Genomic DNA, 115,343 nt, shown 5'->3' on the forward strand with positions numbered 1-115,343 from the left:
GTTTCAATCCACGCGCCCGCGAGGGGCGCGACAGGCGGGCGGTCGTCAGACGCCGACGGGTCAAGATGTTTCAATCCACGCGCCCGCGAGGGGCGCGACGCTCACCGATGGTGAACGCGTTGTTCAGTAAAAAAGTTTCAATCCACGCGCCCGCGAGGGGCGCGACGCGGGCAAGGGGTTGCCATTGATATCCAGCTTGGTGTTTCAATCCACGCGCCCGCGAGGGGCGCGACCTCGATGATTACCAAACAAGCCGCCGATGGCTTGGTGTTTCAATCCACGCGCCCGCGAGGGGCGCGACTCGACACAACAACGGGCGACGCACGGCTCTGTCAGTTTCAATCCACGCGCCCGCGAGGGGCGCGACGATTGAGACCCAGTACCAATTGCCGTTCGTGATGTTTCAATCCACGCGCCCGCGAGGGGCGCGACTGGATTGTACTGGATGAGAACGGTCATCCCATTAAGTTTCAATCCACGCGCCCGCGAGGGGCGCGACCCTGGGCGTTCTGGCTGATCACGATCGCGCCACGGTTTCAATCCACGCGCCCGCGAGGGGCGCGACGTCATCACTGTGAAAGGCCTGAATGCCGTAAGCCGGTTTCAATCCACGCGCCCGCGAGGGGCGCGACTGGTTCAGGGTTGGGGTGCCATTCAGGCCCTCGATGTTTCAATCCACGCGCCCGCGAGGGGCGCGACGCATGCCGTCTTTCTTCCCGTTCGGGGCATACATGTTTCAATCCACGCGCCCGCGAGGGGCGCGACTGCAGGCGTAGCTGTCAGCGATGAATCGACGGTAGTTTCAATCCACGCGCCCGCGAGGGGCGCGACCCCAGGCCAGCCCCTTGGTTTTGCTGCCGTAGTTGTTTCAATCCACGCGCCCGCGAGGGGCGCGACACCTGCCGTTTGTGCTGGCTGATAACAGTACACTGTTTCAATCCACGCGCCCGCGAGGGGCGCGACTGATGACATTGGATCAGCGCCTGTTCTTATATCGGTTTCAATCCACGCGCCCGCGAGGGGCGCGACATCAGCTGCAGACCATCGTCGCGGACAATCGGAAGTTTCAATCCACGCGCCCGCGAGGGGCGCGACCTGCCACCGGCAACGAAATCCCGGACGGGGTGATGTTTCAATCCACGCGCCCGCGAGGGGCGCGACTCGCAAGATCTCATAAAGCGTACCCAACCAGATGTTTCAATCCACGCGCCCGCGAGGGGCGCGACGCCCTGTATTCCCTCGCCGGCGCCAATATCAAGGAGTTTCAATCCACGCGCCCGCGAGGGGCGCGACTACGACATCATCGTTTGCGACGCCAATAGCCCCAAGTTTCAATCCACGCGCCCGCGAGGGGCGCGACTGTTCTTCCACACCTCGAATTCGTAGTCGTATGAGTTTCAATCCACGCGCCCGCGAGGGGCGCGACGAATGCAGGAGTGAGCAGTTATGAGCAAGCCGCTGGTTTCAATCCACGCGCCCGCGAGGGGCGCGACGGGCAGGCAGTGGCAAATCGAGGCCATGACCGGCGGTTTCAATCCACGCGCCCGCGAGGGGCGCGACTCTTCTCCGACGAGCCTTGTGGTGATAACGCCAAGGTTTCAATCCACGCGCCCGCGAGGGGCGCGACGCGGGCGGCGAATGCCATATTGACTGACCGAGTTGTTTCAATCCACGCGCCCGCGAGGGGCGCGACGCTGAGGGCGGCTGTGATTGACGCTCAGACTGCGTTTCAATCCACGCGCCCGCGAGGGGCGCGACCTGGGGCCGGCCCTTCAATTTGCCGGCCTCGGATGTTTCAATCCACGCGCCCGCGAGGGGCGCGACCAGGGTGTTGATCACGGTGTATATCTCCCTGATGGGTTTCAATCCACGCGCCCGCGAGGGGCGCGACCTGGCTTTCAGCTTGCGGCCATCGACGACCATCGTTTCAATCCACGCGCCCGCGAGGGGCGCGACCCAACACCAGCGCCATGACCGCCCAGCAAGCCCTGTTTCAATCCACGCGCCCGCGAGGGGCGCGACGACAGCGGCCCGGTAGTTTCAACCACGCCCTCTCGTTTCAATCCACGCGCCCGCGAGGGGCGCGACACTCATAATCCGATGCAGCACCGACCCGGCCAGGTCGTTTCAATCCACGCGCCCGCGAGGGGCGCGACGTCATTCGGCATGCAGGCCCCGTGGAAGTTCTGGTTTCAATCCACGCGCCCGCGAGGGGCGCGACGACGCCACCTACGACTTCATGCACATCCGGGACGTGTTTCAATCCACGCGCCCGCGAGGGGCGCGACGCGACATTTACGCGGACATCAAGGCACAACGGTTGTTTCAATCCACGCGCCCGCGAGGGGCGCGACGTGTTGTCGAAGTCGGACCCGTTACCCCAGATCAGGTTTCAATCCACGCGCCCGCGAGGGGCGCGACACACACCAGGTCTACTCGATCCGGATTACCGCGGTGTTTCAATCCACGCGCCCGCGAGGGGCGCGACGACCAGATCATGTGGGTGTACGGGTCTGGGTTTCCGTTTCAATCCACGCGCCCGCGAGGGGCGCGACGTTAACCTCATCCACCGCCTCGGCCTGCAATCGCAGTTTCAATCCACGCGCCCGCGAGGGGCGCGACATTTTGCGGCCACGCTATACGCATGGTTGCGACCGTTTCAATCCACGCGCCCGCGAGGGGCGCGACGCCGGGCGGTGCCAGATCGGTTGTTCAGTGCTCCGTTTCAATCCACGCGCCCGCGAGGGGCGCGACCTTCGTTCACCCCTGCCGCTCTCAGGCGTCGCCCGTTTCAATCCACGCGCCCGCGAGGGGCGCGACGACGTTCCAGCTCCTTATCCACCTCGTCCAGCAGTTTCAATCCACGCGCCCGCGAGGGGCGCGACTGGCCGATGCTGAATCCATCGAGGGATACGAACAGGTTTCAATCCACGCGCCCGCGAGGGGCGCGACAGAAAACCCGCACCTGGATCTATCACGCCGACAAGTTTCAATCCACGCGCCCGCGAGGGGCGCGACTGCTCTATCCTAACCGACTGAATCCAAAGCGGCCACTCCTCGGATTCCGCTAATATGGGCACGCATTATAATTTTCTTGCTGTTCATTAGATGCGCAAATACAAAAAGGCCAGGTGCCACACAGGCCCTGGCCTTTCGCTAACGTACCGGCTTTTTAATGAGCACTACCGGTTAGCGCTTATAAAATCATCGCATCCCGGAAAATATCCGGCGCTGGCTTCACTCCATGATGTTCAATTCGATTCTTCCAGTTTTTACCGAGTTTGTAGAATCTCAGGCTATCCTTCTCTTCATCATAAAGACCCAGTAATTCGTCCCTGAAAAAGGTCCACTGAGCCGGATCAACCTCGCATTCGAACACCGAATACTGAACACGCACCCCGTAATCAAGACACGCTTTTGCCACTCGCCTCAAACGCCCAGGACCCTCGGGATCTTCCATCGAAATGTCGTAAGTAACCAGTACCATCATGGCAGAACTCTCCTATCGGACGACACAAGGCGGGTATCTTTCCAGATCATTTCTGAGGTGGCGGGCAAGCAGCATCGCCTGAATATGCGGAATGATTCCTATCGGCACCTTTTCTTTTAGGAAGGGATGCATAACTTCCTGCTGCTTGCGTTCCTGATAACTCACCAGAAGCTTTTTCCTTGCATCGTCTGACATTCTGACCGCTCCGGAGGACTCTGTGACAAAATCCGTTGCTCTCAGCTGTTTCCGGTTTATCAAGCTCAGTACGAGCCTGTCCGCCAGCCATGGCCGAAATTCCTCAAGCAGGTCCTGTGCAAGACTGTCACGACCTGGCCGATCGGCATGCAAATAACCTACTTGCGGATCCAGGCCCACTCCGTTAAGTGCAGCACTGATATCCTGGCCAAGAATCGAGTAGACAAATGACAACAACGCATTAACCGGGTCACGTGGCGGCCTTCGATTTCTGCCTGAGAAAGCAAATTCTTCACGGGCACTCTTGTTAATCAATTCCTCAAATACAGCAAAATATTGTGCAGCAGCGTCCCCTTCAATGCCTCTCAGGGAGTCGAGATTATCGACATACTTTGCCAACCGGATTGAAGCGGCAAGATGCTTCACGGCCCTGCCCAGAGATGCTGTTTCCCCATGATTGCGCTGTTGCCTGAGCAGTACATTCCGGCAACCAACCAACTTTGCAGCGACTACGGAACGGGCAATTTCGAGACTCGTTGATTGATCAGCATTGTACTGAGCCCGCCTGAGGAGCACATTGCCTGATTTCTTTCCCTGTAGACGCCCATAAAAGCGACCATACTCCGTAAAAAAAGCCAGATTAACGCCTTTCTCCCCGCAAAACCCCATCAAGGCCGGAGAGACCAGCACGTTACCAAAACAAAACAAACCGGAGACCGAGTGAATGGGCACCTGCATGAGTTTCTTGCGCTCATGCTCTATAACAACGGTCTCACGCTCCTTGTGCACATAAGCACCTTGCCGGGTGACATAAAGACTGTTCTGAAGCTTTTTCACGATCGATCCACCTCATCGAACAGCTCGTCCACGTATCGAGTGCTTCGGTCATTACCAAGTAGTTTTGGGTTGCACAGATCGTATAGCGAGCACGAGTCACACTTCTTCTCATAAACTGCTTTAGGGGTTTGTCCGCTGCGGAGCAAATTGCGTACTTCAGTAATGACAGCCCGCGTCTCTTCCCTAAGGTCTTCTGTAAATGCCACCTCATCCCGGTGGCGAGTTTGCCAATACCATAGCGCGCCTGAAAGCACAGGTTCGCCCTTCATCTCCTCGAGGCAAAGCCCCTGGGCACACAGCTGAATCCGATCCCAGCTATCCCGCTTGGGTTTGCCTCTTTTATACTCGACCGGTTTCATTGTCCCGGTTGAATGCTCGATCTCCACCAGGTCCAGCTTGCCGGTGATCCCGAGCGACTCAGCGCTGACCAACACACCCCGCTCATAGCGAATACCCTTGCGGGTTTCCGGCTCACCCCGATCCACACGCTGGTGCAAAACCTGCCCTTGTGCCGTCAGCCAGTTCTCTGCCCACACCTGTTCGTTGTGTATCAAAGCACACTGACGGGGACAAAAGGCATAGTGCTGCAACGCGGAAAGCGGAACCAGCTTTTCATCCTGCATAACCAGGCGACCTTTTATTCATGCAGCGAACTGAATCACTTCTACCTCGTGATTTTGCTTGATCGCTTCCTCCGCCATGCCAAGAATTTTTGCGGAGATCGAATCGTCGAGGTAGTACTCACCACAGTTATCACAAATCTCAGCGGGCACATTTTTGATAACGATAGTTGCCTCCCCTCGCGTCATCGTGACGGTGGTAGTGCCGGGATGGGTTTCCCCGTTTTTACAGATTGCGCATTTCATTCAGTTTCTCCTGGTTTTGAAGTCTTCCTTCCAGATGTCCGGTGATGGCACATAAGCGGTTATCACGTAACACTCATTGTTCTCCTGATTCTGAGCCACGACAACATGAACAGGCTTATCGTCTACCCACCCCAGGCGCAATTCACTCGGGTGGGGTTTATCGTCAGGATAGTCCGTTATCGTTTCCCCGGTCTGTATAGTGAATATGACTTCTTCCGTAGACAGCGATCTCTCGAACATGCGCCTGAGCGCATGGCCGCTGAACTTGACTGACGTACATTGTTTCATCCCTGAAGTACTCTCCCTGATATCGATACTGAATGAGGCAGTCAGCTCCGGGCTAGTCCAGATACTTGATCAGTTGCACACCCTTCGGCAGTTGGTCCTCTTTGACTGTAACTTCGTAGTCGCTGAAATCCCTGGCCGGCCCTTCAGATTTCCGCTTAACGTCAACCAACTCAAACAGCTTCCTGGCCGGCGCATTACCGAGCACGGAATCGTGCTTGAATACCAACAGTGCACAAGGTGACATTTCGCCCCGGCTGGCAGAGCGGTCATGATCAAGCATGTTTACCAGCGAATCCCAGAGAAGCTCCAGATCCTCTTCGCTGAAACCAGTCTGCTTCGCCAGATTCGCCGAGATGAATCCGTGACAACGGTACAAACCATACGGGATTGTGAACTTTCGCCCCATTGTCCGGTTATCACCGCTTTGAACCTCAGCTTCTTTTTCAGTCGTTACGGCCATTCTGGTAATACTGTGTTCGGCGCTGACAACCGGCTCGATACTTCGGGCAAAATTCATTTGGACAGGGCCTCGGACCTGGCCTGTATTTACGTCCGTCGACATGACCGCGCCGAACGTCCGAATATCAAAAAAGTTCTGGCACATCCACTGCGTCACCTTTCTGGCATCATCTTCTTTTTTAGGCAGCTTTTTTGACTCGTGTTTTAATTCCAGCGCCTCGTAAGCCCGAAGATTGTTCCTGTTCAGCACTGCCTTCTCTTTGATGTAGATCTCGAAAGGAGGAGTTTCCTCCTTCACCATGCCAACGTAGTTACGTACCTTGCGTTTCAGGCACACATCGGTAACCAACCCCTGCCCGGTCTCGGCATCCACCCGCGGCAAATTACCAGCGTCGGGATCGCCATTCGGGTTACCATCTTTTACATCAAACAGGTACACAAATTCATAACGGTTGTTAAGGCTCATGCTTCGGCTCCTTCTGATTCATTATGCGCTGGTTCTTTTGAATGCTTGGTAAATAACGCCTGGCGTTGGTGGTAGTAACCAATGGCGAACAAACCCTGATCCTCCAGATTGAGGTATGCGGGGAAGTCGTTGATATCTGAAATAATCTCCGCAATGCGCTTCTCGGCGACGACTCGCTGCCCCTGATGTGGCAGTTTCTTTAGGTGATGCGCATGCAAGCGCATCAGCGTTCCGAAAACAGATTTTGGATTACAGCTGGCGCTACTGTAATAACGATCCCGGATACCCGCGTTCAGTCCCGGATTGGCATCCGATTGCAGCTTTTCCAGCACAGCAAACAGACAGCCCAGGCGGTAACCAATCCGCTTTTCTTCAGGGTTATAGGCCATGGTCACTTCCTTATTGGTGAGGTTCTGATGACGATAAGAGCGGTTCAGAAAGGCTTTGATCAATCGCGCACGATAGGGTGTCACCTCGCCCTGCTCTGCTTTGATTCGCTTGATGACACCCTGCATAAGGCTCGTCGGCAGCGGCAAACCCATGAGGATTGCGCGTACTGTTTCGCCGACCAAGTGTGGCGGCAAGTTTTCATCTTTTCCCAACAATGCCGTTGATCGAAGCAGTGGTTTCAAAGGCGGGTAGTCCGTGCTCCGGCTGACAATTTCGATATCACGGAACCACTGGGCCAGTTGTTTGCTGAATTCCGCCACGGTGCCAACCTGCCAGAACCGGACGGCTATTCGAGCTGCGTTGGGGGATAGTCCGAGAAGGTAAAAGCGATTCGTACCATCCCCTTCCAAAAATGCGCCGGAGTGAAGACTTTCGAACAGTTGCCTCACCGCTCTGACACCTCTATCAGGGTCATCCTTGGGGGTATCGTTGAAGAATGATGGCAAGCTGTCTTCGAGGAAACTCTCTCCCGATGACCACCAAACCACCGACGTCTCATTTAACTGTAACCTCTGAGGACTGCTGGTACGCAGCAGTTGATTAAGAGCGGTGGTGTACTTGAAGGCGGCTTCCTCGCCTACTGGCGCGTTATTACCTTTATCCTTGCCCCAGGAATTGAACGAGTCGATATTAAAAGAAACAATGTTCGCGCCGGCCATCTGGGCCCCCCACACACCTTTTACCGCAGGGTGCAGGCGAGCAATCTTGGTTTTATCGCCAGTAACCAGACAAATACCATCCTGATTCTCACTGTCGAGAGGTTGCTCCGCGATCCACTGGCGAACAGCCGTGGACTGGCAGACCAGATTATTGTCTGTGCTCAACTGAAAGGTGAGATTGCACCCCGAGATCTTCAGGCATTCCTGAAATTCTGGTGCCTGCCGGACTTTCGCTTTCTCGGCTTCGTCGTGAAGGAATGCATAAACGGCCTGAACGCCCTCGTCATCCGGTATCTCTGTTCGAAGACGGTCTACCAGATCAACGAACGCTTGGTGCTGCTTCCCGGCCATGTCGACTTCTTTTGGACTGGGCTCTGTACCCGGTTTGGAAACCTTGGGCTGTTCCAGTACATATCCGACATGGTCCCAGAGGCAGTAGGCTGTTTCGTAGGATTTTGCACCGCTGCGCTTTACACCTTGCGGTACCGTGAAAGCCTTGGCTACTGGCTTACCTTTCTCCTGAAACTCTCGGGTGTCCTTTAACTGAACAAACTTCCCTTCAGGACTAAGGACTATGACAAACGGAATTTCTTTCTCTTCAAATCCCACGGGCGGCAGCGGGCTTCCCGCCGTTTTCTTCCGGTCGTAATACTCACACAGTGCCTGAAGAATCATCCCCTCACCTCCGGGCTGTTGCGGTCAGGTACAGCTACTACACCGTTCTCCATTTTCGCTCTGAAGAACAGTGGCCGGGGCGAGGCCGGATCAGAGTAATCCAGGTCATACAGCATAAACCCGAGATCCGGTGAATCCTGAATCGGCTCAGGGCTATCACTGGCATTCACCAGAGCAAAATCACAACTAAACTCACGACATCCCAGATAGGGTTGGTTGAAACATTGACCCTTCTCGGCGCGGCGACGGAACATATCCGCAAACTTGGCAGCTGAATCCTGCGGGCCGGCCTTATCCGTCATTTGAAATTCGGCATGAAGTCGGTATCGCACATCTTTCAATAACAGGCTCGCACGCTGCTGGCGCTGTTCGTCAACATAAATCCCCAGATGCCCTTCCCCGCTGATCATTGCCGACTTGGCCGTGCGAGTGGATACAATAGACTCCACTTCGTTGCGTCTCAGGTTCATCCATTTGATCGGATTCAACACCTCGATCTTTGTAACCTGCCACTGAATCGCGGGTTTCCACAGAATGGCCTCGAAAATGGCTCTGGCCGACGACGGGGTAATCACGTCATAGCTCACCCGCTCTACCTTCATCTCGGGCCTGGTGAAACAGGCAAACTCTCCACTGACATCCAGGCAAAAGCCCATGAGCCCTCCTATATAACGGTTGATTCGGCGGGTATCAGGCTATCCGGTGCCTGAACACCCCAAACCGGGTGGTAATGACTGGATTCAACAACAAATTTACCGGCACGTTCGTAGATTGCCCCCATGCCATGCAACTGCTTGGCGAGCGACTCCGGCAATGTGACGCTGTACCTCTGTAATTTCCTGTGCACCCATTTCCGGGAGCCATCCTGCTCCAGCATCGCAAGCCACTGATCAACAGGTGTTTCTTTATACCCTTCCGGACAGAAAGGAACCACCACACCTATACCCTTGTCATCGATCAGTCGGAACTTGTCCGCTGCCTCCCGGAACTGGATCGCCAACGGTGCATCCGGTGAACTTTCCGCTTTCAGCAAACCGCAAATACCATGCTTGTCGCGATCACCCTGCGTGTTAAGGTCGCTAAAGAAAGCCTGTATAGCTTCCGGGCTGAGAGGTTCATTCAACTGACCACTTCTGAGCAGTTTGAGCGTTACCTGTGCGGCTTGCCTGAGGAAACCGGGAGGCGGCAATTGCTCTGGCTGAAACACCACAACACGACCGTGATTGGGCAGCCGCCCTTCGCGATTGCAGCGGCCCGCTGCCTGAGCGATGGAGTCCAGACCAGCCATTGCCCGGTAAACCACCGGAAAATCAACATCTACCCCGGCTTCAATCAGTTGGGTGCTGACAACTCGCAGAGGCCTCTCAGATCCAGAGCGCCGCTCAGCAAGCTTATGGCGAATATCCGCCAGGATCCGTGAGCGGTGCTCTGCGCACATATTTGCAGACAAGTGGTACAGGTCGCCATTGCCTGGCAGAAGTTCATAAAGCGCTCTCGCATCCTGCCGCTTGTTAACCACTACCAGAACGCAATCTTCTTTCACCAACTGCTGAGACAAGTCCTGCCAGGACATTTTTTCATCCGGATCGGACGGCATCTCGATGTTTACACGCTTCAACTCACTCGCCAGAGCGGCTGGCTCCTGGATTATTTCCCGAACTTTATCGAGACCGGTATGGAGAACGCTGCCAAAAGCATCTACCTGCTTCCCAAGATCCGGCTGCGTAGCCGTGCAGAGCACCCAGGTGACCCCGAAATACTCGCTCATCTGTTGCATTGCTCGTGTGATGGGTTCGTGAAAATCACGGGGAATTTGCTGGGCCTCATCAAGAATCACAATGCTGTTCACCAGATTGTGCAGTTTCCGACAGCGACTGGTTCTGCTGGCAAACAAAGATTCGAATAACTGGACGTTCGTGGTGACAATCAATGGCGCGTCCCAGTTCTCTGCCGCCAGCCTGGATCCCGCATTCTCAGATCCGGGATCAACATCCAGGCTGCTGTGGTGCTCCAGCACAGCTTCATCGCCAAGAAACTCACGGAACACGCCAGCATTCTGTTCAATGATGCTGGTGAACGGTATGGCATAGATAACTCTCGACTTACCATGTTTCCTGCCATGCTCCAGCGCAAATCCCAGACTGGCGAGTGTTTTTCCACCGCCGGTGGGAACCGTCAGACTGAATATTCCCGATGACTCGGCAGCGCTTCGTTGGCAAGCATTGAAAATCGCCTTTCGGGTCTGATTTAACGGGGTGTCATCTGCCGCGTTCTGCAGTCGATTCATCCGTTCAAAGAACACTGAATGAAGCTCAGACAGTTTCGGTAATCGACCTCTCTGGATAACCCTTTCAGGCACCATGTAGCTTTCGGTGTCCAGGAAATCGGCATCTACCAGGCACGAAAACAAAAGCCGCATCCATAGGCTGATTGAATCCGTGTTCCTGGCAGGTTCCGGAATATCCGGTTGTTGCGTAGTCAAAAGGTCGCCGGGGATCTTTGCCTCCATGGCTTCAGAGTACTCCGGCCCCACCTCTTTCAGGCGAAACTGCAACGAGCCACGACCACCCGACCAGTCTGGCAATCCTGCATGATGCCCGGCAATCAGATAAGCAATGATGTAACCCGGCACAGATGGCCATTGGTTAATCGCATGAACCGCACCTGCTGTGGAATGCGTCACTCTTTGCGGGTTTTCTACGTGAGCATTTTCCCGTTCATATCCAGAGGCATCGCGAATGTATTTCTGGAAAGCACTACGATACTTTCCGAGATCGTGCCAAAGTCCAGCAGCCATGCCCCAGCCCGATGACTGAAACGTTCCCGCTTTTGAGGCACTGAGCTTTGCTACTTTGCGCAAATGCTCCTCCAGGCGATGCGGTTCATGCCAATCGCCTGAGGAATCATCCTGCTTCACATGGGCAACATAACCGAGATTATTCATTCCAGTCATCGAAACCTTTACTTGTTATAAGGATCCCAGCCTAAATCAACCGCTGCCCCAACCACTGCACCAACCACTGCACCACTGCAAAAATCCTCAGTAGATTTCTGCCATTCTGCGAACCCTTTCCGCCACTTCACACCTGAGGCTTTCCGGCGCAACAACCTCAACATCCGGACCATAGCGCAATACCTCCATGACCAACTCACGCTCATCAGAGTAGGGAACATGAAGGTGGTAGCGGCCATCCAGCCACTCACTTTTTTGCTCTTCATGCCAGACTTCTTCGGCCACCCAGCGGGCCGCATGCTCGGTAAACTTCAGGTGGGCGGTTTGTGTTGCTGCACCCCCGAATATTCCGAACCCAGAGCCCGCAAAGGCGTCCAGATCATCTTTCAATGCTTTTTTGGATGGATCAGCAGAAACGGAGGGGGCAGACATTCGGTCAAGTGAAAACAGCCGAAGGGAATTTGCTTCATTACAAATAGCCAGCAAATACCAATTAGAGCGGTAATGCACTAACCGCTGGGGGTGCACGGTTCGCAGCTTGTCTGTGCTCGTGCTTCTGGAGAGGTAATGGAAGGTCAGGCATTTGCCCGCAAGCGTTGCTTCTGCAACCGGATCAAAAATCTGGTGTTCCGCTGAGCGGGTCTGGATTGGTTGGATTCGAATGCGCTCGCTGATGGTCTCTGCATCATGGCCGGATTCACCCAACAAATCCCGGATTCTTGTCCTCAGCGGAGCCAGGCGATTAGTGATAAGCCCGGGCTGAACGTTCTCCAGCAAGTACTCGCAGGCTAGCAGGGCATAAAGCTCTGCTGGATTCATCCAAAACCCCGGCAGCTCGAATACAGGTGCTTCCGGTGCATAGTGGTGGCCATTCTCTTCCCGGCAGTATTCGATTGGAGCGCCCAGGGAATCTCGCAGGTACTCGAAGTCTCGGGTTATGGTATTCCGGCTGGCCTCCAGTTCTTCCATAAACCTGCGCATGGGGACTGGTTTTTTAGCACTGCGAAGTAATTCGTGGATTCGGTAAATGCGGTAAAAGCGGCTCACTTGCTCTCCTTGCTGAAGACACCTCCTTCATCAAGATTAGCTACATATCCATTTGGTTGCCACTTTCACTGAAACCTACTCACCAACGCCCCTGCAAAGTCGCCACAATTTTACGACCACCGGCATGATTCCGGTGTTCGCAAAGATAAATCCCCTGCCAGGTACCGAGAGCCAAATGGCCGTGGCTGATGGGGATGGTCAGCGACGGCCCGATGATCACGCTTTTGATGTGGGAGGTGGTGTCATCCGGGCCTTCCAGGGTGTGCTCGTAATAGTCGGCGTGTTCCGGCACCATCACATTGAAGTGACGCTCCAGATCGCCACGTACGTCCGGGTCGGCGTTCTCATTGATGGCAAGAGAAGCGGAGGTATGCTGAATGAACAGATTCAGCAACCCCACTTCGCAGTTCGTCAGTTCCGGCGCCTGGGCCAGGATCTCGTTGGTCACGAGATTGAAGCCCCGCGGCAGCGGTGCCAGCTCAATGATGTTCTGGTGCCAGATCATAGGTACTCCAACGTTCGGTTATTTCTGAAGTTCGTCCCAGGGGTGTACCGGCACCACGGCTTCCTCCGACACTTCGTTCTCGAAGGAGCTGCGGAAGTAGTCCATGGCCTTTTCGGCTTCACCTAACTCGTCAAACCGCGCCACGTGGTAGATCGCTTCGCCCTCATTCACCAAGGGCAGATTGTTCACGCAGATGACGATCCCGGAGCAGGGCGAGGTGATGGCCACTTCGGTCTCGCCAAAGGGATCGGCCACCATGGCCAGCCGTTGTCCCTTGCGAACCTTCTGGCCCAGCCTGGCCACCGGGCGCATGATGCCATCGATGTCTGCCCGCACCCACTGGGAATTGGCCGCCGTCTCCGAGCGCTTTTTCGGCGCCTTGGGGCCTTTCTTGGCGGGTACCATTTCCAGCTCCCGCATTACCCGGATTACGCCTTTAACACCGCTGGCGATAACCACTTCATCAAAACGCAGGGCTTCCCCGCCTTCAAAGGTGATCACCGGAATATCCAGCGAATCGGCATAGGCCCGCAGGCTGCCTTCGCGCAGGCCAGCATTGATGATAATCGGTGCACCAAAGGCTTCAGCCATGCGTGAGGTTTCCGGGCTTTTCAGTTCCGCACGGATCTGCGGCAGGTTGAACCGATGAATGGCGCCGGTATGCAGGTCGATAATGTGGGTCACGCTTTCCATGATCTGGGTGCGCAGCAGATAGGCAATACGCCCGCCCAGAGAACCACTCTCAGAGCCCGGGAAACACCGGTTCAAATCCCGCCGGTCGGGCAGGTAACGGGTACGCTGCACAAACCCGAAAATGTTAACAATGGGGACTGCCACCAGGGTGCCCCGAAGGTGCCGCAGCACGGAGTTCTTCAATACCCGGCGGATAATTTCAACACCGTTGATCTCGTCGCCGTGGATGGCGCCACAGACCATCAATACCGGGCCATCCCGGCGGCCGTGCACCACTTCCACCGGAATATGCAGCGGGGTATGGGTGTAGAGTTTTGCCACTGGGACTTCCACGGTCTCCCGGGTACCGGCTTTCACCTCTACGCCGGCAATCTCAAATGGAGCTCTGGCCATGCCTGCTTATCCCCTGCCCCGGGTTTTGGTTTTCCAGGGCTTATAGTTCTTTTCGGTCCAGTTGATGATCATGCCCGCCACGTTCTTTCCGGTGGCATTTTCAATACCCTCCAGGCCAGGCGAGGAATTTACTTCCATCACCAACGGACCTCGGCTGGAACGCAACAGGTCCACGCCGGCGACGTTCAGGCCCATGGCTTTGGCGGCAGTAATGGCAGTTCGGCGCTCTTCCGGAGTAATTCTCACCAGAGAGGCGGTGCCACCGCGGTGCAGATTGGAGCGGAATTCGCCTTCGGCGCCCTGGCGCTTCATGGCGGCAATGACTTTGTCGCCAATCACGAAACAGCGGATGTCGGCACCGCCCGCCTCTTTGATGAACTCCTGCACCAGAATGTCGGCTTTCAGGCCCATAAAGGCTTCAATAACGCTTTCTGCCGCCTTACGGGTTTCCGCCAGCACCACGCCGATGCCCTGGGTACCCTGCAACAGCTTGATCACCACTGGCGCGCCACCCACCATCTTCAGCAACTCCGGCACGTTGTCCGGCTTGTTGGCAAAGCCGGTCACTGGCATACCTACACCCTTACGGGCCAGCAGCTGCAAAGAGCGCAGCTTGTCCCGGGAACGGGTGATGGCGACCGATTCGTTCACCGGGAACACACCCATCATTTCAAACTGCCTGAGTACCGCGGTGCCGTAAAAAGTGACCGAGGCACCAATACGGGGGATCACCACATCAAAATCCTCCAGCACCTCTTCGTGATAGTGGATTTTCGGGTCGGCAGAGGTGATGTTCATGGAACAGTGCAGGCAGTCGATGACCTTCACTTCGTGGCCACGGTTAATGCCTTCCTCCACCAGACGCCGGGTCGAATACAGGTGACGGTTTCGCGACAGTACCGCAATTTTCATAGTCAGGTCCTTGGTGCCGGCTCACCGGCAAGATAAGAAGCTTCAGGGTATACCACCGAGCGTCCCGCCATGGCGGTGCGCCCGAGTAACATCCGGAACCGCATGGAGTCCCGGTTGGTCAGTGTCATTTCAATGGGCCAGCTCTGATCGCCCAGTACCAGTGTGGTTTCAATCACCAGCCGTTGTTCCTTGTGGCCACCGGAATCCGATACCGTGCGCTCGTCCAGCACCCGGGCATCGCATTCCACCACATGGTGCAGGTCGTTCTGGACCGGGTGCACCCAGAACTTCACGCGGCGCTCGCCATTTTCGGTATAAGGCTCGGTTCGGAACGTGTGCAGACAGGATGTCCTGGCGCCAGTATCCACCTTGGCCTTGATACGCTGGATATCAAGATCCGGCAGCGCCACCCATTCACGCCACCCCAGGCTGACCTTGTTCTCTGCGGCTTTCGGGGGAGTGGTTTTGATGGCTTCAGGTTTTATTGTCGACATCCGGTGATTCCTTTTCTTGCTGTTGTTCCGACCCAACCAGCTGTATGCGGAAAGGTTCGGAATGACTGCCGGCGTAGACACTGGTGTGGGGGAACGGTATTTCGATGCCGGCCCCATCCAGTGCTTTCTTGATGGCGACCATCATGCCGCCTCTACCTTCCAGAAATTCCTCCCGGGCCACCCAGAAGGAAAACTGGAGATCCACAGACGAAGGCCCGAACCCGGTCACCAGCACGAACGGCCGGGGCTCTTCCAGGCAGTGAGGGTTGGTCTCCGCCAGCCCGAGCAACAGATCCCGCACCCGCTCCACATCTTCAGCGTAGGCGATACCGATCACCAGATCGATCCGCCGGATCGGAAACCGGGAGCGGTTCACTACCCGGGTCTTGATCAGGGTTTCATTGGGAATACGCACATACAGGTTGTCCGGTGTTCTCAGCTTTACACTGAGCAGATCAATTGCCACCACCTCACCGATGGTAGCATCCGCCTCGATGAAATCGCCTATCTCAAACGGGCGCTCCATCACCAGGAACAGGCCGCTGATGATATTGGAAGCCGATGTCTGCGAAGCAAAACCAATGGCTACCGTAAGAATACCGGCCGCCCCCAGCACCACTTCCAGCGAAAACCCGGCTTCCCGCAGCGCTGCGATGGCAAACAGCACGAAAATTACATAGAACACCAGGCGCCGGATCAGCACCTGGTGGTGCCGTGAGGTGCGACTTTCGACCAGCCGCCCGACGCTGCGGGCCAACATGGTACCCAGGAAGATACCCAGCACCAGCAAAAAACCCGCCGCCAGCCACTGCCCCCAGGCAATGCCACTGATCAATTGAATAAAGGTGGTTTCAATAGCCTCAATCAACAGAGTTGCTCCTGGTTCTGTCAGCCAAACATCCGGTCAAATGCCCGCACCAGGCGGCGCCCTTTGGCCAGTTTTTCCCGGGCCGGCGCCACCAGTTGGCATTGACCGGCATAGGCTGGTACCGACTGCTCAATATGCAGGCTGGCAGAATTCATATCGGTTTCACACTCTACCGTGACACCCGGCGTCCACAGCTGTCCACGCTCGTTTCGATAAAGGGCCAGCAATGGCGTGGGCAGGCTGAACCGTTCCAGTAGCAGTGCCTGCTCACGGCGATTGATAATGGTCACCGGAGTAACGGCTCGCCAGGGCCGTTTCGGCACCGCCTCAAGTGCCAACCGGCCAAAGGTGGAGGAAGCGTAGCAAAGCTCTCCCTCCATGGTGTTACGGCCAAGCCAGGTCATGGAGGGCACGGCCAGCGGGATCTCGGTCAGCTCCGTTTGCCCATCACCTACACACACTTTCATCCACAAGGATGTTCCCACGTAAAGCAAACAGCGCCCACCGGCAGGAATGGTTAAAGGCTGGAACGGCCGTATAACCGTGGGACGACAGCCCATAGCGGGGTTGAAGCGGACAATACCGTTATCATCCATACGCACAAAACGCTGCACTGGGATATCAGCGGATGGCACGGTATGGCCCAGGGTTTCCTGCCAGTGGAGCGGGTCGGAATGAATATCCAGCTTTTGCTCTCGAACCTGCCACTCCAGATCCAGCAGGGTAATCCACACCCGGGTATGCCCGAGCTGATGCTGTTGCGTCTGGCCGGAAGCCAGTTGATAGGGGTGTGCCCAGACACCTTCGCGCTGGCTTTCGGTTTGCTCGGTCATGCCTGCGAAACGGCTCCTTGTTGTCAGCGTGATTCGGTGGCGGCTGGTTTTAACTATAATCCAATCCGGTAGTCGCAGCGAATATACAAGCCTATGATTTTTTGGGTTGTATTTACCCTTATATGCACCCGTCAACGACCTGGATGACCCGATGACACAACTGGTGTGGTTCCGTAATGACCTTCGGCTTGCCGACAACCCTGCCCTGACGGCCGCGTGCCAGTCAGGAGAACCGGTGCGCGCGTGTTTTGTAGTCACCCCTCAGCAATGGCAGGAACACGATTGGTCTGCCGCCCGGGTACGCTTTGTTCTTGAACACGCCAACGCCCTGGCCCGGGAACTGGCTGAGCTTGGCGTTCCACTGACATTCCTGAACGCCGAGCGTTTTTCGGATGGCAGCGATGCACTGCTGCAGTTCTGCAAGAACAGTGACATTGCCGACGTCCATTTCAACGAGGAGTACGGCATTAACGAACGCCGCAGGGATAAAGCACTGCGCGATCGCCTGGTGGATTTCGGCATCCGGGTGAGCAAGTACCGGGATCAGACCGTCGCCCCGGTCGGCCAGATTCTGACCCAACAGAACGAACCCTATTCGGTGTTTACGCCCTTCTCCCGGCGCTGGCGCAGCTGGATAGAGGAAACACGGCCCACGCTGCACCCCAGACCTTCCGCGATCGCCAAGGCGGTCAAACCCGAGCAGGCCGACACCCTGCCTGCGCCGTTCAGAGAGGCACCGGAGCCGCTGGTACCGACGGGTGAGGATGCAGCTCACGAGCAGCTGGAAGCGTTTCTGGCCGAGCGCGCCAAGGACTACAAAGATAACCGGGACTTCCCGGCGCTGGATGGCACCAGCCAACTTTCCCCCTACCTGGCCAATGGCGTGCTCTCCGGGCGCCAGTGTCTGATCGCGGCGAAGCAGTCCGGCCTTTCCGGCGAAGGCGTGGAAACCTGGATTAACGAAATCGCCTGGCGGGATTTCTATATCCATATCCTTTATCACTACCCGCGGGTGAGTATGGGACGTGCGTTCAAGGAGGAAACCGAGGCTCTGGCCTGGAATACGCCGGGCGAGCATTTCGAAGCCTGGAAGGAAGGCCGCACGGGCATCCCTATTGTGGATGCAGCCATGCGCCAGTTGAAAGCCACCGGCTGGATGCACAATCGCCTGCGGATGATCACTGCCATGTTCCTCACCAAGAACCTGTTTATCGACTGGCGGCTGGGTGAAGCCTGGTTTATGCAGAATCTGGTGGATGGCTTTCTGGCGTCTAACAACGGTGGCTGGCAGTGGAGTGCCTCAACGGGTACCGATGCTGCGCCCTACTTTCGGGTGTTCAATCCGGTGACCCAGAGTGAGCGGTTTGATCCGAAGGGGGAGTTTATTCGGAACTGGGTGCCGGAGCTGGCAAAGCTCGACAACAAGCGGATTCACGACCCATCCAGGGGTGGTGTTATCCCAAAAGGCTATCCCAGACCCATTGTGGACCTGAAAGAGTCCCGCAAAGAAGCCATCGCCAGGTTTCAGGCGCTGAAGGATTGAGACTTTGGAGTCTCGTTGCCGGTCAGGGTTGGGGGAGGTCTTTCCAAAACACGCCGTAAATACATCCATGTAGGCTCCGTTCCGCCATCCATGGCTCCACAGGGTTTTGGAAAGACCTCCCCCAACCCTGACCTATCCTGGAGTTAACTTGCGCAGACTGGGCACTCGGGATCTCTTGCCAGCTTCATCTCTCGCCATTCCATCTGCCAGGCATCCAGAATCAGCAGACGGCCTACCAATGGTTTACCAACCTCTGAGATGACCTTTACAGCTTCCATCGCCTGAGCCGAGCCGATCATACCGACGAGCGGAGCGATGACGCCGGCTTCCGAGCAGGTCAGGTCTTCGTTGCCCTGTTCAGGATACAGGCAATGGTAACAAGGACTTTCTGGGTGGCGGGGATCGTAAACAGAAAGCTGGCCTTCACCTCTTATTGCAGCCCCCGAAACCAGGGGCACTTTCGAAGAAACCGAAGCCCGGTTCAGGGCGAACCGGGTATTGAAGTTGTCCGTGCAGTCCAGCACCAGTGTGGATTCGCTCACCAACTGACTCAGATCATCACCATCCACCCGGCGATTGACTGCGTTAACGATAATCTCCGGATTGATCGCCCTCACCCGCTCGGCCAGACGCTCGGCTTTTGAATTGCCCAGCCAGCTTTGCTCAAAGGCTATCTGGCGCTGTAGATTTGCCAGCTCGATCTGGTCATCGTCAACCAGAGTCAGGTGGCCAACACCTGCGGCGCCCAGGTAGAGAGCCACAGGACAACCCAGGCCGCCAGCGCCGATAACCAGTACATGGGCGTCTTTGAGTTTTTCCTGGCCGGCGATGTCGAACCGGGGCATCAGGATTTGCCGGCTGTAGCGGAGGAGTTCTTCGTCGCTGAGCATAGTTGTTCTCGCTATTGGTCACTGGCCGGTTTTCGGGCCAGGGTCATGCGATCATTGCCGCCGTAATCTTTGCGGGTTTCCATGTTGCGCCATCCGGCTTTGGCAAACAAATCCCGTACGTCGCTGCCCTGGTCGTAGCCGTGCTCCAGCAGCATCCAGCCATTGGGATTGAGCCAGTTCAGTCCTTCGGTCACCAGCAGACGAATATCGTCCAGACCGTCGTCTCCGGCCACAAGGGCAGATTCAGGCTCGAAGCGCACATCGCCTTCCCTTAAATGACGGTCGCTGGCCGGTATATACGGTGGATTGGAAATCAGAAGGTCGAAAGTACCGGCGGGAATCTGGTCGAACCAGTGGCTCTTGACCACGGTAACAGGCAATCCCAGACGCTGGCTGTTTTCCCGGGCCAGGTCGACCGCGTCTTGCACGCGGTCACTGGCCATAATCTGCCAGCCAGGCTGTTCACTGGCCAGCGCCAGCGCGATAGCACCGGTGCCGGTGCCGAGGTCCAGCACGTTTGCGCTGGCAGGTAATTCCAGCGACAACGCCGCCTCTACCACGCACTCCGTATCTGGCCGGGGGATCAGGGTGGACGGACTGACTTTGAGAGGGAGAGACCAGAACTCCTGCTCCCCCAGCAGATAGGCAACGGGTTGGCCGCTGGCACGCTCGCCCACCAACGCGAAAAACCGCTCTGCCTGGTCCACCGGCACGTCCCGCTCCGGCCACGCCCGGAAACTGGTGCGGGTCAGGCCGGTGATATGGCTTAACAGGAGTTCGGCATCCAGCCTGGGAGACTCACCGCCAATCCGGCCTGCCGCTTCCCTCAGCAAGGCCTCACAGGTAAGCGAACATTCACTGTTGCTCATTGGCCATATCTGCCAGCAGTTCGGCCTGGTGTTCCTGCTGCAAGGGAACCACCACGGCATCCAGATCTCCGGCAATGACTTCGTCGAGCTTGTACAGAGTAAGGTTGATACGATGATCCGTTACCCGGCCCTGGGGGAAGTTGTAGGTGCGGATACGTTCGGAACGATCACCGCTGCCCACCAGGCTCTTGCGGGTTTCCGCCACGCTCTTCTGCTGCTTTTCCAGCTCGGCATTCTGAAGGCGGGAGGCCAGCAGGCTCAGGGCCTTGGCACGGTTCTTGTGCTGGGAACGCTCTTCCTGGCACTCCACCACAATGCCCGTGGGCAGGTGGGTGATACGGATGGCCGAGTCAGTTTTGTTCACGTGCTGACCACCGGCACCGGAGGAGCGGAAGGTATCCACCCGCAGGTCGGCCTTGTTGATCTCAACGGCTTCGGCTTCGTCGGCCTCCGGCATCACGGCAACCGTGCAGGCCGAGGTGTGGATGCGGCCCTGGGATTCGGTTTCCGGCACTCTCTGCACCCGGTGCGCACCGGATTCAAATTTCAGGGTGCCATAAACGCCATCGCCAGAGAGGCGGGCGATGATTTCCTTGAAACCGCCGTGCTCCCCTTCATTTTCGCTGAGCACCTCGACCTGCCACCGGCGTTTCTCGGCATAGCGGGAATACATGCGAAACAGGTCGCCGGCAAAGATAGCGGCTTCATCGCCCCCGGTGCCGGCACGGATTTCCAGAAACACATTCTTGGTGTCATTGGGGTCTTTGGGCAGCATTAAACGCTGCAATTCTTCGTCCAGCTCTTCACTGCGAGCCCGGGCACTGGCCAGCTCCTCTTCGGCCATTTCCCGCATGTCTGCATCGCCGTCTTTGGCCAGCTCCGTGGCCGCATCAATGTCCTCCAGAGACTGTCGCCAAGCCTGAAAACACTTGACCACCGGTTCAATCTCGGCAAATTCGCGGGACAGGTCCCGGAATTTATCCTGATTGGCAATCACCGATGCATCACTCAGCAACGCGTTCACCTCCTCGAACCGTTCAACAAGCTGTTCGAGGCGGGACTGGATGGATGGTTTCATAGTTTTTCCGTGGTGGTGGGCTCGTCAGCTTCCAGTGCGTCCAGCTGGTAAAGCTCCCTCAGGCATTCGGTCACTTCGGTACGGCCTTCGGCCATCGCCTTGCGTACCTGAACCGAGGGTTGGTGCAGAAGTTTGTTGGTCAGGCCCCGTGCCAGTGAGCGCAGGGCCGTCTCCGGATCGGTGCCGTTGCGCAGGGCGCGCAAGGCTTTTTCGGTTTCGACATCGCGCAGCAATTCTGCACGCTGACGGAACACCTTGAGGGTGGAAACCGCATCCAGGGCACGCAGCTGATCCAGAAAATCCTGAACGCCACTGCTGATCAGGTTTTCCGCCTCCCGGGCCGCGCCCTCCCGGGAGCGAATATTCTCTTCAATCACCTGGCGCAGGTCGTCTACGGTATAGAGGTAGACGTCGGCCAGTGACGCCACTTCCGGTTCAATATCCCGGGGCACGGCAATGTCGACCATGAAATAGGGCCGGTGTTTGCGCTTCTTCAACGCCCTTTCCACCGCGCCTTTGCCCAGAATCGGCAAGGGGCTGGCGGTGGAGGAAATCACGATATCCACATCGGAAAGATGATCCGGAATTTCCGAGAGCAGAATGCCTTTACCACCGTGGGCTTCTGCCAGCGCCTGGGCCTTCTCCAGCGTACGGTTAGCCACCAAGAAACTGCGCACACCGGCTTCTGCCAGGTGTCGGGCGACCAGTTCAATGGTTTTCCCGGCACCAATCAGCAGCGCCTTGTTGCGGGACATGTCCGCAAAAATGTGGTGTGCCATGCTGACCGAGGCATAGGCAACCGACACCGGGTTTTCACCGATAGCTGTCTGGGTACGTACACGTTTGGCTACGGAAAAAGTCTGCTCGAACAACCGGGACAGAAAGGAACCGGTGGCGCTGTGTTCCCGCGCCAGCGCATAGGCATCCTTGAGCTGGCCCAGAATCTGCGGTTCGCCCAACACCATGGAGTCCAGGCCGGCGGCCACCCGCATCATATGACGAACCGCGTCGGAATCCCGATGCACATAGAGAACGTTTTCAAGATCGGCCACATCCAGCTCGTGGAACCCGGCCAGCCAGCGCAACACCGAGGGGGCACAGTCGTCATCGCCGGCCAGATAGAGTTCCGTCCGGTTGCAGGTGGACAGGATAGCCGCCTCGCTGGCACCGGAGGCAGCACGGAGTTCTGAAAAGGCCTCGGCCATTCGCTCCGGCGTGAACGCCACACGCTCGCGGATCTCCACGGGTGCGGTGCGATGGTTGATTCCCAGCGTTACTAGTGCCATTTGGAGTACAGAAAACCCTGCCCTGATTATGGATAATCACTCGCCATTCTACCGGGGCAACTGCTCAGTCGCCACCCGAAAACCCGTCGCCTTCGGCAAGTGCGGACAGGTTGGGCAAGTTCAGACGCTTATGCCATTATAGGGCCTTGGCCGTGGCCGCAACCCGATCTGCCTCAATTACCGGGCAGAAAACGGTTTTCACTGACCTATCGCCGATAGCACACAGGAAGTTGCATGCAAAAATCCGCACCGTATCTGGTTACCTGCCTGTTGGGACTCACTCTCGTCACACTTCCGGGCTGCGCCGTATTTTCCGGTACCCCGGAACCCGCCGATGAGGTAATCGGGACCGATACCCCCGCAGCTACCCCGCCTGCCACGCCCATCAACTATGCCGAATTCGAACCGGAAGTGCTTTACCAGCTTCTGTCGGCTGAAGTGGCAGGCCAGCGTGGCCGTTACGATGTCACCCTGGTCAATTACCTCCAGGCTGCGAAAACCTCACGGGACACCGGCGTGATTGAGCGGGCCATGCGGATCGCCCAGTCTCTGAATGCAGACAATGCCCAGCAACAACTGGCTACACTCTGGCTGGACGTGGACCCCGACAATCTGGAAGCACATCGGATATCGGCCATTCAGGCGGTCAAGCGCCAGAAACTGGAAAACGCCCTGTTCCATATGGAGCAGATCATGGACCAGGGAGAAGACGCGGATTTTGACAGCCTCGCTGCCATGGCCGCGGGACTGCCGCCCGCGCAGCAACAGGAGCTGTTGGCGCTTTACAGTCAACTGGCAGTCAAGCACCCGGATAACCCCGAACTGCAGTACAGCATTGCCCTGCTGCAGAAAATAACCGGCACCCCCACGGTCGCCCTCCGGCAGATTAACCAGTTGCTTGAGCAGGAGCCGAACTTCCAGCCCGCCATCATCCTAAAGGGCGATCTGCTCTACCAGACCGGGCAGAAACGTGAGGCCCTGAATTACCTGACCACCAATACCCAGCGCTTCCCGTCCAACCGCCAGATGGGCACCCTCTATGGCCGCATGCTGATCAACGAGGGAGAGCTGCAGGCTGCCCAGGACGAATTTGAACGGCTGGTAAAACGCTATCCGGACACCCCGGGGCTGAGACTCTCACACGCCCTGGTCGCCCTGGAAAACCAGCAACCCGCACTGGCCCGGGAGGAACTGACCCGCCTGATCGAGCAGGGCCACCATGAAGATGAAGCCAGCTACTACCTGGGACGCATTGAGGAAGATGCCGGCAATACCGACCAGGCGATCGAGTACTACCAGAGCGTGCAACGGGGAAACTATTTCTTCCCGTCGCTGGCCCGTGCCAGCGAACTGCAGGCCCAGGCCGGCGAACTGGACCAGGCCATTGCCCATATCCAGAACCTGCGCGAGCGAGCCCCTGATCACGCCGAGAAATTCTGGCTGCTGGAGGTGAATCTGCTGATCGATCAGGAGCGGAATGAGCAAGCCCTTGCCGCAGCCGATGCTGCACTGGAAAGCTACCCGAACAACGTTGAACTTCGCTATGCGCGGGCCATGCTACAGGACACCATGGGAGAACCGGCTGGCGCAGAGCAGGATTTGAAAACCATCCTCGAACTGCAACCGGACAATGCCGTTGCCCTGAACGCCCTGGGCTACATTCTGACGGTACGTACTGATCGCCTGGATGAAGCCCGCGGTTATATTGAGAAAGCCATCGCGCTGGACCCGGAAAACCCGGCCATTCTCGACAGCATGGGATGGATACTGTTCCGCCAGGGCGAAACGAATCAGGCCCTCGACTTTCTGGCCCGCGCCTGGGAAGCCTACCCGGACCCGGAAGTAGCGGCACACTATGGCGAAGTCCTGTGGGTAACCGGCAATGAAGAACAGGCACGTATCATCTGGGAAGAAGGGCTGGATCAGAACCCGGACCATGAAATTCTTCGGGAAACCATCGACCGGCTGACCAGTGATGGGGCTGACCAATGATCCGAAGATTACTTGGCATGGCATTGCTAACCGCTGCCATGACCGGCTGCACCACCATCCAGCTGGAACCTTTGCCCGAGGGCATGACCAACCAGCCGCCCGCCGACTGGGCCGAGCGCAGCAACCACCTGAGCCGCTTTGACCAATGGCAACTGAGAGGAAAGCTGGCGGTAAAACAACCCTCAGACAGCGGCACTGCCATTATCAATGGCTGGCGCCAGCAGGGTGAACGCTACGACCTCTCGCTGTCATCCTCATTCCTGGGCATGGGCACAACACGACTCACGGGCGTGCCGGGCTTCATAGAATTGACTCTGGCCAATGGTGAGACCTACCAGTCCTCAGACCCGGAAACCCTGGTGGCCGCCGCTACAGGGTGGAACCTGCCCATCGACAACCTCGCTTGGTGGGTTCGAGGATTGCCGGCGCCGGAGGGTGATTTCCGCCTGCTGTTCGACGAACAGCACCAACTGGCCATCTTGCGGCAGGATGGCTGGGAAATTCGCTATGACCGCTGGCAGCCATTCATTGACAGCCTGCCCGCGCTTCCTGCCCGGATCACAGCCCTGAACGGCGACAAACGGGTACGCGTGGTCATCAGCGAATGGCAACAAGAGGACTGAGTATTGTTAACCCGGATTACCCTGCCCTCACCCGCCAAACTCAACCTGTTCCTGCATATCGTTGGCCGGCGCCTGGACGGATACCACGAGCTCCAGACCCTGTTCCAGTTTCTGGACTATGGCGACGAACTCACGTTCACACTGACTCCGGAGCAGCCCGGCATACGACTGGCAGAACCCGTACCAGGTGTTCCGGACAGTGACAACCTGGTGATCAGGGCAGCCAAAGCCCTGGCCGCAACCACCGAGAACACGCTCCCCGGCGTTACCATTCACATCCACAAGCGCTTGCCCATGGGCGGCGGCCTGGGTGGCGGCAGCTCCAACGCCGCAACCACCCTGCTGGCCATGAACCACCTGTGGCAACTGAGCCTGGACGAAGACCAGCTTGCAGAAATCGGCCTGGGCCTGGGCGCCGATGTACCGGTATTTGTGCGCGGCCATGCCGCCTTTGGCGAGGGCGTCGGCGAAAAACTGATCCCCGCAAACCCGCCGGAAGACTGGTTTGTTGTACTCAAATCCGAGTGCAACATCAGCACCGGAAAGATTTTTTCAGCCGAAGGGTTGACAAGGGACACACCAAAAATCAAAATACGCCCCGCTTTTGAGGGAGACGCCTCGAGGTACCGAAACGACTGTGAGGATGTAGTTCGAAAACTGTATCCTGAGGTTAACCAGAGCCTGGAGTGGCTTTCACAATTCGGACCTGCAAGATTAACCGGAACCGGGGCTTGCATTTTTGGACGTTTCCCGACAGAATCCGCAGCCCGGATTATCTGGGAAAGCAAACCCTCCGGCATCACGGGGTTCGTAGCTAAAGGGGTGAACCAGTCACCTCTGCACAAAAAGCTGACAGAGCTGAAATGATGCCAAAAAAGCACGATGATATTGGGGTGTCGCCAAGTGGTAAGGCAACGGGTTTTGATCCCGTCATGCGCAGGTTCGAATCCTGCCACCCCAGCCACCTTTCTCCCGCTTCTTCTGAATCAAACGCCGATACTGAGAAGGATGCTGTCGTGTCCAAATTGATGATTTTCGCTGGCAATGCCAACCCCGAACTTGCGCGTGATATTGCCAGAAAACTCCATATTCCCATGGGCCAGGCCACTGTAGGCCGCTTCAGCGATGGCGAGACCACCGTTGAAATCAATGAGAATGTTCGTGGTCACGACGTTTTCATTATCCAGCCCACCTGCTACCCCACCAACGACAACCTGATGGAACTGATCGTGATGGCTGACGCCCTGCGTCGTGCATCCGCCACACGAATCACCGCCGTTATTCCTTACTACGGCTATGCCCGTCAGGATCGTCGCGTTCGCTCTACCCGGGTAGCCATCAGCGCCAAAGTGGTCGCCGACATGATCTCCAGCATTGGCGTGGATCGTGTGCTGACCGTAGACCTGCACGCCGACCAGATTCAGGGCTTCTTCGATATCCCGGTGGACAACATCTACGCCACCCCCGTACTGCTTGAAGACATTGAAAAACAGCGGTTCGAGAACTTTGTCGTCGTATCTCCGGACGTAGGCGGCGTTGTCCGCGCCCGCGCTGTTGCCAAGCGCCTGGATGATGCAGACCTGGCCATTATCGACAAGCGTCGCCCCAAGGCCAACGTTTCCCAGGTAATGCACATCATCGGTGACGTCCGCGACAAGACCTGCATCCTGGTGGATGACATCGTCGACACCGCCGGCACACTGTGCAAAGCAGCCAACGCGCTCAAAGAGCACGGCGCCTCCCGCGTGGTTGCCTACATAACTCACCCGGTACTTTCCGGCCCGGCCATCGAGAACATCAACAACTCGGAGCTGGACGAACTGGTGGTGTGCGACACCATCCCGCTGGGTGACAAAGCCAAAAATTGTGATAGAATCCGCCCCCTCAGCATGGCTGGGCTGCTCGCCGAATCCATTCGCCGCGTGAGCAACGAAGAGTCCATCAGTGCCATGTTCGAGAACGTCTGAACAGCCTTATCGCTGTAACCCTCAGACTTAAAGGCAGTTTCCGGGTCGGGAGTCCAACAGGGCTCCCGACTCTTTTAGTCGATCGGAAAACTCCGGTCTTTTTGAAATGCTCATCTGTTCAGAGCCTGGTCGCGGGCCGCTCAGATGACCAACGAGGTAATTACCATGTCTCAGGATTTTGTTATTGAAGCATTTCCTCGTGACGATCAGGGGAAAGGTGCGAGCCGCCGCCTGCGTCGCGAAGAGCGTAAGATTCCGGCCATCATCTACGGTGGCGGCAAAGACGCAACTCCGGTCGCCATCTGGCACAATGAGCTGAAAAAGGCCATCGAAAACGAAGCCTTCTTCTCTCACATCCTGACCGTCGACATTCAGGGCAAAAAAGAGAGCGTGATCCTGAAGGATCTGCAGCGTCATCCGTACAAGCCCATCCTGACTCACGCCGACTTCCTGCGCGTTGACAAGGACCACGAGATTCACGTTAACGTACCGCTGCACTTCATCAACGAAGACACAGCTCCGGCCGTGAAACTCCAGGGCGGCATTGTTTCCCACACCATGACCGAAGTTGAAGTGATCTGTCTGCCGCAGAACCTGCCCGAGTTCATCGAAGTCGACCTGAACGAAGTCGAGATGGACCAGGTAGTTCACCTGAGCGACCTGAAACTGCCGAAAGGCGTTAAAGTTGCCGCTCTGCAGCAGGGCGAAGACCACGACCTGCCAGTTGCCTCTATCCACAAGCCGAAAGGCGCCAAGGCGGACGACGCTGAAGGCGAGGAAGGCGAAGAAGGCGGCGAGGAGTAATAACTCCGGGGGCAACGGCGAATGGCACAGGATATTGTCATGGTGGTTGGACTGGGAAATCCCGGTTCCGACTACGAGAATACCCGCCACAACGCCGGCGCCCTGTTCGTCGAAGCGCTGGCCCGCGAAGCGGGTCAGACGCTCCGTCCCGAAAAGAAGTACCACGGGCTATACGCCCGCATTCAGTGGCAGGGCCTGGACCTGCACTTACTGACCCCCAGCACCTTTATGAACCGCAGCGGCACTGCCATCAAGGCCCTGGCGGACTTCTTCAAGATCTCCCCTGAACAGATTCTGGTTGCCCACGACGAGCTTGACCTGCCTCCCGGCACGGCCAAACTCAAGAAAGGCGGCGGCCACGGCGGCCACAACGGGCTGCGCGACACCATCGCCCATCTGGGCACCAACGATTTCCAGCGCCTGCGCCTTGGCATAGGCCACCCCGGCGACAGCCGCAAAGTCACCGGTTTTGTACTGGGCCGACTCGGCAAACAGGAAACCGAACAATTGACCGCCGTGTTTGACGAAGTCATGCGGGTATTACCGGATGCCGCCAACGGCAAACTGGCTGCCGCCATGAACCGTTTGCACAGCTTCAAACCAACGCCCTGAGCAAGGCACATCCCCTTACTCGCACCCTTACCGATACACCGGTATAATCCGCCCAAATTTTTCAGTTCCAGCAGAGGCATTCCATGGGATTTAACTGCGGCATCGTCGGCCTTCCCAACGTCGGCAAATCCACCCTGTTCAACGCACTGACCAAAGCCGGCATCGGCGCGGAAAACTTCCCGTTCTGCACCATCGAGCCGAACGCCGGCGTGGTGGCCATGCCCGACCCGCGCCTCACCAAACTGGCGGAGATCGTCAAGCCGGAACGGGTGGTGCCCACCACCATGGAGTTCGTCGACATCGCCGGCCTGGTCGCCGGCGCCTCCAAGGGCGAAGGCCTGGGCAACCAGTTCCTGGCCAACATCCGCCAGACCGATGCCATTGCTCACGTGGTGCGCTGCTTTGAAGACGGAAACGTCATCCACGTGGCCAACAAGGTAGATCCCGCTTCCGACATCGAAGTGATCAACACCGAGCTGGCCCTGGCCGATCTCGACACCGTAGAGAAAGCCATCAAACGCGTCCAGCGCGTCGCCAAGAGTGGCGACAAAGACGCCAAGGCCCAACTGGAAATGTTTGAAAAACTGTTGCCGGTACTGAACGAAGGCAAGCCAGTGCGCAGCATGGGCCTGGACAAAGACCAGATGGCACTGATTCGCGAGCTTTGCCTGCTTACCGTCAAACCCACCATGTACATCGCCAACGTGAACGAAGACGGCTTCGAGAACAATCCCCACCTGGACAAGGTGCGTGAGATTGCCGCTTCTGAAAACGCAGTCGTGGTACCCATCTGCAACAAGCTGGAAGCCGAGATCTCTGAACTGGAAGACGAAGAGAAATCCATGTTCCTGGACGAAATGGGCATGGAAGAACCTGGGCTGGACCGTGTGATCCGCGCAGGTTACGGCCTGCTTGGCCTGCAAACGTATTTTACCGCCGGCGTGAAGGAAGTGCGTGCCTGGACCGTCAGAATCGGCGCCACAGCCCCTCAGGCGGCTGGCGTTATCCACACCGACTTCGAACGCGGCTTCATCCGGGCTGAGGTGGTGAGCTACGACGATTTCGTACAGTACAACGGCGAAGCCGGCGCCAAAGATGCCGGCAAATGGCGCCTGGAGGGCAAGGATTACATCGTCAAAGACGGCGATGTTATTCACTTCCGGTTCAACGTGTAATTTTCGGTATTTTTTGGCCGTAAAGCCTTGACAGGATGAGCCCAAATACCGAAAATACGCGCCTCGTTTGGGGCGTGTCCCGAAGCGAAATGGCAAGGTAGCTCAGTTGGTTAGAGCACAGCACTCATAATGCTGGGGTCGGCGGTTCGACTCCGCCCCTTGCTACCAGAATTCAAAGGGTTACAGCTCACGCTGTAGCCCTTTTTTTATGGGTTGACTACAAGTTGACTACACCGTAGACAAACCGCCCTCCTCTAGCTGATAAGATCCCTTCATCAAAACAAAAAAGCTCCTGCCAAGACGATGGCCAATCAATGTGAGCGGCCCAGGGCCGGCTTTGTCTATGCGCTTAATAGGAATATCGCTTTGAAGAAGCTCATCATCCTCGTAGCCATCGCCTTTACTGGATGGAAGATCTACCAGCAGTACGCACCAACTCCCGTTGTAGAGTGGTCAAATTCTGAGACCCAAAACTTCATCCAGTACCAAACGCCGGAAGCAATGACTCGTGAGGCAACCAATGCTATGCGCTTCACCTGCAACGGTCGGGAATATTGCAGCGAAATGACATCCCGCGCGGAGGCGGAGTACTTCAATCGGTATTGCCCAAATACGAAGATGGACGGCGACAATGACGGCATCCCATGTGAAAACGACTCCCGATTCTAACAACTACAGGGCTCCGCTTTTCACAACGAGTGACGACCGCACCGCCTGACGCCAGGTAATCCGATGGCGAATACAAAAGTGCGGTTTAAAAGCAGCCCCAGGCTTCCTGAGGCTTGCCCCCATTGCCTATGCGCTTGTTTTGAAAGATGAGACTCTATCTTTCATTTCTGCCGCCAATCGCGCCAACTCGTGACTGGCTTCTGATGATTGCTTGGCACCGTCGAGGTTCTGACTGGAGAGATCGACAATATGAGTAAGATTTCCACTCACTTGCTCCGCAGCAACTGACTGTTCTTCCGCTGCACTCGCGATCTGTTCGCCCATTTGAACAATGTGATCAATGGCGTCCCCGATCGAATTCAGAGTTTCGGCCACATCGTCGATCAACATGCGGTTTTCTTCCACTTGCTCTAGCCCGGACTGCATTACCGCAACGGTTGCTTTGCTTTCCTCAGTCAGGCCTTTAATCACATCGGCAATTTCCGCCGTTGATGTCTGCGTGCGTTTAGCAAGGGAGCGGACTTCATCAGCTACAACAGAGAAACCACGTCCATGCTCTCCAGCTCTTGCTGCTTCAATTGCCGCGTTCAGTGCCAAAAGATTCGTCTGATCAGCAATGTCATTGATGACCTCCGTGACCTTCTGTATTTCCAAACTCCTGTTCTCCAGGGAGCTGATCTGTTTCGCGACTCGCCGGATATCCTCAGAAAGCCGATGCAGTGCTTCTCGCCCTTTTTCACCACGCACGCGACCTTCCACGCCTTGCTCTTTGGCTGACCGCGCAGCAGATTGGGCTTCTTCTGCGCTCCTGGCCACGTCATTGGAAGCCGCGCTCATCTGATTCATCGCTGTTGCGACCTGGTCAGTCTGATCAGACTGGGATTCAATATTTCGCTCAACACTTGAGTTTATTGAAGAAAGCTCTTCTGACGCCGTCGCCACCTCGTCAGACACGGCGGAGAGGCGACTGATGACCTGGTCGAACTCATTTAACATGTGATTCAGAGAGTGCCCCAGTTGGGCAAGTTCGTCTTTGCCGTCAACGTGGAGACGCTGGGAGAGATCTGATTGTTCTGCAACGGATCGCATCAGGTTTCTCATCGCATTGATGGGACCAGTGACCGACAAGATGATCAAAATGCTTGCACCAATTGAAAGCACAGCCGCAACGACAGCGGTCGATGGATAGAGCACCTGACTCTGAGCGTAGAGTTCCCCAACCGATTGTCGTTCCTGAGCCGCAACATCGAGTTGTAGCTCGATGAGTTCGCCAATTTTCTGAGTCACAGGGTCAATAAGCTCGTAGAGGGGACCGTCAATTCGATTCAATTGGCCTTGAGCATTGGAAGGAGCGCTACGAAGGACCGCCTTTGCTTCTTGGATCCCCCGGCTCGCTCCGTCAAAAAGCGAATCCGCCTCCCTAACCAGCTCTTTTTCACGCGGAGTAAGGGACGTCTGCGTGTATCGCTCCCAATTGGTTTCGATGCTGGACTCAGCCTCTTCAATCTGACGGAGCGCCTCACGAGGTGATATCTGTCCTGCATTTGCCTTGTTGATTGCATCAACGACGAGAACAGCATAATCATCGGAGATAAGCTTGAGATCCTTGAGCGGTACAACTCGATCATTGTAGATACTTGAAACGCCACGATTAATGTCAGCAAACACCACGAGAGCGTATATGGAAAGGCCTGCGATAGCGGCCAGCGGAATGGATACCAAGAAAACCAATCGCAACTTGAGTGACAAAGTACTAAGGAGGTTCATTATTCTATCCTATGCGCCGACCTCCCTTTCGCAATGAATTTCCAGTACTGAAATCATACACTAGTTCATTACATTCGGATTAACTGTTTGTGATTTATTTATTTGATACCCAAGCTCACCAAAGTCGAATAGGCGAAGCTCTGCACTTTTCGACATAATACTGGCGCCACACTGGAAGATTCCCAACGATACCGTGATGCGAACTGGCTAGAGCCCCAGATACCGGTGCAGCAACAGCTCCTGATATTGATCAATGTGCTTGCTGTTGATTTCAACTATCCGGCCTTTCGCACTGAGGCGATCAAAGCATTCGTCAAACTGAGTGGCAACCTCCTCACTTCGGAAAACCACTTTGTAAGGATTAGGATTGAAAACCGGATAGAATACAAAATCGTCCAGCTCTTTTGGCCAACTCTCCCCAAAACGACGGTCTGAACGGATCCGCCTGTCCAGAGTAGCCACCACAAGACCGTCGGCAAGAATGACATCAACGCGGCCCATTAACTGCATCCGGGCGTGGATCGTCTGGTCAGTCACCTCCAGCAACAGCTCAAACTCATCCACGCGATCAGAAAGCCTGAGTATGTCGATGCCATTCTGAAACGTAACCGCTCTTAACCCTGCCAGATCATCAATTGTCGTTATGGGACCAGCCACCGACGCGTTATAGAAAGCGCCGTTGTGGTACCAGATATAAGCGGACGTGGAGAACCCCGGTATGTCCAAAGATAGCGGGACCGTCATAACGGCATCGGCGGCACTCAGGTCGCGAAAAGTGCGGATGTGGCGACCGAAGGGCTGGTAGACAAATTCGGCTTCCCAGCCGCAGGCCTCCAGCACAGCATTCACCAATTCTACATCTCGGCCACTTTCTCCTGGCTCCGACATCCCGGGTATGTCGGGCGCCATGACGATGAGGGGAGCCAGTGGGAACGTGTCTGACTTCACTGCACCAGGAATCAACAGCAGGACATAGAAGAGAAAACGGTACAGAGAGTCTGGTATCAAGGGATAGGCCACCGGTAAACAGTTTATGCCGCTACCGAATACAGTACTTCTTTTTGAACGATTGCTCCACAAAAAAAGGATAAGCGGATAAAGCGGTGCCATTAAACAACCTTTGACATTCCGCCGCGACGAAAACCGTTATCATTCAGCTTTGTTTTCATCAAGGCGCTGATGCCATGCAACTCAAGTCGCAGATGGTGGTGTGGCTGGCCGTCGTTTTCGTCCCTGTGGTGCTCGCCTTTGCCGCAGCAACCGTCAAAGCTGCATTGCTGTCTATCGGAGTGTTCTGGGGCGCCCTGTCCCTCTTCTTTTACGGTGAAATCCGGAGCTATCTGACGCAGCGCAAGAAAGGCCCGTAACGGATACTCGAATCCAGGTCAGCCATTACTCGCGGTCATCATAGGATTCGCAATCACGAACAGCTTTGCGGAATTCCGGTGCCAATCGCCCCGCACCGAAGCGGTGTGACACATACAACGAAAGATCTACCCACGCCGCGGTTCGTACGTAGAATGGCTTTTCATACCCCGCCATCAAATGGTCGATAAGAACCGCCGGTAAAACCACGACATCAGCGCGGCCAAGCTTCACCATATCAACGGCCTGCTTCCATTCAGCCACGATGACCGCACTGGCGTTGTCTCCCTGAAGAAACTGGTTGCCTATGAACCGACGCACAAAGGCATAACGCAGGCCGGACACCTGGCGCAAAGGCGGATATTGCTCCAAAAACAGATACACGTACTCGGTCTGGAACAGCCTGCCACCAAAATCGGCATATTGGTCGCGGTCTGCCGTTTGCACAAGAGGCAACCCAATCGCCAATTCTCCCTTCTCCAACTGAAAAAGAATTCTCGCCAGCGGCATCTCGATAAACTGGAAGTTTCCTTCGACCCGATCAAAGACGCAGCGGTAAATGTCGGCAAAGCGGCCAACCAGCGAGCCGTTCTCAACGCCAATTTCCCGCGGGATCCCCTCAAAAACACCAACGGGATAGACGGTCTTGTCAGTTACGGCACCCGATAATGAAGGTATAGTGAGAAAGTAGATTAAAACCGGCGCAAGCCAGTGCGGTATCCTGCCCATGTCAGCTGCTCCCTGCCCGTGCAACTCGAACGGTGGTTTCAGGGTAGTACAGAAATGCCCAGTCTGCTGGCAACACGCTGATGGAACTAACCTCTTCAATACCTGTGCACAGTGACTATGCCAAAACGGAATACCGGAAAATTCGAACCAATCGCTTCTTTCTTTGACACCCATTACCTTCAGCCGGGGAAGCTTCCTGGAATGGTTACCCTGGTAGCCCGGCATGGCGAGATTCTGTGGTGTCACGCCCAGGGCCTGCGGGATGTGGAGAGAAACTTACCGATGAACCGGGACACCCTGTTCCGCGTGTACTCCATGACCAAACCCGTCACCAGTATTGCCATGATGCAGTTGTACGAGCAGGGCAAGTTCCTGCTTAACGACCCGGTCCACAAATACATTCCAGGCTGGCGCAATCTACGCGTCTACAAGGGAGGCCGTTATCCGGATTTCGAGACCGAACCCGCGGCCTCAGTCATGACCATCCGGGATCTGATGACCCACACCTCCGGGCTGACCTATGGCTTCACCGAGCGAACCGAGGTGGATGCCGCCTACCGCAAGCTGAAACTGGATGGCAGCACCATTCTGACTCTGGACAAGCTGGTCGACCGGCTGGCCGAGTTACCGCTGGAGTTCTCTCCCGGTACCGCGTGGAACTATTCTGTGTCCACCGATGTCCTGGGCTACCTGGTTGAGCTGCTCTCCGGCCAGTCTCTGGACAGCTACTTTCAGGAGCACATCTTTGGCCCCCTGGGCATGACCGATACCGGATTTCATGTGCGACCAGACCAACAGGAACGCTTTGCCGCCTGCTATCTGTATCAATCCGGTAATACCATGAAACTCCAGGATGATCCGGAGCGGTCGCGCTATCTGAAGGAACCAAAATTCCTGTCGGGTGGCGGCGGGCTGGTCTCCACCATAGATGATTATTTCCGCTTCGCCCAGGCCCTGTGCCAGGGTGGCGAATATCAGGGCCAGCGCATCATCGGCCGCAAAACCCTGGAGTTTATGCGCCTGAACCACCTGCCGGGCGGCCAGGATCTCCCTGCCCTGTCTATTGGCGGCTTCACTGAAACACCTTATGCCGGCAGCGGCTTCGGATTAGGGTTCTCGGTCAAAACCGATATCGCCAAATCCGCCACGATTGGTTCGCCGGGAGAATTCGGCTGGGGCGGCCTGGCTAGCACCAGCTTCTTTATCGACCCGGTGGAAGATCTGGTGGTGATTTTTATGACCCAGCTGATGCCGTCTTCGTCCTATCCCATCCGACAAGAGCTCAGAGCTCTGGTATACGGTGTCCTGGACTGACTCCGCGTTCCACCTTATATCGGTATAACCGCTGGAACTGTGCCGAAGCCCGAATGCCTGTGGCATACTCGGCTCCTTAAACCAATAACGAACAATCCACCAGCAAGGAATGTTGTGATGAAACCAGCTACTCTCGCGTTGCACGCCGGCTTCAAGAGCGACCCGACCACCAAGGCCGCCACCACGCCCATTTACTAGACCACGTCTTACACCTTCGACGACACCCAGCATGGTGCCGACCTGTTTGACCTGAAGGTACAGGGCAACATCTATACCCGCATCATGAACCCCACCAACGCGGTTCTGGAAGAGCGTATGGCAGCGCTGGAAGGTGGTATTGGCGCACTGGCAGTAGCGTCCGGCATGGCGGCCATTACCTATGCCCTGCAAACCATCTGCAAGGTGGGCAACAACATCGTCAGCACCAGCCAGCTGTACGGCGGCACCTACAACCTGTTTGCCCACTCGCTGCCGAACCAGGGCATCGAATGCAAGATGGTGCCCCACGATGATTTTGCGGCGGTAGAGAACGCCATCGATGACCAGACCCGGGCGCTGTTCTGTGAATCTATCGGCAACCCGGCCGGTAATGTGGTGGATATCCAGAAGTGGGCCGAGATTGCCCACAAGCACGGCATTCCGCTGATTGTCGATAACACTGTCGCCACGCCGTTTCTGTGCCGCCCGTTCGAGCATGGCGCGGATATCGTGATTCACTCCCTGACCAAGTACATCGGCGGCCACGGCACCACGGTGGCGGGGATTGTGGTGGACTCCGGCAAGTTCGACTGGAAAGCCAGCGCCGACAAGTTCCCGATGATGAACCAGCCCGACCCCTCCTACCACGGCGTGGTTTACACCGAAGCCCTGGGCGAAGCCGCTTTTATCGGCCGCTGTCGGGTGGTACCGCTTCGCAACACCGGCTCCGCCCTGTCGCCGTTCAATTCGTTCCTGATCATGCAGGGGCTGGAAACCCTGGCCCTGCGCATGGAACGCCACTGCGACAACGCCCAGAAGGTTCCCCAGTTCCTGCAGGATCATCCCGCCGTGGAATGGGTCAACTACGCCGGCCTCGCGAACAGCCCCTATAAGGCCACCTGCGACAAGATCTGTGACGGCAAGGCCTCCGGCATTCTCAGTTTCGGCATTAAAGGTGGCCGCGAAGCCGGCGCCAAATTCATCGATGCCCTGGATCTGATCCTGCGACTGGTGAACATTGGCGACGCCAAGTCCCTGGCTTGCCATCCGGCCACCACTACCCACCGCCAGCTCAATGCTGACGAGCTGAAAAGTGCGGGGGTCAGCGAAGACCTTGTACGGCTGTCGATCGGCATTGAAGATGCCGACGATATCATCGCCGATATCACTCAGGCCCTGGAAAAATCCCAGGCTTGATTTCCCTCAACCGGGTACGACCAAAGTCGTGCCCGGTAACCCCGTGATTGCCCCTACCTGCCTTGTAACTGCCCTGCCTGCCGATTACTCTTAAAGGTTCACCATACCCTTATCCGAGAGTTCCTGGCCAATGAGCGAAAGCGCAAAGCCCCGCATTACCAGTGGTTCCAAATTCCGTAACGAACACGGCTTCTCCGCCATCAAGGACGGCGTCAAGCGTTCATCATCAAACACGGAAGGCAAATCTCTGGAGCGCAAGCCGAAATGGCTGAGGGCGCGCATGCCGGGCGGCGAGCGCTACGATGCCGTGCGCCGGAACGTAACCGAGCACCGCCTGAGCACCGTCTGCCAGGAATCACATTGCCCCAACATTGGCGAATGCTGGACCAACGGCACTGCCACCATCATGGTGATGGGCTCTGTGTGCACCCGGGCCTGCAAATTCTGCGCAGTCGACACCGGCAACCCGAAAGGCTGGCTTGACCCGGAAGAGCCTGAAAACACCGCCAAGTCTGTGGAACTGATGGGCCTGCGCTACATCGTGCTGACGTCGGTAGACCGTGACGACTTGCCCGACGGCGGCGCCGCGCACTACGCGGCCTGTGTCTCGGCCATCAAACAGCGTACCCCGGAGGTGGCGGTAGAAGCCCTGACCCCGGACTTTGATGCAGTAATGAGCGACGTGGAAAAAGTGGTGGATTCCGGACTGGACGTTTTCGCCCAGAACGTGGAAACCGTCAAGCGCCTGACCAGTCGTGTGCGAGACCCCCGTGCCGGTTACGAAAAAACCCTGAGCGTACTGGCCCACGCCAAGAAACATCGGCCAGATGTGCTCACCAAAACCAGCCTGATGCTGGGTCTGGGTGAAACCGAAGAGGAAATCCTTGAAACCATGGACGATCTGCGCGCCATTGGTGTGGATATTCTCACCCTGGGCCAGTACCTGCGCCCCACGCCGAACCACCTGCCGGTGGAGCGCTACGTCACCCCGGAAGAATTCAACCGTTACCGCGACATTGGTCTGGAAAAAGGTTTCATGGAAGTGCCGTCCGGCCCCATGGTTCGCTCCAGCTACCGGGCCGACCGGGTATTCGACAAGAACAATCTGGGCCTGAGCGTGCCGGAGGTTCCCGTGCCCGACAAGGCGATGCAGATTCCGGTCAAGGCCGTTGACTGAGAGCTGCCAATGCTGACCCTGTTGCGAAATATCCGGCTGAAGTACAAATTCTGGTTGCTGAATATTCTCGTGTTTGCGGTGCTGTGTCTGCTGGTGCTCTATGCCATGCAGGTGATCGCGGGCCAGACCGAATCCAGCTTCAGCCAGGTATTTGCAGACACCGCGCCGGGCTTTGCACTGATCGTGGCGGTGCTCATGGCGCTGGAGATGGCTGGTTCCCAGCTGCTGATTTCCTTTATCGAACGCCATGTTAACCGGCTCAAGAACACCATGGTTGCGGTGCAGACCAGCGGCGACCTGAGCCGTCGGGCCGACGTCGACTCCCAGGATGAAATTGGCGAAATGGCCGCTGCCTTCAATGCGATGCAGGATCGTACATCTGATGTCGTTCGCAGTATGAAAACGGCCACCGAGCACCTGCACCAGGAGGTCGAATCTCTCACCCAGCGGGCCGCCGCACGCAGGGACAGCCTCACGCGGCAACAGGAAGGCGCCAACCGCTCAGCCGAATCCGTTGAGGCCATGCTGCAAAGCTTTGTCGGCATTGCCGAACAGGCAGGCATTGCCAAAACCCTGTCAACAGAAGCCCGGGAAACTGCGGTAAATGGCAGCCAACGGGTCAGCCAGAGCGCCGACAGCATTCGCAGGCTGGCGAGTGTGGTTCGCCAGTCTGCTGGCAGCGTACAGTCACTGGCCGAAAACAGCCATGAGATTGGCCAGACCATTACCGAAATCAAGGGCATTGCCGAGCAAACCAACCTGCTGGCCCTCAATGCCGCCATAGAAGCCGCCCGCGCGGGCGAACAGGGCCGGGGCTTTGCGGTGGTTGCCGAAGAAGTCCGTAACCTGGCGCGCCGGGTTCAGGACTCCACTGACCAGATCCAGACCACCCTGGATCGCCTGTTGGCCTCCATGAATACCGCTGTCGAACAGATGACGGGGAGCTCAGACGACGCCGAGCGATGCGTGGAAGAATCCGAAAAGGGGCGCCAGGCCCTGGAAGCCATTAACGAGGTGGTCGGTCGTATCGACCGGACCAATCAGGAAATCGCGGATATGTCTGCCGAACAGACCGCCGATACCGATCAGGTTCTGACCAATGTTCAGGACATCCGGGAGACTACCCGGAACATGGTCGTCCAGCTCTCGGAAAGCGCGGATATGACGCAACGTCTGGAGCAACTGATCCGTTCACTGGAAGAAGCCTCGGCAAAGGTCACAGTTCGCTGAGGTTTGTGGCACACTCTGCACTCGTTTTTGACTGCAGAGTTGTAACTCATGAATCGCCTTGGCGCCTTCTACGACCGTTTTATCCTGCCCCACCCCTGGATTGTTCTGGCCCTGTTTGCCCTGCTACTGGCACTGACCGCGCTGCGTTTTGATCAGTTCCGGCTGGATGCCTCGGCAGAATCCCTGGTGCTGGAAAACGATCGTTCGCTGGAGCAGTACCGACAGGTAAACCAGACCTTCACCACCTCTGACGATTTCCTGGTGGTCACCTACACCCCCAACGACCCCCTGTTCACCACCGAAGGCCTGTCGCGGTTAAGGGCTCTTCGCGACGACTTGCAGGCTCTTGAGGCCGTCGGTTCCACCAACAGCATTCTGAATGTACCGCTGCTGCACAGCCCGGACCTTACCCTGGACACCGTCGACAGCGAGATCAAAACGCTGGATGAACACGATGTGGCTCCGGAGACCGGCCGACAGGCGTTGCTGGACAACCCCATGTACCCCAACCTGCTCATCAGCGAGGACGGCAAGACCACGGCCATCCAGGTCAACCTGCCAACCCCGGACCGCTATTTTGACTTACTCAACCAGCGTAACGAACTCCGGGAAAAGGTGAATCGGGGCGAGGCCAGCGTGGCCGAGCGGACGCAACTTGAGCAGACAAGCGACGAATTTATCCGCTACACCGAGCAACTGGGTGAAGAGCGTGATGCCACCATCAATCAGGTTCGCGCCATACTGGAGCAATACCGCGACCACGCCAGCATCCACCTGGGCGGCGTGCCCATGATTGTCGCCGACATGATCCGGTTTATTGAAAACGATCTCTCCACTTTCGGCTTCGGGGTATTGGCTTTCCTGCTGCTCACCCTGGCGATTATTTTCCGGCAATGGCGTTGGGTCGTGGTACCACTGTTGTGTTGCGGTTTTACCGTCTGGCTGATGGTCGGATTTCTGGGCTGGGCCCAATGGCCGGTGACAGTGATTTCGTCCAACTTTATTTCGCTGCTACTGATCATGACCCTGTCGCTCACCATCCACCTGATTGTGCGCTACCGGGAATTCCAGCATGACGAGCCCGAGGCTGCGCCAAACAACATCCTGCGCAACACCCTGATGACCATGATCCGACCGTGCTTCTATATGGCGATCACCACCATTGTTGCCTTCGGCTCCCTCACCTTCAGCGGCATCCGGCCGGTCATCGATTTTGGCTGGATGATGACCCTGGGGCTGACCGTGGCTTTTCTCATTACTTTCTTGATCTTCCCGGCCCTGTTGAGCCTGCTGCCACCCCCGATCGACCAGCGCGTGAGCTCAGACAAGGTGCCCTTCACCGATGCCTTCGCCCGCTTCACCGAGCGGTTCAGCGGGACGGTCCTGGTCAGTTCCGGGGTCATTGCCGTGCTCTGCGTGATTGGCCTGAACCGACTGACGGTAGAGAACAGCTTTATCGATTACTTCAAGTCCTCCACCGAAATCCATCAAGGCATGGTCACCATAGACGACCGACTGGGGGGCACCACGCCGCTGGATGTGGTCATTACCGATCAACCCGCCCCGGAAAACGCCAACGCGGATCCATTCGCCAGTGACTGCGACCCGTTTGTAGAAGACTGCGGTGACGAGGAATACCGGGACACCTGGTACACCTATCAGAAAATGCGCCAACTCGGTGAGGTGCATGATTACCTGCATAGCCTGCCGGAGACCGGCAAAGTCCTGTCCATACAGACCACACTCGAACTGCTGGCCCAGGTTAACGGCGGTGAGCCCCTGGACGCCCTGGAGCTGGCCTTTGTGCCCGCCGCCGTACCGGACGATCTACAGGATATTCTGCTGACCCCTTATATTTCTGAGGAGCAGGACAAGGCGCGATTCAGTATCCGCATACTCGAAACCATGCCAGACCTGCGTCGACAGGAGCTGCTGGATGACATTCGCCACCACCTGAGCACCGAACTCGGTTACGACCGGGATCGCATACTGCTCTCAGGCATGACAGTGATGTACAACAACATGCTTCAGAGCCTGTTCGATTCCCAGATCAAAACCATCGGCGTGGTGTTTGGCGCTATCCTGGTCATGTTTCTGATCCTGTTCCGTTCCGTGAAGCTGGCGCTGGTGGGTATGGCACCCAACCTGATTGCCGCAGGCTCAGTACTGGGGCTGATGGGCTGGCTGGGCATTCCACTGGATATGATGACCATTACCGTGGCGGCCATCACCGTCGGGATTGCGGTAGATGACACCATCCACTACATCCATCGCTTCAAAACCGAGTTCGCCAAAGACGGCGACTACCTGGCCACCATGCATCGCTGTCACCGCAGTATCGGCCAGGCCATGTTCTACACCTCGCTGACCATCATTGCCGGTTTCTCCATACTGGTGCTGTCGAACTTCATTCCCACCATTTATTTTGGCCTGTTCACCGGTTTTGCCATGTTCATGGCCTTGCTGGGTGCGCTCACCTTGCTGCCCAGGCTGATCATTCTGGTTCGACCGTTTAATACCCCATAACAAAAAACCCCGCCGGGGCCAGGCTCCGGCGGGGTTTCTCTCAAATACACCGACTCAGCAAATTACTGCTGGCCCTGAGGCTGCATCATCTGACGCTGTTGTTGCATCTGCTGCTGCATCTGTTTCATGCGGCGATCCAGCTCATCACGCTGCTCCTGGGTGAACACCGCATCCACCTTCGCCTGCATCAGGGCAGAAAGCGCTGCAATTTCACCGGTCACATCACCGAGTTTGGCGGCATTGTCACGAATGGCAGACTCGTCGTAATCCGGCTTGATCTGCTCTTGCAGGTCTTCCTGCAGCGAGCGGGCATCCTGGCGCAGTTCGCCGATCTCGCCCTGCATGTCGTCGATGATGCCGCGAATCTCGGTTTGCTGTTCTTCAGACAGCCCCACCATCTGCGCGAGCTGGCCCACCTGATCCGGCTGACCACCCGGCGACTGCTGTGCGATCGCCGGCGCTGAGATAGTCAGGGCGACAAGTGCGGAACCGATGAATTTTGCGAGCTTCATACTGTTCTCCATCATTGAGGCGGCCTGTCGGGAGCCACCACGGATTGGCTTTAATCGTTTGAAGTGACACCCTAAAGCATTCTCCTGCTTCATTTCACCCCGATATCCCTTCAATTTGTACAGGTTCTCAGTTTGATTCGCTCTGAGGGCGCGGCACTGGCGGGATTTGATGAATGTGAAAATTTAGTCATTCCCCTGCATAATGGCGCCCTCAATCAATCAGCGGAGTAAACACCATGGCCATTAACTGGTTTCCCGGGCATATGCACAAGGCCCGAAAGGAGATCAAGAAAGTCATGCCCCAGATGGACCTCATCATCGAGGTGGTGGACGCCCGGATTCCCTTCAGTAGTGAGAATCCACTGGTGCCTTCGCTGCGTGGCGATACCCCGCTGATCAAGGTGCTTAACAAGCGAGACCTGGCCGACCCGGTCATCACCGAGCAGTGGCTGGCCTGGCTGGAGCGGGAACGGGGTGTACGTGCGGTCACGCTCACACACAATCAACGCCAGGAAGCCCTGGGCATCCTCAAGCTGGCGGAAGAGATGACGCCCGGGCATGATCGACAGAAAAGCGCCTTGAGGGTGATGATCCTGGGCATCCCGAACGTCGGCAAATCCACACTGATCAATACCCTGGCTGGCCGTCCCGCCGCCAAGACTGGCAACGAGCCGGCGGTTACCCGGGCACAACAGGCCATCAAACTGCCGGATAACGTTCTGCTCTACGATACCCCTGGCTTCCTCTGGCCCAAGCTGTCGCCGGTGCAATGCGGCTATCGCCTGGCAGTAACCGGCGCAATCCGCAGTGCTGTGCTGGATTTCGAGGATGTTGCGCTGTTCGAGGCGGATTATCTGATTGCCCACTACCCGGAGCTCGTCGTCAACCGCTACGGGCTGGACGAAACACCCGTGGATGGGCTGGCACTGATGGATGCCATCGCCGTAAAACGCCGTTTCCTGGGCCGCGGCGGGGTACCGGATCTGCACAAGGTTTCCGAAGTGCTGCTGAACGAACTCCGAGCCGGGACGCTCGGCCGGATCTCGCTGGAAACGCCGGACATGGTGGAGCAGGAACTGGTGGAAGCCCGGGCCCGGGAACAGGCCGAGGCGGAAGAGAGAGCCAGAAAGGATGAGCAGCGCAAGAAGAAGCAACGCTAGCCGGTCTCGGCGTAAAGGCCAAACCCGTAAAGACTAAAGTTTGGGCATAAGACTAGCCTTTTTTGCTATACTTGATTTAAATCAAGGTGACTGAAACCAGATGTTTCAGCATTGGCACCCATGGGAATCCGCCGCATGCTCAGGTATCCGGATCGCCCAGGGTGTCCGCCCCGAACGCAGGCAAAAGCCTTACCTGTTGGGGCTGAGGACGCACCGCACACGCTTCGGTGCGGTTTTGAATGGATCAACCCGGATGGTTCGTCAACTATGGCCCAGGCAATTCGACTTCACCAAGTATCCCCTCTCAAGGCCTCCTGTCACCAGTGCAGCCTGAGCAACCTGTGTCTACCTCTGGCCATTGAAGAGAACGATCTTGATCGCCTTGAGGACATTGTCCAGCAGGGGAAAATCTATAACCGCGGCGAGCATATTTTCGATCAGAGTACCCCGGTTCGCTCCTGCTTTGCGGTCAAGAGCGGCTCCATCAAAACATCCATTATTACCGAAGGCGGTGAAGAACAGGTAACCGGTTTCTTCATGCCTGGTGAACTGGTGGGGCTGGACAGCATGAGCAGCGAGAACTATGCCTGCACTGCCAAAGCACTGGAACGTACCAGCGTATGTGAATTCCCGGTCGACAGGCTTGAGGAACTCACCGGCAAGCTGCCGGAACTGCAGCACCACATGTATCACCTGATGAGCCAGGAAATCCAGAACAGCCATCAACTGGCCATGCTGCTCAGCAAGAATACCGCCGAAGAGCGCATTGCGGCGCTTTTGCTGTCGCTGTCCAGCCGCTTCCGGCGTCGTCGTATGTCGGCTACCAATTTCAGCCTGCCCATGGCCAGGAACGACATTGCCAACTTCCTGGGCCTGGCAGTTGAAACCGTGAGCCGGGTTTTCACCCGCTTCCAGAATCAGGGCATCATCCGCGCTCGCGGGCGGGAAGTGGAACTGCTGGATGTGGAAGCGCTGCAAATGGTAACGCGGGATTTCGCCCGTCAGGGCCAGTAAGCACTAACCAGTCACACACCCTGAGCGGGTTCAGGAATTTGCCGGAACCCGCTCAGCGCTGTTCGATTCCTTCAACATCGCCACCTCTTCAGACAACCAGGTGCGCCACGGCATCTGTTTTATGCCGAAGGTATTGCGGATCTTGGTACAGACCATAGTGGTGTTTACCGGTTCGATGTGGCCCCAATCGGGCACCTCGTCCACCACCTTGATTCCTTCAGGAATGCCAGGCATGCCGGCGATCGCCAACCCCAGTTCATACAGATTGATCTCTTCTGCCCCGGCATACTGGTAGGTACCCCAGACTTCAGCACCACAATCGATCTGGAGCGCCACCGCCACGATCACCCTCGCCAGATCCTTCACCGCCACCGGCTGCCCCTGACAGCGGCCGGGCAAAGACAGGCCACCTTGCGCCGTACTTTGCTGAACCTTGCCGATAAATCGGGCCAGGCTCCAGCCGGTACGCAGAATAATATGCCGCGGGAGCTGCGTTCTCAGGGCCTGCTCACATTCCCATTGCCAGCGACCCAGCTCGTTAACAGGCTGCCCTGGATTCGACGCTATGTAGGCACCCTGTTTACGGCCATCAAACACATAACATGAAGAAAGCTGCAGTAAAGCCATTTTGCGCTCACGGGCATGCTCGGCCAGCGCCAACGGCAATGAAAACGCCGCTTCGTGAGTCGCCTCCCGGTTTTTCTCCGCCTTTTCCGGATCCGCGAGCCACAACGCATTGATAATCAGCGCGGTGTCTTCAGGAATCCAGTTATCCAGGGCATGCAGGTCGACATTGGCAGGATCACTGATCAGCAAAGGACTGATCCGCAGATGCGTTTCCCGCAGGCGCTCCAACAGCACCTTGCCAAGCGGGCCATAGTCGTGAACAACAAGTACATGCACGTGGAAACAACGCCTCCGGAATATCACTGATGTGACGGATGTCAGGAAACACTCGGGCCAATGGCTCGGAACACTACTTTACTGCAGTATCATGCAGCCTGAAACGTCAGCCTTACGGGGAGCCGGTGAACGCTCCCGGATCGACAAGCATACAACAACGGGAATCCCAATGCTGAAACAACAGAGCCATATAGTGGCCCCTATCCCCGATGAACTAAGAACCCGGGCTCTTTATACCGTCAGTGAGCTCAAAGGCCGCGGCAAAGCCGACAAGCAGGCCATCGACCAGCTGTATGAGCTCATCGTTGAACTGACCGAATCCGGGCTGGATTTCTTTTTCCTTGAGCCACTACGCCGCCTGAATGCCGGCAGCATGATGATGGGAATGGCCAAAATGGGCATCAGTAGCATGCTCAAGGGCAGCAAAATGGTGATTCACAAAGTCCTCAAGAAACTGGACGACCGCAGCCTGGCGGCGATTCTCGATTTCATCGAAGAAATCATTCATGAACCCGAGGCACCCGCGACGTAACGCCGGTGAGCAACTCATAGCCAATGGTACCGGCGTAACCGGCCACCTCGTCGACACTCACGGTTTTGCCCCAGAGCTCCACCAGGTCGCCCTCGCGGGCTTCAGGGACAGCACTCAGGTCTACCGCCAGCATGTCCATGGAGACCCGCCCCAACAAACGGATTCGCTGGCCGCGCACAGCGGCTGGCGTTCCGGTACCCGCGTGACGCGGGTAGCCATCGGCATAACCAATGGCCACCATGCCCATCCGGGTATCCTGACTGGCCGTCCAGGAAGCGCCATACCCTACCGACTCCCCGGCACGGACCACGCGTGTGGTAATCAGAGGCGCCTGCAAGGTCATCGCAGGGCAAAGCCCCAGCTCCGCACCGGTTTTGCCCTCCATGGGTGACGCCCCGTAGAGCATGATCCCCGGGCGGCTCCACTCGTACAGCGGCTGATTCGGGCGAAAGTGAGCCGCAGAATTGCCAACGCTACGCATCAAATCCGGCCAGGGGGCTACTGCCCGCTCAAAAATCCGGGTCTGGAGCCCGGTCATTTCGCTGTCCGAATCATCGGCACAGGCAAAATGAGTGACAAAACCAATCGCAAGATGCTTCAGGCCCGCTTCCTCAAGCCCGGCCATCACCTCCGGCAGCTCTTCGGGCCGGAAGCCCAGACGGTTCATGCCAGTATTGACCTTGATCCAGAATCTGGGAGAACGCCCCACACCGAGCCACGATAACTGTTGCTGACAGTGGAGCACCGGTTCAAAACCCGACCGCTCACATTCGGCCAGATCATCCTTTTGATGGGTGCCCTGCAGCAGCACCACGCTGTGTCGATGGCCGGCACCGCGAATGGCTATGGCTTCCTCGATACAGGCCACCGCAAACCGGCTGGTCTCCGGGGCCAGAGCATCAGCAACCGAGCGAATGCCATGGCCATAGCCATCGGCTTTGACCACCGCCATGGCATAGGCGGTTCCGGCCAGTTCCCGGGCCCGGCGGAAATTGTGTTTCAGGGCGTCAAGATCAATGCGGGCAACGGTGGGGCGTGGCATTAATAATCCCCACCGTAATCGCTGTAATCGCCGTGCGCCAGGTCTTCGAATTTGGTGTATTTACCGATGAACGCGAGACGGATGGTACCGATCGGGCCATTCCGCTGCTTACCAATAATGATCTCGGCAATGCCCTTATCCGGCGTATCCTCGTTGTAGACCTCATCCCGGTATACGAACATGATCACATCGGCATCCTGCTCGATCGCACCGGATTCCCGCAGGTCCGAGTTGACCGGGCGTTTGTTGGGGCGCTGCTCCAGACTCCGGTTCAACTGGGACAGCGCCACAACCGGGCAGCCCAGTTCTTTGGCAATACCCTTGAGTGAGCGTGAGATTTCAGAAATCTCCGCAGTCCGGCCTTCAGTGTTACCCGGCACCCGCATCAACTGCAGGTAGTCGACCATGATCAGGCCAATCTTGCCGCCGTTCTCCCGCGCCACCCGACGGGCCCTGGAGCGCATTTCTGTCGGGCTCAGCCCCGGAGTGTCATCGATATAAAGCGGCTTATCCTTCAACAGACTGACGGCAGAAGTAAGCCGGGGCCAGTCATCCTCTTCCAGCTTGCCGCCCCTCACTTTGGTCTGATCAATGCGACCAAGCGACGACAGCATACGCATGGCCAGCGCATCTGCGGGCATCTCCATACTGAACACCAGTATCGGGGTGCCGGTGCTGATCAGGGCGTTCTCAACAATGTTCATGGCAAAGGTGGTCTTACCCATAGAGGGCCGCCCCGCCACAATGATCAAGTCGGCCGGCTGCATACCGGAGGTCTGGTCGTCCAGGTCCCGGAAACCAGTAGTCAAACCGGTCGTCTGCTCGCCGGATTCAAACAGCTCTTCAATCCGGCTGAGTGTGGTCGCCAGGATGGGGTTGATGGCCTTGGGACCGGAACCTTCTTTAGTACGTGCCTCGGCGATCTGGAACACACTGCGTTCTGCTTCGTCCAGAATATCGTTACTTTTTCGCCCCTGCGGGTTGAAGGCCGAATCGGAGATCTTGCCGGACACCTCCACCAGCTGCCGCAGAATGGAGCGTTCGCGAACAATGTCAGCGTAGGCTCTGATATTGGCGGCGCCGGGTGTTTTCTCGGCGAGTTCCGCCAGATAAGACAGACCACCAGCATCCTCAATATCGCCGGCCCGTTCCAGAAACTCGGCCAGGGTAACCACATCCAGCGGCTCACTCTCGCTGGCCAGGCGCTCCACGGCGCCGAAAATCAGGCGATGGTCCTGCCGGTAAAAATCAGCCGCTGAAATAATTTCGGCGATCTCGTCAAACCGACGGTTGTCCAGCATCAGGCCGCCGAGCACCGCCTGTTCAGCCTCGACCGAATGCGGCGGGACCTTGATGCGACTGGTTTCCGGATCAATAGAAGCAGGTTTCAGAGTGGGATTGGCCATAGACACCGACATCAGGGAAATGAACAAACGAGATTACAAGAATACCAGAAAGCAACGGGCCCGAAACCGTCTCCGGCTCGGGCCCGTTTTTCAGCACAGAAACCTGTGGCTTCAGTGCTGGTTGAATCGACCTGTCACTGGGCTACCGATTACTCGGCAACAACCGCCAGCTTGATGGTCACTTCAACGTCTGTGTGCAGCTGCAGCTCGATGTCGTACTCGCCAGTCACCCGGATCGGGCCTTCCGGCAGACGAACTTCGCTCTTCTCGACTTCAGTACCACCGGTAGACACTGCGTCGGCAATGTCACGAACACCGATAGAACCGAACAGCTTACCTTCTTCACCAGCCTTGGAGGTGATGGTGAAGGAAGCGCCTTCCAGAGCTTCGGCACGGGCCTGGGCAGCAGCCAGCTTCTCAGCAGCAGCTTTTTCCAGCTCAGCGCGACGCTCTTCAAACGCCTTTACGTTTGCTTCCGTAGCAGGAACGGCCTTGCCGTACGGCAGCAGGAAATTACGACCGTAACCGGCCTTAACCTTTACCTTGTCACCCAGGGAGCCAAGGTTTGCGACTTTCTCGAGCAGAATAACTTCCATCTCGTTAACCTCTTCGTGCTTTATTCAGCCGGACCGGCGGGTATACGCCCCCGGATATCCAGCCAGCTATCCACAAAAGCCAGAACCACTAACAGCATCAACAGATTGGGACCCAGCAGAACCAGAGCAACGTAAAACATTGCCAGCCAGTTTCCGCTCCACTGCTTTCGAGCAAACACACCGTGCACCAGAGCCAACCCGGCCAGAACCAGCGGGGTGCCCGCAGCCCAGGCCAGCAGGATGGCATTCAGCCCAAGAATCGGGCCGACCACCATGGTGATGGCGCACACTACGGCTACCGCCGGCGATAACCTGAGGCCATGGAATTCCTTGCGGAATCCGCCGGGGTTATACAACCCCGCCTGCCACGACCTTGCCAGCATCGTCATACCGATGGCGGTGGCAAAGTAGGTACCGGCCATGCTGGCGTTCATGGTGTCCCGGATAACCTGTTCCAGTTCACCACCCAGCGCACGGGCCATTTCAGTGTTGTACTGCTCGTAAACCTCGACACCAGCCTGAACCAGATCGTTCAGCAGCGCCGGATACATCACAGGCAACATCAGCCCGGTCAGTATCGCCAGAAAGGCACCGGACAACAGCGCTCTTTCCCAGGACAGCGTCGTCCGGATAATGGATGCCATCAGCATCACCTGCAGCAGCACCGCCAGCGCCGTGGGATCCTGGCCGTAAACGGCCCACCCGATCGCCGGAATCAAAGCCCAGAGGCCAATATTGAGCCCCTGGCGAATGCCCAGTCGAAGAACGACCAGGCCAGTTACCGCTGCGCCAATCCAGAACAGTAAGGGTACTGCGGTGGTAACCGCTGCAACCCCGCCAGCCTGCAGGGGACCGCGCATTACATACTGTGCCAGTGCACGCATGGTCCCGGGTCCTGTCCGTTAAAACTTAGTGGTCGTGACCGTCCGTATACGGCAGCAGTGCCAGGTAGCGGGCACGCTTGATAGCGGTAGCCAGCTGACGCTGATAACGTGCTTTGGTGCCGGTGATGCGGCTGGGCACGATTTTGCCGGTTTCAGTGATGTAGCCTTTCAGGGTGTCCAGATCCTTGTAATCGATCTCTTTAACACCTTCTGCCGTGAAGCGGCAGAACTTACGACGTCTGAAAAAACGAGCCATAACGTAACTCCTAACTCCGGTTAATTACTCTTCTTCGTCCTGGGATGCGCTCTGACGCTCTTCAGAGTCAGCTGAACGACGTGGACGATCGTCTCCGCCGGAACGACGGTCCTCACGGGACTCAGCGGCTTTCATCGGAGACAGGTCGGTAACGGCCTCGTCGCGACGCAGAATCAGGTCACGGATGATGGCGTCGTTGAACCGGAAGTTGTGAGTCAGCTCGTCCATCGCTGCCTGTGAACACTCGATGTTCATCAGCACGTAGTGAGCCTTGTGGATCTTGTTGATCGGGTAAGCCAGGTGACGACGGCCCCAATCTTCCAGGCGATGTACCTTGCCGCCATCTTCAGTGATGACGCTGGTATAACGCTCGATCATCGCGGGCACCTGCTCGCTCTGATCCGGATGTACCATGAAAACGATTTCGTAGTGACGCATGAGTTCTCCCTACGGTTTAAACAGCTTCCTTCTCCCGGTGGCCATACCAGTGGTTGTGGCCGGAGCGTGAAAGCAAGGAGGTGACAGCAAGTGCTGCCGGTTTCTTTTTTGCTTTATCAATAAGGCTTTACAAGAAAGGCTTGATCAAAAGCGAAGCTAACCATTGCCATACAACAGACAATAAAAAGCCACCCCTTGAAAAAGGGGTGACGTATTCTAGGCCCGCAGGCCTGTTTGTGCAAGGTTTAACCGAGGCGCTGGCGCAGTGCCTCGTACAGACAGACACCGGTCGCCACCGACACATTCAGACTGTCGACGTGGCCAAGCATCGGAATGTTGATCAACTGGTCACAATGTTCACGGGTCAGACGGCGCATGCCTTTACCTTCGGCGCCCATTACCAGAGCAACCGGCCCCTTGAAATCAGCCTGATACAAGGTGGCATCCGCCTCACCTGCCGTACCAATCAACCACACGCCCTGGTCCTTCAACTCCCTAAGGAAACGGGCGAGATTGGTCACCCGGACAAACGGTACCGTTTCTGCCGCCCCACAGGCGACCTTTCGGGCAACCGGCGTCAACGAGGCAGATTTATCCTTGGGCACAATCACGGCCTGCACTCCCGCCGCATCGGCGGTGCGCATGCACGCACCCAGATTATGGGGATCCGTCACGCCATCCAGCACCAGCAGGAATGGCGGCTTGTCGCTGGCGGCCAACTGGGCAAGAAGATCATCCTCGGTCCACTCCCGGCTTTCCGCAACGGCAGCAACAACACCCTGGTGGACACCGGACACCCGCTCATCCAACTCTTTCCGGTGCACCACTTTCCAGGGCACCCCCAGACCGTCAAGGGCATCGGTAACCGACTTCACCCGCTTATCCTGACGACCGGTCTGAATCCAGACCCTTTGCAACCGCTCCGGCTCTCTTTTCAACACGGCATCTACGGCATGCCAGCCGAATACATATTCCTGAGACACTGACAATCAATTCCTGCGTAACGTGTTATTTGCGACTCTTGCGCTTACGGCCCGAGCCTGACGGTTTACCTTTGGCCGATTTGGACCGGGCCTCCCGGGCAGCCTCTGCGGCCAGCTTTTCCTTGGCGCTGGCCGGCTTACCGGTTTTTCGCCCTTTACCGGAGCGATCACCCTTGCCTTTGCCCCGCGGCTCGCGCTTGGACACTTCCAGCGCATCGCGGTCTGCCTTTCGGCGCCTGGGGGTACTTACCAGCTCAAGATCGATTTTGCGGTCTTCCAGATCGACACGCACCACGCGGACTCGCACTTCGTCACCCAGACGGAAGCTGACGGCCGTGCGCTCACCAATCAGACGATGCTTGACGGCATCGTGATGGAAGTAGTCACCACTGAGCGTGGACACGTGTACCAGACCTTCGATGTAGATATCGGACAACTCAACAAAGAAGCCAAACGGCACCACCGCGCCGATAATGCCATCGTACTCCTCGCCCACGTGATCGCGCAGGAACTCGCACTTGAGCCAGGCCATGACATCCCGTGTAGCATCGTCGGCCCGGCGTTCGGTCATGGAGCAATGCTCACCCAGCTGCTCCATGCGGGCGTAATCGTAGGGATACTCTGCCAATTCGGGATCGTGCACTTTCGGAGACACCAGATCTTTGGTCGCCTCGGGATTATGGATCCGGGACTTGATGGCCCGATGCACAATCAGGTCCGGGTAACGTCGAATTGGCGAGGTGAAGTGGGTATAACTGGCAAAGCCAAGACCAAAATGCCCGGCTTCTTCAGGACTGTACACCGCCTGGCTCAGAGAGCGCAGCATCACCATCTGGATGACATTGGCATCCGGGCGGTCGGCCACCTGACCCAGCAAGGCCTGGTAATCTGCCGATGATGGCTTATCGCCGCCGCCCAGCTGCAATCCCAGCTCACCCAGGAACAGGCGGAGATTGCTCAGACGCTCTTCCGAAGGCCCGTCGTGCACCCGGTAAAGCGCCGGAATCTTGTGCTTCTTGAGGAAGCGGGCCGTCGCCACGTTCGCGCACAGCATGCACTCTTCCACAATCTTGTGGGCATCGTTCCGGTGCACCGGAACAATTTCCTCAATCTTGCGCTGCGCATCGAAAACAATCTTGGTTTCCGTGGTCTCGAAATCAATGGCCCCACGCTCGGTGCGAGCCTTTCGCAACAACTTGTAGAGGTCATACAGGTTGTGCAGATGCGGCAGCAAATCCGCATAGTGGGCGCTGAGTTTGTAGCCCTGCTCCGTATCCGGATGCTCCAGCATGGCACTGACCTTGTTGTAGGTCAGCCGGGCATGGCTGCGCATTACGGCCTGATAGAAGGTGTAGCCGCTGATGTTACCGGCGGCACTGATGGTCATGTCGGCCACCATGCACAGGCGGTCGACATCCGGGTTCAGGGAACACAGGCCATTGGAGAGTTTCTCCGGCAACATGGGCACCACGTGGTCCGGAAAATACACCGAGTTACCGCGCTGAATGGCCTCTTCATCCAGTGGCGACCCCGGGCGGACGTAATGGGATACATCAGCGATGGCCACCACCAACCGGTAGCCACCACGGGGACGAGGCTCGCAGTAAATGGCATCATCGAAGTCACGAGCGCTCTCGTCGTCGATGGTCACCAGGCGCATGTTGCGGATATCCACCCGGTTTGCCTTGTCTTTCTCTGCCACTTCCGCCGGAATCGAGGCAGCCTGCTCACCTACGGCGGGCGGCCAGCTATGGGGAATTTCGTAGGAACGAATGGCAACATCAATTTCCATTCCCGGCGCCATGTGCTCGCCCAGAATTTCAATGACCTGGCCAGTAGGCTGGGTTCGAATCGTCGGCTGACGAATAATTTCCACCACCACATACTGGCCGTGAACTGCCTTACCCGCCTGCTCATCCGGAACCAGTATCTCATGATTGATCCGGGCGTTCTCCGGCACCACAAAAGCGATGCCGCTCTCTTTAAAGAAGCGACCGACAATCTGGGAGGTGCGATGCTCCAGCACTTCCACAATCTTGCCTTCCCGGCGCCCGCGATCATCCACCTGATCCACCCGGGCGGCTACCCGGTCACCGTGGAATACCTGGCGCATCTGCCGGGCAGTCAGAAACAGGTCGGAGCCACCGTCATCGGGGATCAGAAACCCGAAACCATCACGATGTCCAACCACACGCCCGGTGACCAGATCCGCTTCCTCGATCGGCAGGAACGCATCACGGCGGTTACAGATCAACTGTCCATCACGGCACATCGCAATCAGACGACGGCGCAACGCTTCAATTCCTTCCGCAGACGTCTGCCCGAGCTCCTGACACAGGGTCTCGTGCGTGGCCGGCGCGCCCCGCTCTTTCAGATGTTGGAGAATGTACTCCCGACTCTGGATGGGGTTGTCATATTTCTGGGCCTCACGCTGGGCATGAGGGTCACTTTGTTTGTTCTTCCTGGAAACCATTCGGATCCTTTCTGTCTCACCGCAAACCGTGCGGCATCATTCATGTTTGATGCAGTATAACGTTGGGATGGGAATGCTGCCTAACAAGGGCGCCAATATAGGCACAAATACCCTGAAATCGTCAGACTCTGCCGCCGAAACTTTTTTGAAAAAAATGTTTGACAGCACCTGAACGAATCATTAAAGTACGCGCCATCGGTTGAGGGGCAACTCCTCACCACTGGCAGAAACGCTAAGTTTTCAATAAACTATACGCTAATCTGCAAATCACCTGCCGAGGTGGTGAAATTGGTAGACACGCTAGCTTCAGGTGCTAGTGGGGGCAACCCCGTGGAGGTTCAAGTCCTCTCCTCGGCACCATTTTCTTCCCCAGAAAATGGCCTAAGAAATTAAAAATCCCGAAAAAATCAGCAGCATCTGACGTCGAACTCGCCGTATTTACGCCGAGCATTTTGTGCTGTCTGGAAGGACGACAGACAGAACATCCATCGCCCTTTCCGCAAACCGCCTTACTCCGACAGCCTGTCCAACAGATAGTCCGAGAGGCTCTGGTACTCGTACTCCACTGTGGAATACGCCCGGCCCGGCCGGTCGAGAGGACCGTCACCGCAATCGGATGTGGCGACGAAATCGACCAGATACGCCGTCTTGAGCAGGTTCGGACGCTGCATATCCAGCTCTTCGCTGTTCAGTGCGTCGTAAAACAGCTGCCACTGGAACGCCCCGTTCGCGGAATCCACTTCTGGCCTATTTGCGGTCGCCCGATCCAGGAACGGGAACCGGAGCAAGCGGGCAACAGAGACGCCATTACGCTCATCAATATCGTATTCATAGGCACCAGCCCCGAAAAGATCGGAAGCGGCAACGTCACTGGTAAATGAGAAGGGAAACAGCCGGGTCGCATACTGGCCGTTGCGCTCGGTATCGTTGGGCGCAACACCCTGGGGCGCGCAGGAGGCTCCACCACCAGCAAAACCAACGGCTGCTTCCAGGCCACCGCCCGCGGTCAGCCGATACCCACTGACCAGATCCCGTGGCGACTGCTCGCCATCCAGAATGTCCGCTGGCGAATTGGCCACCTCTAACGCCAGCACGCGATCATCAGCCCTGCCGGGCACGGACTCCACCAGAGTCCCGGCCTGCCCATCCCAAACCCAGCTGATGTCACCGATACCATCCAGCTCGGTTCCCCCTGGCGTTACCCCGAGCGTCTGCTCGTGACACGTAGTGACGGTATCAAGACTGGCCGTGCCATTCTCCCAGGCAAACTCCAGACGCTCGTGCACGCCCTCCTCGTCGTACCAGACGGCACTTTGAGGTGAAAGGGAGGACGATGGCAGCCACTGGGTCTTCAGGTTGGTCATGTAGCCATCGGCCTGAAACAACCGGGCCATCTCGGGCAGCGAAATACCCATGCAGCCCCGGCTGGACACAGCCAGCAGCCTGCCACCTTCACTGTATTCAAACGACAATTCTGCCGAGGCGCCCAGATCCGAGGTATTGGTGGGCAGCGTGTCTGATCGGGTTGGCCGTGCCGAAATCCTCTGGCTGACCAGCAGCCTGGGATTGCTGACCTCCACATCAACGTCCGGCAGTATCAGCGTATCGGTATCCACATTGCCGTAGTTGCCACCGGATACAGCGGCATCGACAATCGCAATAACCTCATCAACGTTCTGCACCACGGAATAGCCAAGCAGGTATACCCCGTCACGCGGTAACAGGCTGGCCTCGCTACCGTCACTGCCGTTCCCGGCCAGGTAATCGTTGTAGCCATCAGGGATCTGGCTGGCCATGAACCGCGCCAACGCCCGGGCATAGGCGTGAGCGCGGTCGTCATTGGCAAGGATATAGTCCTTCCACAGATTGATACCGTCCAGATCAGCGAACCGATTATCCGGAATCGGGTTTTCAGTATTCCACTGTCCGGCCAGGCTCCGGAAACGGGCTAGCGTAGTCAGGGGGGTAATATTGGTGACGCCGGGGCTGGCTGACATCAAAAACGCCCGGCTGACCGCCTCATCGCCGTAGCTGCGCTCCTCCAGGGTCTGGCCGGGAATCGCGAGGGCATAAAGCGGATAATCCCTGGGGTCCAGGTTTGCGCCGATCGAGGGCGAAACATCCAGCGCGGAAACGTCCATGGAAAACCGCCCGCCGGGACCGCTCATCACGGTTGGCTCGCCGTCCTCGAGTATGTGGGTATTACCGCTGTCCAGCTCAATCTCCACCGGCCCTGCGGTGTACTGACCATTGTCGTCAAGATCCAGCCAGACCCGGGCATTGTTGAGGTAACCATCGATTACCCGCCCCTGGTAGGGCGCTCGCTCACTGTAGGTAACACCATCGAACTCCCGGCCATCAACCGGCAGGTCATCGGATTCATCGCCACAACCGGCGATCGCAAGTGACAGCAGAGGAACGGAAAGACTGATCAGACGTTTCATCGCGGCAACCATTTATCCTTGTTAGAGGTTGTGCCGCTACTTTAGGAGATGTGCCGCCGGGAGACCTTGACAGGCTTGGCAAATTGTAAAGTTTGGTAACGACCAGGCCCCGGAATGTGCCGGGGCCTGCAAATCGGGACAATTCGTCAGAACGACCGCGCCACGATTTCTTTCATGATTTCGTTGGTGCCGGCGTAGATCCGCTGCACGCGCGAATCGGCCCACGCCCGGGCAATCGGGTACTCCCACATGTAGCCATAGCCACCGTGCAGCTGAACGCATTCGTCCATCACCTTGCACTGCAGGTCGGTGGTGTGCTGCTTGAGCATGGCGGCGGTGGGGATATCCAGCTTCTTGTCCAGGTGCAGTTCCAGGCAACGGTCAGTGAACACACGGGCGGCCGTGATTTCGGCTTTCAGTTCAGCCAGCTTGAAGCGGGTGTTCTGGAAAGCGATGACGGGTTTACCGAAGGCCTTGCGCTCTTTCACGTAATCCAGGGTCCACTGCCAGGCGGCCTCGGCGGCGGCGACGGCGGTCAGGGCCACCTGCAAGCGCTCCGCCGGCAACTCCTGCATCAGCTGGAAGAAGCCCTGCCCTTCCATGCTGCCCAACAGGTTGTCTGCCGGTACTTTCACATCCTGGAAGAACAGCTCGGAGGTATCCTGAGCTTTCATCCCCACCTTGTTCAGGTTCTGACCTTTTTCAAAGCCCTCCCAGGCGGTTTCGACCAGCAACAAGCTGGTACCCTTGGCACCTTCTTTGGGGTCGGTCTTGGCAACGACAATCACCAGATCCGCCAGCTGGCCGTTGGTGATAAAGGTTTTCGAGCCATTCAGAATGTAGTGGTCACCCTGGCGAATCGCCGTGGTTTTTACGCCTTGAAGGTCGGAACCCGCGCCCGGTTCAGTCATGGCGATGGCAGTAATCATTTCACCTGAAGCCATTTTCGGCAGATACTTCTGCTTCTGCTCTTCTGAGCCGTAGTTCAGGATATAGGGCGCCACGATATCGGAGTGCAGCCCCCAGCCAATGCCAGACAATCCGGCCCGGGAGATCTCTTCCATAATCACTGCGGAGTAACGGAAATCGGCCCCCACACCGCCGTACTCTTCCGGCAGCATCGGGCACAGGAAGCCCAGCTCACCTGCTTTCTGCCAGAGCTCGCGGCTGACCTGACCATCCTTTTCCCATTGGTCATGATACGGAGCCGCTTCCTGCTCCAGAAACTTGCGAACGGAATCGCGGAAGCCTTCAAGATCGGCGTCGAAAAGAGTACGTGGAATCATTGCTGAACCTCGGTGAACGGGTTGGTTTATCATTGTGTTCAGCAAGTCTGTGGCGGGGCGGGGTTTCGCTCAATGGTGAAAACCATCAATCGCTTTGGCCAAAACCATCGCCCCGGAACGGGTCAGTCGGCTTTCTTCTCGCCCCAGCGGGGTACCAGGGTCTGCGGAAAATCCAGGTGGTCGAGAATCCGGGCAACCATGAAATCGACCAGATCATCCACCGACTGCGGGTTGTGATAGAACCCGGGGCTCGCCGGCATCATCACCGCACCCATGCGGGTAAGCCTGAGCATGTTTTCCAGGTGCACCTCAGAATAGGGCGTCTCCCGTAACACCAGAATCAGCTTGCGGCGCTCTTTCAGGGCCACGTCGCCAGCGCGCTCGATCAGATTGTTGCTGGCGCCGGTCGCCAGTGCCGAGAGCGTGCCGGTGCTGCAGGGGCAAATCACCAGCGGTGCCTTCTCGCCGGAACCGGAAGCCGGTGGAGAAAACCACTCCTCCCGGCCAAAGACCTGCACCTGGCCGGTTTGCGCACCGGCGAAGTCCGACAACGCCTCGGCCATGGCAGGCGTGGAACCCGGCAGCCGGAACTCGGTTTCAGTCGCGATCACCACCTGGGCGGCCTTACTGATCATCACGTTCACACGGCAACCATTGGCTACCAGGCACTGCAACAGACGAAGCCCGTACTGGGCTCCGGACGCGCCGGTAAACGCCAGATTAACCACGGGTGATTGTTCAGCCACGACGCTTCTCCAGTTCCGCCACCAGTTTCCGATGAATGCCGCCAAAGCCGCCATTACTCATGATCACGATATGACAGGTCTCTGGCAGCCCCTCCAGGGCCTTCTCAATCAGCTCCTCCACCGACGCCTCCACCCTGTGATGATCCAGCTCACCATGTTCCGCCTGCCAGCTCCCCACCAGTTCCGGCAACCAGTCCATATCACTGAGATTACCCCAAAGCACCCGATCCGCCAGTGCGGCACTCGGGATCAGCGTCTGCTTGTGCACACCCTGCTTCATGGTATTGGAGCGGGGTTCGATAATGGCCAGGATTGGCTCATCCCCCACCCGATTGCGCAATCCCTCCAGGGTAGACGCAATCGCGGTTGGATGATGGGCAAAGTCGTCGTATACGCGCACACCGCCGATTTCGCCCACCAGCTCCATTCTGCGCTTCACTCCAGAGAACCGGCACAACGCCGCCACCGCATGGTCAGGCGTAACGCCCACATGACGGGCAGCGGCAATCGCCGACAGGGCATTACGCACATTGTGCAAACCGGTCAGCCCCCATTTCAGGGTCGCAACCGGCTGCTCATGGTGGATAACCATGAAGCGGCTGCCATCCTCAGCCAGAAGCTCAGCCCGCCAGTCCGCCGTGCGGCTGATCTCGCTGCCGATAGCCGTATCCTGCACCGGGCTCCAGCTCCCCATCTCCAGAGCATTATCCAGGTGACTGTCCAGGGCAGGTCGAATGATCAGCCCCTGAGACGGTACGGTACGCACAAGGTTATGAAACTGACGCTCGATGGCTTCCACGTTTTCGAAAATGTCGGCGTGGTCGAATTCCAGGTTATTCAGAATCAGGGTATTCGGGCGGTAGTGGATAAACTTGGAGCGCTTATCAAAGAACGCGCTGTCGTACTCATCCGCCTCGATCACAAAGAAATCACTGCTGCCCAGTCGGGCAGACACCGGAAAGTCCTGGGGCACACCGCCTATCAGGTAACCGGCATCAAAGCCGGCCTGGTCGAGAATCCACAGCAGCATGGCCGTTGTGGTGGTTTTGCCATGGGTACCGGCTACGGCCATCACCCACCGGTGGCGCAGGACCTCCCGGGCGAGCCATTCGGGGCCAGACATATAATCAATGCGCCGGTTGAGCACTGCTTCCACTTCCGGGTTACCCCGGGACATGGCATTCCCGATCAGCACCAGATCCGGATTCGACTCCAGGTTCTCGGGCCGGTAACCTTCTGTCAACGCAATGCCCTGGGCCTCCAGCTGAGTACTCATGGGAGGGTAAACGCCCTGGTCCGAACCGGTCACCTTATGCCCCAGCTCCCGGGCGATCACCGCCAGACTGCCCATGAACGTGCCGCAAATGCCCAGAATATGTATATGCATTAAGGTTGTGCCTCCGGTTTGAAACCTGCCAAGCCTCTACCATACTTTCTGCGCGGTCAAGAGCCGGCATATGCTCATGAAAAACCGCGGTGTTTGGCGTATCATCTGCGCCATCGTTGAACCAGCAGGAGGCTTCAGCCCGAGATGGCTATCAAGAACGCATTTTATGCCCAGTCTGGCGGGGTCACCGCCGTTATCAATGCCAGTGCTTGCGGTGTTATCCAGACCGCACGCAAACATCCGGACCAGATCGGCAAGGTCTATGCCGGCCGCAACGGCATCATCGGTGCTTTGAAAGAAGAGCTGATTGATACCAGTCTGGAATCTGACGACGCCATCCAGGCCCTCATCCACACGCCAGGCGGGGCTTTTGGTTCCTGCCGCTACAAGCTCAAGAACATTTCCGAGAACCAGCGCGAATACGAGCGCCTGATTGAAGTGTTCCGGGCCCACGACATCGGTTACTTCTTCTACAACGGCGGCGGCGATTCCCAGGATACCGCCTATAAGGTCTCCCAACTGGCCGATCGTATGGGTTACCCGATCACCTGCATTGGCGTGCCCAAAACGGTCGACAACGACCTTCCCTTCACCGACTGCTGTCCCGGATTTGGTTCCGTGGCCAAGTACATTGCCACATCCACCCTCGAAGCCAGCCTGGATATCAAATCCATGTGTGAAACCTCCACCAAGGTCTTCATTCTGGAAGTGATGGGTCGCCACGCCGGCTGGATTGCTGCCGCTGGCGGACTGGCCAGACAGAGCGAAGGCGAGCCGCCTCACGTCATCCTGTTCCCGGAAATTCCCTTCAACCGGGAGAAATTCCTGGAGCGAGTGGATCAGTGCGTGAGGGATTACGGTTACTGCGTGGTGGTGGCGTCTGAAGGCGCCCAATACGAAGACGGCCGCTTCGTTGCCGATGCCGGCGCCAAGGATGCCTTCGGCCACACTCAGCTCGGTGGCGTTGCCCCGGCCCTGGCCAATATGGTGAAACAGGCCCTTGGCCACAAATACCACTGGGCGGTGGCAGACTATCTGCAGCGTGCAGCCCGGCACATTGCCTCCGCCACCGATGTGGAGCAGGCCTATGCGGTTGGCAAGGCTGCTGTGGAAATGGCCCTGGCGGGCAAGCAGGCCCTGATGCCCACCATCGTGCGGGATCAGGCCAAACCTTACCGCTGGTCAATCGGCGAGGCCAATCTCAGCGAGGTAGCCAACCAGGAAAAGAAAATGCCAATCCACTACATCACAGACAATGGCTTTGGTATCACCCAGGATTGCCGGGATTACCTGCAGCCGCTGATTGCTGGTGAAAGCTTCCCGCCGTTTGACGAAGGCCTGCCGAGGGTTGCCAAGCTGAAGAATCAGCTGGTGGAGAAAAAGCTGCGGACCGAATTCGAGCTCTGATCAGGCCCTGCAGCCCTATAAAAAGCCCGGCCAAAGTTGCCGGGCTTTTTGTTACGCCTCAAACACTACAATTTAGCTGGCCGTTTGCGCCTCATGTCGACGGACATACGCCGAGAAATCGTCGAAACCACCCACATACTCGGAACCCACCAGAATCTGGGGCACCGTGTAGACCGGATGGCCGATACGGTCGGCAATGTCCTGTTTGCTCATGCCTTTTTCGATCATGTCCACCCACACGTAGGGGATGTTTCTGGATTCACACAGGTCCCTTGCCCGAACGCAAAAACCACAACTTGAACGGCCATAAATCGTGACCTGCTCCATACATACCTCCTGACTCAAAGGGTTGCGAGTGGCTGGCACTCAGCGCATTTATAATGTCGCAATAATGGCATGGCGAGCACCAATTGAAAATTGATCCTCGCCATGATCGTGATAGTAGCTGACGATACCGATATCGCCCGAGGAAGGGCCAGCCTCAGGTTTTCAGGCGGCCCAGTTCGCGATCCAGCACCTGAACCTGGCCATCGAGCGCTTCGCCACTCTGACGGACCCGCTGCGCCAACTCCCTCAGATCGTTGGCTGCGTCGCCGATGTGAGTCAGGTTCCGGTTAATTTCCTCGCTCACCGAACTCTGCTCCTCAGCGGCGGTGGCCACCTGGGTGACATGTTCAACAATCGTGGCGATACGCTCAACCACTGTGGCCAGCGAGTGACTGGCTTCCCGGGTTCCCTCTACCGCGCTGGTGGCTCGCTCCACCCCGGTTCCAATGACCGTTACCGCACCGTCCACGTCGCCTTTCAGGCGCTCAATCATGCCACTGATCTCGTCCGTGGATTCGCGGGTTCGGGACGCCAGCGTGCGCACTTCATCGGCTACCACCGCAAAGCCACGCCCCTGCTCTCCGGCCCGTGCAGCCTCGATAGCGGCATTCAGTGCCAGCAGATTGGTCTGCTCGGCAATGCCACGGATTACTTCCAGAATCCGGTTGATTTCCTCACTGCGCTGGGCCACTTGACCAATGGCCGAGCTGGCCTGATCCATATCGCCGGCCAGTGCATCCACGCCCCGCAACGCCGTACCCAGAGTATCCTGGGTAAATTTAATGCCATCCCGCGCAGCCCGGGCATTATCCGCTGCCTCGCCAGCAAAGCCGGCCACTTCCCCGGCCGCCGCCGACATTTCATTCATGGCGGTCACCACACTGTCGATATCCTGGTGCTGGCGGGCTGTCTGTTCATCGGTATCCCGTGCAATGGCGCCCACATCCGAGGCCTGCCCCCGCACTTGGGCATTCACGTCTTTGAGGTCGTTGATCATTTCCCTCAGGCGGGCCAGGAAGGCATTAAAGCCGCCAGCAAGGTCAATCAGCTCGGCATGAGTGTCAATATCCAGTTCACGGGTAAGATCGCCCTCGGCACTGGCCAGATTGCGCATGCGCTTACGGATCTCGTCCAGCGGCCGGGTAACCGAACGCACTAGCAACACCAATACGGCAATCGCAAGCACGACCACCACAATGCCCACCACGGTTTGGCGGGTGGCCGTGCTGGTTACTTCGTCTGACAGCAACGCCGTTATTTCATTCACACTGGCCAGGGCGATATCGCGCGGCAATTCAATCAACAGCGACCATTCAGCACCCGGTAACGCGACCTTGACGGGATACGACACGGCGAGAATCTCACCGTTGTCGAAGCTGCCACCGTTGCGGTGCAACGCCGTAAACTCGCCAGCCAGATCCGGCAGTGCTTCCCGCAGTGGCCGGCCCAGATGCTCCTGATAATGACTGGAAGCAGCAATCAGGCCTTTCTCGCTCAATAATGTGACCCGTGACTGGCCGTCAAAGAGTTCCTCGCTGACACCGGCAATGGTCGACTGCAGCGTCGACAGGTTGATGTCGGAACCGACCACCCCGGCAAACTCGCCGTCACTGATCACCGGCACCACCAGGCTGGTCATCAGCTCGGAGTAGCCCTCTTCAATCTCATACTCATAGGGCTCCATCAGGCAGGGCTTTAGAGAATCGCGGGAACACAGGTACCATTCGGCTTCACGGATCCCGAACTCATTGCGGTTGTCCAGGTATTTGGTGGCAGGGTCTTCGGTTCTGCTGAACACCACATTGCCAGCCGGGTCCCGATAGTAGTAGATCTCAAGGGTACCCTCATCACTGCTGTGTTCTTCCACCCCGCCGGTAAAGTAAATGTCCTGGCCGTCGTAACCATCCGGCTCAAACTGGGCGTAAATCGAACTCAGATGCTTCTGCTCCTCGAGCACAGCCCCAATGTTTTCCTGAAGGTCGCGCCGACTGATCCTTCCGGAGCTGTCCGCTTCGATATTTCGGGTAATCAGGCTGCGAACCACTTCAGGCGTCTGGTAGGCGGTTTCGAATACCCCGGTCACCAGCTCACCGTATTTCCCTGCGGTCGCACTAAGCTGATCCATTACAATACGTTGCACCGTGCCCCGGGTTTCCCGGGTCAGCCGTTCCTCCATGGAACCGAGGGAGAGCTGGGCGGTGATAACAATACTCACACCCATGGTTAGCAGCAGTGCAATCACCAGGGCGTAGAGTTTTACGCGCAGAGAGAGTTGTTTCATGTACATCGAAACCTTTTTCTGTGAGGCTTAACAAACATCCTAGAGCATGGAGGCGTTTTTGGCCTACCTGACCCTGTTCCTGACATCTTTTGCCGCGGCAACGCTGCTGCCCGCGTATTCGGAAATACTGCTCGGCACCCTGGTCAGCCAGAATTATCCCCTGTTCTGGTTGTGGTTCTGGGCAACCATGGGAAATACTCTGGGGTCAGTGGTTAATGGCCTTATCGGCCGGCAAGTGGATCGCTTTAAGCACAAACGCTGGTTTCCCGTCAGTGAACTTCAACTACACAAGGCACGAAACCGGTTCAATCGATATGGTCAGTGGTCGCTCCTGCTGGGCTGGTTGCCCATTGGCGGCGATGCACTGACTCTGGTGGGCGGCATTATGCGAGTCCCCTGGCTGAATTTTATTGTTCTGGTGGGGATTGGTAAGGGACTGCGCTATGCCTTCGTCATCTGGGTGGTGCTGACCGCGTCTGGCTAGGCAGCACCGCTCCCATAGAGGTATTTTCTCAACAAGTCCTCGCCGTTGAACTCGGAGTGCAACACCGCAATGAAGGTGTAAACCCCGATTAGTTTTCGATTGAGGAACACGAATTCCTTGGGGGGTACACGAAAATAGCGGCTGATGGCAGACCTGGCGGCCTGCTTGGCCACTCTCGATGGCAAATCGCTCTGTTTCCAGCGGTACTGGCCATGGCTGTTGACGGCATAATCCGGCCACTGACTGCGATCCTTCGCCAGGGGTTCCAGTACTGACATACAGACCTTGCCAAACTTGTCCAGCACCTCCGCCGGCCAGTCCCGGCTCATGAATCTGAGCTTGATTCCGCCCTCAACAACCTGCTCCAGATCTTCCTCATAGGAAGCCCTGATCATCTGGATGACCGGCTTCAGAAAGTCAGACGAGTAACTCTGCACGGCGCCAAAATCCAGCAGGACAATCCGGTCAGTTTCCGAATCACCACCCTGTTCGCCCGCAATACGAATCCGGTAGTTGCCGAAATTCGGGTCGGTCTGGATCTCACCCCATTCAAATAGTTCCCGGAAAAATAATTCCAGGGCTGCCTGGCCCAGGGCACTGCGTCGCTCCAGTGGCAATTCACGAACCGCCACTGAACTGACCGAATGGCCGTGCTCATAGGTCGAGGCAATAATATGATCCGTTGAAAATTCTGCCAGCACTCTTGGCACCACAAAGCGTGGATCATGGCTTAGCATCTGGCGGAACTTTTCGGTGGTACGGGCCTCCAGCCGGTAATCCACCTCCCGGTGCATCATTTCCCGGACTTCTTCCAGCCAGTCGTTGAATTCAGGGCCGAAGCTGACCAGCCGCGCCACTTTGAGCAGATGAGCCACAGCGTTCAGATCACTGTCGACGGCATCGGCAACACCGGGGTACTGCACTTTGAGCACAAGCTCCAACCCGTCGCTACGGCGCACCGCACGATGTACCTGGCCAAGTGAGGCGGCTCCTATAGGCTCCGGGTCAATATCGAGTTCAGAAAGCCGGCTCTCCCCCAGTTCGGCTTTGAGAACCCGCTCAATGGCCGGCCACTCCAGAGAGGTGGTCTGGTCTTCCAGAGTGTGCAGCGCCTCAGTGACTTCTTCGGGGAGAAAATGCTCGCCGTACAGCGCCATGACCTGGCCAATCTTGACCACACTGCCCTTGAGCCGACCAAGTTCGTCCACCAGAAACCGGGCCTGACTGGAGAGCATTGCCCGATGCCGCTGCTCCCGGGTTTCCTTGTTGCTGAACCAGTTAGTCGCCATATGGGACGCCATGCGCGTGCCTGCGAACAGTCCGGCTCTGGTCAGCGACAACCTGCGCTCAAAACTGCCGGTCTTGATACGGGAGACGGATTTTCCGGGTCGGCTGGAAGACATGAAAGACCTGTTTCTGTCAGGAAATGTGAATGCCTGCAATACATCTGACCATTATACGGATCTGGGCGCGCGACTGCCTAACCCAGTCGTCGCGCCGGCGCTGCCCCTGCAGCCAATGTGTATAAACTTCGACCAATTTAAAAGAGTTCGTGACATCGGTTACGTTTTGACACAGTCACAGATCACAAAGCGGTCTAGTATTGGTTGACAGGGTTTCTGTGATATTTATCAACTACAACAACACCACCCACACATGAATCAGCCCGCTTCAAGAACGCCAGACGCCGAGCTGTCGCAGTTTCGCGTTAAAGGCGAGATACCGGTACCGGCCCTGATCAACGGCCTCACCTGTGCGGCAGTGCCGTTGCTTGTGTTTTTCGCCTGGCGCTCGTCCGGCCACGGCGACCCGTTGACTTCACGGCTGCTGCTGGCCTTCGCCGCCCTTCTGGCCATTAATGCGATCGTCTTTCTGAGCCTGGGCCACAAAACCCTCCAGCGCCGGGCATTCATTACCCTGATTATCGCTCTGTTTACCTACCTGGCCATCCAGGCGGTTGAAGACGGCTCGGCCATCATGTGGCTGTTCGCCTATCCCCCCATAATCTTCTACATCAGTGAAGCCAGAGTCGGCATACTGGCCTGTGTGGGCGGATGGCTGGCCGTATTATTCCTGTTCAGCCCGTTGGGGGATATGGTTTTTGACTCGCCCTACAGTACCAGCTTCCGGCTTTCCATGATCATCGTGCTGGCTTTCGAAATGGCCACTTGCTACATCCTCGATCAGAGCCGGCGGCGGAGCAAGCTAGGCTTGATCCGGCTGGCCGCAGAATTCGAGTACGCCGCCAAGCACGACGCACTCACCAGCCTGGCCAATCGCCGCGAAGGTTTGGAACAACTGGAAACAGAGTATCAGCGCTACCTGCGTAACGGTCGCAGCTTCTCGGTTCTGCTGATGGATATCGACCTGTTCAAGAATGTGAACGACAGCTACGGTCACCAGGCGGGCGACGACATGATCGTGTTGGTTGCCCGCACCTTGACCGACCAGAGCCGCAAAGTGGACACCATTGCCCGCTGGGGCGGAGAAGAATTTCTGGTACTACTCCCCGAAACCGCCCTGACCGAAGCCGCTGCCACGGCGGAGCGGATTCGCTCTGCCGTGGCGAGCCAGGCCATCGACTGCGCGGGCAAGCGAGTGACCGCCACCATCAGTATCGGCGTGGCCTGTATACAGGGCTCAGAGTCGATTGATCGCCTGCTACAACGGGCCGATGAGGCGCTGTATCAGGCCAAGACGCTGGGGAGAAATCGCGTGTGTCAGGCTACTGAGGCGCTTCACCAGCCCTGACGTTGCTCCACCTGACTGTGGCCAAGACCTTCGACCAGCTCGCTCACCAGCCGGCGCTCCAGGTCATAGACCGAGGCTCCGGCCTCAAAATCACTGACTTGGCACATGGACATGCCCGCGTAGCCACAAGGGTTGATTCGGGAGAAGGGTTCCATGTCCATGTTCACATTCAGAGCCAGGCCATGGAAGGAGCAGCCCCGGCGGACCCTCAAACCCAAGGACGCAATCTTGGCGCCGTTCACATAGACACCCGGCGCATCTGACCGCGGTGCTGCTTCTATGCCGCCTTGGGCCAGGGTACGGACAATCGCCTGCTCAATGGCACTGACCAGGTTACGCACCCCGAGTTTATGCCGGGTCAGATCAATCAGCAGGTAGATCACCAACTGCCCTGGGCCGTGGTAGGTCACCTGGCCACCTCGATCCACCTGAATCACCGGAATGTCTCCTGGCAGAAGGATATGCTCGGCTTTACCCGCCTGCCCCTGGGTAAACACCCGGGGATGCTCCAGGCACCAGAGCTCATCCACGGTGGTCTCGTCCCGGTTGGCGGTGAACGATTTCATCGCTTCCCAGGTTTCCATGTAGGGCTGTTGCCCCAGTGACCGCACGATGAGGTCAGCCACGGTTACAGCACCATGTGAACACGGCCACTGGCCTTCAGTTCTTCAAAGAGTGCTTTGAGCTGATCTTCACCGGTCGCCACAATTTTCAGCTGAACCGAAGAAAACCGGCCTTTACTGCTGTCGGTCACCGAGATGTCCGCTTCAGACAGTCCCGGAGCATGCTGCTCAACGACCTCCACCACAAATTCGGTGAAATCGGGCGCGGCATTGCCAATCACCTTGATGACGTAGTCACAGGGAAACTCGATTTTTGGTGCTTTCGGCTCAGTCATGCCGCACATTACTCCCGGCTAAGGCAAACAGCGCCTCAACCTCAGTTAAACAGTTGAACAAAAAACAGCTTGATGGCATCCCAGATGCGCTTGAACAAACCGCCTTCAGGCACTTCGGTAAGTGCCAGCACCGGCTCATCCACCAGGGTTTCACCATCCAGAACCACACGAACACGGCCCAGCTCATCTCCCACCTTAATGGGCGCTTTTATCACGGAATCAAGGTCGACCACCGATTCCAGTTGCTCGCGGGAGCCACGGGGAATGGTGACATAGACATCCTCCGGCATGCCTACCGACACCTCATCCGCCTGACCGCCCCACACTCTGGACGCCATCAGCTCCTGACCGGCACGGAACAGCCGCTCGGTTTCAAAGTAGCGGAAGCCGTAGTTGAGCATTTTCTGCACTTCCTGGGCCCGGGCCTCAGAGCTGCTGGTTCCCATAACCGTAGCAATCAGCCGGGTCTCACCCCGCTTGGCCGATGCCACCAGGCAATAACCGGCCTCTTCCGTGTGCCCGGTTTTCAAACCATCAACGCTGTCATCCCGCCACAGCAGGCTGTTTCGGTTGGGCTGACGAATATTGTTGTAGGTGAAGTGCTTCTGCGCATACAGCGGGTAGTTTTCCGGATAGTCCTGGATAATATGCCGTGCCAGGACCGCAAGATCGTAGGCGGTTGAGAAATGGTCTGCGGACGGCAGGCCAGTGGCGTTCTCGAAGTGGGTATCTTTCATGCCCAGCAGTTGCGCCTGCTGGTTCATGATGTCCACGAAAGCCCCTTCACTGCCGGCCACAAACTCGGCCAACGCCACAGACGCATCGTTGCCAGACTGGATAATCACACCCTTGAGCAGATCCTCAACGGACACCGAGGTGCCTTCCTGCACGAAGGTTCGGGACCCCTCTGTGCGCCAGGCCTTGACACTGATAGGTACCATATCCGACATGGAGATACGGCCTTCATCCAGCTCGCGCTCGACAATATAGGCCGTCATCATTTTGGTCAGGCTCGCTGGTGGCAAACGCTCATTACTGTTGTGCTCCATGATCACACGACCACTGAGCGGATCCATCAATACCCAGGAGCTACCGGCAATCTGCGGCGGCGACGGGATCAGTACCGCCTGCGCCGAGGCCTGCCCGCTCATCAGCAACAGGGAGAAAACCAGAAACAGGGTTCGAGTTACAGTCTTGAAAGCCATGGATAGTTTCATTCGTCGTCAGATGCTTGTCTTATGTTGGTTCTGAACTCAGTCGGTTCAGTGCGAATCGGTCAGTACAATGGACTGCCGGAACCCTCTGGATTCCAGAAGGTTCTGAGCGTAGCGCGCGTCGCCCTCGCTCTTGAATGGCCCCACCTGAACCCGATGGAACCGGCCATTATCAGTGGTGATCTCCCGGACCCTCACAGGATTATCCAGCACTCCCAGCAGACGCTCACGCATGGCCTCAGCCGGATCCCGCTGACTGAATGCGCCGAGCTGGACAAACAGCCCCTCACCGGCGGCCAGCTCTGTTGTTCCGGAAGCCTGTGAGGCAACCACCGGAGCCTGGCCAGCGGCATCAAACGGCTTGCCAGCCAGAAACATGGCGCCGTCCGGACGCACCGTAATAGCGGCCACTTCAACCCTGGCGGTACCACGGGATTGATAGCCGAGCTTCTTGGCCGCGGCATAGGACAGATCGATCAGCCGATCCCCGTGGAAGGGGCCACGATCGTTCACACGGACAATCACCGAGCGGCCGTTGTCGAGATTGGTCACTCGCGCGTAACCCGGAATCCGAAGGGATTTGTGTGCCGCCGACATGGCATACATGTCGAACACTTCACCGTTGGAGGTCTTGTGGCCGTGAAATTTCTCGCCATACCAGCTCGCGGTGCCGCGCTGCACGTAGCCGTCGTTACTGTCCATCACATGATAGCGCTTGCCCCAGACCGTATAGGGCGACTTGTTGCCAGCCGTCCGTGGCTGCTCATAACGGGGTGTGGCATCGGCCAGGCCACTGGCGTCAAAGCTGCCCGAAGGAGCCCGATCCTGCTTAATGGTGTAGCGTGACGAGTGGTCAACTTCAGGACTGCTGGCACAGCCGGCCAGCAAGGCCGCTAAAGCCAGTGCGGGGATCCGTTTGTCAGAGACCTTGACCATGTCTGTTCACTACCCCAAAACCTGTGTATTGATACCGCCATTACTGACCAGCAACATTGTAACGGGTTCCCTTGTGTATACACCATTACCGGGCAGCCATCATTACTGGTTCAGGCGGTGATCATCCGGCGATGGGTGTGAATCGACATCAGCACGCCGAACGCCGCCATCAAAGTGACACTTGAGGTGCCGCCATAGCTGATCAACGGCAAAGGCACACCGACCACTGGCAACAGGCCGCTCACCATTCCGATGTTGACGAAGATATAGATAAAGAAGGTCATCGTCAGCGCTCCGGCCACCAACCGGCTGAAGGAGTCCTGGGCGGTAACCGAGATATAGAGACAGCGCAGGATAATCAGGAAGTACACCGTCAACAGCAGCAACATACCGATAAAACCGAACTCCTCTGCCAGCACCGCGACAATAAAGTCGGTGTGGCTTTCCGGCAAAAACTCCAGGTGTGACTGGGTACCCTGCAACCAGCCCTTGCCCTCCATACCGCCGGAACCGATCGCGGTTTTCGACTGGATAATGTTCCAGCCGGCTCCGAGCGGATCACTCTGAGGGTCCAACAGCGTCAATACCCGCTGCTTCTGATATTCCCGCATGACGAAGAACCACATCAGCGGGGCAGAAACCGAGACCATGGCGAGGAACGCGGCAATCAACTTCCAGCTGATACCGGCAAAAAACACCACGAAAATGCCGGCCATGCCGACCAGCAGGGAGGTACCGAGATCCGGTTGCTGGATGATCAGGAACATCGGCAGCAGAACGATCACCAGCCCCGTCATCACCCTGGGGAAGGTCGGTGGCAGGTAATAGCGAGACAGATACCAGGCTGCCATCATCGGCACCACCAGCTTCATGAACTCGGAAGGCTGAAACCGGGGCAGGCCAGGCAACGCCAGCCAGCGTTGCGCCCCTTTGGCACCGACACCCACCAGCAACACGGCGACCAGGCCGATCAGCCCCAAGCCGTAGAGCCAGGGCGCCCATCGGCGAAAGACCGCCGGATCCAACTGAGCGAATACGAACATCACCACAAAGGCAACGCCCAGGCGAATACCCTGTGCCTTGACCACATCAATATTCCGGTCAGCACCACTGTAAAGCACAAAAAGGCCGCCACCGACGAGCAACAACAGAAGCCCCAGGAGAATCGGGTCCAGATGCAACGCTGACCAGATACTGCGGTTGCGCCCCAGATCGCTCCTAGTCTGACTACTCCACAATTTGCTGCCGGCCATCAGTTGTCTCCCCCGGCCGCGCTGGAATCGCTGATCACAGGTTCTGCCTGCTCCGCCGGAAACTCCTCCAGCCAGGCATCAAACAAGGCGCGGGCAACCGGAGCCGCGGCGCCGCTGCCACTGCCACCATTTTCAACGATAACCGCCACTGCGATCTTGGGGTCATCCGCTGGCGCAAACCCGACAAACAGCGCGTGGTCCCGAAGCCGTTCCTTTATCTGCTCTTCGTCGTACTCCTCATCCTGACCAAGACTGAATACCTGGGCCGTGCCGGTTTTACCGGCCATTCGGTAGCTTGCGCCTCGACCAGCGCTTCGACCCGTCCCCCGGGCACCATGCATCACTTCTTCCATGGTATCGACGACATATTCCCAATCGTCAGGATCCTTCAGTTCAAGCTGTTCATGCGTCTGCTCCGGCAGGAACTCCTCCACTGGACTGTCGCCGTGAACATCCTTAAGCAACCTGGGCTCAACCCAGGCTCCGCGATTGGCAATCAATGCTGTAGCCGTTGCCAGTTGCATGGGCGTTGCCAGCAAAAAACCCTGCCCAATGCTCATGTTGACTGAGTCTCCGGGATACCAGGGTTCATTTCTCACGGCCCTTTTCCAGTCTGCGGTCGGCAACAACCCGGTCAAAGCACCGGACACATCCAGGGTGGCATCCTCACCAAAGCCGAACCGGGCCAGATAGGAAGACATGACATCCACCCCCATATCAACGCCCACTGCGTAAAAGTAAACATCATTGGATCTCGCCATCGAGTACTTCAGATCCACCCAGCCATCACCAGAGCGATTCCAGTTCCGGAAACGCCTCCCGCCCTCACGGAGCTGGAAGTATCCCGGGTCCCAGATTCTACGGTCTTTATCCGTTGCGCCGCTGTCCAGCGCTGCAACAGCCATCATGGGCTTGATGGTCGACGCAGGGGGGTACTGGCCACGGAGCGCCCTGTTAAACAATGGCTTATCGATACTCTGACTCAATTCGCGATAATCATCGACACTGATACCGGTCACAAATTTATTGGCATCAAAACCGGGCACACTGGCAAGCGCCAGAATCCCGCCGGTCTTGGGCTCGATAGCAATGATCGCACCTCGCCTGCCCTCCATCAGCTCATGCGCCCGACGCTGGAGCCGCAAATCAAGATGGAGCTGGAGGTCTTCGCCCGGAACAGGATTTACTCGCTCAAGCACCCGCAAGATCCGGCCACGGGCGTTGGTTTCTACATGCTGGTAGCCCACCTGACCGTGAAGCGCCTCCTCGTAGAAACGCTCAATCCCGGATTTGCCGATGTAGTTGGTCCCCGCGTAATTGACCGGATCGATACGCTGAAGTTCGTCGCGATTGATACGGCCGACAAACCCCAGGGCATGGGCGGTCAGCTCGCTATGGGGATAGTAGCGAACCAGTTCGGCCTCAACTTCCACCCCCGGAAACTGATGCCGGTGCACTGCCATGCGGGCAATTTCGGCTTCGTCGAGATCGTAACTCAAGGGGATCGCCTGGAACGGACGTCGCGGCTCCCGCAGTCGGCGCTGGAATCGTTCCAGATCTTCATCGGCAATACTCAGGATGTCGCTCAGGCGCGCCAGGGTTGCATCCATGTCGCCAACGCGCTCCGGCACCACCGTCAGGCTGAATACCGGGCGATTCTCCGCCAGCAGAACGTTATTCCGGTCGTACACCAGACCTCGGGGTGGCGGTACCGACTGTACCTGAACCCGGTTTTTGTCAGACAGTGTGGTATATATCTCGTGCTCAACGATCTGTAACTGGTACATCCGCGCCAGCAACCCGGTCATCAGCACCAGGACGAATACCAGCATCACCATGGCCCGGCGCTGGAACAGCCGGCGCTCCGCTGCGGTATTTTTCAGTTCGCCCCAGACCATGTCTGTTCCTAGGCCCGGTGGTAAGGGTGGTTACGGGTGATGGTCCAGGCCCGGTAGAGTTGCTCAGCCAAGAGGATTCTCACCAGAGGGTGGGGCAAGGTAAGAGGCGAAAGTGACCATTGCTGATCCGCCCGCTGTCGACAGGCATCCGCCAGGCCGTCGGGGCCGCCGACCAGAAAAGCGACATCCCGGCCGTCCTGTTGCCAGTTTTCCAGCTGTGAGGCGAGTTTTTCCGTTGACCAGGGGCGCCCACCCACCTCCAGAGCCACCACGCGGTCACGGGTGCCTGCCGCAGACAGGATAGCGTCGCTTTCCCGCTGCATCAGTCGGGAGATGTCGGGATTTTTGCCCCGGTGGGCCATGGGGATTTCAGTCAGTTCAAGGGGCAACTCGGGCGGCATCCGGCGAGCGTAGTCGTTGTACCCCGCACTGACCCAGTCGGGCATTTTCTGCCCCACACAGATCAGACGCAGGCGCATGACTACTCGCTGCCCGCAGCACCGAGATCCGGAGCATCACGCCAGAAGCGCTCCAGATCGTAGAACTCCCGGGTAGCAGGCATCATCACGTGAACAACCACGTCACCCAGATCAACCAGGATCCAGTCACTGCCGCCTTCACCTTCAACATTGGATGCACGTACACCCTGCTCTTTGGCCTCGATCACCACCGAATCCGCGAGGGATTTTACATGTCGGTTGGAGGTACCGGATGCCAGAACCATAAAATCGGTCACGCTGGTGCGGTCGCGAACATCAATCACACTGATGTCCTGAGCCTTGATATTTTCCAGTGCGTTAACGACCAGATCTTTCAGTTGTTCAGCCTGCATAATTACCCTGTAGTACGGGTACTGGCCGGTATGGCCACCCGATCAATGATATTCAGACGCGATTGTAGCATCAAAGACGCCTGTGAATAACTCCTATTGGCCTTCAACGGGCCGGGCACCGTAGAGCCCCCAGGCGCGGATGCTCCGGCAGACGTCATCCGGGGTGAGGTAGCGTGGCGACCGGCCCGCCGCGATACGCCGTCGAATACCAGTGGCGGAAATGTCCAGCAACGGCGGCGCCAGCTCCAGTACCAGGCCCGCCGGCCGCGAATGCAGCTCCGAAGCTGAACCCACACAGCGCTCTGCTACCAGCTGCGCTGCCTCGCTGCCCACCGGCAGTTCCGAGCCGGGGCGGCGCACCACCACGATATGGGCAAGCCCGGGGATCTCCTGCCACTCGCGCCAGCGGTCAAACGATGAGAAAGCGTCGGTACCAACCACCATCACCAGAGGACAATCCGGCCCCAGCTCGGCCCGAAGCTGGCGCAATGTATCGGCGGTGTATGAGGCTCCGCCCCGGTGCACCTCCTGCTCGTCCAGCGCCAGCGCGGGTTCGCCGGCGATGGCCTGCCGGATCATCTCCAGACGCTGCGCTGAACTGGCTCCGGTGCTACCCCGATGCGGAGGGATATGGCTGGGCACCAGATGTACCCGGCTCACCTCCAGCGCCTCGGACACTTCCAGTGCCAGCCGGAGGTGACCGTGGTGAATCGGGTCAAAGGTGCCGCCGTAGATCACATGCATGGTGTCAGGTCCGGATATGGCCGTCACCGAACACCACGTACTTCTGTGAGGTAAGCCCTTCCAGACCGACCGGCCCACGGGCATGGATCTTATCGGTGGAAATACCAATCTCAGCGCCCAGGCCATACTCGAAGCCATCGGCAAATCGGGTTGAGGCATTGACCATGACAGAACTGGAATCCACCTCCGTCAGGAACCGACGGGCACGGGTGTAGTTTTCGGTGATAATGCTGTCGGTGTGCTGGGAGCTGTAGCGATTGATATGCTCAATGGCACCATCCAGTCCGTCAACCACCTTCACCGCCAGGATTGGGGCAAGGTATTCCGCGTGCCAGTCTTCCTCGGTAGCTTCGACAATATCTCCTAGAATGGCACAGGTGCGCTGGCACCCCCGCAACTCCACGGTTTTGCTTCGGAACTGTTCCGCCAGCAGCGGCAACAAGTCCTCCGCCACCTCGTCATCAACCAGCAGGGTTTCCATGGTATTGCAGGTCCCGTAACGCTGGGTTTTGGCATTAACCGCTACCTGCAGCGCCTTCTCCGGGTCGGCATGGCTGTCGATGTAAACATGACACACACCATCCAGATGCTTGATTACCGGCACACGGGCGTCCCGACTGATGCGCTCGATCAGGCCCTTACCGCCGCGGGGAACAATTACATCCACGAACTGAGGCATGGTGATCAGCTCACCCACAGCGGCCCTGTCGGTGGTGCTGACCACCTGGACTGCAGTTTCCGGCAACCCCGCCTCGCTCAGGCCCTGCTTGAGACAACGGGCAATGGCCTGGTTGGAGTGAATCGCCTCGGAGCCGCCGCGCAGAATGGTTGCGTTGCCGGATTTCAGGCACAGGCTGGCAGCCTCGACCGTGACATTGGGCCGGGACTCGTAAATGATACCGATCACCCCCAGCGGAACCCGCATCTTGCCTACCTGAATACCCGACGGGCGATACGTCATATCAGTAATCACACCCACAGGGTCCGGCAGCGCAGCCACCTGTCGCAAGCCCTCAATCATGGCATCGATGCGCTGAGAGGTAAGTTCCAGGCGGTCCAGCATGGCACTATCGAGTCCATTTTCCCGGCCACGCTCCAGATCCTTGCTGTTAGCCGTGGCAAGCTCGGATCTGGCGGCGTCCAGGGCGGCGGCGGTGGCCAGAAGTGCCTGATTCCGCACGGCAGTGGAGGACCGGGCGACTTCCCGGGAAGCGGCCCTGGCCTGCTGGCCGAGCTCCGTCATGTAGGCTGCTACATCCATTGATTTACCCTTAATTCTGCAAGCTGATTCCAAAACGGGAGGGTTACTTTACCTTTCCCGTTTCAAGTCCGCACCCCAAACGACTATTATAGCGCTGCACAGGTTCAAATGGATGCGCCAGCAAAGGACAGACTCAATGCCCCAAACCGCCGAAAAATTTCTTCCCGGCAAGTTTTCCCGCAGCGGGTTTATTGCCTTTGGCCTGACCACCGGGCTCTGTCTGTTCATGGGGGAACTGCTGGCGGCAGTAGCAGCTGCAGCTGCGGCTGGCCTTTGCCTTGCGGGCACCCATCAGGGCAAAACACATCAAAATGCCCCCTGGCCACAATTACGGGCATTCTTTCTGACAGCCCTGGTTCTGGCGCTGGTATCGGCCATCTGGCTGGGCCCCTGGCCACTCAGCCACTGGCTCTATGCCCTACCGCTGGTACTGTTTGCCATGGCGCCGGTCTATCTGGCCGCCATTGTTACTGTTATCTTCATTTTCCTGGTGCTGGCCGGCACCCAGTGGGCGATAGCCCTCCCGGACAGGCACCAGATGATGACTGCACTGGTACTGACCACGCTCCTAGGAGCCATTCTGGTGTTCATGCGCGAGTACAAATCCCGGCAGCTTGCGCCCCTGCGCCGTACCGATGAGCTTACCCAGGCAGCCAGCCGGGAATACCTGTCAGCCGACCTGCACAAGGAAATACAACGCAGCGAGCGGGAAGGCACCAACATGTCGGTGATGATGATCGGGCTGGATACTCACCTGAGCGACGTCGATCCGGACGAAGACATTCGTGCGATTCTGCCACGCATCGGCCGCTACCTGCACTCCCAGCTTCGGGATTTCGATACGTACTACCGGGTGGCCGACCTTCAGTTTCTGGTGATTCTCCCCGGCGCCAATACTGCCGAGGCTGCCCGAACAGCAGAACAGGTTCGCCGCGGCCTGTGCACGCTGATGGATTCGCACGGCCTGAAGCTTACGGTCAGTACCGGCGTGGCCGGGCTCAACATCGGCGACGATGCCGACAGCCTGCAACAGAGCGTTGCCAACGCCCTGCGACGGGCCCAACAGCAGGGCGGAAACCGAACCCAGACATACAGTAACCCGGTGCCTCCAGAGGCCAGCTGGCCGGCTGAACCTTCCGACCGGGAGGCAGCGCAATGACCGAGACCCGACTCCGAACCTGGACCCACGCCTTTGGCTACGGCCTGGCGGCGCTGTTCACCGCCGCGCTGGCACTGCAGAACCTGCGTTACGGCTTTTACCAGCTGTTCTATCTGGCCCTGGCCATGACCGCCTTACTGGTTGCCGGCCTGGTCTACACCTGGCTATGCCGTCGCCAGCAGCTTTCCGCACCCGGCCACCTGGTCATTCTCGCCGGCCTTAACAGTGGCCTGGTTGCAGCGGTACTGACAATGGATGCCCCGGGCATCAGCCACTGGGCCATGCCTTTGCTTTCGCTGAACCTGCTGATTTTGCCCCTGCGGCATGGACTAATGCTCTCAGCGATGCTGCTGGTGCCGGTACTGGCTGTCACCTGGCTGTCGACATCCATAGACACTGCCCTGATGACGACAGCCGGCCTTATAGCACTGCTGGCAGTGACCGCCCTGTATATCTGGCACTACGACCATATGGCGCAATCGGCCCAGGATCTTGCCATTACCGACCCCGCCACCGGAGCCCATAACGCCCGTTTTCTGGATGAGACACTGCAGAAGGAAATCAGTCGTGCCATTGCCACCGGCCACCCATTGTCGGTCGTCAGTCTGAACATCGACCATGCCGACGAAATTCGCGACCTGCACGGTAAGGCCGGCCTGCAAACGCTGCTGCGCGTCGTCACAGGCACCCTGTTTGAAATCATCCGGGCCGGGGATTCGCTCTACAGTATCAACGGATCGGAGTTCTTCCTGATCCTGCCGTTTACGCCGGAGGAAGGGGTACGGGTCATTGCAGAGCGCATTCGCAGGACCCTCAGTGAACATGACTGGACCCAGGTTGGCAAGATCTCGGTCAGCCTCGGCTGCACCACCCGGGGCAACGGCGACACCAGCACCCATTCATTGCGTGACCGCGCCGTCACCGCCATGCTCGAAGCCAGGAAGCGAGGAGCGGATTCTGCCTGGTTCAGCCCGGGAGAGCCCGTCAAGGTATGACCGCGACCTGGCTCACTGACGTTACTTCCTGGGTAGCCGCCAATCCGGGCTGGCTGATTGCCGCCCTGTTCCTGACCGCGCTGATAGAATCCCTGGCGGTTGCCGGCATCATCATACCTGGAGTGGCTTTATTGTTCGCATTTGCCGCGCTTGCCGGCAAGAGCGGCCTGCCCTTGTCCGACGCCCTGCTGTGGGCCGGCCTTGGTGCCGTGGCAGGGGATGCGATCAGCTTCGCCATCGGCCGACTGCTCAAGGGGCGCCTGGATACCGTCTGGCCATTCAGTCGATACCCGGGGCTCATTGCCCGCGGAGAGAGCTTTTTTCGCGCCCACGGAGGAAAAAGCGTGGTCATCGGCCGTTTCGTTGGGCCGATACGCCCGGTCATTCCACTGATTGCCGGTGCGCTGACCATGTCCTGGCAGCGCTTTCTCACCTTCAATCTGCTATCAGCCACGGGCTGGGCCCTGGTGTATATCCTGCCGGGATTTTTCGTAGGCTCGGCTATGGGCAGCGAGATCAAACCCCCACCCCATTTCTATCTGGTACTTGCGATCAGTGGTGCGGCGCTGGTGGTTGTCTATCTGATTGTTTTGCGGATTCGGCTCGGCGTTGGTGAAGGGAGCTTGCTCTATCAATGGCTGGAATCCCGGATGAGTCAATACGACGCAACACACCGGTTCTGGCGCCTGTACAGCAATGAGCGGCCGGCTCAGCAGGGGGAATTTCCTCTGCCCTCTCTGCTAATGACGGCCTCCTCGCTCGCATTGTTTCTTGGGCTCGCGCAATTGGTCGGAGTCAGTGATCAGCTGGCCTCCATGAACCAGCAAGTGCTGCAGTGGTTCAGCGCTCTGCGCCAACCCCTGCTGGATTTTCCCATGGTAGCACTCACTTTGCTGGGCGATCCCCCGGTCCTGTTCGCTGCCGCCGTGATTGCCGTTTTGTTGCTGGCGTTCCGGGGCTACTACGCAGCCGCCATTCATATTGCCAGTGCCGCAGCCATCACCGGGATCAGCGTTTGGCTGCTGAAAGCGGGCATCGGCATCAGCCGGCCAGATCAGGTGCTCTCGGCACCAAGCTCCGGCGCGTTCCCCAGCGGGCATACGGCCGGTATGACCGTTCTGGTTACCCTGGCCGCCAGCTTCGTCGCCGGCGAAAACCGCAAACACCAGCGCTGGCAACATTACCTGTTTCTGTCACTACCCTTGCTACCGGTAGCGCTGAGCCGACTGTATCTCGGCGTGCACTGGTTCACGGATGTGCTTGGAGGCCTGTTTCTGGGGCTCGCGATCACCGGTGCGACACGGGCCAGTTACAGCCGATACGACAGGGTGGCGCTGAGCCCGGACAGCTTGACCTGGGCCGCTGGTATCGGCTGGCTGGTTTTCGTGGCCATGTACATGATGGGTAACTGGGAAACAGCCGTGGTGAGTTACGCACCCCAGCTATAATTGTCAGCCGCCCTGCTCCAGCGCTTCCAGCAACTGCTGCAGTCGGTCAAGCCGTTCAAGCGGATCCTGCAATTCCGCCAGCCGCTGTTTTTCCTGCTTATCCAGCGGCAGCAATTCGGTCAGCCTCCAGCCAATATGGCGGGCATCGTCATAATCCACATCCATTTCCAGATCCTTGACCACCGGATGCCGGAACAGTGCCCGCAAAACCGAGGGCAACTCATGGTAGCGTTCCGGCACATCGCTCTCGGCCTCGGCAATCAGGCACTCCACATCGCCGACATTGAGGCCATCCTCCTGCTGCCAGCTACGGACGACGGAAACCTTGCAATCTCCCTCAACGGTGATACCCAGCAAACCGTTATCCAGTTGCTGGAAGTCGATGATCCGGACGTAGGTACCCATGTCGTAGAACGAGGCCCGGGCTTCGGTCTCGGCACCTTCTCGCAACAAAACCACCACAAAGCCGCGATCTTCCTTCAGGCAACGGGTGAGCATGTCGATATAACGGGGCTCGAACAGCTGCAGGGGGATTCGCCCCCCGGGGAGTATGATTGAATTCAATGGAAACAGCGGTACGTTCATAAGTTTTTCAGTCACTACTGGCCAGGCTCCTGCTGCGGCTTGGTCTATCGAATCGAAAGAAGCTTCTGCACTTCATCCACCCGTTCACGGGCCTCACTCAGCAGTTGCAGACTTCTGGAAGCATTCAATTCCAGCTCGCCAAGCCGGCGCCATGCCGGCACCTGATCAAAGGCTGGAAGCCCCTCATTCTGGCTGGAACCAATCATCGAATGCAGTTGGGCAACAATCACCACATCAACCAGTTGGGGCGCAGTTTCCCGGCACTCATGATGCCAGTCTTCCGCATGACGCACCGCCTCCACGAAGGCTTTCGGGAACGCCCAGTTCTCAAGTACCGCACACCCGACATCGGCGCGGAGTTCGTCGATGGCATGGTGCAGGTTTCTGTCATCGGCGAACAGATTGACGTGGTGCTCGGCCTGCACCAGTACAGGAACCACCCCGATATCATGCAGCAACCCCGCCAGTAAGGCTTCCTCAGGATCAATGCGTGTGGCGTGGTCCGCCAGCACCCAGCACAGCGCTGCCACCTCCCGGGAATGGCGCCATAGCTGCTCCATTTCTTTCTGCAATGCCGCCCGACGGGTCTTGAACACCTCGCGCATGGCGAACACCGTCACTAATTGCCGGGTGGTTCGCATGCCCAGGCGAACCACGGCCTCACGCACATTGCGCACATCGCTGAAACCGCGATAGAGCGGACTGTTGCAGGAACGTACCAGCTTGGCCGCCATGGCCGGGTCTGCCGACACCGCGGAAGCGACCTCAGTGGCCGACGAGTCCTCCCGGTCCACTACCCGCCGGACTTTCCAGGCCACATCCGGCACACTCGGCAACTGGACCTGATTGGACCGCAGCTCAGAGTAGAACTCCATCAACAGATGGTGTTCTTCGCTCTGATCTTCGTCGTGATCGGACGAGTCCATTTCCACCTGGGAAATGGGCGCCGCCCTCAGCATCTGGTTCAGCACTTCCTGCTCGATCACCAGAAACTCGCAGGGTTTGACTGCAGTAACGTCATACATCCGGGGCTGCAGACGGGCTACTGGATTGAGAGCTTTGTCGGTCTCAGCCTCAATGGTCGACTTACGACCATCAACCGATTGCAGCTCCACGGCGCCGGAAATCAGAAAATAATCCAGACCATCCCGAACGCCCCGTTCCATGACCCTCTGCCCTGGTCCGTGGGTTCTGCGCTCAGCCCGGCTGGCCAACAACACAAGCTGATCGTCAGTCAGACGGCCCAAAGGCTGAAAACTTTTAAGACGACGTAATGGCAGGCTTTCCTGGCCGCCCATAGGCAGACTCCCCTGAACTGCTGGATAATAAACGGGCATCACATGTTACGTATTGTAATCACCACTCGGGAAAACAGCCATGCGAGCGGCGTCGAATCTGTTATCCTCTGGTCTTTCACTTTATCCGATAACCTAGGGAGAGAACCGCCTACCATGCCCCAGTATCGTTCCCACACTTCTACCGCCGGCCGCAATATGGCCGGTGCCCGCGCCCTTTGGCGTGCCACCGGCATGAAGAACGAGGACTTCGGCAAACCCATCATCGCCGTTGCCAACTCCTTTACCCAGTTTGTGCCCGGGCACGTTCACCTGAAAGACCTGGGCCAGCTGGTTTGCCGCGAGATCGAAGCGGCCGGCGGTGTTGCCAAAGAGTTCAACACCATTGCTGTGGATGATGGTATCGCCATGGGGCACGATGGCATGCTTTACTCCCTGCCGTCGCGGGAAATCATCGCCGACTCGGTGGAATACATGGTCAACGCCCACTGCGCCGATGCTCTGGTTTGCATCTCCAATTGCGACAAGATTACCCCGGGTATGCTAATGGCCGCCATGCGCCTGAACATTCCCACCATTTTTGTTTCCGGCGGCCCGATGGAAGCCGGAAAAACCAAGCTATCTGAACACAAGCTCGACCTGGTGGATGCCATGGTCATCGCCGCCGATCCAACGGCGACCGATGAGATGGTCGAGGAATACGAACGCAGCGCTTGCCCCACGTGCGGTTCCTGCTCCGGCATGTTCACCGCCAATTCCATGAACTGTCTGACCGAAGCCATCGGCCTGGCCCTGCCCGGTAATGGCTCCATGCTGGCCACCCATGCCGACCGGGAACAGTTGTTCCTGAAAGCCGGTCGTCAGATTGTGGAGAATGCCAAACGCTATTACGAGCAGAACGATGCCAGCGTTCTGCCGCGCAGCATCGCCTCTGTGGAAGCATTCGAGAACGCCATGACCATGGACATTGCCATGGGCGGCTCCACCAACACTATCCTGCACCTGTTGGCTGCAGCCCAGGAAGGCGGTGTTGAATTCTCCATGGCCGATATCGATCGCTTGTCCCGCAAGGTTCCGCAGCTGTGCAAGGTCGCTCCCAACTCCCCCAAGTACCACATGGAAGACGTGCACCGCGCCGGCGGCATCATGGGCATTCTGGGTGAACTGGAGCGCGGCGGACTGATCAACGTTGACCTGCCCACGACTCACAGCAAAACCATGCGCGAAGCCCTGGAAACCTGGGACATCATGCGCTCACCAACACCTGAAGTGATCGAATTCTACAAAGCCGGCCCCGCCGGCATTCCGACTCAGACAGCCTTCAGCCAGAGCACCCGCTGGCCAAGCCTCGATGGCGACCGTGAAGACGGCTGCATCCGCTCCGTGGAACACGCTTATTCTTCAGAAGGCGGTCTGGCGGTACTGTATGGCAATATCGCCCAGGATGGCTGCGTGGTGAAAACCGCGGGCGTTGATGAAAGCATCTACGTCTTCGAGGGCAAGGCCCGGGTCTTCGAAAGCCAGGATTCCGCCGTGGCCGGCATTCTGGGTGACGAGGTCAAGGCCGGTGATGTGGTGATCATTCGGTACGAAGGGCCCAAAGGCGGTCCAGGAATGCAGGAAATGCTCTACCCGACCAGCTACCTGAAATCCAAGGGGCTGGGCAAGGACTGTGCACTGCTGACCGATGGCCGGTTCTCCGGCGGCACTTCAGGACTCTCCATCGGCCATGCTTCGCCGGAAGCTGCTGCCGGTGGCGCGATTGGTCTGATTGAGGATGGCGATACCATTCTGATCGACATCCCAAACCGATCTATCAATGTTCAGGTCAGTAAGGAAGAACTGGCACAGCGACGGGAAGCACGCGACGCCAGGGGCTGGAAACCGGAGTTACCGAGGGACCGGAAGGTATCCGCCGCCCTCAAAGCCTACGCACTGCTGGCCACCAGTGCCGATAAAGGTGCGGTTCGGGATTTGAGCAAGCTGGACTGAATCTGGACCACAAAAAAGCCCGCAAAGTGTTTGCCTTGCGGGCTTTTTTTTATCCGGGGACTGGCGTTTACCAGAGCGACCAGCCACCATCTTCGTCTTCTTCAATGGTGTCTTCGGCAGAAGACTCGGTCTCAGCTGGAGCCGGTTCTGCCGGTGCCGCCTGCGCAGTTGCCGCCGGCGCAGACTGGCCCGCATCAGCGGCCGCCTGCTGCACGGTGATCAGCCCCAGAGCACGCTCGGTTTCCTCGTTCAGAATACCGGTTGCCTCAAGGCCGTTGTCTTTCTGGAAGCGGGTCAGTTCCGCCCGGGTCTTGTCATCCATGCTCGGGCTGACATTGGTGATGTCGTAACCGGCGCCATAAAGCGCGTGCTTGAGCGCGACCACTTCATTGGCCTGGGCAACGGGTGCCAGACCCAGCAGGGCGACCGTTCCGACCGCCAGCGCCGTCCTGCCGATGTGACGGGTGACTGTTTTCATGGTTCTCACCTGATCTACTCCTGGATATCTCTGTGACATCTGCTGTTCTGTTTTTATAGTGTGGCGCCTTCCTCTACGTATCAGCGCTTCCTAGACCATAACATAATTTAATCTTCGCGGGCCGGACCATTCTCGGGATTTGCCGGATCGGCATAGTGATACTGGCCAAATTCACGGATAAAAATGCCCCAGAACGCCATGAAAAGCGCCGCCACCAGCGGACCCATGACAAAACCATTGATGCCGAACATAACAATGCCGCCCAGGGTGGACAAAAGCACGAGATAGTCCGGCATTTTGGTGTCCCGCCCTACCAGCACAGGCCGGAGCAGGTTATCCGCCAGACCAATCACCACCACCCCATAGGCGGTCAGAATGATGGCCGGCACAATGTCCCCCACGGCAGCCAGATAGATGGCCGCCGGCACCCAGACAATCGCAGCCCCGACGGCTGGCAGCAATGAGACGATGGCCATGACCACCCCCCACAGCAAGGCTCCGGTAATGCCAAGTATCCAGAAGATTATGCCACCAAGCGCACCCTGAATGATGGCGATCAGCAGGTTACCCTTGACCGTGGCACGGGTGACTTCCGCGAATTTGGCAAACAACAGGCGCTCACGCTCATCACCCAGCGGCAAGGCGCGAATCATCAGCTCTATCAGTTTCTGGCCATCACGGATCAGGAAAAAGGCCAGGTAAACCATCAGAGCCAGCCCCAGAAAGAACTGAAAGGTGTTCTGCCCGATGCCCAGGGCCTGCTTGGCCAGAAACTGACTCCCCCCCAGAAAGGCATTAACGGCGCGGTCCCTCAGATCCGCAAAATTGATGTCAAACTGGGCCAGAAAGGCCTGGATGGCAGGAAACGACTGGTTAACCTGATCAATGTATTCCCCCGGCCGGATCTCTCCGGCCTGGATCTTCTGGTAGATCCCCATACCTTCCGCGATCAGCGCCGCGCCCAGTACCAGCACCGGAATCACCACGATCACCATACACACGAACAGTGTAATCAGGGCGTTTAGTGTCGGCCGGTCGCCAAGTCTGCGTACCAGCAACTGCTGCACCGGATGGAAAATCAGCGCAATGGCCACCGCCCAGAAGATCGGGCCAAAGAACGGCTTCATCAACAGAATGAACGCAAGCGACACACCGAGCAGCATCGCCAGAAAAGTCCGTGTTTCAAGTTTTGCGTACATAGTTAAACAATTCCTGTCCAGAACATGCCCATCGGGGCTGATAGGGAAAGCAGACTACCACGATAGCGTGGCCAGTGTAGTGGGGTTCGCGTTATAGTGGTTGGTTATCAATCAGCCAACAATACAGGTTATGTGGTTGGAAGCAGACAACTTTACCGTGGAGAGCGCGCTGGAGGCCGCACTGGAACTGCAGAAAGTGCTGGCAGCCCGAACCCATCGTCGCAAGGTGATGGGCCAGGAGGTACTCGTGCCCGGCCAGTTGGGCGAGGCCCTGCACCTGCCCAGAACCATCAGCCGCCTGAGTGGCAAGCAGCAACGATTGCGGGATCGCGGCCTGGAGGATTTCCAGGAGCTCTGGCCCACGCTGTCTGAATACACTCGCCAACGGGTTCTGGACGGACTTGGCTGGTACGACCCCAAGCAACTCGACTGGGAGGACAAGCGCTCCAACCGCCGGCCGTTGGTCGATCCTGACGCCTGATACGTACAACTGCGGAAGCCGAAGTGCAGGGCCCAGGCCCGGACTGACTTTGAAATGTCACACTTCGCCCTTACTGTGATCTGATCAGGAGGATAACTATGACAGACAACAACCATTACACTGCCATCCTGGCCCAGGGGAGCGCCGTGCCCACCCTGTTGTGCGGGCATTGCCATTCCATTCTCTCCCGCGCCAGAATTTTCCGTAACCAGGGCGACGCCCATCAGGCCATTGAGTGCAACACCATCGGCCTGTGCTCCGCGGACGATTGCGGCGCGGTGAACTGCTGCGACGAGGCTCTGGCCCAGGTGGAAAACCCAGAACGCCTGTTTGACATCGCATCCTGATTCAAACTGGCAACGCTCTGTTACGCAACTCAAACACACAAAATTCCCATCTGATTTATCCTGACCTTCGACGATTGTCGTACCGATAATCACGCAACCACTCAGTCAGGACAGTCGATGGCATGCGTATTCTGAGAACCGACGAAGCCCGCTTCGCAGGCCTCCCGGATTACCCCTTTTCAGCACACTATCTGGATGTTGAGCCAGGTCTTCGGATGCATTATGTAGACGAAGGGCCCGCCCACGCAGACCCAGTGGTGATGCTTCACGGGGAGCCATCCTGGTCCTATCTCTACCGGCACATGATTCCGCTTGTCGCCGAAGCGGGCCATCGGGTGCTGGCGCCCGATCTGATTGGTTTTGGCAAGTCAGACAAACCCGCCGATGTCAGCGACTACAGTTATGACAGCCACATGCGCTGGCTGACCCACTGGCTTGAAACACTGGACCTGACCAACGTCACGCTGGTGTGTCAGAACTGGGGCTCACTGCTGGGATTAAGGCTGGCGGCAGAGCATCATCGTCGGTTCAGCCGGATCATTGTCGGCAACGGCATGCTGCCAACGGGGGACACCCGGGTACCGGCCGTCTTCAGACTCTGGAAGGCGTTTGCCAGCCATAGCCCCTGGTTTCCGATAGGCCGGATTGTCCAGCTTGGTACCGAACGGTCACTAAGCCCGGCCGAAATAGCCGCCTACGAGGCGCCCTTCCCGACACCGGATTACAAAGCCGGTGCCCGGGCGTTCCCGGCACTGGTGCCAACCTCACCCAACGACCCGGCCAGCGCCGCCAACCGGGAAGCCTGGCGCGTGCTGGAAAAATGGCGCAAACCCTTTATCACCTGCTTCAGCAGCGGCGACCCGATTACCCGGGGTGGCGACCGTTATATGCAGCGGCGAATCCCCGGAGCCTTCGGCCAGCCCCATATCACCCTCAACGGCGGACATTTCCTGCAGGAAGATTCCCCCCGACAGTTTGCCCGGGTCATTCTGGACGCGCTCAAAGCCGAGATGGCGGCCTGATAGCCAGGCCCGCCTCACTCAGCCGAAGACTGTAACCGTTTGCCGGCTCAGGGCCACCAGTTCACCGGCCGGAGTCCAGATACCAGCATGAGTGTGACCATATCCGGCGCCAGCCTGGTCGATGGTTGCCCGGTACAGCAGCCAGTCATCCGGCTTCATGGCAGGCCGGGGATGGACAATCTCCAGCGCCCAGCTCAGGGAACTGGCTGGCGCCGGCCCCTTGAGATGCGGCAACAGCGCCGGTGGCCAGGCATCGATCAGAGCAACAATGTGGGCGTCGGTCATAGTCTCCGGGGCTTCCCGGAACTTCATCCAGCCCCCCATTTCGCGCCCGCCCTTACCGGAGAATGGCATATGGCCAAACGCCCAGCGCATTTCGATATGACGGGTAAACTCCGGCGTCACTTTCGGGATATACGGAAGTGACTGACATTGCTCTACCGGCACCGCTTCCGGCGCCGATGTCGGCGCCACTCGGACAGCAGACTCACGGTCGCCCCCGAAACTGGCCAGACAGACAAGGCGGGGCTCGCCATTCTGAAGGATCCGTCCCTGGACCTGGGATACTGCCTTGCCTTCACGCAGGACTTCGGCCTCAACACGGGCCGGCACATCCGGCTCTACGGGGCCGACAAAAGACACCTGAAGAGCCCGCATGGCGCGATCATCCGCCACTTTTGATGCCATCACCTCAAACACCAGGGCCGCGACCAGGCCGCCGAACGTGGCACGTCCCTGGCCCCAGTCTGACGGTATCACCACTTCGCAGTTATTCCGGACATCACCGAGAAGGTCATCGAACGTCATTTGTTTTAGATCCTGTTCATTAGCCTGCAAACCGGTAAGACTGCACCACTTGTCGAAGCCTGACAATAGGCCGGCCCCGGCAACTACCTATCGATTGCCTGGCAATAGTCGTATAAAAACCACCCCAAACAGACTATAATGCGCCAAAATCATGCATTGCCTTTGCAGTGCGATACCCTCCGAATACCGAGTACATTCATGTCAGAATTGTCTTTTGCCGAACTGGGGCTGGATCCAGCAGTACTGGAAGCCGTCTCCGCCGTTGGCTATGAAACCCCGTCGCCCATCCAGGCGCAATCCATCCCTGCTCTGCTGGCCGGCAACCACCTGTTGGGCGTCGCCCAGACAGGCACCGGCAAGACCGCAGCCTTCGCCCTGCCATTGCTGAGCCGGATTGATGCTAACGTGGCCGAGCCACAGATTCTGGTGCTGGCCCCTACCCGGGAGCTGGCGATTCAGGTCGCGGAAGCGTTCACCACCTACGCCAGCAAGTTCCGCAATTTTCATGTTCTGCCAATTTACGGTGGCCAGGATTTCTCACCACAGATTCGCGGCCTCAAGCGTGGCGCCCAGGTTATTGTGGGCACACCTGGCCGCATGCTCGACCATCTGCGCAAGGGCACCCTGAAGCTAGACGGCCTGAAGGCACTGGTACTGGACGAAGCCGACGAAATGCTGCGCATGGGCTTTATTGATGACGTGGAAGCCATCCTGGCGAAGACGCCGGACACCTGCCAGCGCGCGCTCTTCTCGGCCACCATGCCGCCACAAATCAAGAAAGTGGCCCAGACTTACCTGAAAAACGCTACCGAAGTAAGAATCGAGAGCGAAACCCGCACGGTTGAACGCATCGCTCAGTTTGTGCTGCCGGTCTACGCCGAGCGCAAGCTGGATGCGCTGACCCGCATTCTGGAAGTGGAGCCTTTTGACGCCTCGATCATTTTCGTGCGCACCAAGGCCGAAACCACCATGCTGGCAGAAAAACTGTCCGCACGCGGCCACGCTGTGGCGCCCCTGAGCGGCGACCTGAACCAACGCCAACGCGAACAGACCGTTGAAGACCTCAAGCGTGGCAAGAAAGACATCATCATTGCCACCGACGTCGCCGCCCGTGGTCTGGACGTGCCCCGGATTACTCACGTTATCAACTACGACGTGCCCTACGACACCGAGGCGTACATCCACCGGGTTGGCCGTACTGGCCGTGCCGGCCGTACCGGCAAGGCTATCCTGCTGGTGACTCCGCGTGAGCGCAGCTGGCTGCGCACTCTGGAGCGGGCCACCAACTCCCCGATGGAACCTTACCAGTTGCCGTCACCTGCCGCCCTGCAGAAAATGCGGGTAGAGCAGTTTGAGGCGCAACTGCTGGGCTTCACCGACGATCCTCGCGCTGCCAAGGCCATCGCCCTGCTGGATGAGATCGCCGAGCGTAACGACATGGACATGGCCGCCATCGCCGGCGCCATGGCCTGCCTGCTGGAAGCTTCCCAGCCAGACTCTCTGCCGCTGGAACAGCCGGAAGCACTGCCGGAGATTTCCGCCGCGCCCCGCCGGGACCGTAAAGGCCCGCCACCAGGCAAAGGCGGTTTCCGCAAAGGCGGCCCTGGCAAGAAGTTCAGCAAGGATGGCAAACCCGGCTTCCGCAAGAGCGGGCCGAAAGGTGGCAAGCCCGCCGGCAAGGGCGGCAAACCTGCAGGAAAAGGCCCCAAGCGCGCGCCGCGCTGAGGCCTGATTGGCTAGCCGGTCACTCTGACCGGCTACGCTGGTAGACGACAAAGCTGTAGTCGTAAGGATTGTTGTCAGACGCAGAAAAATCTTCGCGCCCGATCTCTTCCCACTCGTCCCAGTTCACTTCCGGAAAGAAGGCATCTCCGTCCACCTCGGCGTGCACCTGGGTGATGTATATCCGGTCAACCATTGGCAGCGCTTCGGCATAGATCTGACCTCCGCCAATAATCATCACTTCATCACCACCTTCCAAGTTCGCCTGGGCTTCGGCTTTCACCAACGCTTCGTTCAGCGACGCTGCGGCAACGGTTCCGGCTGGCGCCTGCCATTCCGGATTTCTGGAAATCACCACGTTCATCCGCCCGGGCAAAGGCCGGCCGATGGAGTCCCAGGTCTTTCTACCCATGATAATGGGCTTGCCCATGGTGGCCTGCTTGAAGTAGCGCAGATCACCGGGCAGATACCAGGGCAGCTTGTTATTCCGGCCGATCACCCGGTTTCGGGCCATAGCTACGATGAGGGCCTTGCGCATAACGGGTTCCTTGCTCAAATTGCTATAGGGGCTTTGATCACGGGGGACGGGTCGTAACCTTCGAACTCGAAATCTTCCAGCTCGTAGCCAAAGATGGATTCCGGTTTACGTTTGATGACCAGCTTCGGCAACGCACGGGGCTCACGCCGGAGCTGTTCGAATACGATGTCGTCCGTCAGGTGATTCCGGTAAAGATGACAATCACCAAATGTGTGCACAAACTCCCCCACATCCAGATCACACTGCTGCGCAATCATATGGGTCAGCAAGGCATAGGACGCAATATTGAAGGGCACCCCCAGGAACAGGTCGGCGCTGCGCTGATAGAGCTGGCAAGACAACTTGCCGTCGGCGACATAGAACTGAAACAGACAGTGGCAAGGCGCCAGGGCCATACGCCCCTCCCGCACGTTATCCTGCGGACTGATGGACTCGTCCGGCAGCTCGGCCGGATTCCAGGCGGAGACGATCAGGCGCCGGGAGTTGGGCTTGGTGCGAATCTGCTCGATCACCTCGCTGATCTGGTCAATCACGCGGCCGTCGTGGCATTGCCAGCTGCGCCACTGCTTGCCGTAGATCGGACCGAGATCGCCGTTTTCCAGTGCCCACTCATTCCAGATGCTGACTTTGCGTTCTGTCAGCCAGGTGTTGTCGGTGGAACCCTTGAGGAACCACAATAGTTCATAAATGATGCTGCGCAGGTGGACCTTCTTGGTCGTCACCAGCGGGAAACCGTCCTGCAGATTGAAACGCATCTGGCGGCCGAACACCGAGCGGGTGCCCACGCCGGTGCGATCACCTTTGTCGAATCCGTTATCGACGACATCCTGCATCAGATCGAGATAGGCTTTCATTGGACGTTTCTCCGATAAGCAAGGAACATCAGGGCGGCGCCGGCGGCAATCATCGGTGCAGAGAGCACCTGCCCCATCGTCAGCCAGTCAAAGGCCAGGTAACCCAACTGTGGATCTGGCTGGCGAACGAACTCCACCAGGAAACGGAAGATGCCATAGCACACCAGAAACAGGCCGGACACTGCCATTTTCGGGCGGGGCCTTGAGGAGAACCACCAGAGAATCACGAACAGGAGTACGCCTTCCAGCGCGAACTGATATAACTGCGACGGGTGCCTGGCAAGGCTGTCTGGCGCCTGCGGAAAGACCATGCCCCAGGCTACGTCTGTCGGTTTTCCCCAGAGTTCGCCGTTTATGAAATTTCCGATTCGCCCGGCACCCAGCCCAACCGGAACCAAGGGCGCGACAAAATCGGCAATTTTCCAGAACCCGGCTCCGGTTTTTCGGCCATACCACCACATGGCCAGCATTACCCCCAGCAACCCGCCATGGAAAGACATACCGCCTTCCCAGACCCGGAGCAACCAGAGCGGGTCCGCTATAAAGGCATCGAAGTTGTAAAACACTACATAGCCAAAGCGGCCACCGAGGATCACACCCAGGGCCATATAGAACAGCAGATCACCCACCTGCTCTTCCTGCAGTGGCGACCAGGGCTTGCGGGACCGAAGACGGCCCAGCCACCAGCCGGCGGCAAACCCGACCAGATAGGTCAGGCCATACCAGTGGATTTTCAACGGCCCAAGGGCGATCGCCACCGGGTCAAACTGTGGATGTTGCAGCATGAATGCTCTCTCAGCTCAGAAGAAACCGTAAACCAACCAGAACCAGCATAATGGCAAAGATGCGCTTGAGCAGACGCCCATCCAGACGATGGGCCAGCCCGGCGCCGATTCGTGCAAAGAACACACTGGTGGCAACCACACCCACCAACGCCGGCAGGTAGATAAAACCAAGACTCAGCTCGGGCAGATCGGGATCCTGCCAGCCGGTCCAGACATTGGCCAGGGCGCCCGCAATTGCAATCGGGAAGCCGCAAGCAGCCGAAGTCGCCACCGCCTGCTGCATTTTGACGTTGCACCAGCTCAAATAGGGTACGGTCAGAGTGCCACCACCAATACCGAAGATGGCCGATGCCCAGCCAATGATACCGCCGGCTGCCCCGAGCCCTGTGGTGCCCGGAACATCCCGCCCCGGCTTCGGATTGACCTCAAGAATCATCTTCAGTGCCACCAGAATGACGAACACCCCGATAATGGTTTCCAGCACCGGGCCACTCAGCATCGCAGCTGTCCAGGCACCAAGCACAGCACCAACCACAATACCAAAAGTCATGGGGCGAAACAGATCCCAGCGTACTGCGCCATGCTGGTGGTGGGTACGTATGGAACTGATGGAGGTAAAGACAATGGTGGCCAGAGACGTCCCCACAGCAAGATGGGCTGCAATCTCCGGGCTGATCCCCTGCAGCCCGAAACTGAAGATCAGTACCGGCACAATCACCAGACCGCCACCAATGCCAAACAGACCGGCCATGGTGCCCGCCAGTGCACCCAATAAAAGATACAGTACGATGATGCCTATCATGCTCATGGTTACAGACCACCCCGGCTCAGATCAGGCTGGTATGATACGCAGGAATGCCAGCAACTTCAGCCCACGCATCCAAGGAATTCCGTTCACCCATGTGCCTAATTGCTTTTGCCATCGGCCAGAACCCCCGCTTTCCCCTGGTGGTTGCTGCCAACCGGGATGAATTCTTCCGCCGTCCCACGGCCGCCATGGACTGGTGGCAGGCCGACAGCGGTCAGCATCTGCTGGCCGGGAGAGACCTGGCTTCTGGCGGCACCTGGCTGGCCATCAGCGCGAACGGTCAGGTTGCCGCTGTCACCAATGTGCGGGAGGGTAGCCCGGAAACCGGTCGCTCCAGCCGCGGCGAGCTGCCCGTTCGTGCCCTGGCTGAACCCGCCAGCGTATTGGGCGCTGCTCTGAACAGCGAACCCGATCGGTACGCCGGATTTAACCTGGTGTCTCTGACAGAACGCGGCGGCTGGTATTACAGCAACCGCGACGCGCACCCGGGGCGCCAACTCTTCCGAGGCAGCTTTGGTCTTAGCAATCATCTTTTACAGACACCCTGGCCGAAACTGCTGCGCCTGAGAAAGGCCTTTGCCACCGTGGTTGAAGCTGCGAGCCACCGTACCGAGGACTTGCACAACCAACTCCTGCCTTTGCTTCAGGACACCAGCCCGGCGCCCGACGCCATGCTTCCCGACACTGGCGTAGGCATTGAGACCGAACGATTTCTATCGTCACCGTTCATTGTCGGCAGTGACTACGGCACACGGGCCACTACCATCGTCACACTGGACGCACAGGGCGAAGCCAGGGTGACAGAACAATCCTGGGGACCCAATGCCCAGCCCCTGGAAAAACGGCAATTCAGCTGGCAGCGATAGCAAACCGACTCTGTTATAATCCGCGCAATTTCCGAAACACCCGACCGGAGGTCGCCCCATGGCCGGCGAGAACACCAGCAGCGCTTCCATAGCCGACTTTGAGAAATCCCTGAACGAACTGGAACAACTGGTTCGTGACCTGGAACAGGGCGAACTGTCCCTGGAACAATCACTGGCGGCTTTCGAGCGCGGCGTCAAGCTGACACGGGAGTGCCAGAGTGCCCTGAAATCCGCCGAACAGCGGGTCGAGCAGCTGGTGCAGAACAGTGACGGCACACTGGAAACCCGGCCTTTCTCAGCAGACGACGAGCAGTGATGGACCATCGCATCCGCCAGGCGGAGGCCTATCTGGACCAGTGCCGCCACCAGGTTGATCGGGAGCTGGACCGCTGCCTTGCCCGCAACGCCACCTCAGAACGGCTCCAGGAAACCATGCGTTACAGCGTTCTGGGCGGCGGCAAACGAGTGCGCCCGGCTCTGTGCATGGCTGCCGCCCGAGCCATGGGCAGCGACGAAAGCACGGCCCTGGCGCCAGCCTGCGCCCTGGAACTGATTCACGCCTATTCCCTGGTCCACGATGACTTACCGGCCATGGACGATGACGATCTCCGCAGGGGCCGACCGACCGCTCACATTGCCTTTGACGAAGCTTCGGCCATTCTGGCCGGAGATGCACTGCAAACACTGGCGTTTGCGTTGCTGTCCGATGCGCCGGCGTTGTCAGATCGACAACGCGTGACCATGATCTCGGAGCTGGCCCGGGCCAGCGGTCATCAAGGCATGGTTGGCGGTCAGGCCATTGATCTGGAATCCGTGGGGCAACAGCTGAGCGTGGCGCAACTGGAAACCATGCACCGGCACAAAACCGGCGCCCTGATCGAAGCCAGTGTTCGCCTGGGCGCACTAACCTCTGAAACCGTGACCGAGTGCCAGTTGAGCAACCTGACGGATTACGCCAGCGCACTGGGGCTCGCGTTTCAGGTGCAGGACGATCTTCTGGATATTGAGGGCGACACCGAGGTCATCGGAAAACGCCAGGGCTCTGATGCCGCCAGGGCAAAACCCACGTATCCGGCATTACTGGGTATCGAGGGAGCTCGCCAGCACCTGGCCCGACTCCTTGATGAAGCTCTGAGCGCACTGGAGAGCTTCGACTCGGAAGCCGACACCCTGAGGGCCATGGCTGACTACGTAGTGGCACGCAGCCACTGAACCATTTCAAGGCCAAGCATCACCATTTTGTAACAACTGGCCCGGGATGTATGAAACCGGGCCGCCTGTTCCCTTATAATGCCAGCCATAGAACCCACATTCCGATAAAGACCCGAGCTGATGCAGGACACATACATTTTCAGGGAAATCCCGTCGCAGCGACCCAATACGCCGTTGCTCGACCGGATAGACGTGCCATCCCAGCTGCGTGAACTGCCAGCTGAGGACTTGCCCCGGCTGGCCAGGGAATTGCGAGCGTTCTTGCTGTGGTCAGTGGGCCAGACCGGTGGTCATTTCGGCGCTGGCCTTGGCGTGCTCGAACTGACGGTGGCCCTGCACTACGTTTTCAATACCCCCGAAGACCGGCTGGTATGGGACGTCGGCCACCAGGCCTATCCCCACAAGATTCTGACCGGTCGCAAGGAACAAATGGGCAGCATTCGCCGTAAAGGAGGCCTGGCCGGCTTCCCGAAACGGGCAGAGAGCGAGTACGACACCTTCGGCGTAGGTCATTCGAGCACATCCATCAGCGCGGCACTGGGCATGGCAATCGCCGCCCGGATGCAGAACACCGGCCGCAAGAGCATTGCCGTTATCGGGGATGGTGCCATGACCGCGGGTATGGCCTTTGAAGCCCTGAATCATGCCGGACACCTTCATGCCGACATGCTGGTGGTGCTGAACGACAACGACATGTCGATTTCACGCAACGTCGGCGGGCTTTCCAACTATTTCGCCAAGCTGCTCTCCAGCCGTACCTACAATCAGGTGCGCGACAGCAGCAAGAAGGTGCTCAAAGGCACTCCTCACCTGATGGCCCTGGCAAAGAAAACCGAAGAGCATTTCAAGGGTATGATTGCGCCCGGCACGCTGTTTGAGGAGCTGGGGTTCAACTATATTGGCCCCATCGACGGCCACGACCTGCCCTTGCTGGTGGAAACCCTGGAGAACATCCGTGAGCTGGAAGGCCCGCAGTTCCTGCACGTGGTCACAACCAAAGGCAAAGGTTTTGCCCCTGCCGAAGCGGACCCGATTGGCTACCATGCCATCAACAAGATTGAACCGGTGCCCGCCAGCAAGCCGGAACCGGTGAAGCCGAAACCGGCCAGCCCTAAATACGCCAACGTCTTCGGGCAGTGGCTATGCGATGCCGCCGAACAGGACAGCCGGGTAGCCGGAATTACCCCCGCCATGTGCGAGGGTTCAGACCTGCTGGCCTTTTCAGAGCGTTTCCCGGATCGCTATTTTGATGTCGCCATTGCCGAGCAGCATGCGGTCACCCTGGCGGCGGGTCTGGCTTGCGATGGTGCCAAGCCGGTCGTGGCCATTTACTCAACATTTCTGCAGCGAGCCTATGACCAGTTGGTACACGATGTCGCCATCCAGAACCTGGACGTCCTGTTTGCCATTGATCGTGCGGGCCTGGTCGGCGAAGACGGCCCCACCCACGCTGGCGCCTTCGACATCAGCTATCTACGCTGCATTCCCAACATGCTGGTGATGACGCCGTCGGACGAAAACGAAACCCGACAGCTACTGCACACCGGCCTTGAATACAGCGGCCCGGCTGCCGTTCGCTACCCCCGGGGAACCGGACCTGGGGCCGAAATCCAGCAGCAACTCACGCCACTGCCCATCGGCAAGGGCCGGCGCGTACGCGACGGTAGCGGTATTGCCATCCTTAATTTCGGCACCCTGTTGGCGCCGGGGCTGGAGGCTGCGGAAGCCCTGGGCGCCACGGTCGCCGACATGCGTTTCGTCAAGCCTCTGGATGAGGCCCTGGTACTGGAACTGGCGGAAACCCACGACCTGCTGGTCACCCTGGAAGAAAACGTTATTGCCGGTGGCGCGGGCAGCGCGGTGACGGAATTCCTGAATGCCCGCCAGGTTTCCATGCCGGTATTACAACTGGGACTGCCGGACGCGTTCGTTGAACACGGTCAGCATAAGGAATTACTGCGGGACTGTGGGCTGGATGCCGAAGGCATTCTTCGCAGCATTGCCACGCGAATGGAGCAGCTCGGATACCCGACAGTGGTGGCGGCTAAATAACTCGGGAACGAAGGCGGATCACAACTGATCCGCCAGAGGCCGATCAGACCGGGTCGTCATCCTGGTGGGTTTCCAGCCAGTGGCCCAGTTTGCTTTGCTTGGTATTCAGGTAGTGCTCGTTGTGCGGATTGCGGCCCACATGCAGAGGCACGCGCTCGGCAATGTTAATGCCGTAGGATTCCAGCGCCTTCACCTTGCGCGGATTGTTGGTCATCAATCGCAGGCTTTTGATGCCCAGGTGCTCAAGCATGTCCTTGCACATGCTGTAATCCCGGAGATCTGCGCCAAAGCCCAGACGCTCATTCGCTTCCACGGTGTCGGCGCCCTGGTCCTGCAGACGGTAGGCCCGGATCTTGTTCAGCAATCCGATACCGCGGCCTTCCTGCCGCAAGTACATCAGAATACCCCGACCCTCCCGGGCGATACTGCGCAACGCTTCTTCCAGCTGGTAACCACAGTCACAACGCATGCTGTACAGGGCATCGCCCGTCAGACACTCCGAGTGGGTCCGTGCCAGCAGTGGTTCTGCGCTATCAATGTCCCCCAACGTCAGCGCCACATGCTCCTTCCCGGTGTCCGGCTCCTCAAAGCCGTGCATATCAAACACACCAAAGGGGGTGGGCAAACGGCAGGTTTCAATGTAACGAACAGCCACTGTGTTTCCTCGTGGTTCGGACAAATTGGGCGGGCATTCTATCATGCGGCTGCTTGCCTGGCGTAGTGTCGACACGGTTCCCCTCCGGATTATGCAGTACCCGAGAGGTTACGGTCGCCGCCAGGCTTCAGATCATTGCTCCCGGGCCTGCCAGTGGCCGGAGCGGCCGCCTTTCTTTTCCAGCAGACGCAGATTATCGATCACCATACCTTTGTCGACCGCCTTACACATATCGTAAATGGTCAGGGCGGCCACACTCGCGGCCGTCAGCGCTTCCATTTCAACACCGGTCTGACCGGCCAGTTTGCACCGGGTCTCGATCGCCACGGAGGCGCCATCATTGCCAGCCCTCAGTTCGACTTTCACGGAGGTCAGGTTAAGCGCATGGCACAGGGGAATCAGGTCGTGGGTTCGTTTCGCAGCCATGATGCCTGCTATCCTGGCCGTCGCCAGCACATCCCCCTTGGGGTGCTCACCTTCCAGGATCATTCTCAGGGTTTCCGGAGCCATCCGGACACAGGCCTCGGCTCTGGCCTCGCGTTCCGTCACCGCTTTGTCGGTGACATCCACCATTCGGGCTTCGCCCTTGTCATCCAGATGGGTCAGTTTTGTCACAGAAAACTCCGATTGATCTGTTGAAGAGGTTACTTTGGCATGGCCCGGGCCTGGTTGGAATCCGTAATCGCCCCGGGCCACAGACGGCTACCACCAGAAACCGATACCAGCCACGCCCTGGCCACCAAGCGCGCGGGCCCGGGACTGGTGCTCAGGTCTGAGACCTCCGATACCGTAAACCGGCACATTTGCCGTTGCGGCCAACGCCTGAAAAGCAGCCCACCCGATTCCGGGCTGCCCCGGATGGCTGGGCGTCTCCAGCACATTGCCCAGGACCACGTAATCCGCCCCCAGGCGCTCTGCATGGCGCAATTGCTCAGCACTATGGCAAGACACACCCAACCAGTAATCGTCGCTGACAGGGCGCTCTGAATGCTTCTGCGCCTCGCGCCAGGGCAGGTGAACGCCCTGGACATCTGGAACAGCCCGACACAGGTCTGCCGCCCCATGCAGAATCAACCCGACGCCCCTTTCCCGGCACCCGCCCAGAGCCGCTGTGGCCAGCTCAAGGTACGCAGCCCCGGAGAGGGTCGGAGCGCGAAGCACCACCAGTGAATCCGGCTGCCCCCGATCGAGAGCGGCGTCGAGTCTGGCCAGGCCTGCCGGCGCATCCTCAATTGTTCCGGTAACCGCCAGCCGATGGGGCAATCGCAGCGCCCTGATGATGGGCCGGTTAGCGGCAGGAAACTCTTCGTCCTTGAGCGCCTCAGGAGCCAGCCAGCTGACCGGCTGACCTTCTTTACCCTCTGGCTCGCCCTGAGCCGAGTAGCTTGACCAGACATCAAGAAACACACACTTGTCGCCGTAGTCGTGACGTATCCCAATCACCGGCTCCAGGCTGTCCTCAGTCAGAACCAGCCCGGTCTCTTCGGCGATTTCCCGACACAATGCCTGCTGGACGGTTTCTCCGGGCTCGACCTTACCACCCGGAAACTCCAGCAAACCGCCCTGATGGGCTGTGTCCGGGCGCCTTGCAATCAGGACACGACCATCGCGAACGATCACGCCCACCGCTACATGAACAGTCTTACGGTTAGCGGAAAAACCCTCGACAGACTCAGGTACGGTATTCGGCATTGATGGTCACGTAATCATGGGAAAAATCACAGGTCCAGACCGTTTCCCGGACATTGCCCCGCTTCAGGTCAATCGCAATGGTGATCTCTTCCTGATCCATCACCGCCTGGCCCCGAGCCTCGGAGTAGTCGTCGGCACGGCCACCGTTGCGCACCAGGCAGACATCGCCCAGGTAAATTTCAAGGGCATTGAGGTCCAGATTCTCCACACCGGCACGACCAACGGCCGCCAGGATACGCCCCCAGTTCGGGTCTGACGCGAACACGGCGGTTTTCACCAGCGGGGAGTGCGCCACGGTATAGGCTACATCAAGCGCTTCTTGCTGGCTGGCTGCGCCGCTGACATCAATGGTGACGAATTTGGTAGCCCCCTCGCCATCCCGGACAATGGCGTGGGCCAGTTCCAGGTACACGTCCTGCAGGGCCGCCCGCAGTTCCGGCAGCAGCGGGCTGTCGGCGGTAATCTCAGGCCCGCCATACTGGCCACTGGCCATCAGCATGCAGGCATCGTTGGTGGAGGTGTCGCCGTCAATGGTAATGCGGTTGAACGACTTCTCGCCGAGCTCAGAAGCCAGCGTTTGCAGTACCTCCGGCGCAAGACGGGCATCGGTAGCGATGAAGCCGAGCATGGTGGCCATGTTGGGGCGAATCATGCCCGCGCCCTTGCTGATTCCGGAAATGGTCACCCGATGGCCATCCAGATCCAGCTGCCGCGACGCGCCTTTAGGGCGGGTATCGGTGGTCATGATGCCGGATGCCGCCTCTGCCCAGCGGTCTTCCCGGGTGTCGGCCAGAGCCTCTGGCAGTGCACTGACAATCTTGGCGACCGGCAATGGCTCTCCAATCACCCCGGTAGAGAACGGCAATACCTGGCTGGCAGAAATGCCTGCCTCTTTCGCCAGCGCCTCGCAACAGGCCGCGGCGTCCACCAGACCCCGTTCGCCGGTACCAGCGTTGGCATTGCCGGTATTGATCAGCAGATAGCGAGGAGCATCCTGGGACAGATGGCGGCGGCTGAGGACCACTGGGGCCGCACAGAACTGGTTGCGGGTAAAAATACCCGCTACGCGGGTTTCGGGCGCCAGCTCAAACACCACGATGTCTTTTCTGCCGGGCTTTTTGATCCCCGCACTGGCTATGCCCAGCTTGATTCCCGCCACCGGGAAGAAATCGGGTAAGGTTCCGGGACCTACCGCCATGCCTGTCTCCTTGATTTTTCCTGATCTTCAAACGACAGAACCCGCAAGCGCCAGCGCACTGGCGAATTGCGGGTTCTGGTTTCCGGCTACTCAGTGGCTGGTCAGCTCACCTTTCCGCAGCATTGCTTGTATTTTTTGCCAGACCCGCAGGGACAAGGCTCGTTACGACCGACCTTGCGCTCCTGGCGGACAAAGGTCTCCGGGGTTGCCTGCTGGCCCTGCTGGCCATCGTCACCCTCGCCTTCTGCCTGGGCGGCACTGGCCTGCTCGTGACGGAGTTTGGCGCGCGCCATTTCCCGCTCCAGCTCTTCCTTGCGTCGACGTTCGATTTCCGCCATTTCCTCCTGGCTCTGAACCCGCACATGGCACAAAACCCGGGTAACGTCACGCTTCATGGTATCGAGCATGGTTTCGAACAGGTTAAACGCCTCGCGCTTGTATTCCTGCTTCGGGTTCTTCTGAGCGTAACCACGCAGATGGATACCCCGGCGCAGGTGATCCATGTTGGACAAATGCTCCTTCCACAGGGTATCCAGCACCTGCAGGAACACCTGCTTCTCAAACTTGCGCATGGCTTCGGAACCGGCCACTTCTTCCTTGGCCTTGTACTCAGCCACAATGGCGTCGAGAATCTTCTGGCGAAGATTGTCTTCATACAGTTTATTGTCGTCTTTCAGCCACTGCTGGATGGGCAGTTCAATCGCCATCTCGGACTGCAACTGAGCCTCCAGCCCCTGCACATCCCACTGTTCGGGCATGCTTTGCGGCGGAATAAACTCACTGACCACCGAATCCACCACGTCTTCGCGGATGGTATCGATCATCTCGGAAATGTCGTTGGACGCCATCACCTCGTTGCGCTGCTCGTAAATGACCGTACGCTGATCGTTGGCCACATCGTCGTATTCAAGCAGCGTTTTACGCATATCGAAGTTGCGGCCTTCGACCTTGCGCTGCGACTTTTCAATGGCATTGGTGACCATCCGGTGCTCGATGGCTTCACCTTTCTTCATGCCCATGGCCTGCATCAGATTCTTCACGCGCTCCGGCGCAAAGATCCGCATCAGGTTGTCCTCCAGCGAGAGGAAGAATCGGGAAGAGCCCGGATCCCCTTGACGACCGGCACGACCCCGGAGCTGGTTATCAATCCGGCGGGACTCGTGGCGCTCGGTACCGATGATGTGCAGGCCACCGGCGTCCAGTACCTGGTTGTGGCGCTCAGTCCACTCCGCCTTCATGCGAGCCACTTCCTCTTCCGAGGGATTATCCAGGGCCGCAACTTCGTACTCCCAGTTGCCACCGAGGACAATATCGGTACCCCGGCCCGCCATATTGGTGGCGATGGTAACCGCACCCGGGCGCCCTGCCTGGGCAATAATCAAGGCTTCCGATTCGTGCTGTTTGGCGTTCAGGATCTTGTGGTCAATGCGCGCCTTCTTCAGCAGCATGGACAGAAGTTCGGAGGCTTCGATGGACGCGGTGCCCACCAGAATAGGCCGCCCTTCTGCGGTCACATCCTTGATTTCGTCGATGATAGCGTGGAATTTCTCTTCCTGGGTCAGGTACACCAGGTCGTTGTAATCAATCCGCTGAATAGGCTTGTTCGGCGGAATAACCACCACGTCCAGGCCGTAGATCTGGCGGAATTCGAATGCTTCGGTATCGGCGGTACCTGTCATACCGGCCAGCTTGTCATAGAGACGGAAATAGTTCTGGAAGGTAGTCGACGCCAGCGTCTGGCTTTCGGCCTGAATCTTGAGCCCTTCTTTTGCTTCAATCGCCTGATGCAGACCTTCGCTCCACCGGCGTCCGGGCATGGTCCGGCCAGTGTGTTCATCTACGATCACCACCTGACCGCCCTGGACAATGTAATCCACGTCTTTCTGGAACAGGTGATGGGCTCGGAGCGCCGAGTGCACATGGTGCAGCAAGCTCAGGTTGGCGGCCGAATACAGGCTTTCACCCTCCTTCAGCAGGCCCTGACCAAGCAGCAGATCTTCAACCTTCTCATGACCGGATTCGGTCAGTTCAACCTGACGGGATTTCTCATCAATGGTGAAGTCACCGGAGGATTCACCTTCCTCGCTCACCTCGCCTTTCTCAAGACTCGGCACCAGAGCATTGACGGCCTGATACAGTTTGGAAGAATCCTCAGCGGCACCGGAAATAATGAGCGGGGTACGGGCCTCGTCGATCAGGATGGAATCGACTTCATCGACAATGGCAAAGTTAAGACCGCGCTGAACCTTGTCCTCAATGCTGAAGGCCATGTTGTCGCGCAGATAGTCGAAACCGAACTCGTTATTGGTGCCATAGGTGATATCGGCCTGATAGGCGGCACGCTTTTCTTCCGGCGGCTGGCCCGACGCCACCACTCCCACCTGCATGCCGAGGAAACGGTAAAGTTTGCCCATCCATTCGGCGTCACGGCGAGCCAGGTAATCGTTCACGGTTACCACGTGCACGCCTTTACCGGGAAGCGCATTCAGGTAGACCGCGGCGGTAGCCACCAGAGTTTTCCCTTCACCGGTCTTCATTTCGGCGATTCGACCTTCATGCAGGGTCATGCCCCCGATGAGCTGGACATCGTAGTGGCGCATGCCCATCACCCGGCGGCTGGCCTCCCGCACTGTGGCAAACACTTCAGGCAGCAGGCTGTCCAGCGCTTCACCTTCATCAAGTCTGCGCCGGAACTCAGCGGTCTTGCCTTGCAACTCGGTGTCAGACAATGCGCCAAACTGCTCCTCAAGTTCATTGATGCGCGTGACAACTTTGCGCATCCTCTTGATTTCTCTGGCGTTCTTACTGCCGAACATCTTGGTTGCAAGCTTTGTGAACATAGACCACTGCTTCTTCAGTTAAACGGAGGAAGCCGGCATTCTAACCTTATTTGGCGACAGGACAAAAGGCGGGGTTCACGGGAATGGAATCAGCGGCTTGCGCGCTGGATGTATTTCACGGGATTTTCGGATTTACCATTGCGGATAACTTCAAAATGCACGTGGGGGCCGGTAGAGCGACCGGTGCTGCCCATCAGTGCAACAACCTGGCTTTTCTGCACCACATCCCCAACCTTTACCTTGATGGCCTTGGCGTGGGCATACCGGGTAACCAGGCCGTCGCCATGGTCGATTTCAACCAGATTTCCGTAGCCATAGCGCTCGTCGGCCCAGGTTACAACACCAGCCGCCACGGCAATAATGTCGCTGCCTTCCTTGCCCGCCAGATCAACACCGGCATGCCAGGTACGTTTTCCGGTAAAAGGATCCGAGCGGTATCCGTATTTGGACGAGAGCCAGCCCCAGGTGATCGGCCGCCCCTGCACATAGAGCTCATCTTCCAGCTTTTTGCGGGAAGCGACTTTATCGAGCAGGCGCAGTTGCTTTTCACGATCGTTGATCTGCTGTTCCAGCTGATTGATCATGTCCGTCAGCTCGGGAGCCGTGTAGGAATCCCCGGGTAGCGCATCTTCTTCGGGGCCACCAACCGCTGCCGGCTTGTCAAAATTGAATTCATCGCTGGCGACCATGCCCGTTTCCACGAATCGCTGGCCGAGCGCATCCAGGCGCAGCAGACGACCCTGGATCTGACCCAGTCGCAGGGTCAGCGCATCAATCTGCTGCTGAACATTCTCACGAACCTGAGCGACTTCGTTCTTCTGATCTTCCAGCTTCTCTTTCCAGCCGGCCACAAGCTCAGACTCGGTCGGCTCCCGGGCTTCAAACTGGCTGACCGCCACCTGGTAGCCAGCCCATCCGGCTGCCGCCAGCGTGGCCAACACCAGAAAGACCAGGCCACACAACAGCGGCCCATTCAGCGGTATTGCCCTGGACTGACCGTGACGTTTGCCTACGAAAATTACGTTCATATCGTCTTTCGGTTTCATTGTTGAGCCGCAACCGTATCCCTGTAGTGCTGCGACCCGGAAATATTCCGAGCGGGTCTGCTATCCTTGGCAACAACTACGTACTGAATAATCGCAGCGCCCGGTAGACTCTCTCACTCGTGACAATGTAAAACGAGAGTAACAATGGCGCTACGCACAAAGCGTGCCGAAGTGTAACCAATCGTAAACAGGCTCGTCGAGAAAAAAGCGACCATGACGGAAAAAAATGATCAAAAAATGATCTTTGGCAAAGGGTCGGCTGGCAACAATACGCTCAAAGAGCTGATGTCCAAAGCCGAACTGCACCTGCAGGCCGAACAACTGGTACTCACGGCCATTCCCGCAGAACTGTCCGAGGGTACCCGATTCGTCAGCTGTCGGGAGGGGGAACTGGTGCTGTCTACTGATAATGCGAGCAAAGCCACGCGACTGCGCTTCCGCCAGCACGAGATCATGTCGGCACTGAGGGAGAATGAACTGTTCCGCTACGTCTGGAAGGTCAGAATCAAGGTCAGCCCACCCAGATTCGCCAGCCGACGCAAACCGGTAAAAGAGCCGCTCAGCAAAGAAAATGCCCGGCTCCTCCAGGAGGAAGCCGGGCACACGAAGGACAAAGCTCTACGCGAGGTTCTCGAAAAACTCGCCAGCCACGTACGGGATTAAGGCTTCCCGCCTTAACCCGCCGCCAGCACAGGTTTCATGTAAGAGATAGGTGCAGTGGCTTCATCATCGAAGGTCACTACTTCCCATGCATCTTCTTCTGCCCTGAGCTTGCGCAGCAGCTTGTTGTTCAGGTCGTGACCTGATTTGATACCACGGAACTCACCAATCAGGCTGTTGCCCAGCAGATAGAGATCGCCGATGGCATCCAGTACCTTGTGCTTGACGAACTCGTCATCGTAGCGGAGACCGTCCTCATTGAGGATCTTGTAGTCGTCCACCACAATCGCATTATCCACGCTGCCACCCAGTGCCAGGTTCATCGCTCGCAACTTTTCGATATCACGCATGAACCCGAAGGTTCTGGCGCGGGACACTTCCTTCACAAAGGAGGTGCTGGAAAAGTCCACGGTCGCTGTCTGGGCACGGCCCTTGAAGACCGGGTGATCAAAATCAATCCCGAAGCTCACCTTGAAGCCTTCGAACGGCAGGAAGGTGGCTTTTTTGTCGCCCTCTTCCACAGTGACTTCGCGCTTGATGCGGATAAAACGCTTGGCCGCTTCCTGCTCGGAGATACCGGCAGACTGAAGCAGGAACACGAACGGCCCGGCAGAGCCATCCATGATCGGCACTTCTGCAGCGCTGAGCTCGACAAAACAGTTGTCGATGCCGAGACCAGCCATGGCGGAGAGCAGATGCTCTACCGTCGCCACACGGACACCGTCTTTTACCAGCGTCGTGGACAGCATGGTCTCACCCACATTCTCCGCACAGGCACGGATTTCGACCATCGGGTCGAGGTCCGTGCGGCGGAAGATGATCCCCGTGTCGACGGGTGCTGGCTTCAGGGTCAGGTATACCTTTTCCCCGGAATGCAGGCCAACACCGGTCGCGCGGATGGTGTTTTTGAGTGTCCGTTGTCTGATCATCGGTTCATTATTCCGTCACAAAAAGTCGATATTCTGAGCAAAAAACTGCCCGGAGAATATCAGAATTCAAGACTGAGTACCATTTAACCAACATGACTTTACTTAACCTTTGCAATAGTCATGAGCTATGGCGCATCAGCTCAACTTAGGCGGAAGCTTATGCTTTCTGATTCACAGTAAAGCCAGCCCTGCCACGGTTGAAACAGATTATCAATCAGCCTGCCGGCGAAGGAATGCGGGAATATCGAGATAGTCCACGCCCTGTTCTTCGCTTTCTTTGCTCTGATCCAGCGCCACATTACCCTGGGCAACCGCACGACGACGCAACACGGCCGGGCGATCCAGCTGGTTGTAATCGGTCTTGCCATCGAGGGTACGGGTGTTGTCCACCACCTTGGTCGGCTTCTCGCGCTCGCCACCCAGGCCAGTCGCCACAACAGTAACCTTGAGCTCGTCGGTCATTTCCGGATCGATCACGGTACCGACCACCACAGTGGCTGAATCGGACGCGAATTCGCGCACAATGTCGCCCACTTCGGAGAACTCGCCCAGATTCAGGTCCATACCAGCGGTGATATTGACCAGAATACCCTTGGCACCCTGCAGGTTGATATCTTCGAGCAGCGGGCTGCGAACCGCGGCTTCTGCGGCTTCACGGGCACGATTCTCGCCGGTGGCGCGACCGGTACCCATCATCGCCATGCCCATCTCGGACATAACCGTTTTCACGTCGGCAAAGTCGACGTTGATCATACCGTTGCGGGTAATCAGGTCAGCAATGCCCTGAACCGCACCCAGCAACACATCATTGGCGGAGGCAAAGGCATCCAGCAGGCTGGTTTTCTTGCCCATGACTGCCAACAGCTTTTCATTGGGAATGGTAATCAGGGAGTCAACGCTCTCTTCCAGTTCTTTCAGACCGGCTTCAGCCACACTCATGCGCTTGCCGCCTTCAAACTGGAACGGCTTGGTAACCACCGCAACCGTCAGGATACCCAGCTCACGGGCAACTTCAGCAACCACGGGGGCTGCTCCGGTACCGGTACCGCCACCCATGCCGGCGGTGATGAACACCATATCGGAGCCGCTCAGAGCTTCAGCAATACGGTCGCGATCTTCCAGTGCAGACTGGCGACCGACTTCCGGATTGGCACCCGCACCCAGGCCCTTGGTGATGTTGCCACCCAGCTGAATAATCTGACGTGCGTCCAGGTCCTTCAGGGCCTGGGCATCTGTGTTGGCGCAGATAAATTCAACGCCTTCCACGTCGCTGTTGAGCATGTGACGAACGGCGTTGCCACCGCCACCGCCAACACCGACGACCTTGATAACTGCGTTCTGCTGAACATTATCAACGAGTTCAAACATTTCCCCTACTCCTTCGTGCTGTGTCCGGCCTTTCCAGGCCGGTTGCTTCAATCGTTGTGTTTTTTTCGAGAGACCTTCGTGTACTGCAACCGGAACACCGTCAGAAATGACCGGTGAACCAGGCTTTCATGCGCTCAACCAGCGAGGGAGCCTCCTCCCCCTTGAGCACCGGCGCCCGGCCAAGATCCATTTGCCGGAAGCCATGGATCAACAATCCGACGCCAGTGGCGTATATCGGGTTGTTGACCACTTCCGTCATACCGGAAACCGCCTGCGGACAGGCCAGTCTTACCGGCATGTGGAAGATTTCTTCAGCCAGCTCCACCACCCCTTCCATGGTGGACGAGCCGCCTGTAATCACGATGCCTGCCGGGATCAGATCCTCGAACCCGGACCGGCGCAACTCAGACTGCACCAGCGTGAACAGCTCCTCATAGCGGGGCTCAACGACCTCCGCCAGAGCCTGACGCGAAAGATCCCGCGGAGCCCGGTCTCCCACGCTGGGAACCTTGATGGTTTCTTCCGCACCCGCCAGTTGGGTCAGGGCGCAGGCGTACTTGATCTTGATTTCCTCGGCATTCTGGGTGGGCGTGCGCAACGCCATGGCAATGTCGTTGGTCACCTGGTCACCGGCGATCGGGATGACGGCGGTATGGCGAATTGCCCCGCCCGTGAACACGGCAATGTCGGTTGTACCACCACCGATATCCACCACACAGACGCCCAATTCCTTTTCATCCTCGGTCAGGATGGCGTGGCTGGAAGCCAGTTGTTCCAGAATGATGTCGTCCACTTCCAGCCCGCAGCGTTTGACACACTTCTCGATGTTCTGGGCCGCATTCACGGCACAGGTCACCAGGTGAACTTTGGCCTCCAGCCGCACACCGGACATCCCCATCGGTTCCTTGATACCTTCCTGGTTATCGATGACGAACTCCTGAGGCAGGATGTGCAGGATTTTCTGGTCCGCCGGAATCGCCACCGCCTGGGCAGCGTCAATCACCCGGTCAATATCCGCCTGGGTGACTTCCCGGTCCCGGATCGCCACGATGCCGTGGGAATTGAGGCTCTTGATGTGGCTGCCAGCAATACCGGCGTACACCGAATGAATGCGACAACCCGCCATCAGTTCGGCCTCTTCAACCGCGCGCTGAATGGCCTGTACCGTGGTTTCAATGTTCACCACAACACCGCGTTTGAGCCCCCGGGACGGGTGTGAACCGATACCGACCACTTCGATGGTTCCATCCATCTTGCGCTTGCCGACTATCGCCACCACCTTGGAGGTTCCAATATCCAGGCCGACAATCATGTTTTCCGTTTCAACCGATGACATGTGTTTCACCAAACCCCAGGTTCGTAGTAATCGTTATCAGGATTTCGGAGCAGCCTGAGCCACGTCCGTCTTCCACTGCACCGCCACCCCGTTCGAGTAGCGGACATCTATCCGGCTGACCTCATCAACCCGCGAGGCCAGACGGTTCTCATAAACGGTGATAAAGCGTTCAAACCGTTGTTCTACCTGATCTCGCCCCAGCACCACTTCGATGCCATTGCTGAGAGTCAGGGTCCAGGCGCCACGTTGCTCCAGCGCCAGTCCGGCAAAACCCAGGCCATATCCCACCAACTGCTCGCTCATGGTCCGGGCCATACCGATCACGTCCCTGACCCGCTCATCCGGCCCAGCCAGACGGGGCAGCTTTCCGGCCACCTCCGGATTCGGTGGCGAGAACAGTTCGCCTGAACGGCTCACCAGTCGACCATCGGTCCAGTAGGCCAGTGGCTTCTTTTCCCGAATATCGATTTCAAGACGGCCTGGCCAGACTCGCTTTATCGCTGCCGACGCCACCCAGGGGCGCCGTTCCAGTTCAGCCTTGATGTCAGCCAGATCGGTGGCGAAATAGCTTTTGCCAATCCAGGCGCCGGCCGCTCGCTCAATAGCCGTCTGGCTGTCGCCAACAAATTCGCCCCGCACATCCACCGCCAGTATCTGCTGATCCATGGCGGTCAGCATCCGGTCCGTTGCCCAGGGCACCATGGCGGCCAGAAGTACCACCGTTGCGCCCAGGCCGACCTGCAACCAGGGTACGGCCGACAGCACAGCTTTCAACACACCAAACCGGTCCCGCTCAGGCCCGACAGAGGTTGCCCCCCGGCGGCGTGGCGGTTCGGGCGGTACCGCCCGGCTCCGGATCAGCAACGTCTCAAGCATCGATGCCCTCCGCCAGCGTGTCCCTGAGAATTCGCACCACCAGTTCTTCAAAACTGATGCCGGCCGCCTTTGCGGCCATCGGCACCAGGCTGTGGTCCGTCATACCGGGAACCGTGTTAACCTCAAGCAACCAGAACTCACCGGCCCGATCCTGCATGATGTCGACCCGTCCCCAGGTGCGACAGCCCAGCACCCGGAAGGCATCCAGGGCCAGATGCTGCAATCTCAATTCGTCATCGGGCGCCAGACCACAGGGAATACGGTACCGGGTATCGTCCGCCAGGTACTTGGCGTCATAGTCGTAAAAGGCGTGATCGGTGCTCAGGCCAATCGCCGGTAACGCTTTGTCCTGTAGCAGGCTGACGGTAAACTCCGGCCCTTCGATCCACTGCTCTACCAGCACCAGATCATCCAGCCGGGCTGCCGCCTCATAGGCTTCAGCCAGCTCTGCCGCGCTGTTCACTTTGCGGATACCGATACTCGAACCTTCGTGGGCCGGTTTCACACTCAGGGGCGTCCCCAGTGCGGCCACAATGCCCTCAGCCTCGCCCACTGACGTCATGGCGCGAAATGCCGGCGTAGGCAGCCCGCAACCCTCGAACACATACTTGGTCCGCAATTTGTCCATGGCCAGTGCCGATGCCAGCACCTCACTGCCGGTATAGGGAATGCCAGCCTGCCCAAGGATCGCCTGCAGGGTGCCGTCCTCACCGCCGCGGCCATGGAGGGCAATAAACACACGATCGAAGTCGGGTTCGTCCACGGTACGCAGCAGGCAGCCCTGAATGTCCCGGCCAACCGCATCGATACCCGCCGACTGCAGCGCGGCCAGCACGGCTTTGCCACTTTTCAGGGATACTTCCCGCTCGGCGGAATCGCCCCCCATGAACACAGCCACGCGCCCCAGCGCCCGAACCAGTTCGGGGTGAGCCTGATACGGCTGAATGTCGTTGTGGGTCAGATCACTCACTTGCCTTGACTCCTGCTGCTGCCAGCCTTGCCGCTACACCACCGATATCGCCAGCCCCCTGGGTGATCAACAGATCGCCATCCTGCAGCACATTGGCCAGCAGACTCTCGATTTCACGATTATCTTCAACAAACACGGGCTCTACCTTGCCCCGCTGCCGGATGCTCCGGCACAGAGCCCGCCCGTCCGCTCCCGGAATCGCCGGCTCACCCGCGGAATACACATCCATCAGCAACAGCCCATCCACTTCGGACAATACCCGCACGAAATCCTCGTAAAGGTCCCGGGTGCGGGTGTATCGGTGTGGCTGATACAGCATCACGATCCGGCGCTGGGGCCAGGCTTCGCGGGCAGCGCGGATGACGGCCTCCACCTCGGTAGGATGGTGGCCGTAGTCGTCCACCAGCGTCGCTGCTGCTTTCGGGGTCCGGTACTCGCCGTACACCTGGAACCGTCGACCAACACCGGCAAATCCGGCCAGCCCGCGGCAGATGGCCTGGTCATCCACCCCTTCATCGGTCGCCACGGCAATCGTTGCCAGGGCGTTCAGGACGTTGTGGCGACCCGGCATTTTCAGTTCCACCTGGAGATCCGGCCGACCACCAGGGCGACGCACCAGGAACCGGGTTTTCAGACCATCGGAGGTAATGTTCTCCGCCCGGTAATCAGCATCAGGATTGTCGATGCCATAAGTGATAATGGCCCGGGATATGCGCGGAATGATTTCCTGAACGTAATCGTCGTCCACGCACATCACCGCAACACCGTAAAACGGCAGGTTGTGCAGGAAGTCCACGAAGGTCTGCTTGAGCTTTTCGACATCCCCACCGTAGGTGTCCATGTGGTCAGCTTCAATGTTGGTGACCACGGAGATAACCGGTGTCAGATGCAGGAACGACGCATCGCTTTCGTCGGCTTCTGCCACCAGGTAACGGGAACCACCCAACTGGGCATTGGTTCCGGCGCTGTTGAGTTTGCCACCGATCACAAAGGTGGGGTCCAGTCCGGCCTCTCCCAACACGGAGGCAATCAGGCTGGTGGTTGTGGTTTTGCCGTGGGTACCGGCCACAGCGATACCATGGCGATAGCGCATGATCTCCGCCAGCATCTCGGCCCGGGGTACAATCGGTACCCGCCGTTCACGGGCAGAGACCACTTCCGGGTTGTCGCCGGCAACGGCCGAAGACACTACCACCACGTCGGCCTGATCGGTGTTTTCGGCGCGATGACCGATGTACACATCGACATCCATTGCCCGCAGGCGCGCAGTAACAGCACTGTCCCGGATATCAGAGCCAGATACGTCATAGCCCTGGTTCTTCAGGACTTCGGCGATACCGCTCATCCCGGCACCACCGATCCCGACAAAATGGATGCGGCGGATTCGGCGCATTTCCGGCACCTGATAGACCAGTGGCGGATTGGTTGCATCAGCCATTGGCGGCCTCCAGACAGTAATTCACGACTCTCTCCGTTGCATCAGGGCGGGCCAGCGAGCGGGCGGCCTTCGCCATGGTCAGAATTCGTTTTCGATCTGTTGCCAGATCCTTCAGGGTTTCCGCCAGCACCTCCGGGGTCAGCCTGGGCTGTGGAACCAGGATGGCCGCCCCGGCTTTCACCATGTGCTGGCCATTACGGGTCTGGTGGTCATCGACCGCGTGGGGGAATGGCACCAAAATCGCGCCAATTCCGGCCGCACAGAGTTCAGACACCGTCAGCGCACCGGCACGACAGATCACTAGATCAGCCCAGCCGTAGGCCTCCGCCATATCGCGGATAAAGGGCTCAACGCTGGCGTTTACTCCAGCTTCTTCGTATGCCGCCTGGGCTGCCTCGAGGTTTTTCTCGCCACACTGGTGCCGCACGTCCGGGCGATCTGCCTCCGGCATCAGTGCCAGCGCCTGCGGCAGTTGCTGATTGAACACCTGGGCTCCCAGACTGCCACCAACAACCAACACCCGGAGCTTGCCGCTACGGCCCGCCAACCGTTGTTCGGGCTCGTCCATCGACGCCACTTCGCCCCGCACCGGATTGCCGGTACAGCGGGTAACCGTCTGGTCACCGAAACTGCCAGGGAACGCTTCCAGCACGGTTTCGGAAAAACGTGTGAGCCAACGATTAGTCATTCCAGCGATGGCGTTCTGTTCATGAATCACCAGCGGCTTGCGCATCAGCCAGGCGGCAATACCACCCGGCCCGGTGACAAAACCGCCCATGCCCACCACGCAGTCGGGGCGGATCCGGCGCAAATGGGTGTAGGCTTCGCCCAAGGCGCGCATTAATCTGAATGGCGCCAGCAACAGCGCCAGCTTGCCTTTACCGCGCAGGCCGGAAATGTGAATGAGCGACAGCGGAATGTCGGTGTCTCCAATCAGACGCTCTTCCATGCCGCCGCTGGCCCCGAGCCAGTGCACCTCGTGTCCCCGTTGCTGCAACGCGCGGGCTGTGGCCAATGCAGGAAACACGTGGCCTCCGGTACCACCGGCCATCATCAGGAAGCGACGGCGAGGTGAATCAGTCATACACCGCTCCTCCTTTGGTCCGGTTGCCCTTTGTTTCCGATGCCACCCTGGCCCTGTCCTGACGCTCCAGCTCTACCCGGGCGATAACCGCGATACCAATGCAGGTAACCATCAGGCTGGAGCCGCCATAACTGACCAGTGGCAGGGTCAAGCCTTTGGTTGGCAACAGCCCTGTACTCACTGCCATGTTGATGCCCGCCTGCAACCCGATCAGTAGCGTGATGCCGTAGCTGAAACAGGCGCCGAACGCCATACCGGCTTTCTCCGCACGCCGGGCAATCACCAGGCCACTGACCACCAGCGCGGCAAACAGGCCCAGCACCACCAGTGCTCCGAGCAGACCGAACTCCTCGGCAATAATCGCGTAGATAAAGTCCGTATGGGCCTCTGGCAGGAAGAACAGTTTCTGCACTGAGTTCCCCAGGCCAACGCCCACCCACTCGCCTCGACCAAAGGCAATCAGTGACTGAGTGAGCTGATAACCACTGTCGAACTGGTCTTTCCAGGGGTCGAGATAGCTGATCACCCGCTTCAATCGGTACGGCTGGGTGACCACCAGAATCGTACCCAGCGCCGCCAGTACGCCAATCAATGGCATGAACCGGCTAAGCCTCACGCCACTGAGAAAAATCATGCCGGCCGCCGCCGTCACCAGCACCACCGTTGCGCCGAAGTCGGGCTGGATAACCAGCAACACCGATGCCACGCCCAGAACTCCGAGGGGTTTCAGGAAGCCTGGCCAGGTATGGAGCAGTTCTTCCCGCCGACGGACCACATAACCGGCCAGGTAGGCGATGAGGCAGAGCTTGGCGACTTCAGACACCTGAACATTGAACAGCCCCATGGGAATCCACCGGGTAGAACCATTAACCGTGCGGCCGAGCGGCGTCAGTACCAGCACCAATACCAGAAGGCCAATCCCCAGCAGCAGCCAGCCACTGCGTTCCCACCAGGAGACCGGCACGTTGACAGCAACAAGAGCCGTGGCACAGCCAAGACCGGCAAACAGGATCTGGCGAATAACGTAGTGGTAACTGTTGCCCAACGTGGCGGCCGCCATGTCCATCGACGCTGACGAAATCATCACTACACCGGTCACCAGCAAGGCCACGGAGGTAATAATCAGCACCGGCAGCGGCTGCAACTCACCCGCCATACCCTGATAATGAGGAACGCTGACGCCTGCCTGCATCACAGCCCCTCCACCAAGGTGCGGAACTGTTCTCCGCGATCGTTGTAATCCCGGAACATGTCAAAACTGGCACAGGCCGGAGACAACAGCACCCTATCGCCTGGTTCAGCCGCCTGGCGGGCAAGGCTGACCGCCTCTTGCAGGGATGTTGCGCGATGCTGTGGCACCGACGCACCGACCGCCCGGGAAATCTTGCCGGCATCCCGGCCAATCAGTACCAACGCGCGACAGCATGCGGCCACCGGCTCCGCGAGCGGCTGGAAATCCGCCCCTTTACCATCTCCGCCAGCGATCAGGATCACCTTGCCTGACTCCGGCACCAGGCTTTCAATGGCCGCGACCGTGGCACCAACATTGGTGCCTTTGGAATCGTTGATGTAATCCACGCCATCCAGGTTGCGGACAGATTCACAGCGATGAGGCAGCCCCCGGAAACGGCGAGCGACCTCCAGCATGGGCTCCATGGCCAGGCCGGCCGCGTATCCCAGGGCCAGGGCTGCCATCACGTTGCTGATGTTATGCCGCCCCATCAACTGGAGTTCACTGGCCAGCAACAGATTTTCCAGGCCCCAGGTAATCCAGGTGCCCTCGTCATCGTCCCGGGTACTGAAGGTCTCCGGATTCACGCGGTTGAAGCCGAAACACAGAAACCTCAGGGTATCCCGAGCCATGGGTGTGCTCAGGGCATCGTCCAGGTTGACGATGGCATTTTTGCAGCCACGGTAGATCCGTTGCTTGGCCTGGAAGTACGCCATCTTGTCCGGGTACCTGTCCATGTGATCGTCACTGACATTCAACACAGTGGCCGCCAGCGCCCCGAGTTCTTCGGTGGTCTCCAGCTGAAAGCTCGACAGCTCCAGTACATAGAGATCCGCACCCTGCTCCAGCAAATCCAGCGCGGGCGTACCGATATTGCCGCCCACCTGCACATTGCGGCCCGCTGCCCGTGCCATTTCCCCAACCAGGGTTGTT

General features: G+C 58.0%; 106 protein-coding genes, 3 tRNA genes, 2 pseudogenes and 1 CRISPR repeat array (1 of these 112 running past the window's edge). Of the genes and pseudogenes, 37 read left to right on the forward strand and 74 right to left on the reverse strand.

Annotated features, from left to right (window positions below; translation table 11 throughout):
- Positions 1–3,018: direct repeats of the CRISPR family, unit length 32 nt; unit sequence GTTTCAATCCACGCGCCCGCGAGGGGCGCGAC.
- Positions 3,019–3,196: 178 nt separating this feature from the next.
- The 16 genes from cas2 to Q669_RS08360 all read right to left on the reverse strand — a co-directional run bounded on the left by cas2 (position 3,197) and on the right by Q669_RS08360 (position 17,083).
- Positions 3,197–3,490 (reverse strand): CRISPR-associated endonuclease Cas2, encoded by a 294-nt coding sequence (gene cas2, locus Q669_RS08285; RefSeq protein WP_022991916.1) that lies wholly within the window; start codon positions 3,488–3,490, stop codon positions 3,197–3,199.
- Between the two features lie 12 nt (positions 3,491–3,502).
- Positions 3,503–4,522 carry a type I-C CRISPR-associated endonuclease Cas1c gene (gene cas1c, locus Q669_RS08290; protein WP_022991917.1) on the reverse strand — a complete coding sequence of 340 codons (1,020 nt, stop codon included), beginning with the start codon at positions 4,520–4,522 and terminating at the stop codon, positions 3,503–3,505.
- Positions 4,519–5,145 (reverse strand): CRISPR-associated protein Cas4, encoded by a 627-nt coding sequence (gene cas4, locus Q669_RS08295; protein ID WP_022991918.1) that lies wholly within the window; start codon positions 5,143–5,145, stop codon positions 4,519–4,521. Before cas4 ends, cas1c begins: the two co-directional genes overlap by 4 nt.
- A gap of 18 nt (positions 5,146–5,163) precedes the next feature.
- Positions 5,164–5,388 (reverse strand): type II toxin-antitoxin system MqsA family antitoxin, encoded by a 225-nt coding sequence (locus Q669_RS08300; protein ID WP_022991919.1) that lies wholly within the window; start codon positions 5,386–5,388, stop codon positions 5,164–5,166.
- The gene (locus Q669_RS20095; protein ID WP_022991920.1) at positions 5,389–5,676 is read right to left on the reverse strand and encodes a DUF4258 domain-containing protein; all 288 of its coding nucleotides are present in this window, start codon (positions 5,674–5,676) and stop codon (positions 5,389–5,391) included.
- Positions 5,677–5,728: 52 nt separating this feature from the next.
- Positions 5,729–6,601: a type I-C CRISPR-associated protein Cas7/Csd2 gene (gene cas7c / locus Q669_RS08310; RefSeq protein WP_022991921.1), complete on the reverse strand. Its 873-nt coding sequence runs from the start codon at positions 6,599–6,601 to the stop codon at positions 5,729–5,731.
- Positions 6,598–8,385: a type I-C CRISPR-associated protein Cas8c/Csd1 gene (cas8c, locus tag Q669_RS08315; RefSeq protein ID WP_022991922.1), complete on the reverse strand. Its 1,788-nt coding sequence runs from the start codon at positions 8,383–8,385 to the stop codon at positions 6,598–6,600. The genes cas7c and cas8c overlap by 4 nt, the downstream gene beginning before the upstream one ends.
- A complete protein-coding gene (cas5c, locus tag Q669_RS08320) occupies positions 8,382–9,041 on the reverse strand; it encodes a type I-C CRISPR-associated protein Cas5c (RefSeq protein ID WP_022991923.1) in 660 nt (219 codons plus the stop codon). Before cas5c ends, cas8c begins: the two co-directional genes overlap by 4 nt.
- An 8-nt stretch (positions 9,042–9,049) precedes the next feature.
- Complete coding sequence (locus tag Q669_RS08325) at positions 9,050–11,338, reverse strand: CRISPR-associated helicase/endonuclease Cas3 (RefSeq protein ID WP_036149260.1); 2,289 nt, start codon at positions 11,336–11,338, stop codon at positions 9,050–9,052.
- Positions 11,339–11,425: 87 nt separating this feature from the next.
- Positions 11,426–12,385, reverse strand: a complete 960-nt coding sequence (locus Q669_RS08330; protein WP_036149262.1) for a helix-turn-helix transcriptional regulator — start codon at positions 12,383–12,385, stop codon at positions 11,426–11,428.
- A 79-nt stretch (positions 12,386–12,464) separates the two neighbouring features.
- Positions 12,465–12,890, reverse strand: a complete 426-nt coding sequence (locus tag Q669_RS08335) for a secondary thiamine-phosphate synthase enzyme YjbQ (RefSeq protein ID WP_022991926.1) — start codon at positions 12,888–12,890, stop codon at positions 12,465–12,467.
- Between the two features lie 18 nt (positions 12,891–12,908).
- Positions 12,909–13,976 (reverse strand): succinylglutamate desuccinylase/aspartoacylase family protein, encoded by a 1,068-nt coding sequence (locus Q669_RS08340; protein WP_022991927.1) that lies wholly within the window; start codon positions 13,974–13,976, stop codon positions 12,909–12,911.
- Positions 13,977–13,982: 6 nt separating this feature from the next.
- Positions 13,983–14,888, reverse strand: a complete 906-nt coding sequence (rimK, locus tag Q669_RS08345) for a 30S ribosomal protein S6--L-glutamate ligase (protein ID WP_011785816.1) — start codon at positions 14,886–14,888, stop codon at positions 13,983–13,985.
- A 2-nt stretch (positions 14,889–14,890) separates the two neighbouring features.
- Positions 14,891–15,382: an ATP-dependent zinc protease gene (locus Q669_RS08350; RefSeq protein ID WP_022991928.1), complete on the reverse strand. Its 492-nt coding sequence runs from the start codon at positions 15,380–15,382 to the stop codon at positions 14,891–14,893.
- Positions 15,363–16,250, reverse strand: a complete 888-nt coding sequence (locus tag Q669_RS08355) for a mechanosensitive ion channel family protein (RefSeq protein ID WP_022991929.1) — start codon at positions 16,248–16,250, stop codon at positions 15,363–15,365. The genes Q669_RS08350 and Q669_RS08355 overlap by 20 nt, the downstream gene beginning before the upstream one ends.
- Before the next feature lie 20 nt (positions 16,251–16,270).
- Positions 16,271–17,083 carry a hypothetical protein gene (locus tag Q669_RS08360; protein WP_022991930.1) on the reverse strand — a complete coding sequence of 271 codons (813 nt, stop codon included), beginning with the start codon at positions 17,081–17,083 and terminating at the stop codon, positions 16,271–16,273.
- Positions 17,084–17,234: 151 nt separating this feature from the next.
- On the opposite strand from Q669_RS08360, the gene phrB reads away from it, so the two are divergent.
- On the forward strand, positions 17,235–18,626 hold the full coding sequence (phrB, locus tag Q669_RS08365) for a deoxyribodipyrimidine photo-lyase (protein WP_022991931.1): 1,392 nt from the start codon (positions 17,235–17,237) through the stop codon (positions 18,624–18,626).
- Between the two features lie 143 nt (positions 18,627–18,769).
- Here phrB and Q669_RS08370 read toward each other — a convergent pair whose 3' ends face one another.
- The 4 genes from Q669_RS08370 to hemA are packed head-to-tail and all read right to left on the reverse strand — an operon-like array spanning position 18,770 to position 22,749.
- The gene (locus Q669_RS08370) at positions 18,770–19,516 is read right to left on the reverse strand and encodes a HesA/MoeB/ThiF family protein (RefSeq protein WP_022991932.1); all 747 of its coding nucleotides are present in this window, start codon (positions 19,514–19,516) and stop codon (positions 18,770–18,772) included.
- Positions 19,517–19,527: 11 nt separating this feature from the next.
- A complete protein-coding gene (gene prmC, locus Q669_RS08375) occupies positions 19,528–20,385 on the reverse strand; it encodes a peptide chain release factor N(5)-glutamine methyltransferase (protein ID WP_022991933.1) in 858 nt (285 codons plus the stop codon).
- Positions 20,372–21,463 carry a peptide chain release factor 1 gene (gene prfA, locus Q669_RS08380; protein ID WP_014420703.1) on the reverse strand — a complete coding sequence of 364 codons (1,092 nt, stop codon included), beginning with the start codon at positions 21,461–21,463 and terminating at the stop codon, positions 20,372–20,374. The genes prmC and prfA overlap by 14 nt, the downstream gene beginning before the upstream one ends.
- A complete protein-coding gene (gene hemA, locus Q669_RS08385) occupies positions 21,460–22,749 on the reverse strand; it encodes a glutamyl-tRNA reductase (RefSeq protein ID WP_011785824.1) in 1,290 nt (429 codons plus the stop codon). Before hemA ends, prfA begins: the two co-directional genes overlap by 4 nt.
- 234 nt (positions 22,750–22,983) lie before the next feature.
- Between hemA and Q669_RS08390 the strand changes: the two genes are divergently transcribed.
- From Q669_RS08390 to Q669_RS19720, 10 genes are all read left to right on the forward strand, one after another.
- A complete protein-coding gene (locus tag Q669_RS08390) occupies positions 22,984–24,741 on the forward strand; it encodes a tetratricopeptide repeat protein (RefSeq protein WP_022991935.1) in 1,758 nt (585 codons plus the stop codon).
- Positions 24,738–25,364, forward strand: coding sequence for a lipoprotein insertase outer membrane protein LolB (gene lolB, locus Q669_RS08395; protein WP_022991936.1), 627 nt, complete (start codon positions 24,738–24,740; stop codon positions 25,362–25,364). Before Q669_RS08390 ends, lolB begins: the two co-directional genes overlap by 4 nt.
- Positions 25,365–25,367: 3 nt before the next feature.
- Entirely contained in the window at positions 25,368–26,231 is an 864-nt protein-coding gene (gene ispE, locus Q669_RS08400) for a 4-(cytidine 5'-diphospho)-2-C-methyl-D-erythritol kinase (RefSeq protein ID WP_022991937.1), read from the forward strand.
- A gap of 22 nt (positions 26,232–26,253) precedes the next feature.
- Positions 26,254–26,328, forward strand: a tRNA-Gln gene (locus Q669_RS08405).
- A gap of 52 nt (positions 26,329–26,380) precedes the next feature.
- Positions 26,381–27,331: a ribose-phosphate diphosphokinase gene (locus tag Q669_RS08410; RefSeq protein WP_011785828.1), complete on the forward strand. Its 951-nt coding sequence runs from the start codon at positions 26,381–26,383 to the stop codon at positions 27,329–27,331.
- A gap of 165 nt (positions 27,332–27,496) precedes the next feature.
- Positions 27,497–28,135 (forward strand): 50S ribosomal protein L25/general stress protein Ctc, encoded by a 639-nt coding sequence (locus tag Q669_RS08415; protein WP_011785829.1) that lies wholly within the window; start codon positions 27,497–27,499, stop codon positions 28,133–28,135.
- A gap of 21 nt (positions 28,136–28,156) precedes the next feature.
- The gene (pth, locus tag Q669_RS08420) at positions 28,157–28,747 is read left to right on the forward strand and encodes an aminoacyl-tRNA hydrolase (protein ID WP_022991939.1); all 591 of its coding nucleotides are present in this window, start codon (positions 28,157–28,159) and stop codon (positions 28,745–28,747) included.
- An 83-nt stretch (positions 28,748–28,830) separates the two neighbouring features.
- Positions 28,831–29,922, forward strand: a complete 1,092-nt coding sequence (gene ychF / locus Q669_RS08425) for a redox-regulated ATPase YchF (RefSeq protein ID WP_022991940.1) — start codon at positions 28,831–28,833, stop codon at positions 29,920–29,922.
- Positions 29,923–30,013: 91 nt separating this feature from the next.
- Positions 30,014–30,090 (forward strand) — tRNA-Met (locus Q669_RS08430).
- 198 nt (positions 30,091–30,288) lie between these two features.
- On the forward strand, positions 30,289–30,591 hold the full coding sequence (locus Q669_RS19720; protein WP_031210121.1) for an excalibur calcium-binding domain-containing protein: 303 nt from the start codon (positions 30,289–30,291) through the stop codon (positions 30,589–30,591).
- A gap of 126 nt (positions 30,592–30,717) precedes the next feature.
- Here Q669_RS19720 and Q669_RS08440 read toward each other — a convergent pair whose 3' ends face one another.
- Positions 30,718–32,358, reverse strand: coding sequence for a methyl-accepting chemotaxis protein (locus Q669_RS08440; protein WP_022991942.1), 1,641 nt, complete (start codon positions 32,356–32,358; stop codon positions 30,718–30,720).
- A 207-nt stretch (positions 32,359–32,565) separates the two neighbouring features.
- Positions 32,566–33,468, reverse strand: a complete 903-nt coding sequence (locus tag Q669_RS08445) for a hypothetical protein (protein WP_227501072.1) — start codon at positions 33,466–33,468, stop codon at positions 32,566–32,568.
- A gap of 74 nt (positions 33,469–33,542) precedes the next feature.
- Between Q669_RS08445 and Q669_RS08450 the strand changes: the two genes are divergently transcribed.
- Positions 33,543–33,725 (forward strand): hypothetical protein, encoded by a 183-nt coding sequence (locus tag Q669_RS08450; protein ID WP_022991944.1) that lies wholly within the window; start codon positions 33,543–33,545, stop codon positions 33,723–33,725.
- A 25-nt stretch (positions 33,726–33,750) separates the two neighbouring features.
- Here the strand turns inward: Q669_RS08450 and Q669_RS08455 are convergent, their stop codons facing one another.
- On the reverse strand, positions 33,751–34,452 hold the full coding sequence (locus Q669_RS08455; RefSeq protein WP_022991945.1) for a transporter substrate-binding domain-containing protein: 702 nt from the start codon (positions 34,450–34,452) through the stop codon (positions 33,751–33,753).
- Between the two features lie 117 nt (positions 34,453–34,569).
- On the opposite strand from Q669_RS08455, the gene Q669_RS08460 reads away from it, so the two are divergent.
- The 5 genes and pseudogenes from Q669_RS08460 to Q669_RS08480 all read left to right on the forward strand — a co-directional run bounded on the left by Q669_RS08460 (position 34,570) and on the right by Q669_RS08480 (position 42,094).
- The gene (locus tag Q669_RS08460) at positions 34,570–35,766 is read left to right on the forward strand and encodes a serine hydrolase domain-containing protein (protein WP_031210125.1); all 1,197 of its coding nucleotides are present in this window, start codon (positions 34,570–34,572) and stop codon (positions 35,764–35,766) included.
- 117 nt (positions 35,767–35,883) lie between these two features.
- A pseudogene (locus tag Q669_RS08465) lies at positions 35,884–37,161 on the forward strand (O-acetylhomoserine aminocarboxypropyltransferase/cysteine synthase family protein).
- A gap of 130 nt (positions 37,162–37,291) precedes the next feature.
- Positions 37,292–38,338 carry a lipoyl synthase gene (gene lipA / locus Q669_RS08470; RefSeq protein WP_011785836.1) on the forward strand — a complete coding sequence of 349 codons (1,047 nt, stop codon included), beginning with the start codon at positions 37,292–37,294 and terminating at the stop codon, positions 38,336–38,338.
- A gap of 9 nt (positions 38,339–38,347) precedes the next feature.
- Entirely contained in the window at positions 38,348–39,568 is a 1,221-nt protein-coding gene (locus tag Q669_RS08475; protein ID WP_022991948.1) for a methyl-accepting chemotaxis protein, read from the forward strand.
- Between the two features lie 48 nt (positions 39,569–39,616).
- The gene (locus Q669_RS08480; protein ID WP_022991949.1) at positions 39,617–42,094 is read left to right on the forward strand and encodes an efflux RND transporter permease subunit; all 2,478 of its coding nucleotides are present in this window, start codon (positions 39,617–39,619) and stop codon (positions 42,092–42,094) included.
- Positions 42,095–42,156: 62 nt separating this feature from the next.
- Here Q669_RS08480 and Q669_RS08485 read toward each other — a convergent pair whose 3' ends face one another.
- Entirely contained in the window at positions 42,157–42,606 is a 450-nt protein-coding gene (locus Q669_RS08485) for a Spy/CpxP family protein refolding chaperone (protein ID WP_052000794.1), read from the reverse strand.
- Positions 42,607–42,842: 236 nt separating this feature from the next.
- Between Q669_RS08485 and ylqF the strand changes: the two genes are divergently transcribed.
- Both ylqF and fnr read left to right on the forward strand, forming a co-directional pair.
- The gene (ylqF, locus tag Q669_RS08490; RefSeq protein ID WP_022991951.1) at positions 42,843–43,766 is read left to right on the forward strand and encodes a ribosome biogenesis GTPase YlqF; all 924 of its coding nucleotides are present in this window, start codon (positions 42,843–42,845) and stop codon (positions 43,764–43,766) included.
- 267 nt (positions 43,767–44,033) lie between these two features.
- Positions 44,034–44,780 carry a fumarate/nitrate reduction transcriptional regulator Fnr gene (gene fnr / locus Q669_RS08495; RefSeq protein WP_011785841.1) on the forward strand — a complete coding sequence of 249 codons (747 nt, stop codon included), beginning with the start codon at positions 44,034–44,036 and terminating at the stop codon, positions 44,778–44,780.
- A gap of 30 nt (positions 44,781–44,810) precedes the next feature.
- On the opposite strand, the gene Q669_RS08500 is transcribed toward fnr, so the two are convergent.
- Positions 44,811–45,683 carry an SDR family oxidoreductase gene (locus tag Q669_RS08500; protein WP_022991952.1) on the reverse strand — a complete coding sequence of 291 codons (873 nt, stop codon included), beginning with the start codon at positions 45,681–45,683 and terminating at the stop codon, positions 44,811–44,813.
- Between the two features lie 169 nt (positions 45,684–45,852).
- Here Q669_RS08500 and Q669_RS08505 point away from each other — a divergent pair, with 169 nt between their 5' ends.
- On the forward strand, positions 45,853–46,215 hold the full coding sequence (locus Q669_RS08505) for a hypothetical protein (RefSeq protein ID WP_022991953.1): 363 nt from the start codon (positions 45,853–45,855) through the stop codon (positions 46,213–46,215).
- Here the strand turns inward: Q669_RS08505 and alr are convergent.
- The 8 genes from alr to rnr all read right to left on the reverse strand — a co-directional run bounded on the left by alr (position 46,184) and on the right by rnr (position 54,293).
- The gene (gene alr / locus Q669_RS08510) at positions 46,184–47,257 is read right to left on the reverse strand and encodes an alanine racemase (protein WP_022991954.1); all 1,074 of its coding nucleotides are present in this window, start codon (positions 47,255–47,257) and stop codon (positions 46,184–46,186) included. The genes Q669_RS08505 and alr overlap by 32 nt on opposite strands.
- On the reverse strand, positions 47,257–48,663 hold the full coding sequence (gene dnaB, locus Q669_RS08515) for a replicative DNA helicase (RefSeq protein ID WP_014420683.1): 1,407 nt from the start codon (positions 48,661–48,663) through the stop codon (positions 47,257–47,259). Before dnaB ends, alr begins: the two co-directional genes overlap by 1 nt.
- Positions 48,664–48,812: 149 nt before the next feature.
- Positions 48,813–49,259: a 50S ribosomal protein L9 gene (gene rplI / locus Q669_RS08520; protein ID WP_011785846.1), complete on the reverse strand. Its 447-nt coding sequence runs from the start codon at positions 49,257–49,259 to the stop codon at positions 48,813–48,815.
- A 20-nt stretch (positions 49,260–49,279) separates the two neighbouring features.
- Positions 49,280–50,143 carry a hypothetical protein gene (locus Q669_RS08525; protein ID WP_014420682.1) on the reverse strand — a complete coding sequence of 288 codons (864 nt, stop codon included), beginning with the start codon at positions 50,141–50,143 and terminating at the stop codon, positions 49,280–49,282.
- Positions 50,144–50,168: 25 nt separating this feature from the next.
- Positions 50,169–50,399 carry a 30S ribosomal protein S18 gene (gene rpsR / locus Q669_RS08530; protein ID WP_011785848.1) on the reverse strand — a complete coding sequence of 77 codons (231 nt, stop codon included), beginning with the start codon at positions 50,397–50,399 and terminating at the stop codon, positions 50,169–50,171.
- 24 nt (positions 50,400–50,423) lie between these two features.
- Positions 50,424–50,837 carry a 30S ribosomal protein S6 gene (gene rpsF, locus Q669_RS08535; protein WP_011785849.1) on the reverse strand — a complete coding sequence of 138 codons (414 nt, stop codon included), beginning with the start codon at positions 50,835–50,837 and terminating at the stop codon, positions 50,424–50,426.
- Positions 50,838–51,082: 245 nt separating this feature from the next.
- On the reverse strand, positions 51,083–51,820 hold the full coding sequence (rlmB, locus tag Q669_RS08540) for a 23S rRNA (guanosine(2251)-2'-O)-methyltransferase RlmB (RefSeq protein WP_011785850.1): 738 nt from the start codon (positions 51,818–51,820) through the stop codon (positions 51,083–51,085).
- 25 nt (positions 51,821–51,845) lie between these two features.
- Positions 51,846–54,293, reverse strand: a complete 2,448-nt coding sequence (rnr, locus tag Q669_RS08545) for a ribonuclease R (RefSeq protein ID WP_011785851.1) — start codon at positions 54,291–54,293, stop codon at positions 51,846–51,848.
- A gap of 273 nt (positions 54,294–54,566) precedes the next feature.
- Between rnr and Q669_RS08550 the strand changes: the two genes are divergently transcribed.
- Positions 54,567–54,653, forward strand: a tRNA-Leu gene (locus Q669_RS08550).
- A 149-nt stretch (positions 54,654–54,802) separates the two neighbouring features.
- Here the strand turns inward: Q669_RS08550 and Q669_RS08555 are convergent.
- The 4 genes from Q669_RS08555 to mpl form a co-directional block, all read right to left on the reverse strand.
- Complete coding sequence (locus tag Q669_RS08555) at positions 54,803–56,737, reverse strand: hypothetical protein (protein ID WP_036149275.1); 1,935 nt, start codon at positions 56,735–56,737, stop codon at positions 54,803–54,805.
- A 146-nt stretch (positions 56,738–56,883) separates the two neighbouring features.
- Positions 56,884–58,023: an acyl-CoA dehydrogenase family protein gene (locus Q669_RS08560; RefSeq protein WP_011785859.1), complete on the reverse strand. Its 1,140-nt coding sequence runs from the start codon at positions 58,021–58,023 to the stop codon at positions 56,884–56,886.
- Positions 58,024–58,145: 122 nt separating this feature from the next.
- On the reverse strand, positions 58,146–58,769 hold the full coding sequence (locus tag Q669_RS08565; RefSeq protein WP_022991956.1) for a flavin prenyltransferase UbiX: 624 nt from the start codon (positions 58,767–58,769) through the stop codon (positions 58,146–58,148).
- On the reverse strand, positions 58,762–60,156 hold the full coding sequence (mpl, locus tag Q669_RS08570) for a UDP-N-acetylmuramate:L-alanyl-gamma-D-glutamyl-meso-diaminopimelate ligase (protein ID WP_022991957.1): 1,395 nt from the start codon (positions 60,154–60,156) through the stop codon (positions 58,762–58,764). Before mpl ends, Q669_RS08565 begins: the two co-directional genes overlap by 8 nt.
- Positions 60,157–60,300: 144 nt before the next feature.
- On the opposite strand from mpl, the gene Q669_RS08575 reads away from it, so the two are divergent.
- Positions 60,301–61,563 (forward strand): 6-phosphofructokinase, encoded by a 1,263-nt coding sequence (locus Q669_RS08575; RefSeq protein ID WP_022991958.1) that lies wholly within the window; start codon positions 60,301–60,303, stop codon positions 61,561–61,563.
- Positions 61,564–61,635: 72 nt separating this feature from the next.
- On the opposite strand, the gene Q669_RS08580 is transcribed toward Q669_RS08575, so the two are convergent.
- Both Q669_RS08580 and Q669_RS08585 read right to left on the reverse strand, forming a co-directional pair.
- The gene (locus tag Q669_RS08580) at positions 61,636–61,890 is read right to left on the reverse strand and encodes a GrxA family glutaredoxin (RefSeq protein ID WP_011785863.1); all 255 of its coding nucleotides are present in this window, start codon (positions 61,888–61,890) and stop codon (positions 61,636–61,638) included.
- A 154-nt stretch (positions 61,891–62,044) separates the two neighbouring features.
- On the reverse strand, positions 62,045–64,171 hold the full coding sequence (locus tag Q669_RS08585) for a methyl-accepting chemotaxis protein (RefSeq protein WP_036149276.1): 2,127 nt from the start codon (positions 64,169–64,171) through the stop codon (positions 62,045–62,047).
- A gap of 58 nt (positions 64,172–64,229) precedes the next feature.
- Between Q669_RS08585 and Q669_RS08590 the strand changes: the two genes are divergently transcribed.
- Positions 64,230–64,655, forward strand: coding sequence for a YqaA family protein (locus Q669_RS08590; RefSeq protein WP_014420673.1), 426 nt, complete (start codon positions 64,230–64,232; stop codon positions 64,653–64,655).
- Here Q669_RS08590 and Q669_RS08595 read toward each other — a convergent pair.
- Positions 64,652–66,058 (reverse strand): ABC1 kinase family protein, encoded by a 1,407-nt coding sequence (locus Q669_RS08595; RefSeq protein ID WP_014420672.1) that lies wholly within the window; start codon positions 66,056–66,058, stop codon positions 64,652–64,654. The genes Q669_RS08590 and Q669_RS08595 overlap by 4 nt on opposite strands.
- 253 nt (positions 66,059–66,311) lie before the next feature.
- On the opposite strand from Q669_RS08595, the gene Q669_RS08600 reads away from it, so the two are divergent.
- Positions 66,312–67,406 (forward strand): GGDEF domain-containing protein, encoded by a 1,095-nt coding sequence (locus Q669_RS08600; RefSeq protein WP_022991963.1) that lies wholly within the window; start codon positions 66,312–66,314, stop codon positions 67,404–67,406.
- Here Q669_RS08600 and lipB read toward each other — a convergent pair.
- The 10 genes from lipB to Q669_RS08650 all read right to left on the reverse strand — a co-directional run bounded on the left by lipB (position 67,394) and on the right by Q669_RS08650 (position 76,442).
- A complete protein-coding gene (lipB, locus tag Q669_RS08605; RefSeq protein ID WP_011785867.1) occupies positions 67,394–68,032 on the reverse strand; it encodes a lipoyl(octanoyl) transferase LipB in 639 nt (212 codons plus the stop codon). The two genes, Q669_RS08600 and lipB, sit on opposite strands and share 13 nt — an antisense overlap.
- Before the next feature lie 2 nt (positions 68,033–68,034).
- Positions 68,035–68,313 carry a YbeD family protein gene (locus Q669_RS08610; RefSeq protein WP_370257471.1) on the reverse strand — a complete coding sequence of 93 codons (279 nt, stop codon included), beginning with the start codon at positions 68,311–68,313 and terminating at the stop codon, positions 68,035–68,037.
- A gap of 32 nt (positions 68,314–68,345) precedes the next feature.
- Positions 68,346–69,509, reverse strand: coding sequence for a D-alanyl-D-alanine carboxypeptidase family protein (locus Q669_RS08615; protein ID WP_022991966.1), 1,164 nt, complete (start codon positions 69,507–69,509; stop codon positions 68,346–68,348).
- Positions 69,510–69,566: 57 nt separating this feature from the next.
- Entirely contained in the window at positions 69,567–70,454 is an 888-nt protein-coding gene (locus tag Q669_RS08620; RefSeq protein WP_011785870.1) for a septal ring lytic transglycosylase RlpA family protein, read from the reverse strand.
- A gap of 110 nt (positions 70,455–70,564) precedes the next feature.
- Positions 70,565–71,707, reverse strand: a complete 1,143-nt coding sequence (rodA, locus tag Q669_RS08625) for a rod shape-determining protein RodA (RefSeq protein ID WP_011785871.1) — start codon at positions 71,705–71,707, stop codon at positions 70,565–70,567.
- Positions 71,707–73,605, reverse strand: coding sequence for a penicillin-binding protein 2 (mrdA, locus tag Q669_RS08630; RefSeq protein ID WP_022991967.1), 1,899 nt, complete (start codon positions 73,603–73,605; stop codon positions 71,707–71,709). The genes rodA and mrdA overlap by 1 nt, the downstream gene beginning before the upstream one ends.
- 8 nt (positions 73,606–73,613) lie before the next feature.
- On the reverse strand, positions 73,614–74,084 hold the full coding sequence (gene rlmH / locus Q669_RS08635) for a 23S rRNA (pseudouridine(1915)-N(3))-methyltransferase RlmH (RefSeq protein ID WP_011785873.1): 471 nt from the start codon (positions 74,082–74,084) through the stop codon (positions 73,614–73,616).
- A gap of 2 nt (positions 74,085–74,086) precedes the next feature.
- A complete protein-coding gene (rsfS, locus tag Q669_RS08640) occupies positions 74,087–74,437 on the reverse strand; it encodes a ribosome silencing factor (RefSeq protein WP_011785874.1) in 351 nt (116 codons plus the stop codon).
- Between the two features lie 93 nt (positions 74,438–74,530).
- Positions 74,531–75,181, reverse strand: a complete 651-nt coding sequence (gene nadD, locus Q669_RS08645; RefSeq protein ID WP_022991968.1) for a nicotinate-nucleotide adenylyltransferase — start codon at positions 75,179–75,181, stop codon at positions 74,531–74,533.
- 4 nt (positions 75,182–75,185) lie between these two features.
- On the reverse strand, positions 75,186–76,442 hold the full coding sequence (locus Q669_RS08650) for a glutamate-5-semialdehyde dehydrogenase (RefSeq protein ID WP_022991969.1): 1,257 nt from the start codon (positions 76,440–76,442) through the stop codon (positions 75,186–75,188).
- Positions 76,443–76,578: 136 nt separating this feature from the next.
- Between Q669_RS08650 and Q669_RS08655 the strand changes: the two genes are divergently transcribed.
- From Q669_RS08655 to Q669_RS08665, 3 genes are read left to right on the forward strand one after another with little or no spacing between them, the layout of a single operon-like run.
- Positions 76,579–77,601 carry a GGDEF domain-containing protein gene (locus Q669_RS08655; protein ID WP_022991970.1) on the forward strand — a complete coding sequence of 341 codons (1,023 nt, stop codon included), beginning with the start codon at positions 76,579–76,581 and terminating at the stop codon, positions 77,599–77,601.
- Positions 77,598–78,596 carry a GGDEF domain-containing protein gene (locus Q669_RS08660; RefSeq protein WP_022991971.1) on the forward strand — a complete coding sequence of 333 codons (999 nt, stop codon included), beginning with the start codon at positions 77,598–77,600 and terminating at the stop codon, positions 78,594–78,596. Before Q669_RS08655 ends, Q669_RS08660 begins: the two co-directional genes overlap by 4 nt.
- Complete coding sequence (locus Q669_RS08665; RefSeq protein WP_022991972.1) at positions 78,593–80,044, forward strand: bifunctional DedA family/phosphatase PAP2 family protein; 1,452 nt, start codon at positions 78,593–78,595, stop codon at positions 80,042–80,044. The genes Q669_RS08660 and Q669_RS08665 overlap by 4 nt, the downstream gene beginning before the upstream one ends.
- Positions 80,045–80,047: 3 nt before the next feature.
- Here Q669_RS08665 and Q669_RS08670 read toward each other — a convergent pair whose 3' ends face one another.
- Together Q669_RS08670 and Q669_RS08675 are read right to left on the reverse strand one after the other, a co-directional pair.
- Entirely contained in the window at positions 80,048–80,629 is a 582-nt protein-coding gene (locus tag Q669_RS08670) for an LON peptidase substrate-binding domain-containing protein (RefSeq protein ID WP_014420657.1), read from the reverse strand.
- Positions 80,630–80,673: 44 nt separating this feature from the next.
- Positions 80,674–81,927: an HDOD domain-containing protein gene (locus tag Q669_RS08675; protein ID WP_022991973.1), complete on the reverse strand. Its 1,254-nt coding sequence runs from the start codon at positions 81,925–81,927 to the stop codon at positions 80,674–80,676.
- A gap of 153 nt (positions 81,928–82,080) precedes the next feature.
- On the opposite strand from Q669_RS08675, the gene ilvD reads away from it, so the two are divergent.
- Positions 82,081–83,916, forward strand: a complete 1,836-nt coding sequence (ilvD, locus tag Q669_RS08680; RefSeq protein ID WP_014420655.1) for a dihydroxy-acid dehydratase — start codon at positions 82,081–82,083, stop codon at positions 83,914–83,916.
- Between the two features lie 67 nt (positions 83,917–83,983).
- Here the strand turns inward: ilvD and Q669_RS08685 are convergent, their stop codons facing one another.
- Both Q669_RS08685 and Q669_RS08690 read right to left on the reverse strand, forming a co-directional pair.
- A complete protein-coding gene (locus Q669_RS08685; protein WP_022991974.1) occupies positions 83,984–84,394 on the reverse strand; it encodes a peptidoglycan-binding domain-containing protein in 411 nt (136 codons plus the stop codon).
- Between the two features lie 107 nt (positions 84,395–84,501).
- Positions 84,502–85,593 carry an AI-2E family transporter gene (locus Q669_RS08690; protein ID WP_022991975.1) on the reverse strand — a complete coding sequence of 364 codons (1,092 nt, stop codon included), beginning with the start codon at positions 85,591–85,593 and terminating at the stop codon, positions 84,502–84,504.
- Positions 85,594–85,723: 130 nt separating this feature from the next.
- Between Q669_RS08690 and Q669_RS08695 the strand changes: the two genes are divergently transcribed.
- From Q669_RS08695 to Q669_RS08705, 3 genes are all read left to right on the forward strand, one after another.
- Complete coding sequence (locus Q669_RS08695; RefSeq protein ID WP_014420653.1) at positions 85,724–86,074, forward strand: hypothetical protein; 351 nt, start codon at positions 85,724–85,726, stop codon at positions 86,072–86,074.
- Positions 86,075–86,172: 98 nt separating this feature from the next.
- Complete coding sequence (locus Q669_RS08700) at positions 86,173–86,421, forward strand: hypothetical protein (RefSeq protein ID WP_011785886.1); 249 nt, start codon at positions 86,173–86,175, stop codon at positions 86,419–86,421.
- A 122-nt stretch (positions 86,422–86,543) separates the two neighbouring features.
- Entirely contained in the window at positions 86,544–87,443 is a 900-nt protein-coding gene (locus tag Q669_RS08705) for a haloalkane dehalogenase (RefSeq protein ID WP_014420652.1), read from the forward strand.
- A gap of 18 nt (positions 87,444–87,461) precedes the next feature.
- Here the strand turns inward: Q669_RS08705 and Q669_RS08710 are convergent, their stop codons facing one another.
- Positions 87,462–88,250 (reverse strand): acyl-CoA thioesterase, encoded by a 789-nt coding sequence (locus tag Q669_RS08710; RefSeq protein ID WP_022991976.1) that lies wholly within the window; start codon positions 88,248–88,250, stop codon positions 87,462–87,464.
- Positions 88,251–88,448: 198 nt separating this feature from the next.
- Between Q669_RS08710 and Q669_RS08715 the strand changes: the two genes are divergently transcribed.
- Entirely contained in the window at positions 88,449–89,975 is a 1,527-nt protein-coding gene (locus tag Q669_RS08715; protein WP_022991977.1) for a DEAD/DEAH box helicase, read from the forward strand.
- A gap of 19 nt (positions 89,976–89,994) precedes the next feature.
- On the opposite strand, the gene Q669_RS08720 is transcribed toward Q669_RS08715, so the two are convergent.
- Genes Q669_RS08720 through Q669_RS08735 form a run of 4 tightly spaced genes read right to left on the reverse strand, consistent with a single transcriptional unit; the run spans position 89,995 to position 92,957 of the window.
- On the reverse strand, positions 89,995–90,510 hold the full coding sequence (locus tag Q669_RS08720; RefSeq protein WP_011785890.1) for a dihydrofolate reductase: 516 nt from the start codon (positions 90,508–90,510) through the stop codon (positions 89,995–89,997).
- Positions 90,511–90,524: 14 nt separating this feature from the next.
- Positions 90,525–91,364, reverse strand: coding sequence for a thymidylate synthase (locus Q669_RS08725; RefSeq protein ID WP_022991978.1), 840 nt, complete (start codon positions 91,362–91,364; stop codon positions 90,525–90,527).
- Complete coding sequence (lgt, locus tag Q669_RS08730) at positions 91,361–92,149, reverse strand: prolipoprotein diacylglyceryl transferase (protein WP_011785892.1); 789 nt, start codon at positions 92,147–92,149, stop codon at positions 91,361–91,363. The genes Q669_RS08725 and lgt overlap by 4 nt, the downstream gene beginning before the upstream one ends.
- Before the next feature lie 10 nt (positions 92,150–92,159).
- Positions 92,160–92,957, reverse strand: coding sequence for a sulfite exporter TauE/SafE family protein (locus Q669_RS08735; protein WP_011785893.1), 798 nt, complete (start codon positions 92,955–92,957; stop codon positions 92,160–92,162).
- Between the two features lie 92 nt (positions 92,958–93,049).
- Here Q669_RS08735 and Q669_RS08740 point away from each other — a divergent pair, with 92 nt between their 5' ends.
- The 4 genes from Q669_RS08740 (at position 93,050) to dxs (ending at position 97,087) form a co-directional block, all read left to right on the forward strand.
- Positions 93,050–93,823 carry an NRDE family protein gene (locus tag Q669_RS08740; RefSeq protein WP_022991979.1) on the forward strand — a complete coding sequence of 258 codons (774 nt, stop codon included), beginning with the start codon at positions 93,050–93,052 and terminating at the stop codon, positions 93,821–93,823.
- Positions 93,824–93,881: 58 nt separating this feature from the next.
- Positions 93,882–94,139, forward strand: a complete 258-nt coding sequence (locus Q669_RS08745; protein WP_011785895.1) for an exodeoxyribonuclease VII small subunit — start codon at positions 93,882–93,884, stop codon at positions 94,137–94,139.
- Positions 94,139–95,035, forward strand: a complete 897-nt coding sequence (gene ispA, locus Q669_RS08750) for a (2E,6E)-farnesyl diphosphate synthase (RefSeq protein ID WP_011785896.1) — start codon at positions 94,139–94,141, stop codon at positions 95,033–95,035. Before Q669_RS08745 ends, ispA begins: the two co-directional genes overlap by 1 nt.
- 120 nt (positions 95,036–95,155) lie before the next feature.
- Positions 95,156–97,087: a 1-deoxy-D-xylulose-5-phosphate synthase gene (dxs, locus tag Q669_RS08755; protein WP_036149266.1), complete on the forward strand. Its 1,932-nt coding sequence runs from the start codon at positions 95,156–95,158 to the stop codon at positions 97,085–97,087.
- A gap of 43 nt (positions 97,088–97,130) precedes the next feature.
- Here the strand turns inward: dxs and ribA are convergent, their stop codons facing one another.
- From ribA to Q669_RS08785, 6 genes are all read right to left on the reverse strand, one after another.
- Positions 97,131–97,742, reverse strand: coding sequence for a GTP cyclohydrolase II (gene ribA, locus Q669_RS08760; RefSeq protein WP_014420644.1), 612 nt, complete (start codon positions 97,740–97,742; stop codon positions 97,131–97,133).
- A gap of 132 nt (positions 97,743–97,874) precedes the next feature.
- Positions 97,875–98,357: a cyclic pyranopterin monophosphate synthase MoaC gene (gene moaC, locus Q669_RS08765; protein WP_031210140.1), complete on the reverse strand. Its 483-nt coding sequence runs from the start codon at positions 98,355–98,357 to the stop codon at positions 97,875–97,877.
- 87 nt (positions 98,358–98,444) lie between these two features.
- A complete protein-coding gene (locus Q669_RS08770; protein WP_022991982.1) occupies positions 98,445–99,434 on the reverse strand; it encodes a Nudix family hydrolase in 990 nt (329 codons plus the stop codon).
- Positions 99,415–100,632 carry a bifunctional glutamate N-acetyltransferase/amino-acid acetyltransferase ArgJ gene (gene argJ / locus Q669_RS08775; protein WP_022991983.1) on the reverse strand — a complete coding sequence of 406 codons (1,218 nt, stop codon included), beginning with the start codon at positions 100,630–100,632 and terminating at the stop codon, positions 99,415–99,417. The genes Q669_RS08770 and argJ overlap by 20 nt, the downstream gene beginning before the upstream one ends.
- Positions 100,633–100,733: 101 nt before the next feature.
- Positions 100,734–103,472 carry a preprotein translocase subunit SecA gene (secA, locus tag Q669_RS08780; protein WP_011785902.1) on the reverse strand — a complete coding sequence of 913 codons (2,739 nt, stop codon included), beginning with the start codon at positions 103,470–103,472 and terminating at the stop codon, positions 100,734–100,736.
- 89 nt (positions 103,473–103,561) lie between these two features.
- Complete coding sequence (locus tag Q669_RS08785; RefSeq protein WP_227501075.1) at positions 103,562–104,500, reverse strand: M23 family metallopeptidase; 939 nt, start codon at positions 104,498–104,500, stop codon at positions 103,562–103,564.
- 231 nt (positions 104,501–104,731) lie between these two features.
- Between Q669_RS08785 and Q669_RS08790 the strand changes: the two genes are divergently transcribed.
- On the forward strand, positions 104,732–105,181 hold the full coding sequence (locus Q669_RS08790; RefSeq protein ID WP_022991985.1) for a DUF721 domain-containing protein: 450 nt from the start codon (positions 104,732–104,734) through the stop codon (positions 105,179–105,181).
- A gap of 11 nt (positions 105,182–105,192) precedes the next feature.
- On the opposite strand, the gene lpxC is transcribed toward Q669_RS08790, so the two are convergent.
- The 9 genes and pseudogenes from lpxC to murD form a co-directional block, all read right to left on the reverse strand.
- Positions 105,193–106,107: a UDP-3-O-acyl-N-acetylglucosamine deacetylase gene (gene lpxC, locus Q669_RS08795; RefSeq protein WP_011785905.1), complete on the reverse strand. Its 915-nt coding sequence runs from the start codon at positions 106,105–106,107 to the stop codon at positions 105,193–105,195.
- 378 nt (positions 106,108–106,485) lie between these two features.
- Positions 106,486–107,475, reverse strand: a pseudogene (ftsZ, locus tag Q669_RS08800) (cell division protein FtsZ); the annotation flags it as partial.
- A 100-nt stretch (positions 107,476–107,575) separates the two neighbouring features.
- On the reverse strand, positions 107,576–108,811 hold the full coding sequence (gene ftsA, locus Q669_RS08805; protein WP_011785907.1) for a cell division protein FtsA: 1,236 nt from the start codon (positions 108,809–108,811) through the stop codon (positions 107,576–107,578).
- Positions 108,812–108,847: 36 nt separating this feature from the next.
- Positions 108,848–109,687 carry a cell division protein FtsQ/DivIB gene (locus Q669_RS08810; protein WP_011785908.1) on the reverse strand — a complete coding sequence of 280 codons (840 nt, stop codon included), beginning with the start codon at positions 109,685–109,687 and terminating at the stop codon, positions 108,848–108,850.
- Positions 109,680–110,657, reverse strand: coding sequence for a D-alanine--D-alanine ligase (locus tag Q669_RS08815; protein WP_011785909.1), 978 nt, complete (start codon positions 110,655–110,657; stop codon positions 109,680–109,682). Before Q669_RS08815 ends, Q669_RS08810 begins: the two co-directional genes overlap by 8 nt.
- Positions 110,650–112,095: a UDP-N-acetylmuramate--L-alanine ligase gene (murC, locus tag Q669_RS08820; protein ID WP_011785910.1), complete on the reverse strand. Its 1,446-nt coding sequence runs from the start codon at positions 112,093–112,095 to the stop codon at positions 110,650–110,652. Before murC ends, Q669_RS08815 begins: the two co-directional genes overlap by 8 nt.
- The gene (murG, locus tag Q669_RS08825; RefSeq protein ID WP_011785911.1) at positions 112,088–113,179 is read right to left on the reverse strand and encodes an undecaprenyldiphospho-muramoylpentapeptide beta-N-acetylglucosaminyltransferase; all 1,092 of its coding nucleotides are present in this window, start codon (positions 113,177–113,179) and stop codon (positions 112,088–112,090) included. The genes murC and murG overlap by 8 nt, the downstream gene beginning before the upstream one ends.
- A complete protein-coding gene (gene ftsW, locus Q669_RS08830; protein WP_011785912.1) occupies positions 113,172–114,371 on the reverse strand; it encodes a putative lipid II flippase FtsW in 1,200 nt (399 codons plus the stop codon). The genes murG and ftsW overlap by 8 nt, the downstream gene beginning before the upstream one ends.
- Positions 114,371–115,343: the 3' portion of a UDP-N-acetylmuramoyl-L-alanine--D-glutamate ligase gene (gene murD, locus Q669_RS08835; protein ID WP_011785913.1), read on the reverse strand. Its footprint extends 368 nt past the window's final position; only the last 973 of its 1,341 coding nucleotides appear in the window; the start codon falls outside the window, past its right edge; the stop codon is at positions 114,371–114,373. The genes ftsW and murD overlap by 1 nt, the downstream gene beginning before the upstream one ends.

Origin of the sequence: Marinobacter sp. C1S70, assembly GCF_000475355.1 — a bacterium.
Taxonomy (GTDB): Bacteria; Pseudomonadota; Gammaproteobacteria; order Pseudomonadales; family Oleiphilaceae; genus Marinobacter; species Marinobacter nauticus.

Coding starts and splice junctions, on each gene's coding strand:
- Q669_RS08480 (WP_022991949.1), top strand. CDS start 39,617: ATGAATCGCCTTGGCGCCTTCTACGACCGTTTTATCCTGCCCCACCCC.
- ftsA (WP_011785907.1), bottom strand. CDS start 108,811: ATGTCATCGGTTGAAACGGAAAACATGATTGTCGGCCTGGATATTGGA.
- Q669_RS08585 (WP_036149276.1), bottom strand. CDS start 64,171: ATGAAACAACTCTCTCTGCGCGTAAAACTCTACGCCCTGGTGATTGCA.
- Q669_RS08580 (WP_011785863.1), bottom strand. CDS start 61,890: ATGGAGCAGGTCACGATTTATGGCCGTTCAAGTTGTGGTTTTTGCGTT.
- ychF (WP_022991940.1), top strand. CDS start 28,831: ATGGGATTTAACTGCGGCATCGTCGGCCTTCCCAACGTCGGCAAATCC.
- Q669_RS08450 (WP_022991944.1), top strand. CDS start 33,543: ATGCAACTCAAGTCGCAGATGGTGGTGTGGCTGGCCGTCGTTTTCGTC.
- Q669_RS08350 (WP_022991928.1), bottom strand. CDS start 15,382: ATGTCGACAATAAAACCTGAAGCCATCAAAACCACTCCCCCGAAAGCC.
- Q669_RS08710 (WP_022991976.1), bottom strand. CDS start 88,250: ATGACGTTCGATGACCTTCTCGGTGATGTCCGGAATAACTGCGAAGTG.
- rplI (WP_011785846.1), bottom strand. CDS start 49,259: ATGGAAGTTATTCTGCTCGAGAAAGTCGCAAACCTTGGCTCCCTGGGT.
- Q669_RS08690 (WP_022991975.1), bottom strand. CDS start 85,593: ATGTACGCAAAACTTGAAACACGGACTTTTCTGGCGATGCTGCTCGGT.
- Q669_RS08505 (WP_022991953.1), top strand. CDS start 45,853: ATGCTGAAACAACAGAGCCATATAGTGGCCCCTATCCCCGATGAACTA.
- Q669_RS08575 (WP_022991958.1), top strand. CDS start 60,301: ATGGCTATCAAGAACGCATTTTATGCCCAGTCTGGCGGGGTCACCGCC.
- Q669_RS08685 (WP_022991974.1), bottom strand. CDS start 84,394: ATGAAAACAGTCACCCGTCACATCGGCAGGACGGCGCTGGCGGTCGGA.
- Q669_RS08555 (WP_036149275.1), bottom strand. CDS start 56,737: ATGAAACGTCTGATCAGTCTTTCCGTTCCTCTGCTGTCACTTGCGATC.
- Q669_RS08665 (WP_022991972.1), top strand. CDS start 78,593: ATGACCGCGACCTGGCTCACTGACGTTACTTCCTGGGTAGCCGCCAAT.
- Q669_RS08695 (WP_014420653.1), top strand. CDS start 85,724: ATGTGGTTGGAAGCAGACAACTTTACCGTGGAGAGCGCGCTGGAGGCC.
- prfA (WP_014420703.1), bottom strand. CDS start 21,463: ATGAAACCATCCATCCAGTCCCGCCTCGAACAGCTTGTTGAACGGTTC.
- Q669_RS08655 (WP_022991970.1), top strand. CDS start 76,579: ATGCCCCAAACCGCCGAAAAATTTCTTCCCGGCAAGTTTTCCCGCAGC.
- cas5c (WP_022991923.1), bottom strand. CDS start 9,041: ATGGGCTTTTGCCTGGATGTCAGTGGAGAGTTTGCCTGTTTCACCAGG.
- cas8c (WP_022991922.1), bottom strand. CDS start 8,385: ATGATTCTTCAGGCACTGTGTGAGTATTACGACCGGAAGAAAACGGCG.
- pth (WP_022991939.1), top strand. CDS start 28,157: ATGGCACAGGATATTGTCATGGTGGTTGGACTGGGAAATCCCGGTTCC.
- Q669_RS08455 (WP_022991945.1), bottom strand. CDS start 34,452: ATGGGCAGGATACCGCACTGGCTTGCGCCGGTTTTAATCTACTTTCTC.
- Q669_RS08600 (WP_022991963.1), top strand. CDS start 66,312: ATGAATCAGCCCGCTTCAAGAACGCCAGACGCCGAGCTGTCGCAGTTT.
- Q669_RS08705 (WP_014420652.1), top strand. CDS start 86,544: ATGCGTATTCTGAGAACCGACGAAGCCCGCTTCGCAGGCCTCCCGGAT.
- prmC (WP_022991933.1), bottom strand. CDS start 20,385: ATGAGCAACAGTGAATGTTCGCTTACCTGTGAGGCCTTGCTGAGGGAA.
- Q669_RS08615 (WP_022991966.1), bottom strand. CDS start 69,509: ATGGCTTTCAAGACTGTAACTCGAACCCTGTTTCTGGTTTTCTCCCTG.
- argJ (WP_022991983.1), bottom strand. CDS start 100,632: ATGGCGGTAGGTCCCGGAACCTTACCCGATTTCTTCCCGGTGGCGGGA.
- rsfS (WP_011785874.1), bottom strand. CDS start 74,437: ATGCAGGCTGAACAACTGAAAGATCTGGTCGTTAACGCACTGGAAAAT.
- Q669_RS08790 (WP_022991985.1), top strand. CDS start 104,732: ATGACGGAAAAAAATGATCAAAAAATGATCTTTGGCAAAGGGTCGGCT.
- lpxC (WP_011785905.1), bottom strand. CDS start 106,107: ATGATCAGACAACGGACACTCAAAAACACCATCCGCGCGACCGGTGTT.
- rpsR (WP_011785848.1), bottom strand. CDS start 50,399: ATGGCTCGTTTTTTCAGACGTCGTAAGTTCTGCCGCTTCACGGCAGAA.
- Q669_RS08485 (WP_052000794.1), bottom strand. CDS start 42,606: ATGAAGCTCGCAAAATTCATCGGTTCCGCACTTGTCGCCCTGACTATC.
- Q669_RS08390 (WP_022991935.1), top strand. CDS start 22,984: ATGCAAAAATCCGCACCGTATCTGGTTACCTGCCTGTTGGGACTCACT.
- Q669_RS08445 (WP_227501072.1), bottom strand. CDS start 33,468: ATGGCACCGCTTTATCCGCTTATCCTTTTTTTGTGGAGCAATCGTTCA.
- ispA (WP_011785896.1), top strand. CDS start 94,139: ATGGACCATCGCATCCGCCAGGCGGAGGCCTATCTGGACCAGTGCCGC.
- rpsF (WP_011785849.1), bottom strand. CDS start 50,837: ATGCGTCACTACGAAATCGTTTTCATGGTACATCCGGATCAGAGCGAG.
- Q669_RS08770 (WP_022991982.1), bottom strand. CDS start 99,434: ATGCCGAATACCGTACCTGAGTCTGTCGAGGGTTTTTCCGCTAACCGT.
- Q669_RS08720 (WP_011785890.1), bottom strand. CDS start 90,510: ATGCGCAAGGCCCTCATCGTAGCTATGGCCCGAAACCGGGTGATCGGC.
- murC (WP_011785910.1), bottom strand. CDS start 112,095: ATGGCTGATGCAACCAATCCGCCACTGGTCTATCAGGTGCCGGAAATG.
- cas4 (WP_022991918.1), bottom strand. CDS start 5,145: ATGCAGGATGAAAAGCTGGTTCCGCTTTCCGCGTTGCAGCACTATGCC.
- ilvD (WP_014420655.1), top strand. CDS start 82,081: ATGCCCCAGTATCGTTCCCACACTTCTACCGCCGGCCGCAATATGGCC.
- Q669_RS08675 (WP_022991973.1), bottom strand. CDS start 81,927: ATGGGCGGCCAGGAAAGCCTGCCATTACGTCGTCTTAAAAGTTTTCAG.
- Q669_RS08785 (WP_227501075.1), bottom strand. CDS start 104,500: ATGAACGTAATTTTCGTAGGCAAACGTCACGGTCAGTCCAGGGCAATA.
- Q669_RS08660 (WP_022991971.1), top strand. CDS start 77,598: ATGACCGAGACCCGACTCCGAACCTGGACCCACGCCTTTGGCTACGGC.
- phrB (WP_022991931.1), top strand. CDS start 17,235: ATGACACAACTGGTGTGGTTCCGTAATGACCTTCGGCTTGCCGACAAC.
- cas2 (WP_022991916.1), bottom strand. CDS start 3,490: ATGATGGTACTGGTTACTTACGACATTTCGATGGAAGATCCCGAGGGT.
- Q669_RS08725 (WP_022991978.1), bottom strand. CDS start 91,364: ATGAAAGCCTATCTCGATCTGATGCAGGATGTCGTCGATAACGGATTC.
- Q669_RS08610 (WP_370257471.1), bottom strand. CDS start 68,313: ATGTGCGGCATGACTGAGCCGAAAGCACCAAAAATCGAGTTTCCCTGT.
- Q669_RS08370 (WP_022991932.1), bottom strand. CDS start 19,516: ATGCTCAGCGACGAAGAACTCCTCCGCTACAGCCGGCAAATCCTGATG.
- murG (WP_011785911.1), bottom strand. CDS start 113,179: ATGACTGATTCACCTCGCCGTCGCTTCCTGATGATGGCCGGTGGTACC.
- lgt (WP_011785892.1), bottom strand. CDS start 92,149: ATGCTGCAACATCCACAGTTTGACCCGGTGGCGATCGCCCTTGGGCCG.
- Q669_RS08300 (WP_022991919.1), bottom strand. CDS start 5,388: ATGAAATGCGCAATCTGTAAAAACGGGGAAACCCATCCCGGCACTACC.
- secA (WP_011785902.1), bottom strand. CDS start 103,472: ATGTTCACAAAGCTTGCAACCAAGATGTTCGGCAGTAAGAACGCCAGA.
- Q669_RS08460 (WP_031210125.1), top strand. CDS start 34,570: ATGCCAAAACGGAATACCGGAAAATTCGAACCAATCGCTTCTTTCTTT.
- Q669_RS08745 (WP_011785895.1), top strand. CDS start 93,882: ATGGCCGGCGAGAACACCAGCAGCGCTTCCATAGCCGACTTTGAGAAA.
- Q669_RS08735 (WP_011785893.1), bottom strand. CDS start 92,957: ATGAGCATGATAGGCATCATCGTACTGTATCTTTTATTGGGTGCACTG.
- Q669_RS08340 (WP_022991927.1), bottom strand. CDS start 13,976: ATGGCCAGAGCTCCATTTGAGATTGCCGGCGTAGAGGTGAAAGCCGGT.
- Q669_RS08440 (WP_022991942.1), bottom strand. CDS start 32,358: ATGAACCTCCTTAGTACTTTGTCACTCAAGTTGCGATTGGTTTTCTTG.
- Q669_RS08325 (WP_036149260.1), bottom strand. CDS start 11,338: ATGACTGGAATGAATAATCTCGGTTATGTTGCCCATGTGAAGCAGGAT.
- lipA (WP_011785836.1), top strand. CDS start 37,292: ATGAGCGAAAGCGCAAAGCCCCGCATTACCAGTGGTTCCAAATTCCGT.
- Q669_RS08740 (WP_022991979.1), top strand. CDS start 93,050: ATGTGCCTAATTGCTTTTGCCATCGGCCAGAACCCCCGCTTTCCCCTG.
- lolB (WP_022991936.1), top strand. CDS start 24,738: ATGATCCGAAGATTACTTGGCATGGCATTGCTAACCGCTGCCATGACC.
- Q669_RS08810 (WP_011785908.1), bottom strand. CDS start 109,687: ATGCTTGAGACGTTGCTGATCCGGAGCCGGGCGGTACCGCCCGAACCG.
- Q669_RS20095 (WP_022991920.1), bottom strand. CDS start 5,676: ATGAAACAATGTACGTCAGTCAAGTTCAGCGGCCATGCGCTCAGGCGC.
- alr (WP_022991954.1), bottom strand. CDS start 47,257: ATGCCACGCCCCACCGTTGCCCGCATTGATCTTGACGCCCTGAAACAC.
- Q669_RS08415 (WP_011785829.1), top strand. CDS start 27,497: ATGTCTCAGGATTTTGTTATTGAAGCATTTCCTCGTGACGATCAGGGG.
- Q669_RS08525 (WP_014420682.1), bottom strand. CDS start 50,143: ATGCGTGCACTGGCACAGTATGTAATGCGCGGTCCCCTGCAGGCTGGC.
- ylqF (WP_022991951.1), top strand. CDS start 42,843: ATGGCCATTAACTGGTTTCCCGGGCATATGCACAAGGCCCGAAAGGAG.
- dxs (WP_036149266.1), top strand. CDS start 95,156: ATGCAGGACACATACATTTTCAGGGAAATCCCGTCGCAGCGACCCAAT.
- Q669_RS08335 (WP_022991926.1), bottom strand. CDS start 12,890: ATGATCTGGCACCAGAACATCATTGAGCTGGCACCGCTGCCGCGGGGC.
- fnr (WP_011785841.1), top strand. CDS start 44,034: ATGGCCCAGGCAATTCGACTTCACCAAGTATCCCCTCTCAAGGCCTCC.
- Q669_RS08560 (WP_011785859.1), bottom strand. CDS start 58,023: ATGATTCCACGTACTCTTTTCGACGCCGATCTTGAAGGCTTCCGCGAT.
- rodA (WP_011785871.1), bottom strand. CDS start 71,707: ATGGCCGGCAGCAAATTGTGGAGTAGTCAGACTAGGAGCGATCTGGGG.
- Q669_RS08620 (WP_011785870.1), bottom strand. CDS start 70,454: ATGGTCAAGGTCTCTGACAAACGGATCCCCGCACTGGCTTTAGCGGCC.
- rlmH (WP_011785873.1), bottom strand. CDS start 74,084: ATGCGCCTGCGTCTGATCTGTGTGGGGCAGAAAATGCCCGACTGGGTC.
- cas7c (WP_022991921.1), bottom strand. CDS start 6,601: ATGAGCCTTAACAACCGTTATGAATTTGTGTACCTGTTTGATGTAAAA.
- Q669_RS08670 (WP_014420657.1), bottom strand. CDS start 80,629: ATGAACGTACCGCTGTTTCCATTGAATTCAATCATACTCCCCGGGGGG.
- Q669_RS08475 (WP_022991948.1), top strand. CDS start 38,348: ATGCTGACCCTGTTGCGAAATATCCGGCTGAAGTACAAATTCTGGTTG.
- Q669_RS08650 (WP_022991969.1), bottom strand. CDS start 76,442: ATGGATGTAGCAGCCTACATGACGGAGCTCGGCCAGCAGGCCAGGGCC.
- mpl (WP_022991957.1), bottom strand. CDS start 60,156: ATGCATATACATATTCTGGGCATTTGCGGCACGTTCATGGGCAGTCTG.
- Q669_RS08595 (WP_014420672.1), bottom strand. CDS start 66,058: ATGTCTTCCAGCCGACCCGGAAAATCCGTCTCCCGTATCAAGACCGGC.
- nadD (WP_022991968.1), bottom strand. CDS start 75,181: ATGCATGTGATCTACGGCGGCACCTTTGACCCGATTCACCACGGTCAC.
- hemA (WP_011785824.1), bottom strand. CDS start 22,749: ATGGCACTAGTAACGCTGGGAATCAACCATCGCACCGCACCCGTGGAG.
- ftsW (WP_011785912.1), bottom strand. CDS start 114,371: ATGCAGGCAGGCGTCAGCGTTCCTCATTATCAGGGTATGGCGGGTGAG.
- rnr (WP_011785851.1), bottom strand. CDS start 54,293: ATGGTTTCCAGGAAGAACAAACAAAGTGACCCTCATGCCCAGCGTGAG.
- Q669_RS08360 (WP_022991930.1), bottom strand. CDS start 17,083: ATGACCGAGCAAACCGAAAGCCAGCGCGAAGGTGTCTGGGCACACCCC.
- mrdA (WP_022991967.1), bottom strand. CDS start 73,605: ATGGTCTGGGGCGAACTGAAAAATACCGCAGCGGAGCGCCGGCTGTTC.
- Q669_RS08715 (WP_022991977.1), top strand. CDS start 88,449: ATGTCAGAATTGTCTTTTGCCGAACTGGGGCTGGATCCAGCAGTACTG.
- rimK (WP_011785816.1), bottom strand. CDS start 14,888: ATGAAAATTGCGGTACTGTCGCGAAACCGTCACCTGTATTCGACCCGG.
- dnaB (WP_014420683.1), bottom strand. CDS start 48,663: ATGGCCAATCCCACTCTGAAACCTGCTTCTATTGATCCGGAAACCAGT.
- Q669_RS08700 (WP_011785886.1), top strand. CDS start 86,173: ATGACAGACAACAACCATTACACTGCCATCCTGGCCCAGGGGAGCGCC.